Below are 113394 nucleotides of genomic sequence, written 5' to 3'. Positions count from 1 at the left end.
TTTCGCTGTTCACCGCCATGCTGGTCTATGCGGCGATCGACCTGATCATGATCGGGCCGATCCGCACCATGACACGCTCGATCCTGGCCTTCTCCGAGGCGCCCGACGATCCCGGCCGCGTCATCCGCCCCGCCGACCGCGCCGACGAGATCGGCGTGGCCGAGCGCGAGCTGTCGCAGATGCAGGACCGGCTGCAGAAGATGCTGTCGGAGCAGAAGCATCTCGCCGATCTCGGCCTGGCCGTCTCCAAGATCAACCACGACATGCGCAACATCCTGGCGTCGGCGCAACTGATGTCGGACCGCCTGCGCCTGGTGAAGGACCCGACCGTGCAGGCCTTCGCGCCGAAGCTTCTGCGCGCCCTCGACCGCGCCGTCTCCTATTCCGAAGGCGTGCTTCACTACGGCCGCACGCAGGAACCGGCGCCGTCGCGCCGGCGGCTCAGGCTGCGCCAGCTGGTCGACGACGTGCACGGCCTGCTCGACATCGAAGAGGGCATCGAATTCATCAACGGCGTCGAGCTCGCCTTCGAGGTCGACGCCGATTCCGACCATCTCTTCCGCGTGCTCACCAATCTCTGCCGCAACTCCATTCAGGCGATGGCCGCCGACACCGAAAGCGCGGTGGTGCGCCGGCTGGCGGTCGCGGCCGAGCGCCATGGCAGCGTCAGCCGCATCACCGTCACCGACACCGGCCCCGGCCTGCCGCCCAAGGCGCGCGAGAACCTGTTCGCCGCCTTCCGCGGCTCGGCCCGCAGCGGCGGCACCGGCCTCGGCCTGGCGATCGCGCATGAGCTGACCCGCGCCCATGGCGGCACCGTCGAGCTCGTCGAATCGATCGGCGGCCGCACCGTCTTCGCCGTCACCATCCCCGACCAGCCTGTCCGGCTCGACCAGGCGCGCAACGGCCTGCGCCGTCCGGCTTGAGGTTGCCACCTCCGGCTGAGCCGCCTGTCGGCGGCGGCGGGCCTCGATCAAAGCCGGCAAAACCGCCTGCGACAAAACTTTTGCCGGATCGACTTGCTTTTCGCGAATTCAGTCGTTAGGGAACACTCCACATCGCGGCCGGCCGTCTCGACCGGATCGCGGGGCCTGTGTCATGCACGGCCTGTTGCGCGCCCGTAGCTCAGCTGGATAGAGCACCAGACTACGAATCTGGGGGTCAGGAGTTCGAATCTCTTCGGGCGCGCCAAACTACGCTCCGGCCGTTAGGCAGAAGTCTCGGTCGCGAAGTCGCGATAGGAGTGCAACTGGCAGCCCGGACCTTGACCAAGCGCTCGCGGCCCAGGACATCCGACCAGATCGCGGCCGCGTGGCGCCTGCTAAGCGCTCGGGTATAGGCATTCCTCGATTATCTGAAACGGGCCTTCCCAAGGGGACGCCTGATAAGTTGGCGGCCTATATCGGCGAATGAACAGGAAAGCAGCGATCGACGCGCCGTCGAAGGCGCTCACGCGCTTCGAAAAAACAATTGCGAAACAAAATCGGCCGACCTAGCTTATAACCGATTGCATAACGCAATCAGATTGCGGGAATGCCATTTGAGGAACAGGCAATGGCCAAGCTCGTGTTCGGAATGAACCAGTCGCTGGATGGCTACGTCGATCACATGGAGTTCGCGCCAAGTCCCACGCTCTTTCGCCATTTCATCGAGGAGGCGCGCGGACAGGCCGGCAGCGTCTACGGTCGCCGCATGTATGAGATCATGCGTTACTGGGACGACGATCATCCCGAATGGGATGCGGACCAACGGGCCTTCGCGACGGCATGGCGGAGCCAGCCGAAATGGGTCGTCTCGCGTTCGCAGAAGTCTGTCGGCCCCAATGCCAGGCTTGTCGAGGACGATCTTGAGGGCGCGATCCGAAAGCTGAAGGCCGAGCGCGACGGCGAAATCGAAGTCGCTGGTCCGGATCTGGCGCGAAGCCTGACCGAGCTTGGCTTGATCGACGAGTATCGCATCTACCTGCACCCCGTCGTGCTTGGTCACGGCAAGCCATATTTCGCCGGACCCCGGCCGCGGCTCCGCCTCGTGGCTCATGATCGGATCGACGAGGATGTGATCAGGCTGACCTACGGCCCTGCCTGATCGCGATCGAGACAGAAAACCCTTGCACCGCGCCCATCGTCGGCTGGGTAGCCTCTTCCATCAACCAGTGGCCGGAATCGGGGATGACGACTTCGGCCACATTGGTGGCGGCGTTGCGCATGACGGTCGCCTCCAACTCCGAGAAGCAGCGGCTCACCAACGTCAGACCGGCTTCGCCAGCCGGCACGGCGATCTCGACGCAGGTTCCGGCTTCCTGACCGAACTCACGGTGAAAAGACAGCATGGCAGCGTGGTGTAGGTCGCCATCGCGATTGAGCCATAAGCCATTGTTGAGGCACTTCGTCGGCTCGCTCTCGCCGATATCGACCCGAGGGCGGAACTGTACGCGAGGACTACATTGCGCTGTAGCAGGGTCTCGTGCGGTGGTCTTCTTTCGAAAATGCCTAATTGGAAGATGCGCCATGAACGAGTTAGCGGAGCGGACAGAGCGTCCACAGGCCGTCATGCCCGCTCGCCGGGAACCGGGAGAATATCAGCCTCGGCGGCGCAATAAGGCACGTGGCGGAAATCGCGGATGCGGACGACTTCATCGCCGCGCCAGTCGATCAGCACGAAGCCGCGCACCATATCGCCGGCTCGCGGGTTACGGATCAGAATTGCCGGTCGGGCCTCGACAAAGCCGAGCGACAGCGCCCAGTCGCTTATGCGGTCGTAATTGCCGAAATAGGTCGAGGCTTCCTTCTTGCCGCGCAAGCGCGCGCGGTTGACGACGTCGACCTGGATGTCCTCGGCGATCATCATCCTCACCCCGTCGAAATCGCGCGCGTTGAACAGGTCGACATAGCGGCGCAGCCGCCGCTTCTCCTCCGGGTCGAGCTTCGGCATGGTCATGTCGTCCGGCAACGCCGCCATCGCCTTCAACTCCGCCCGGCCGCGATGCAGCGCCGCCTTGACGGCGGCAAGCGTCGCGCCCGTCACCTCGCAGGTCTCGTGCAGGCTGAGGCCGAGCACGTCGACCAGGATCACGGCGCTGCGCTGCGCCGGCGTCAGCCGCATGAAGCTGCGCAGGCTCATGGCAGTCGCGAGCCTCGTCTCGGCGCTGGCGGAGAGGTCCGCTATCGCGGTCATGTCGGCCTCGCTCATTCGCGAACGCTCCCGCTGGCGGCGGCGCAGATGATCCTGCGCCGCATTGTGGGCGATGCGGAACAGCCACTGTTCGGGGCGTTCGACGCGCGCGCCCCCATCATGCGCGGCAAGCGCCTTCACCACCGCCTCCTGCACGATGTCCTCGCCCTCGATCGCCGAGCCGGCCATGCGGGCGGCGTAGCGATGCAGCTTCGGCCGCAGGCCGACGAGCATGGCTTCAAGTTCCGCGCGGCCGAACCCTGCTGAGCTCATCGTCCTCTTTCTCGCCTCGCCGATCACATGCCGTCCCCTGGTCAGGCGGGCACGGCTTCATCGGCCCCGGCCAGCATACGATAGTTGCCGACGATCTTCGCCGGCGACCTCGCCAGCGGCGTCGAACGCCGCCCGGCATGATCGGCGCCGAAGGCCTTGAACGTGTCCAGCTCGGTCAGCGCCGAACTGTCCTTGTCGTAGCCGACGAGGTGGACGAACTCGCCATTCTCCAGTTCGAGCACCAGATAGCGCACCGATTGCGGCTGCGTTTCATCCAGCGCCTCGAACACCTTTGCCACCAGCGCCCGGTTCTCGGCGATGCTGGCGTCTTTCACGCCGTAGCGGATGAGATTGTAGGTCATGGTCGTCTCCTGTTTGCGGATCTGCGTGAGGAAGACGTTCCATGGCGTCGAAAGGATTCACGGGTGGGTTACTATCTTTCGATTCGTCTCCTGCGGTCAGCCTGTTCCGCCGACCATGGAGACGATCGTGTCGTCGCCGGCCGATTGCGGTCGCATCCGGCCGCTAGCCAGCTCGATCGACAGTTTGCACAAGGCCGAGTTGACCGGCGTCGCCATGCCGTTGAGCCGCCCCAGAAGGACGATCTCGCCATTGAGGAAGTCCGTTTCGAGCGAACCGGTCCCGCGCACGATGCTTTGCAGCGTCGAGGAGCCGACACGCGTTCGGCCGGGGATGGCGGTTATGCTCAATTCCTCGCGCGCCATGGCGTCGGTCTTGTCCCAGTCGATTCCGGCGGCGGTGAGCACCGCCTCGGCTTCGGCGCGCGCCTTGGCATACCATTTCCGCTGCAGCTCGGTCTCGCCCAGCGCCGCCTCGATGATGTTGCGAAGGTTGGCGAGCAGCTTGCGGTACTTGCTGCTCATCACATTGTCCCTGGGGTCGACGATGAAACCGGACGCGCTCAGAACCCCGCACAGCTTCTCGACCGTGTCGTCGGTTCCGGAAGGGTAGCGGCCGATATCGAAGGCGCCGATCTTGGGCGCGAAATAGGCCGCTACCTGGCCGGGCGTGTCGTAATCGGCCGGCAGCATCACCGTCGCGCCATAGACATTGGCGAAGAAACGCAACGCCAGCGGCTCGTTGGCAACGCCGTTCTGGAAACAGAATACGGGTTGCGCCGCTACGCCGGCGGCGTTGAGCCGCTGCAGCGCGCCGAGCGTGTCGGGGGTCTTCATTGTCAGGAAGACGACATCGTCCGGCCTGAAGGAAATCTCGGTCGGATCGGCATGGACAGGAAAGCGCGCGGTCCTGGTGCCTTGCGGGGTGGAAAGCGACAGCCCCGAAGCGCGGATGGCGTCGAGCTGCCTGCCGCGGGCGATGCCGAGGACCGCATGCCCCGAAAAGCTCAGCTGGGCCGCGATGGCGCCGCCGACCGCGCCGATGCCATAGACGATGATGCGCATGCTGTTCCCGTTGTGGTTGGAGTTGGGACTTCGGTCGACAACGATTGACCGAAAAAGCCTACAGCGTCGTCGCTGGACCGGCGATCACCCGCGCCTCCGTTCACGCAATCGTGGCTGCCGTCGCCCGCCCCGCGCTGCGCCCCGAAAAGATGCAGCCGCCGAGGAAGGTGCCTTCCAGCGCCGCGTAGCCGTGCACGCCGCCGCCGCCGAAGCCGGCCACTTCGCCCACCGCATAGAGACCCGGCACCGGCTCGCCGGCCGCATCAAGAACGCGGCTGTCAAGATCGGTCTGCAGCCCGCCCAGCGTCTTGCGGGTCAGGATGTTGAGGCGCACGGCAATCAGTGGGCCGTTCGCCGGAGCGAGCATCTTGTGCGGCCTGGCGGTGCGGATCAGCTTGTCGCCCAGATAGGCGCGCGCGCCGCGCAGCGCGGTGATCTGGGCATCCTTGGAGAATGGATTGTCGAGTTGCATGTCGCGGGCTCGGATCTCGCGCTCGACCTGGGCGACCTCCAGCAGCGGCGCGCCGCCGGCCAGCGCGTTCATGCGCGCCACCAGCTTTGCAAGGTCAGCCTCGACGATGAAGTCCTCGCCCTTTTCCATGAACGCCTTCACCGGGCCGGGAATGCCGCTTGTTGCGCGCCCCAGCACCTGCCGCCAGCTTTTCCCCGTGAGGTCGGGGTTTTGTTCGGAACCCGACAGCGCGAACTCCTTCTGGATGATTTTTTTGGTCAGGATGAACCAGGAATAGTCGAAGCCGGTGCCCATGATGTGGCTGAGCGTGGCCAGAGTGTCGAAGCCCGGATAGAGCGGCACCGGCAGGCGCTTGCCGCGCGCGTCGAGCCAGATCGAGGAGGGACCGGGAAGGATGCGGATCGCGTGATCCGTCCAGATCGGCGCCCAGTTCTTGATGCCCTCGACATAGTGCCACATGCGGTCGCGGTTGATGATCGAGCCGCCGGCAGCCTCGGTGATCGGCAGCATGCGCCCGTCGACATGGTCGGGCACGCCGGTGATCATGCGCTTTGGCGGCGCGCCGAGGCGCTCAGGCCAGTTCCTGCGCACCAGCTCGTGGTTGCCGCCGATGCCGCCGGAAGCCACGATCACCGCTTGCGCATGGAGCTCGAAGTCTCCGGTCACGGCGCGCGAGCTCTTGTGGCCGCGTTCGACGCTGCTCGGCTCCAGCACGTCGCCGCGCACGCCGGTGACGGTATCGCCGGAGCGGACGATCTCGTTGACCCGATGGCGGAACCTGAACTCCACCAGCCCGCGCTTTTGCGCCTCGCGCACGCGCAGCACGAAAGGTTCGAGCACGCCGGGCCCGGTGCCCCAGGTGATGTGGAAGCGCGGCACCGAATTGCCGTGGCCGGCCGCATTGCCGCCGCCGCGCTCAGCCCAGCCGACGACGGGGAAGAATTTCAGGCCGCGCTCGATCAACCACGAGCGCTTCTCCCCGGCGGCGAAGCCGACATAGGCCTCAGCCCATTTGCGCGGCCAGAAATCCTCCGGACGGTCGAAGGCGGCCGTGCCCATCCAGTCCTCGAGCGCGAGGTCGTGGGAATCGCGGATGCGCATGCGCCGCTGCTCGGGCGAATCGACCAGGAACAAGCCGCCGAACGACCAGAAGGCCTGGCCGCCCAGCGACTGCTCCGGCTCCTGGTCGACGATGATGATCTTCTTGCCGGCGTCGGTCAGCTCGGCCGCGGCGACGAGGCCCGCCAGCCCCGCGCCGACAATGATCACGTCCGCGTCAGCCATTTTTCCTCCGTGGCCGGCAAAGCAATTCCAGGAAAAGTGCGAAGCGGTTTCCGTCCGGAATTGCGTCTAACAAAAGATCTAGACGTTCTCCCAGCCGTCCTTTTCTCCGGCGCGGAAGATGGCGTCGATGACTTTCTGGTTGAGCACCGATTCCTCCAGCGTGAAGACGCGGTCCTTGCCACCCTGCGCGGCACGCACGAAGGCCTCGCATTCCAGCCGGTACTGCTGCGTGCCCGGGAAGCGGAACACCTGGGCCTCGGTGTGGTTCTGGTTGTGCAGCTCGATGCGGTGATGCTCGTAGAGCCCGGCATTGAACGGGCCAAAAACCTCGATGAAGCCCTTCTCGCCGTGGAACACCATTACCTGGCGGGCCGCCATCTGCGTCGACAGATAGAAGGACAGCTCGAAATCGCCGAAGTCGGCGCGGATCGAGGAATAGATGTCCGTGCCGAAGGTCTTGTCGCGCTCGATCGTCGCCTGCACGCGGATCGGCTCCTTGCCGGTCGAAAAGCGCGTCGACACCGTCGGATAGACGCCGATGTCGGGCAGCGCGCCGCCGCCGAGATCGAGCTGGTTGCGCATGTTCTTGGGGTCGACATTGTAATAGGAGAACGCGCCCTGCACATGGCGCAGCCGGCCGATCGCGCCGCTGGCGATGAGGTCGCGCACCTTGATCCATTGCGGATGGTAGACGACCATGAAGGCCTCGCAGACCAGCACCTTCTTTTCGTCGCGCAGCTTGATCAGCGGCGGGATGTCCTTGGCGTCGAGCGCCAGAGGCTTCTCGACCAGCACATGCTTGCCCGCCTCGATCGCCTTCGCCGTCCATTCGACATGCTGCGAGGTCGGCAGCGGGATATAGACGCCGTCGACGTCCGGGGAGGCAAGCAGTTCCTCATAGGAGCCGAAAGCGTGGCGGGCGCCGAAACGCTCGCCAAGAGCCTTGGCTTTCGACAGGTCGCGGCTGGCGATCGCCGACAGGACGCCGTTCTCCGACTCCACGATTGCCGGCAAAAGCTGCTCGCGGCCGATCTTTGCCGTCGACAGAACACCCCATCGGAACATTGTGCTTCTCCATGTCGGTTTACAGGTAACGAGGTTTGCCCGAAATCGACGGAAAAGCCAATCGCAGACGCGGGCCACAAAACGCCTTCGTCATCCTCGGGCTTGACCCGAGGATCCATTCCGTAACCCTTGACGGTAAAGTGCGGCGGCGCAGAATTCTGTAACCGTTGCAACGCTTTAGCGTCACGGAATGGATACTAGGGCCTGTGCGCGTCGCTTCGCTCCTTGCTTCGCCCTGGGATGACGAACGCGAGGACGCGGGGCTTGGAACTACCCCCTTCTCCCCATCAGCGTCATGTCGAAGTCGACGATGTTGGAATAGAGCGGCGTGCCGACATCCATGCCGTAGCGCGACCTCAGCACCTTGCCGGTGACGTGGAACTTGATCGTCCCGCCCTTCAATCCACCGAGTTCGGCGGTGAATTTTTCCGGAAACGTCTTGCCGCGCGCCGTCAGCCGGCCGGTGACAAGCGCCGTCGTGTCGCCGGTGCGGGTGACGCTGGTCGAGCGAAACTGGATTTCGGGATTGTTGGCGGCGTCGAACACCGCGTCGGAGCGCAGGAAGGCGTCGATGCGGCCCTGCCCGGTGCCGACGCTTTCGGGATAGATGGTGAGGTCGACCTTGGAGCGGCCGACATCGCCATTGTCGATGCGGATCGTGCCCTTGAAGCGGCCGAAGGCGCCGTCGAAACCGCCGCCGCCGGCCTTGCCGATGGTGAAGCGGACCGAGGAGCCCGACGGGCTGATCGTGTAGCTGCCGGCGGCGTCGCTGAGCGCCACCGCGGCAACGGCAGGCACGGCAAGGCAAGCGGCAAAAGCCGCCAATCCGAGGATGCGCGCGTTCATGGGTTTCTTCCTTCCGCAGATACGTTTTTCTGCGTTCTCGCCCCACCAACGAATGATGGAGCGGTTCTATTCCCCACCTGACGAAGGTGTGATCATGCGCGTCAGCACCGTGTCGCGCAGCAGGAAATGATGGCGCAGCGCCGCCGCCACATGCAATGCGACCAGCGCGATGCCGGCATAGGCGAGATACCAATGGGCGGATGCCCAAAAGCTCTCCGAAGCGTCGGATTCGGCCAGCGGCAGATTGGGCATGACGAACAGGTCGAACGGCATGGTCGGGATTTCCAGTGTCGACACCGAGACCAGCGCCCAGCCGGACAGCGGCAGCGCGATCTGGAAGGCATAGAGCGCGAAATGCGCCAGCGGCGCGGCCTTGCGTTCCAGCATTCCGACCGGGGCCGGCAAGGCCGGCGCCGCATTGCCGAGCCGCCAGGCGATGCGCAGGATGATCAGGCCGAGCAACAGGAAGCCGAAGGATTTGTGCAACTGGATCAACTCGAAGGACGTCCGCTGGCTTGTCGTGCGCACCATGACGAAGCCGAGCACGAACTGGCCGATGAAAATGATGCCGATCAGCCAGTGGAGGACGATCGTCGCCCAGCCATAGCGGGTCGCGGTGTTGGTGAGGGCGTGCATGCGAGGCGAACGAAGCTGAGCCGCGCTTTCTTCCGCCTTGCCCACTTTGGGGAGGGGCGGCTCACCCGCTCACCTTGAAGAAATCCACGAAAGCCCTCAGCGCCGGCCGCATCTGCCTGCGGCTCGGATAGTAGACGAAAAAGCCCTCGAAGGTCGGACACCAATCCTCCAGCACGCGGATCAGCCTGCCGTCGGCGAGCGGCGCTCGCACATAGGGTTCGAAGACGAAGGCAAGCCCGGCGCCGTCGACCGCCGCCTGGGCGATCAGATGATCTTCGTCCAGGATCAGCGGCCCTTCGACCGCGATCTCGATTTCCTCGCCATCCTTCTCGAATTCCCAGCGGTAGAGGATGCCGCTGGAGAAACGGAAGCGGATGCAGCGGTGACCGGCCAGCTCGCGCGGATGGCGCGGCTTCGGCGTGGTCGCGAAATAGGACGGCGCGGCGATCACCGCGCCGTGGATATTCGGCCCGATGCGCACCGCGATCATGTCGCGCTGCAGGCTTTCGCCGAGCCGCACGCCGGCGTCGAAGCCGCCTTCGACCACATCGGTGAAGCGATCCTCGATGACGATCTCCAGCACGATGTCGGGATAGGCGGCGGCAAACGCGCCGAGCCGCGGCGTCAGCACCAGATGCGCGGCGGTGCGCGGCACACTGAGCCGCAGATTCCCGGCCGGCCGGTCGCGCGCCTCGACCGCCGTCTCCAGCGCCAGATCGATCTCCGACAACGCCGGCCGCAGCCGTTCGAGCAACTGTGCGCCTTCCTCGGTCGGCGCGACGCTGCGCGTGCTGCGGGCCAGAAGCCGCACGCCGAGCTGGGCTTCCAGGCTCGACACGGCATGACTGACCGCCGACGGCGCGATGCCGAGCTCGCGCGCCGCCCGGCGGAAGCTGGCGCATTGGGCGACGGTGGCGAGCACCGCGAGTTGGGAGAGGTTGGTTCGGTTCATTGTTCTATTTTATAGAGCAAGCCGTGCGAAAGAGAACCGATTATCGAGCGTGGAGCAAGGCGTTATCTCCTTCCCATCGCAACAAGGAGACGCGTGATGAGAACCCGCAAACTCGGAACTGAACTCGAAGTCTTCCCCGTCGGCCTCGGCTGCATGGGCATGAGCTTCGGCTATGGCGGCCAGCCGGAGGCGGAAGCCATCGCCACGCTGCGCCGCGCCGTCGAGATCGGCGTGACCTTCTTCGACACCGCCGAAGTCTATGGTCCCTTCGAGAACGAAATCCTGCTCGGCAAGGCGCTGCAGCCGGTGCGCGACAAGGTCACCATCGCCACCAAATTCGGCTTCAAGATTTCCGAGCACGGCTCGGGCATGGACCGCATGATCGGCGTCGACAGTCGCCCCGAGCACGTCAAGGCAGTGGCCGAAGCCTCGCTCAAGCGGCTCAATACCGGCGTGCTCGACCTCTACTACCAGCACCGCGTCGACCCCAACGTGCCGATCGAGGACACGGTCGGCGCCATGGCCGAGCTGGTGCGCGAGGGCAAGGTGCGGGCGCTCGGCCTGTCGGAGGTGAGCGGCGCGACGCTGCGCCGGGCGCATGCCGTGCACCCTATCGCCGCCGTCCAGAGCGAGTACTCGCTGTGGAGCCGCGATCCCGAGGACGAGGTGTTCGACGTCTGCCGCGAGCTCGGCATCGGTTTTGTCCCCTATAGCCCACTCGGCCGCGGCCTGCTCACCGGCACGATCGGCAAGCCGGACGCGCTCGGCGCCGGCGACTGGCGCCGCACCCTGCCGCGCTTCCAGGCCGAGGCGATGGCAGCCAACAATGCGGTCATCGCGGTGCTGGAAAAGCTGGCGGCTGAAAAGGGTGTGACATCCGCGCAGCTGGCGCTTGCCTGGGTGCTGCACCAGGGCGATTTCATCGTGCCGATCCCCGGCGCAAGGAAGATACGCCATCTGGAGCAAAACACGGCGGCGGCCGGCATCGAGCTGAGCGCCGCCGAGGCTGCGTCGATCGGTGATGCGCTGTCGCCTGACAAGGTGGTCGGCAAGCGCTACACCGAGGAACTGCTGGCACTGGTGAATGGGTGAGTGCGAGGCGTGTTGAGATAATGGAGGGGCGCTTCGGCGCCTCTTCTATTTGAGACGTTGGCGCGAGGCGCCCCCCCTCTGTCCTGCCGGACATCTCCCCCACTTGGGGGGAGATTGGCTGTCACCGCCGCTTTCGCCAATTACCGAGGTTGAAGGAAGAGGCACAGCGCCGAAGCTTCTGATCTCCCCCCTTGTGGGGGAGATGGCCGGCAGGCCAGAGGGGGCGCTGTCCCGCCGACAGAGGGCTCTTTGTCCAATTGAGCGCGTCGGGGGACTGCCCCTACCACGGCACCACACTGATCTCCGGCCAGTACTCCCGCGCCCTTTTCCCCTTCGCCTCATGCGTCCGCTGATTGTCCAGCACCCTGTTCGGCGTAATCCGAAACGAAAAAATGTCGTCGAACCCGAATGGCGCCACCAGCTCCAGCGCTTCGTCCCGTCCGAACCGCACCCCGACCGCATGCGTCTTCGAGGCAAAATAGCTCACCGGCTCGCTCGCGCTCGCATAGCGCGGGCACTCCTGCCCGAATTTTTGCGGATACCACAGATGCACCCGCGCCTGGTTGCGCACCTCGACCGGCAGCGACAATCCCGCGAAATGCTTCGCCGCCCGGCGGATCACCGCATCCTCTGCCTCGTAGGACAAATCGGCGTCGTCGAAATAGAACAGGTCGACATCCTTGATGCCGTATCCAGGCGGCTTGCCGGTCAGATGGTTCCAGACGCTGTTGTAGAGCGCGCCGGAAACCACCAGCCAATCCGGCAGCGCGAGTTGGCGCACCCGCGCCAGCGTCTCGCTGAGCAGCGGGTCGGCCGCAACGATCCTCAGGAACGCCGCGCGCTGTTCTTCAAAAGGCAGGCCGGAATAGCGGAGATGGTGCATCGCCCTTTGGAGGGCGATTCGCCGTGCTCGGGCAATCCCAGAAAGCGTTAAGCCCTCAGCACGCCGCCCGTCTGCTTGTTGACGTTGTCGACGATGCGCTTGGCCAGCGCCTCGAAGTCCTCGTCGGTCAGCGTCTTTTCGACCGGCTGGATCGACACTTCGATGGCGATCGACTTCTTGGCCGCCCCCAGCGAGGCGCCTTCGAACACGTCGAACACCGAAACGCCGGTGACCAGCTTCTTGTCGGCGGCTAAAGCTGCCCGGACCAGCGTGCCGGCCTCGACCGTCCGGTCGACGACGAAGGCGAAATCGCGCTTCACCGCCTGGAAGGGCGAAAGCTCCAGCTTCGGCTTGGTGCGCGTCGGCTTGGCCTTCGGCTCCGGCACGGCGTCGACGAAAACCTCGAAGCCGCAGAGCGGACCGGACACGTCCAGCCCGTCCAGCGTCTTCGGATGGAATTCGCCGAAGGTGCCGAGCACGGTCTTGGGGCCGAGCTTGATCGTGCCCGAGCGCCCGGGATGATACCAGGCGGGACCGCCCGGCTCGATCTGCAGCCGGTCGACCGGCGCGCCGCAGGCCTCGAGCGCCGCGATCGCGTCCGCCTTGGCGTCGAACACGCCGACCGGTCCGGCATTGCCGGCCCAACTGCGGCCCGAGCCATCGAGCTTGGCGGTGCCGCGCCGCACGCCGGCGGCGACGCGCCGCTGCTGTTCCGGCGTATCGCCTTCATAGGTGCCGGAGACCTCGAACAGCGCCACATCGCCGATGCCCTTGTCGGCATTGCGCTGCGCGGCCGCGATCAGCCCCGGCAGCAGCGAGGGCCGCATGTCGGACATGTCTGCGGCGATCGGGTTGGCGAGCTTGAGCCCTGTCTGGCCGCCGCCGAACAGCTCGGCATGCTTTGCCGGGATGAACGACCAGGTCACGGCCTCCATCATGCCGCGCACGGCCAGCGCGCGCTTGGCGGCGCGGGTGCGCACCTGCAGCGTGGTCAGGATCTTGCCGTTGACCGCGTCATGCGAGGTCAGCGGCTGCGGTGCGATGTTGTCGACGCCGTGGATGCGCATCACCTCTTCGACGAGATCGGCCTTGCCGTCGACATCGGGCCGCCAGGAGGGGACCTTCACCTTGACGACGTCGCCCGAGCCCTGCGGCTCGAAGCCCAGGCGGGTCAGGATGTCGAGGGCTTCTTCCCTCGGCACCTCGATGCCGGTCAACCGCTTCACTTCCGAAAGCGGGAAGGTGACGACCTTCGCCTTATGGCCGGCATAGCCGGCAACCTCGATTTCAGATGGCGTGCCGCCACAGAAATCGAGCACCAGCTTGGTCGCGAGCTCCACGCCAGGCACCATGAATTCGGGATCGACGCCGCGCTCGAAGCGGTAGCGCGCATCGGTGATGATGCCGAGCGCGCGGCCGGTCCGCGCGGTGGTGATCGGGTCCCAGAGCGCCGATTCGATCAGCACGTCGGTGGTGTTCTCGTCGCAGCCCGAATGCTCGCCGCCCATGATGCCGGCGATCGATTCCACGCCATTGTCATCGGCGATCACGCACATCTCCGGCGTCAGCGTGTATTCGCGCCCGTCGAGCGCCAGCACCTTCTCGCCGTCCTTGGCGCGGCGCACCACGAGGTTGCCGGCGACCTTGCTCGCATCGAACACATGCAGCGGCCGGCCGCGGTCGAAGGTGACGTAGTTGGTGATATCGACCAGAGCGCTGATCGGGCGAAGCCCGATGGCGATCAGCCGCTGCTGCAGCCATTTCGGCGACGGGCCGTTCTTGACGCCCTTCACCAGCGTCAGCGCGAAGCCGGGGCAGAGCTCAGGCGCCTCGATCGTGACCTTGACCGGGCACAGACCATCGCCGGCATGCGGCATGATCCCGCCGCCCACCAAGCGGCCGAGCCCGCTCGCCGCGAGGTCGCGCGCGATACCGTAGACGCTGGTGGCGTCCGGCCGGTTCGGCGTCAGGTTGATCTCGATGACCGGATCGTCGAGATGCGCGTAGGCGGCGAAGCTGGTGCCGACCGGCGCATCCTGCGGCAGATCGATGATGCCGTTATGCTCGTCGGAGATTTCCAGCTCGCGCTCCGAGCACATCATGCCATGGCTTTCGACGCCGCGGATCTTGCCGACCGAGAGCGTCACGTCGATGCCGGGAACATAGGTGCCGGGCGCCGCGAAAGCGCCGATCAGGCCTGCGCGGGCGTTGGGCGCGCCGCACACCACCTGCACCGGCGGCTTGCCGTCGCCGGTGTCGACGGTCAGCACGCGCAGCCGGTCGGCGTCGGGGTGCTGCACCGCAGTCAGCACCTTGGCGATGACGAAGGGCTTCAGGCCGGCCTTGTCGTCGACATGCTCGACTTCGAGGCCGATCGCGGTCAGCCGCTCGACGATTTCGGCCAGAGAGGCGCCGGTCTCGAGATGGTCCTTGAGCCAGGAGAGGGTGAATTTCATGGTTCTGTTCCGTTTGGTCCTTGCTCGTCCGACCCTTGTTGGTTGGGGCGGGGCACGCTGGTCTTCAGATGTCTGGGCAGGTCGTCCGGCATGTGCAGGAAGGGCAGTTGCTCACGCACATAGGCATGCAGCGTCGGCTTGAAATAAGCCGGCATGTCCATGGCGCCGAGCATGAAATAGATCTGGTTGTCGAGCCGTTGGTCGATATAGGCGATCGGCGAGCCGCAGATGCCGCAGAACGAGCGCTCCACCGGACCGTTGCGGTAGCTTTTCAGCGATTTGCCCTCGAGCGCGACCTGGTCGGCCACGAAGCCGACAAAAGCCGACACCGGCGCGCCGCTGGCGCGCCGGCAATCGCCGCAATGGCAATAGCTGATGTGGTGCGGCTCGGCTGAAGCCTCGAACCGCACGGCGCCGCAGCGGCAACCCCCGGTGTGGGGTGCGGTCATGTCGATAACCCCCCGAACAGCGTCGGCAGGTCGAGCGGCCTGAAGCCGTAATGCGCCAGCCAGCGCACGTCGGCGTCGAAGAAGGCGCGCAGGTCCGGCATGCCGTATTTCAGCATGGCGATGCGGTCGATGCCCATGCCCCAGGCAAAGCCCTGATATTCGTCGGGATCGAGCCCGCCGGCGCGCAGCACGTTCGGGTGCACCATGCCGCAGCCCAGGATCTCCATCCAGTCGGAGCCTTCCCCGAAGCGCACTTCGCCCGGGCGCGAACGGTCGCACTGGATGTCGACCTCGAGGCTGGGCTCGGTGAACGGGAAGAAGGACGGACGGAAGCGCATCTTGACCGACGGCACCTCGAAGAAGGCCTTGCAGAACTCCTCCAGCACCCACTTCATGTTGGCGACGTTGGCTGATTTGTCGACCACCAGGCCCTCGACCTGGTGGAACATCGGCGAGTGGGTGGCGTCGGAATCCTGCCGGTAGGTCTTGCCGGGGATGACGATGCGGACCGGCGGCTTCTGCTTCTCCATGGTGCGGATCTGCACGGGCGAGGTGTGGGTGCGCAACAGCTTGCGCTCGCCCTTCTCGTCCGGCTGGAAGAAGAAGGTGTCGTGCATCTCGCGCGCCGGATGTCCCTCGGGAAAATTCAGCGCGGTGAAATTGTAATAGTCGGTCTCGATATCCGGGCCTTCGGCGATGGCGAAGCCGAGATCGCCGAAGATCGCCGCGATCTCGTCGATCACCTGGCTGATCGGATGAATGCGGCCGCGCTCGGCCGGCGACTGGCGCACCGGCAGCGTCACGTCGACCGTCTCGGCCGCGAGCCGGGCCGCGATCGCCACATCCTTCAGTTCCGCCTTGCGCTGGGTGAGCGCTTCGGTGACGCGGTTCTTCAGGCCGTTGATCGCCGGCCCCTTCACCTGGCGCTCCTCGGCGCTCATTGCGCCCAGCGTCTTCAGCATTTCGGAGACGGAACCCTTCTTGCCCAGCGCAGAGACGCGCACCGCCTCGATCGCGGCCTCATCCGCCGCCGCCGCGATTTCGGCGAGCAACGAGCCTTCCAGGGCTTCAAGATTTCCAGGGGTGGCGTTCACGGCGAAGCTCTCTCGGTCGGGCGACTGTCACCATTTCGGTTTCGTCGTCGCCATTTTGGTTACATCAGGCATAAGAAAAACCCGCGCCAGCCGTGCCAGCGCGGGTTCCCCAAATCAGAATTGCGTATGCTTGGGAAGCGCTGGCTTAGGCGACAGCGCTCTCAAAAGCATTCGGCGTGGTGTTCTTCAGATATTCGAGCGCGACCTTGGCCTTGGCGACCAGCGCGGCGAAAGCCTGCGGCTCGTGGATGGCCATGTCCGAAAGGACCTTGCGATCGATCTCGATGCCGGCCTTGTTGAGGCCGTCGATGAAACGGCCATAGGTCAGGCCATGCTCGTGGGTCGCGGCGTTGATGCGCTGGATCCACAGCGCGCGGAACGAGCGCTTCCGGTTCTTGCGGTCGCGGTAGGCGTATTGCAGCGACTTCTCCACCGCCTGCTTGGCGATGCGGATGGTGTTCTTGCGGCGGCCGTAGAAACCCTTGGCGGCCTTCAAAACCTTCTTGTGCTTGGCGTGGGCGGTAACGCCTCTCTTTACGCGTGCCATGTCATGATCTCCTTAAAACGTTGTCCAAGCCGAGGGATTAGAGGCCGTTCGGCAGAAAATTCTTGATGACCTTCTTGCCGTCCGGTTCAGCCAGAACCATCGTGCCGCGGGCATCGCGAATGAACTTGTTGGAACGCTTGATCATGCCGTGGCGCTTGCCGGCGGCAGCCGACAGCACCTTGCCGGTGGCAGTAATCTTGAACCGCTTCTTGGCGGCCGATTTGGTCTTCATCTTGGGCATTTTGCTACTCCGTATTGGTGGCGCACCATCGCGCTTCTTGTCTCGCTTCGGGCCGACCAAAGCCCGAAAAGCAAATGAAACCGCCACGGCATGCCCTGCCGGGCGGTTTTCTTGGAACGGCGGTCCTATAGATCAAACAGGGCCGGTGCGCAACACCTGAAGCCGACACACCTGACGCTGCACGCACCGAAGCTGCGCGCCCTCCTCAAGTCTCCGAAGATTAGAGTGTGCTAACGCAGCGCTCATCAGTCACACGTCACCTCTCGTGGACTCGAGATTGAAAAGGACGCGTTCCAATACATATTCGTCGCCGTCGAAGACGAACTCGGCGCGATAAAATCCATAGCCCCAGTGCTCTGGAGCACCCGCTACCACTTCTTTCCCATCGATGGTCGTGGTCGCCGGCAAGGCCCACACCTTGTCTCCCAATTCCTTTGTTGGCGGCCGGTCGCCTAGGTAGCAATAAGCGAAGCCTCGGTCCCGCCCGTCGTCGACATCGATATTTGTTGTATTTACCGACGGTAGGATTTCATACGCGGCAATCCTCGCGGTACGCTCCACAGGCCATTTGTCTTGCCTCATCGAAGTGTCCGCCGGATAGAACGCAGCAGCTTTTGTGGTGCTGCTACCTTTGCTGCTGGCTTTCAGCCCCACCAATTGTGTACCATCGCGGCGCAGTGCCCCGAAATCCGGTTGCCAGAAGCCTCCATTTACCCCTAGGGCCAGCCCATCGTCGCGGGTCTGTTTTTTCGCCTTTTTTCGCGCTTCGCGAATTTCGCTCGTAAGGGAGGCTTGGGTGGTCGTGTCCAAGAGTGTCTGGGAGATAGTCCAGTAGCGGGCAGCGGTCGATGGCCGGTACTTGCGCACGATCTCCCGCTCCGGCCCGGACAGTCTCCAGCGGGAAAAGGCGGAGCAACTTCTTCCGAACGCCGGATAGCTCCTCGTGAGGCCGAGCAGCCCGAGTTGATAGTCATTTTGTGCCGAATGATACTGACTGCGCGTAACTATGTTCTGTGGGCCATTGGCGCGGAAAGCATCGAACTCGGCGCGCGTAGCGCGCTCGACCGTCGCTTTGTCGAACCTCAGCATCGATTTCGGGCTTCGGTAGGCGTCGTCAGTCATATAGCCCGTGCCGAAGGCCATGGTGTCGGCATTCTCATAGACGACCATCACCGGTAGAAAATCCGCGGGCACGCCGCCGTTTTCCGTCGTGTCGCCACGGCAGGCATCGGGCGCACGAACCACCACCGCCTTACCGTCGCCCATGCGCTGCCCCCAAACTGTTGGGATCAGACCGGCTTCATAAGTCGAGGAACTGTCCTTGTAGTGAATGTTGAGGACGTTGCAGCCAACAACGATGTCATAGTGCTGCGGCTCGCCCTTATAGGCAAAGTCGACCTTCAGTCGGAAATAGGTGCCTCGGTCAACATTGGCGTCCTTCGTGAAGGACCATTGCCCGGTCGCGTGCTCGCGGTTGGCGGTCGCCGTCACCCAAGCCAAAGCCAGGAGAATGAACCCACCGACGGCGGCAACGGCAGTCCTCACCCTCAAGATTTGCTCCGTGTGGAAGACATTCGCAAATGTGGTGGTGCCGACCTGACGCTCGACTCGGTGCACCCCCGGCGCTTTATTTGCCACGATCATCGCTACACCATTCGTGTAGCCAGACTATTAACATGTCCGGAAGTTAGCCCGACTATTCGATAGTGCTTCTGTCCGTCAATTCTTAAGGCAGCGTGAACCACACCGGCAGCATCCCCGACTGCTGCATGCCGTCGATCAGCTCGAAGGCCGGCAGCGCCACCAGGAACACCAGCCCGTCGAGCAGCGTGTTCAAGAGCAGGCGGGGCTTGAAGCTGCCGGTATCGCCTTCCTGGTAGAGCGAAAGGGTCGGGAAGAAGCGCGGCACCTTGGCCAGATAGGCCTTGTAGGGCGCGCCGAGCACTTCCTTGAGATGCCGCTCCTCGCGCAGGATGACGATATGGAAGGCGCCGGCGCAGAGCAGCGAGAACAGGATCATGCCGCTGAACGAGCCGATCTGCGCGCCGACGCCGGCGGCGGCCACCGTCGAGAACAGATAGAGCGGGTTGCGGGTGATCGAATAGGGACCGCCGGTGACCACTTCGGCCGATTTGCGCCCGCCGATATAGAGCGTCGACCACAGCCGCCCGACGATGCCGAGGAAGATCAGAAGCACGCCGAACATCTCGATCGACTCGTGCACGGACGTGTCCGGCGGAAAGGAAGATTGGCCGAACAGAAGCGTGCAGAACAGCACCACGATCAGCACCGCCAGCACGATCCGGCGCATGTGCTGATAGCCGCCCAACCCTTCATTCTGGTTGTCGGCCGGGACCTTCACTTCATCGACCATGATCCATCCGATCGTCGATTGGTTCGCGCTCGGCAAAAGCCGATCGTCGATTGCTCGCGATCGCGAAGCGATCGTCGAGGTGGCTGGCGATCGGATTGAAAACAGGCGCCCCGCCGATCGCCGGGACGCCGTGCCCGGCAATTCGGGCGGATTTTAGAGCGGGATACGAAGAGCCCGGCAACTCTCGAAACCGTGATGGACGCGACGCTTTGACGGCCGCGCCTTTCCCGGTCAGCGCGGCGCCAGCACCATCATCATCTGGCGGCCTTCGAGCTTCGGCTCCGCCTCGACCTTGGCGATCGTCGCAACTTCCTCGCGCACCTTGTTCAGAAGCTGCATGCCGAGTTCCATATGGGCCATCTCGCGGCCGCGGAAGCGCAGCGTCAGCTTGACCTTGTCGCCTTCCTCGAAGAAGCGCCGCACGGCCTTCATCTTGGTCTCGTAGTCATGGCTGTCGATGTTCGGGCGCATCTTGATCTCCTTGATCTCGATGACCTTCTGGTTCTTGCGCGCTTCGGCCGCCTTCTTCTGGTTGGCGTATTTCAGCTTGCCGAGATCGAGGATCTTGACGACGGGCGGCACCGCGTTGGGCGATATCTCGACCAGATCGAGCCCGGCCTCTTCGGCCAGCAGCAATGCGTCGTTGATGGAAACATCGCCTCGGTTCTGGCCGTCGGCATCGATAAGCTGGACCCGGGGCACCCGGATGTCTCGGTTGGAGCGCGGCCCGTCCTTGGTGGGCGCCGCTGCTTTGAAAGGTCTGCGAATGGTCGTGGTCTCCTCGGCCGTTTCGTTCTGGGTTCTTTAGACAAAAAACAGGTGGACGCGCCTATGTGGTGAGCGCGGGGCGTGAGTCAATAGCATAGCCCCGCCGGAAAATCACCTGCCGCCTGGCAATTGTCTGCACCAAGCAAAGAAACGCGGCGAGCACTTTTCGTTGAACCACCGCCTGTGCCAAAAGACCGACCGAGAGGACAAGCTCATGGCCGCCAGCGCTCCGGTTTTCATCGATGTGGACGGGTCGGACATCGCCGTCAGGCAGGCGCCTGGCGCGGCGCCCGGCGTGGTCTGGCTCGGCGGCTACAAGTCCGACATGCAGGGCACGAAGGCGCAGACGCTTGCCGCCTGGGCTGCGAGCGAAGGCCACGCCTGTCTGCGCCACGACTATTCCGGCCATGGCGAGTCGGGCGGCGCGTTCGCCGACGGCACGATCTCCAGATGGCTGGCCGAGAGCGTTGCCGTCTTTCGCCGGTTCAGCCAGGGCAAGCAGATCTTGGTCGGCTCCTCGATGGGGGCGTGGATCGCGCTGCGCATGGCGCAGGAGCTGCGCAAGGCGGGCGACACAAGGGTTGCCGGCCTGGTTCTGCTCGCCCCGGCGCCTGATTTCACCATCGAGCTGATCGAGCCGGTGTTGACCGGCGCGCAGCGCCGCGATCTCAAGGAAAAAGGCTTCTTCGCCGAGCCGTCCGACTATTCGGACGAGCCTTATATCTACACGCGCGCGCTGATCGAGGATGGCCGCGCCAACCGGGTGATGACCGGGCCGATAGACACCCATTGCCCGGTGCACATCCTCCAGGGCCTGGCCGATCCGGACGTGCCTTCGGGCCATGCGCTGAAGCTGGCCGCGATGCTGCCCGCCGACGACGTGACGCTGTCGCTGATCCCGGACGGCGACCATCGCCTGTCCCGCCCCGAGGATCTCGATATGCTCAAGCGAGCCGTAGGCGACATGGTCAAGCGGGCTGCGGGATAATGCGCATCTCCATCCCGATATCCGCCTTCGTCGCGGCGATCGTCGGCTTCGGCGGCACGCTGGCCCTCGTCATCGCCGCCGCCAAGGCGGTCGGCGCCACGCAGATCGAGACCGCAAGCGGCGTGACGGCGATCTGCCTGGCCATGGTCGTGGAATGTCTGTGGCTCTCGTGGCGCACCAAAATGCCGGTCATCACCGCCTGGTCGACGCCCGGCCTGGCGCTGATCGCGGCCTCCAGCGGTTTTACCATGCCGCAGGCCGTCGGCGCCTTCATCGTCACCGGCATCCTTTTGGTCGCCACCGGCCTGTTCGGGCCGCTGACCCGGCTGATCGCCAAGATCCCGGCCTCGGTCGCGTCCGGCATGCTGGCCGGCATCCTGGTTAGTTTCGCCGTCAATGCGGTGAAGGCCATTCCAGCCGACCCCTGGCTGATCCTGCCCTTGATCGCCGCCTTCTTCGTCATCCGCCTGTTCAACCCGGCTTTATCGGTGCTGGTGGTGCTGGTCGGCGGCGGCCTCGCCGCTTTCCTCACCGGCCGGGTCGGCAGCCTGCCGGCGCCGGAGCTGTCGACATTGACGTTCATTGCGCCGCAGTTCACCGTCTCGGCGATCATCGGCCTTGCCCTGCCGCTCTATCTGGTCACCATGGCCTCCCAGAACCTTTCCGGTCTCGCCGTGCTGCGTGCAGCGGGCTACCATCCGGAGCCCGGTCCGCTGATCGGCGTCACCGGTCTGTTTTCGCTGCTCTCGGCGCCCTTCGGCGCCGCTACCACCAATCTTGCGGCGATCTCGGCCGCCATCTGCACCGGCCCCGATGTCCATCCCGACCCGGCCGAGCGCTGGAAGACCGGGCCGTTCTATGCGCTCGCCTATCTGGTCTTCGCGATCTTCGGCGCCTCGCTCGTGGCGATCTTCGCCGTTCTGCCGCAAAGTCTGATCGTGCTGGTCGCGGGGCTCGCCTTGACGGCGCCCTTGGCCAACGCGCTGTCGATCGCGCTGAAGGATGAGGTCGAACGCATGCCGGCCACCGTCACCTTCGCCGTGACGGCTTCGGGGCTCACGCTCTTCGGCGTCGGCGCCGCATTTTGGGGGCTGGTCGCCGGAATGGCAGTGCTTTTCCTCGAGAAACTCAAAAAGCGATAATCATTTCAGATGCTTCGCCGGTTTTGGCCGGACTTGCCTTGAATCGCCTATTTCGCCATCCCATTTCGATTCCACGCAGCCGGTTTGGCTGTCTCCAACGGAAGGATTGGGAGAAATGAATACGACTGCATTGATCCGTCCGGCCTGGACGCCGGCCACCATCGCGCTGATGGTCATCGGCTTCATGGTGTTCTGGCCGCTCGGCTTCGCCATGCTCGCCTACATCATCTGGGGCGACCGGCTCGATGGCTTCAAGCGCGACGTCAACCGCGCCACGGACGGCATCTTCGCCGGCTGCCGCCGCGGCTCCGACAAGGCGGCCCGCTGGGGCCACGGCTCGGCCCGCACCGGCAACGTCGCCTTCGACGACTGGCGCGAGAAGGAACTCGAGCGCCTCGCTGAAGAGCGCCGCAAGCTCGACGAGATGCTGACCGAGTTCGACGACTATGCCCGCGAACTGCGCCGCGCCAAGGACCAGGACGAGTTCGACCGCTTCATGGCGAACCGCAACAAGTCGACCGCGCCGACCCCCACCGGCTCGACCGACAAGACCGCTCCCAAGCGCGGCAAGGGCACGACCCTGCTCGACGACTAAGATCCGGCGACAGGTCTTAGGCTGATAAAACGGCGTCGCGCGAGCGGCGCCGTTTCTTTTTTGTTCTCCATGTGCCTTCCCTCCACTGGCCGTTTTTTTCGAATCGCGTATCGTCCAGCCATGACCCTCGGCTTCTTTCGCAATCTGACCAAGCCAAAGCCCACGCCTGTCGTGGAGCGCGAACATTGCGTCGCCGGCCGCACGCTGCCGCTGAAAATCGTCGAAAGCGCCAGGGCCCGGCGGCTCACGCTGCGCATCGATTCGGGCGGCCAGGGCCTGCGCGTCACCGTGCCGCCGGGCCTGCGCCGGGGCGAGGTGGAGAAATTCCTCGACCGCCATCAGGACTGGCTGGAACAGCGGCTGGCCAAGGTGCCGACGAGGCCGCAGGTGCGCCCGGGCATCAGGATCCCGATCCGCGGCGTGCCGCACCGTATCGTGCATGAGTCTTCGAGGCGCGGCACCGTCACCGTCGCGCGCGACGAGCGCGGCCCGCTCCTGATCGTTCATGGCGAGCGCATCCACCTGCCGCGCCGCATCGCCGATTACCTCAAGCGCGAGGCCAAGAAGGAGATCGAGAAGCTGGTGGTGAAGCACACCGAGGCGATCGGCAAGCGCGCCAAGGCGATAAGGTATAAGGATACCTCCAGTCGCTGGGGGTCATGCACCTCGGAGGGCAATCTCTCCTTCTCGTGGCGCATCATGATGGCGCCGCCGGCGGTGATAAACTACCTCGTGGCGCATGAGGTGGCGCATCTGAAAGAGATGAACCACGGCCCGAAATTCTGGAAACTGTGCGAAAAACTCTGCCCGGACACCGACCGCTGCAAGGACTGGCTGAAGCGGAATGGTGGGGCGTTGCAGGCGATTGTTTTTGAGTAGGGTGGCCGCTGTTGCGAGGCGTGTGGGATGGAGAGGCCGAGTTCCTTCGCGCCCCCCTCTGCCCTGCCGGGCATCTCCCCCACAAGGGGGAGATTGGCAGCTTCGGCGCCCCGCTCTTCCTGCCGCGCTGGTGATTGGCGAAAGCCGGCGTGACGTCTGATCTCCCCCTTGTGGGGGAGATGTCCGGCAGGACAGAGGGGGGCGCTGTCCCGCCGACCTCCTGCTATTTTGCGCTTATACCCACGCCCGGCGTTGATCGCTCAATCGTCATTCGCCGCATTCAGTTCCTCCGGCCGCAGTCCTTCCTCGGAATGCGGCCAGGGCAGGAAATTCCGATCGAACGCGTCGCCGCTGAAATACTCCAGCGCCCGGTGCGCCTCGGCGCCGTTATAGGCGGCCTTGTCCATCAGATGCGCGATCACCTCGCGCGCCTGCGCGATCTTCTGCTCGAGTTCGGCGACGGTCCGGTCGGCCATGCGTATCGTTCTCCCGCCTGTGGTTCCTATATCAACGTAGTGTTTTCCGCAGAACCGGCAACAGCATGCTTTTTCTCGACTCTTTGGCCGTTTCGTGCCAATCCCGCGCCATGACGCTCGACATCAAGATCTGCGGATTGAAGACCGACGCCGCGATGACCGCCGCGCTTGCCGGCGGCGCCAGCCATGTCGGCTTTATTTTCTTCGCCAAGAGCCCGCGCTATGTCGAGCCCGCCGAGGCCGGGCGCCTGCGCGAAGCGGCGCGCGGCAAGGCCAAGGCGGTCGCCGTCACCGTCGATGCCGACGATGCCTTCCTCGACGAGATCGTCGCCAAGATGCAGCCCGATATGTTGCAATTGCATGGTTCGGAAACGCCCGGGCGCGTGGCGGAGCTCAAGGCCCGCTATGGCCTGCCGGTCATGAAGGTGTTTTCCGTCAGCGAGGCAGCCGACCTCGAGCGGATAAAGCCGTTCGTCGGGATTGCCGATCGTCTCATGTTCGACGCCAAGCCGCCGAAGGGATCGCAGCTTCCGGGCGGCAACGGCGTCGCCTTCGACTGGCGCGTCCTTGCCGGCCTTGACGCCGGGCTCGATTACATGCTTTCCGGTGGGCTAAACGCCACCAATGTCGGCGATGCCTTGAGACAGGCCAATCCGCCCGGAATAGACGTTTCGTCCGGTGTGGAAAGTGCTCCGGGCGTCAAGGATCCGGCGCTGATCGAGCAGTTTTTCCGGGCCGTCAGGGCCGAGCGCGACGACCGCGCCGCCTGAAGCACAATTCACACTAGGAGATCGGCGATGAACAAGCCGGCAATGCCCAATTCCTTCCGCACCGGCCCCGACGAGCAGGGCATGTTCGGCATTTTCGGCGGTCGTTTCGTCGCAGAAACGCTGATGCCGCTGATCCTCGATCTGGAAAGGAACTGGAACGAGGTCAAGAACGATCCAGAGTTCAAGGCCGAATTGCAGAACCTGTCGACCCATTATGCCGGGCGGCCATCAAAGCTCTATTTCGCCGAAGGGCTGACGAAGCATCTCGGCGGCGCCAAGGTCTATTTCAAGCGCGAGGATTTGAACCACACCGGCTCGCACAAGATCAACAACTGCCTCGGCCAGATACTGCTCGCCAAGCGCATGGGTAAGAAACGCATCATCGCCGAGACGGGTGCGGGCCAGCACGGCGTGGCTTCGGCAACCGTCGCTGCGCGCTTCGGCTATCCGTGCGTCGTCTACATGGGCGCCACCGACGTCGCCCGCCAGAGCCCCAACGTCTTCCGCATGAAGCTGCTTGGCGCCGAGGTGCGGCCGGTCACCGCCGGCCACGGCACGCTGAAGGACGCCATGAACGAGGCGCTGCGCGACTGGGTCACCAATGTCGAGGACACCTATTACCTGATCGGCACCGCCGCCGGCCCGCATCCCTATCCGGAGCTGGTGCGCGACTTCCAGTCGGTGATCGGCACGGAAGCCCGCGCCCAGATGCTGGAGCAGGAAGGCCGGCTGCCCGATGTCATCATCGCCGCCGTCGGCGGCGGCTCCAACGCCATCGGCCTGTTCCATCCCTTCCTCGACGACAAGGACGTCCGCATCATCGGCATCGAGGCCGGTGGGCGCGGCCTCGACGGCATCGAGCACTGCGCCTCGATGAATGCCGGCAAGCCAGGCGTGCTGCACGGCAACCGCACCTATCTGTTGCAGAACTCGGACGGCCAGATCCTCGACGGCCACTCGATCTCGGCCGGCCTCGACTATCCGGGCGTCGGCCCCGAGCATTCCTGGCTGCGCGATTCCGGCCGCGTCCAGTATGAGCCGATCCTCGACGACGAGGCGCTGGAAGCCTTCCAGCTCACCACCCGCGTCGAAGGCATCATCCCGGCGCTGGAATCGGCGCATGCCATCGCTCACGCGATGAAGATCGTGCCCAAGATGGACAAGGACCAGATCGTCATCGTCAATTTGTCTGGCCGCGGCGACAAGGACGTGCACACGGTGGCGAACATGCTGGGCATGGAGATCTGACAATGACCACCCGCATCGACCGCCGCATGGTCAAGCTCAAAGCCGAAGGCCGCCCGGCTTTGGTCACCTATTTCATGGGCGGCGACCCGGACTACGATACTGCCTTGGCCATCATGAAGGCGCTGCCGGGCGCCGGCAGCGACGTCATCGAACTCGGCATGCCCTTCTCCGATCCGATGGCCGATGGCCCGGCGATCCAGGCGGCGGGTCTTCGAGCGCTGAAGGGCGGCCAGACGCTGGCCAAGACGCTGAAGCTGGCGTCCGAATTCCGCGCCGGCGACGACGAGACGCCGATCGTGCTGATGGGCTACTACAATCCGATCTACATCTATGGCGTCGACCGTTTCCTCACGGATGCCAAGGCGAGCGGCATCGACGGCCTGATCGTCGTCGACCTGCCGCCGGAGATGGATGATGAGCTTTGCATTCCGGCGCTGAAAGCCGGCGTCAACTTCATCCGCCTGGCGACGCCGACCACCGACGACAAGCGCCTGCCTAAGGTTTTGGAAAACACCTCCGGCTTCGTCTATTATGTCTCGATGACCGGCATCACCGGCTCCGCGCTCGCCGACACCGCCAAGGTCTCGGCCGCTGTCACCCGCATCAAGGGCCACACGGCGCTGCCGGTCTGCGTCGGCTTCGGCGTCAAGACCGCCGAGCAGGCGCGTGTCATAGGCGCCTCGGCCGATGGTGTCGTCGTCGGTACGGCGATCGTCAACGCGATAGCCAATGTGCTTGGGCCGAAGGGCGAGAAGACCGCCGATCCGGCCGAGGCCGTCGCCACTTTGGTCAGCGGTCTTGCCCAGGGCGTCCGCTCGGCCCGCCTTGCCGCCGCCGAATAGCCTGACTATTTGTTGCCGAGCAATTCCGGCCGGAAAACCGCCACAGACTTTTCCTGGAATTGCTTGAAGTCCTTTCCAGGACAGGAGCCGAAGCATGAACTGGATCACCAATTACGTCCGCCCGAAGATCAATTCGATGCTCGGCCGGCGCACCGACATGCCGGAAAACCTCTGGATCAAGGATCCCGAGACCGGCGAGATGGTCTTCCACAAGGATCTCGAATCCAACCAGTTCGTCATCCCGGCTTCCGGCCACCACATGAAGATCTCGGCCAAGGAGCGGCTGAAATACTTCTTCGACGACGGCAAATATGAGGTGCTGGAAAACCCCAAGGTCGTCCTCGATCCGCTGAAGTTCCGCGACGAGAAGCGCTACACCGATCGCCTGAAGGAGGCGAAGGCCAAGACCAGCCTCGAGGACGCGATCCTCAACGGCGCCGGCACCATCGACGGCCTGCCGGTCATCGTCACCGTGCAGGATTTCGCCTTCATGGGCGGCTCGCTGGGCATGGCCGCCGGCGAAGCCATCGTGCATGCCTTCGAGGTCGCGCTGCAGCGCAAGCGACCGCTGATCCTGTTCGCCGCCTCCGGCGGCGCCCGCATGCAGGAAGGCATCCTGTCGCTCATGCAATTGCCGCGCACCACGGTCGGCGTCGACCGGCTGAAGGAAGCCGGCCTGCCCTATGTCGTGGTGCTGACCAACCCGACCACCGGCGGCGTCACCGCCTCCTACGCCATGCTGGGCGACGTCCAGATCGCCGAGCCCGGCGCGCTGATCGGCTTTGCCGGCCCGCGCGTCATCGAGCAGACCATCCGCGAAAAGCTGCCCGATGGCTTTCAGCGCGCCGAGTATCTGATGGAGCACGGCATGGTCGACATGGTCGTCTCGCGCCTCGAGATGCGCCAGACCATTTCCCGGCTCTTGAAGATGCTGCTCAAGATGCCGGAGGCCGGGAAGCCGCTGGAACCGGAGATCCTGCCGCCGGCGGTGGTCAATGCCGAGGCGCGGCCGCAAGCCTGACGCGATATCGGCCTGGCGCGACATCGCTCGCCGCGAACCGCGATTTGCGCCGCCCGTTGCGTGCTGTAGCCTCTGATTTGTGCACGGCTCGTTAGAACCGATTCCCGGTTTCGGGACCATGCGCTAGGATTCCATCATGACAACGCTTTCCGCCGAACGCGAAATCGAACATCTGATGACGCTGCATCCGAAAGGCTTCGACCTTTCGCTGGACCGTGTGACGCGGCTTCTCGAGCGCCTCGGCAATCCGCAGGACCGGCTGCCGCCGGTCATCCACATCGCCGGCACCAACGGCAAGGGTTCCTGCGCTGCCTTCTCGCGCGCGCTGCTGGAGGCGGCCGGCCACCTCGTTCACGTCCACACCTCGCCGCATCTGGTGAACTGGCATGAGCGTTACCGGCTGGCGGATGAAGGCGGCGGCAAGCTCGTCGATGACGATATCTTCGCCGAGGCCATCGCGCGTGTCGCCAAGGCCAATGGCGGCCAGAAGATCACCGTCTTCGAGATCCTCACCGCCGTCACCTTCATCCTGTTTTCGGAGCATCCGGCGGAGGCGGCGATCATCGAGGTCGGCCTCGGCGGCCGCTTCGACGCCACCAATGTCATCGAGCGGCCGGCGGTTTCGGTGATCATGCCGATCTCGATGGACCACGAAGCCTATCTCGGCGACCGCGTCGAGCTGATCGCCGCCGAAAAGGCCGGCATCATGAAGCGCGGCTGCCCCGTGGTGATCGGCGCCCAGGAAAGCGACACCGCGCTTCAGGTGCTGATCGAGACGGCCGAGCGGCTGGATTGCCCGACCGTGGTCTATGGCCAGGATTTCCTCGCCTTCGAGGAAAACGGCCGCATGGTCTATCAGGACGGAGACGGGTTGATGGACCTGCCCTCGCCGCGCCTGCCGGGGCGCCATCAATACGCCAACGCCGCGGCGGCGATCGCCGCCGTCAAGGCGGCCGGCTTCGAGATCGGCCACCGCGCCGCCGAGCGGGCGATGACCCAAGTCGCCTGGCCGGCACGCATGCAGAAGCTGACCCAGGGCAAGCTCGTCGACCTGGCGCCGAAGGGCGCGGAGATCTGGCTGGACGGCGGCCACAATCCAGGCGCCGGCATCGTCGTCGCCGAGGCGCTGGCCGAGCAGGAGGAAAAGAACCCGAAGCCGCTGGTCCTGATCTCCGGCATGATCAACACCAAGGACCAGGCCGGCTATTTCAGCGCCTTCAAGGGGCTGGCCCGCCATGTCTATACCGTGCCGGTGAACAACAGCGATGCCGGCGTGCCGAATGACGAGCTGGCCCTGCGTGCCGAAGAGGCCGGGCTGTCGGCCGAGCCAGTCAGCTCCGTCGCCAGCGCGCTGATGCTGTTGCGCGACAGTTGGGACGGCCCGGCGCCGCGCATCCTGATCGGCGGCTCGCTCTATTTTGCCGGCGCCGTGCTGGCCGAGAACGGCACGCCGCCGATCTGAAGCGATCGGTCCGAGAGTCGCTTCAGAAATCCCACGGTGAGATAAGGTCAAGGTTGACGGAGCCAAAGTCGGTTAGATTGCGTGTCGCCAGCCGACCGCCGTTGACGCGTGCGATCGCTGCAATCATGCCGTCGGGAGCCGACATGCCACGGCCTAGGCGCCAGGCCGCCCCCATAATCTCGCCATAAGCCAGCGCGGCCTCCTCCGTCAGCCCGAAAATTCGATCGGCAAAACGGTGGCGCCATTGAGAAAGCCCTTGCTCCAGGCGGTCGGCTCGTTCATCGGGTCGGATCTTCTGGATGCCGAATGCGATTTCAGCAATCGCCACGGTGGAAAGAGCCAACTCGGCGTCGTTCCGGACAAGCCAGGCCAGAACGGCTGGATCTGGTGCCTTCTTAAGGGTTTCCGAAATCACGTTGGTGTCGACGAAAATCAAAGGTCAGGTCCCTTATGGACCTGCCGGCCTTTGCGGATGACGTCCTCCAGATCGACATCGGCACCACAGCCGGACACCAGGCGGGTATAGAAAGCGGTCGCGGGTTCGCGTCCTGCTTCACGGATCTCGTAGAACTCAAGCGCACGCTCGACGATGTCGGCTATCGAACGGTTTTCGCGCCGCGCAAGTCGATGAGCAAGGTCCCGTGCCTTGGCGCTGCGTACTGAGAGTTGTGGTTCGGCCATCTGAAGCTCCGTTGAAGGAGAATATATGTAGATTGAATTCTGCCATCAAGATGGCAGGTGATGGCTTGTCACGGACCGACTGCGGCAACGCCGCCGACCTGACGGCGCTCCGTCGTCGCCATATAAGGCGCAATCTCAGCGGCTCGCTGAGGCCATGCTCGATACAAGCTCTTCGGCGTCGGCATCGGCATGGCGGATGGCCAGCTGGAATGCCGTGTCGGCGTCGCCGCCGACGATCGCGGCGACCAGGGGTTCGTGCAGGGTCGGTATGTCGTGCAGATTGTTGTAGAACCGGTCCGTCAGCCGCAGGAACATCCGCGTCTGGCCCTCGAGCCCTTCGTAGATATCCATCAGCCGCCGGTGCCCGGAGATGCCGATGACCGTCCGGTGGAATTCGAAGTCCAGCTCCATCAGCTTCTTGCGATTGCCGTTCGAGGCCGCCGTCTTCATGGCCGCAACGATGTCGGTCAGCTGCTTGCGGCCGGCCTCGTCTATGCGTTTCGCCGCCAACCGCGCGCCGAGCGCCTCCAGCGAGTCTCGCAGCATCGAGATTTCGTAAACGTCGGGCTTTTCCACGGTGATGACGAAATTGCCTCGGCGCGGCCGATAGACGATCAGCCCTTGCGCCTGCAGATATTTGAGGGCGCCACGGATCGTGCCCTGGCTGACGTTGAAGCGCGCCGCAAGGTCGAGCTCGATGAGCCGAGTGCCGGGCTCGATCTCGCCATCGACGATCGCTGCCCTCAGCGCCTTGCCGATCTCGCTTTCCAGGGACGGGTGGTTGTCGCCCGAGATTCTCATGGTCTGGAGGTTCCCTGTCCTGTGCTTCCGAGCCGCTTCAAGTCGTTCCTCTGTCCAGTACGGACCGGCGATGGCCACCCGCCTGCTACGGCGATGGTCACCGGCCGCCGCTGCGCGCTTCCAGGGCGGGCGGCTTCCTCTCGGGCAACCCCACGGCGAGTTCTCTAGCAGATCGAATGGCGAAGGTCATGACTCTTATCATTTATCGATAATCGATATTGACAGCTTTGCCGACTTTCGCGATTGTCGCCCGACGTCAGACGGGCGGGGGTAATGTCACCAATCTTTTCGAGAGACTATGCGGCGGAGCTACCAAAGGTGGCTCACGGCAGCGGCGTCTATGTCTACGACACCGACGGAAAGGCCTATCTCGACGGCATGGGCAGCGCCGGCGTCGTCGGCATCGGCCATGGCCGCACCGAGATCTATCGCGCTCTGGCCGACGCCGGCAACAAGGTGACATTCGCCTACACGGCCACCTTCACCCACCCGTGGCAGGAACAGCTCGCAAGTTCGATCCTGTCAGTGGCGCCGAAGGGCATGGAGTCGGTCTATTTCGTGTCCGGCGGCTCGGAAGCCAACGAGACCGCGTTGAAGCTGGCGCGGCAATACCATCTGGAGCGCGGCGACACGCAGCGCCACAAGATCATTTCGCGCTGGCAGAGCTACCACGGCGTCACCATCGCGACCCTGTCGCTGTCCGGACGCACGAGCTGGCGCACCCCATACTCGCCCTATCTGCTGCCGGTGGTGCATATTTCGCCGCCTTACGAATATCGCTGCGCCTATTGCCGCGACAATGGCGGCTGCACGCTGGACTGCGCCGACGAGCTGGAACGGGCGATCAATCTCGAAGGCCCTGAGACGGTCTCCGCCTTCTTCGCCGAAACCATCGTCGGCACCACGGCCTCGGGGCTTGTGCCGCACAAGGATTACTACAAGCGGGTGCGCGAGGTCTGCGACCGCTACGGCGTCCTCTTCGTTGCCGACGAGGTGCTGGCCGGCTACGGCCGCACGGGTGTTCCTTTCGCGATAGCCGACTGGGATGTCGCCCCCGACATGATCACCTGCGGCAAGGCGATCGGCAGCGGCTATGCGCCGCTGGGCGCGGTGCTGGTCAACGACCGCATCACCGACTTCTTCCGCGACAATCGCAAGCGTTTCGTCCACGGCTTCACCTATAGCGGTCATCCGGCGTCCTGCTTCATCGGCCAGCAGGTCTTCGACATCATGTCGAGGGAAGGCCTGTTCGAGCGGCCTGGCCGGATCGGACAATATCTTGCAAGCCGCCTGAGGCAGCTTCAGCAGCGCCATGCCTGTATCGGCGACGTGCGCGGCAGGGGACTCTACGCCGGGGTGGAATTCGTCGCCGACCGCGCTACGCGTCAGCCTTTCCCGGTGGAAAAGGCGTTCACGTCGCGACTGGTAGCCGGCATGCGCGAGCGCGGCGTGATCGTTGGCGGCGGCGTGCCGGGCGCCAATTTCGGTCAGGGCGGCGATCATATCCAGGTCACGCCGCCATATATCGTCACGGAGGAAGAGATCGACATCATCATCGACACGCTCGACGAGGTCATCACCGAGCTCGCTTGAAGGCCATCAACCGGCGCGCCGCGGGAGGCAGGCCGAACTCGAAACCAACCACAAAGAAGAAGGGGAATTGCAATGCTCAAATCGATACTCGCCGCCGCCTGCATTGCGGCGCTGACCACCGTCTCCGCCCAGGCGGGCGACACCATCAGGATCGGCGGCGCCGGTTCGCCCGACAGCCCCGACACCAAGGCCATGGAGGTGTTCAAGCAGAAGATGGAGGCGGAGCTGGGCAGCGACGTCTCGATCCAGCTTTTCCCGAGCTCGCAACTCGGTACCGTCGACGAAATGGTCGAGCAGGTGAAAGGCGGCGTGCTCGAGTGCATGTATGAAAGCGTCGGCGATCTCGGCTCCTTCCATCCGGCGGCCAATGTCGAAGGCGTTGCCTATCTCTATCGCGACGAGGATCACTTCTTCCGCATCTGGCGCGGCCCTGTCGGCAAGGAGATTCTCGACACCATCGCGAAGGATGCGGGCTTCCGCGTGCTTGGACCGGCCTTCCATGGCTTCCGCCAGTTCCTGCTGACCAAGCCGGCCGAAAGCCTGGCCGACCTCCAGGGCCGCAAGATCCGTGCACCAGGCATTCCGGCCTACATCGCTTCGATCCAGGCGCTTGGAGCCAACCCGGCCACCATTCCCTTCGAGGAAGTCTATACCGCGATCCAGCAAGGGGTGGTCGATGGCGTCGAGCAGCCTCTCGTGGCAATCAAGGATCAGCGCTTCTATGAAGTCGCCAAGCACCTTTTGATCACCAACCACATGGCCGAGACGATGGGCTTCATGTGCGGCGAACCCTGGTACCGAGGCCTCGACAAGCGGGTGCAGGACGCCTTCATCAAGAGTGCGGACGCAAGCGCTGACTGGTACCGCGACTACACCGACTCCTCCCAGGCAAAGGTGCTGGAAGAGCTGGTCGCTCAAGGTGTCGTAGTCCATAAGCCTAACCTCGACGAATTCATCGCCAAGGCGGCAGCGGACTCGAAATACGACGCCGCCTTGCAGCCCTACATCGACAAGATCCGGGCGGTTAAGTAGCAACTGGCGTCCGCCCTTCCCTGGGCGGACAGTTCCAGTCGGAGATTCTCCATGGGCAACCTGCTCGCATCCGTGGGTAACGGGCTGCGCCGCGTGCTCGGCTTCCTTGTCGGCGCGGCGCTGCTCGCGATCGTCGTCCTGGTCTGCATCCAGGTCTTCAGCCGTTATTTCATCGGCGCGCCGACTCCGGGGCTGGCGGAAATCTCGCGCATCCTGTTCATCTGGATGACGTTCCTTGGCGCCGCGCTGCTCGTGAGCCAGCGTCAGCTCATCGTGATCGACCTGCTGCATGACCGGTTGAGCAGAGGCATCTTTAACCGGCTGAAGGTTCTCGTGGACATCGCGACCGCGGTGTTTCTTGTCTTCCTTGCCGTTTATGTACGCCATCTGATGATCGTGGTCGGGCAGAAGATCGCGCCGGCGACGGGCATCAGCTTCGACTGGTTCTACGGCGCGTTGCTGGCCTTTTCGGTCCTCGGCCTGATCTTCATCCTGGAGCGACTGCTCGGTGCAAACCGCGCCGGACAGGAAACGGCTTCGGCTGCCGAAAGGCCCGTTGCACATGAAGGTGTCCAGTCATGATGATGCTACTGGTGCTGTCGGCCGCGTTCCTGGTGCTCGCCTTGCTGGCCGTCCCGGTTGCCATCGCACTCGGGCTTTCGGCCCTGCTGGTGATCGCCATCTGGGGCATGCCGGGCTTCATTCTCGCGCAGAAAATGGTGAACGGCATCGATTCCTTCCCGCTGCTTGCCGTCCCCTTCTTCATTCTGGCGGCCTCGGTGATGAACAGCGGCGGCATCACCACGCGCGTCGTCGATCTTTTCTCATCGATGCTCGGTCGCATCCGCGGCAGTTCTGGCGTCGTCAATGTGGGGACGAACGTCTTTCTCGCCGGCATCTCCGGATCGTCGGTCGCGGACGCTTCCGCAAGCGGTGCCCTGCTCATTCCGGAAATGCGCAAGGATGGCTACTCCGGCGGCTTCGCCGCGGCGCTGACGGCGGGCGCGGCGGTCATCGGCCCGATCATCCCGCCCAGCATCCCGCTGGTGATCTATGGCGTGATCGCCCAGGTCTCCATCACCAAGCTCTTCGTCGGCGCCTACATCCCCGGCATCCTCATCGCCCTGGCGCTGATCGCCTATGTGACCTCCTATGCCCGCAGGCACCAGCTTCCGGCGCGCGGGCGGCCGTCATGGGGCGTGATCGGCAAACAGTTCAAGGGCAGCGCATGGGCGCTGTCGATGCCGCTGCTGCTGGTCGTCGGCGCCAAGGGCGGCCTGTTCACGGTCACCGAGCTCGGCGCGGTGCTGGTGCTCTATGCCATCTTCATCGGTTGGGTCATCCATCGCGAATTCAGCTGGCGGCAGTTCCCGGAACTGCTGACCGATGCGGGGCTGCAGACCGCCAACATCATGCTTGTCGTCGCGGTCTCGTCCTTCATCGCCTACCTTGTCGTCGTGCATGGCATTCCGGCAGACATTCAAAGCCTGCTCCACAATGCCGACCTGTCGCAGTGGGAGTTCCTGCTGCTGGTCAACGTGGTTTTCCTGGTGGCGGGAATGTTCCTCGATTCCACGCCCGCGACCATCATTCTGGTGCCGATCTTCCTGTCCGCCGCCAAGAGCTTTGGCGTCGATCCAACGCATTTCGGGCTGGTTATCGTGCTAAACCTGATGGTCGGTCTGATCCATCCGCCTTTGGGGCTCAATCTCCTCATCACCCAATCGATCGCCAAGGTACCGATGCGCGAAGTGATCTGGGCCAGCCTGCCGATCGTCGCGATCGTCCTGGCGGTGCTGCTGATCATCACCTTCGTACCGCAAACGGTGCTCTGGCTGCCAGGCGTGATGGGCCTGTAGGAACGGCTATTTCAGCTCGATCTCGATGAAGGCGTATTCGCCGTCATTGGCGTTGATGACGTCGTGCTCGACGCCCTCGCGGCGGAAATAGGGCGCTCCCTTCTTCATTTCGGCAAAGGACTCGCCGTCCTCGGTCACCAGCTTCACCTTGCCGTCCATCAGCGGCACCACGACATAGTCGTGGCCATGGCGGTGCCAGCCGGTGTTGGCGCCGGGCGCGAAGCGGTACTCGGTCACGATGACGCGTTCGTTATCGACGTGAACTGTGGCCTTGGCTGTTCCGGTCATGGCGCTCTCCTTTTTCTGAAGCAGAGAGTATGATGTGCCTGTGTGCGAGGGCCAGAGCGCGTCGAGCGATGACGCCAAAGAAAAAGCCCGGCGCGATTGGCCAGGCTCATTCCTTTAGCGCGTTTCACCGTTTCACGGAAACGGCGAACCGCTCTATCTCTTTGTTTCTACGCAATTCCGGACGGAAACCGCTCACACTTTTCCTGGAATTGCTCTAGATATCCAGATTGGCTCAGGCGATGGCGCCGTTGATCCAGTGCGACAGCGCCGTCTTCGGCGCGGCGCCCACCTTCATGTCGGCCACTTCGCCGCCCTTGAAGATCATCAGCGTCGGGATCGAGCGCACGCCAAACTGCGCGGCAAGCTCGGGATTCTCGTCGATGTTGAGCTTGGCGACCTTCACCTTCGAGCCGAGCTCGTTGGCAATCTCTTCCAGCGACGGGCCGATCATCTTGCACGGGCCGCACCACTCCGCCCAGAAATCCACCACGACCGGCTCCTTGGCGTTGAGCACATCGGCCTGGAAATTGCCCTTGTCGACCTTGACGGTGGCCATGCTGAAATCCTTTCGAAAACGCGGGTTGCACCAAATGTGGTGGTTGTGGCGGCGATGTTCAAGCAATTCTTGTGTCACGCTCCCGTGAGTCGGGCAAGGGCATCGTCCATGGCCTTGGCCGGCAGCTCGACCAGGCGCGGGGCCTCGGTGAAGAGCAGCGCCGCCGTCACCTCGCGGCCCGGATAGAGCGGCTCAAGCAGCGCGCGGTAGAGCGCAAGCTGCAGCACATAGGCCGGCGGCACTTCCGTCAGGTCTTCGGGCGGCGGCCGGTTGGTCTTGTAGTCGACGATCGACACTTTTTCGGGTGTGACGGCCAGTCGGTCGATCTTGCCGGAGATCGAGCGCAGCCTGCCCATCACCTCGAGGCTGCCCATCACCGCGACTTCCGCACGTGAGGACGGCGAGAACAATGCGCCGAAGCGGCCGTCGGACAGGATCGCAAATACGGCGTCCAGCGCCCTGTCGCGTTCACCATCCGGCCAGCCCGCGCCGGCGCGCGCCAGGTAGCGCTCGGCCGCGCCTTGCCTCTCGGCCTCTGCGATGCCGGGCAGCATCTGCAGCAATTTGTGCAGCGCCAGCCCGCGCACCACCGCGAAGCCGGGCTCGGCCTCGGCGTCGAGCACCGGAGAGCGCGTGTCAGGCACCGCTTCTTTGGCCTCGTCGATCAAGGTCGAGGCGCCGGAAGGCGAAAGCGGGCGCGGCAGTTCCTCATAGGGCGGCAGCGGCCGGAACAGGGTTTCCGGCAGCGGTGCGGTATGCTCGAACGGTCTTGTCTCGTCCGTGCTGGCCAGCGCCACCGGCGGCAGCTTCGTCATGTGGAACCGGTGCACGGCCACATCGGCCGTGGCCGGATGTCGGCGCTCGGAACTCTCGGGCGCACCGAGCAGCGCGCGGCTGACAATCGAATGCCATGTGCCGGGGCTGGGCTGACGCTTGCCGTGATAGCCGCAGACGACCAGCCGGTCCTCGGCGCGCGTCATGCCGACATAGAGCAGCCGCCGGTATTCGTCGTCCGCCAGTTCGCGCGCCCGGATCGAAGCCGCCTTCGAGACGCCATTGGCGACATCGCTGGCCGAGCGCCACAGATAGCCCTTGCCCTTCCAGTGCGCGCCCGAGCCCTCGAACGGCATCAGCCGCGGCAGATGCTGGTCGCTGAACGGCGCCGAGCCGCCGTCGACCAGGAAAACCACCGGCGCCTCCAGGCCCTTGGCGGCGTGCACGGTCATGACGCGGACCTCGTCGCGCGTCTGGTCCATCTCGCGCTTGATCTCGGGACCGGCATTTTCCAGCGTCGACAGGAAGGACTCCAACCCCGGCAGGCCGGTGCGTTCCTCGGCCAGGCAGAAACTCAGGAATTCGTCCAGGATGTCGCCGGCTTCGGGCCCCAGCCGCGCTGTCATCTTGCGGCGCAGGCCGTCACGCGCCAGCACCGCGGCATAGAATTCGAACACCGGCTTGAACGCCACTTCGGTCGCCCAGGCGTCGAGCCGGCTAACGACAGCGGTGAGCGCGACATCTTCCGCCGCATGATGCCGCAGCGAAGCGATCAGCGACTGGCCTTTCGGCCTCGAGCCAGCGAGCGCCAGCAACGTCTCCTCGGAGACCTCGAAGATCGGACTGCGCAGCATCGCGGCCAAGGAAAGATCGTCTTCCGGCTGGATCAGGAAATGTCCGAGCGCGATCAGGTCCTGAATGGCTATATGGCCGGGCAGGCTCAGCCGATCGGCACCGGCAACCGGGATTTGCCGGTTCTTCAGGCTGCGCGACAGCGCATGGACGAAGCGGTCGCGCTTGCGCACCAGGACGAGGATGTCGCCGGCGGTCAGTTTCCTGCCCTTGCCTTCGATCACCTCGCCGTTGCGCAGCCAGGTCTGGATTGTCGCGGCCACATGCTCGGCCACGCGCACGGCCGGCGCGCTGGCATGGTTGACTGGCAAGGTCCAGTCGTCCGGCTCCTCGACCATCTCGGCGCCGATCGAAGGCCACACCTCGACATAGCCCGGCGCATCATTGCGGATCGCCTTGTGGCTCAGCGGATCGGGATCGTGGCTGATGCCGCGCCTGACACCCGGCTCGGCGAAGACGCGGTCGACCGCGGCAAGCACGTCGTCGCTCGAACGGAACGACCAGGTGAGTTTGAGATTGGCGAAGGCGGCTTCCGCATCGCGCACGCGGCCGGCGAACAACAGCCGGCTTTCGGCGAAGGAATCCGGCGCCGCGCCCTGGAAGGAGTAGATCGACTGCTTCTCGTCGCCGACGGCAAAGACAGTTCGGCGCACCCCTTCGCGCTGGCCAAGCCCGGCAAAGAACTCTTCCGTCAGTTTCTTCACCACTTCCCACTGGTCGGGACTGGTATCCTGCGCCTCGTCGAGCAGGATGTGGTCGATGCCCTGGTCGAGCTTGAATTGCACCCACGGTCCGGCATCGGGCCGCGACAGCAGGCTCACGGTGCGGGTGATCAGATCGTTGAAGTCGAGAAAACCCCGCCCGCGCTTCAACTGCTCGTAGCGCGCGATCAGCCAGCCGGCGACGGTGAGCGCCGCCGCTGTCCCTTCCAGCATGCGGAACAGCGCCAGCCGGTCGGTTACCTCGAGGATCGCCTTGGCCGCGGCCAGATAGCGATCGGCCAAGTCCGGCAGCCGGTCGACCAGCGCCTTCCTGAAGATTTTGGGAGGATCGTAAGGGTCGCCGTCCGCACGCAGGAATGCTTTGGCGAGCAGGCGCAGCCGCCGGATCGGATCGGCCTCGGTAAAGGCGGTCTGCGCATAAGGCAGCACATTGTTCAACACCTGCTTGGCGTCGGCGGCTTCGGCGGCCTGCGCGAATTCGGCGAACTGGCCAGTCGAAAAGCCAGGCAGCGGCCACAGCGAAGCGGCTATATCCCCAGCCGTCTGTCCAGGTCTGAAGCCGAATTCGGCGAACAGCGGCCGGAAGTCCCGATCCCTGCCGAGCTTGGCGATGAAATCGCGCAGCTCGCCGCGCTTGCCGACGATTTCGCCAAGCAGCGTGTCGAGCCCGAACTCGCCGCCGCGTTCCAGCACGGTGGCGAAGGCCTCCGCCAGGCCTTCGCCGCCTGCGCCTGCGCCGGAGATCATGTCGCGGCGGGCATCGGCGAACAGCGAGGCCTCCATCTGCGGATCGAGCATCTCGAAATGCGCCGGGATATTGGCTTCGAGCGGGAACTGATGCAGCACGGATTCGCAGAAGGCGTGGATGGTCTGTATCTTCAGCCCGCCCGGCGTCTCGAGCGCCTCGGCGAACAGCCGGCGCGCGCGCCGCATCGTGTCCCGGTCGGCGCCGCGGCCGTCCAGCGCCGCGATCCTGACCGCCAGCTCCGCATCGGGCAGCGCCGTCCATTCCGACAGGGTCGAGAACACGCGGTTCGACATGTTAGCGGCGGCGGCCCGCGTATAGGTGAGGCAGAGAATCTTCGACGGATCGGTGCCGTTGAGCAGGAGCCGGATGACGCGCTGCGCCAAGACATGCGTCTTGCCCGAGCCGGCATTTGCCGACACCCAGGCGGAATAGGCCGGGTCTGAGGCGCGCGCCTGGCTGGCCGCGGTATCGGAGGGGATCGGATACTTCATCCATCCGCCTCGTCTTCGCTGGCGCCGCCGGCCGACCATTCCAGCACGCGCGCCAGATGGTCATAGTCGCCGTCGGCTTCGCCCTCGCGGAATGGCAGGGCGCGCGACAGATAGCCGGCGGTCGGGTCGGCATAATGGAAAAGCAGCCGCTCCAGCCGCGCCCAGGCTTCCTCGGAGAGGTCGTTGGCGGTGCGGGGCTTGCGGTTGTATTCGAGGATCGATTCCTCGAACACCTCGCCATTCGGCTTCAGCCGCACGAAGGCAAGCTGCGAGGGCTCGCGGATGCCCAGTTCCTTGAAAGCGCCGCGCCTCAGCAGCGCGCCCTCCAATGCAAGCTGTGGCGACAGCAGCGTGTGCGCCTGCGCTTTCGAGGGTGAGGAGCCTGTCTTGTAGTCGAGGATATCGGCCATGCCGCCGGCGAGCAGGTCGACGCGGTCGGCATAGCCGGAAAGCGTCACGCCGGTGCGGCCGACAACCGTTTTGTCGGCGCGCTCCTCGGCATAGCGCTTCGCCACCGCATCGGCGCGGCCATGCTCCCATTCGATGATGTTTTCGGCGAGCTTTTCGAAGCGCGGCCACCAGATGGCGTCGATGTCCGACGGAAGCTTTGCGTCGGCAAAGCAGGCACGGCCCGCTTCGATGAGGCTTTGCAGCGCGTTTGGTGCCCTGGGGTCTTCGACGCTGCGCGAAAACAAATGCAGGATTTCGTGGAACAATGTGCCGCGTTCGGCGGCGCCCGGATCGCGGATAAGCGGCTCCAGCGGCATCAGGCCGAGGATGCGCCGTGCGTAGACAGCGTAGGGGTCGCGGCGCAACGTCTCGATCTCGGTGACCGAGAAATGCTGCGGGCGCATGCTGAGCGGCGGCTTCGGCTGCGGGCGGGGGGCAAAATCCTTCTTCTCGCCGGCATCGAGCGCTCGCGCCCAGGCAAGCAGCGCGTCGCCGCGCCCACGAAGTCGTGCCGCCGGCTCCTTGCCGATGAAGGTCAGGATGCGCTGCAGCCAGCGCGACGGCACGGCCGGCGCGTCGCCGGAGCGCGCCGACCGCGTCAGCACGATTGCAGCAGCGCCCGTCGCCATCTGGAAGTCATGCGCGGCGAGGCCAATGCGCCGTTCCGGCGGTTCGAGGTCGATGCCGGTCTTCATCAGCCGCGACATGAAGCGGTCGCTCTCGGGTTTGCGCGGCCAGACACCTTCATTGAGCCCGCCGATGACCAGCGTGTCGACGTTCTGCAACCGGGCTTCCAGCGCGCCCCAGATGGCGATGTTGCGGTCGGTGCCTTGCGCCGGCTTCACCGTCTCCGGCGCGATCAGCGCTTCCATCAAGTCGGGCCATTCCGAAGCGGCGAAGGCGAAAGGCGAGGACGCCGCCACCAGTCCGCGCAACAGCTCGGCGAGTTTCTCGCCGGCGTCGCCGGCATAGAGTTCCGCCAGACCGCCATCGGCCGCGCGGCCGAGATATTCCAGCGCGACGACGCTCGCGCGCGTCAGCGTCGCGATGTCGGCGTCCTTCGCGTCGCGCATCGCGGTGAGCGGCAGCAGCGCCTTGGTAAGTCGGCTAAGCATTTCCTGCGCCTGCTCGATGCCGCGTACGGTCAGGCGCGAAAACCAGAAAGGCTGCCTGGTGTCGCCGCTTAGCTCCGCGAGTCGTGTCTCGAAAAGCGCGCCGAGCGACGCGACATCGGGGCGACCCGTGCCGCCGCGCAGCGCCACCAGTTCGACGAGTTCGGCCGCCTTGCGCACGCTCCGGCGTTCGAGACCGAGTCCAAGCAGCGGATGCTTGAGCAAGGACAGGAGGCTTACCGGATCGCCGGGCCGGAAGGCGGCGCTCAGCGCGAGTCTGAGCAGGCTGGCGGCCGGCGTGTTGACGAGCGGCGCACCGCCGGAATCGTCGGCGACGACACCGAAGCGCAGAAGCTCGGCCGAAACCCGCCGCGCCAGCGCCCGGTCGCCGGTGACGAGCGCCGCGCGCTTGCCTGGGATCTCCACCGCGCGCTTCAACGCGATGGCGATTGCCGCCGCCTCGTCGCGTTCGTTCGCCGCTTCCACCAGCGTCACGCCGGCAAGCGCCTGTTCGATATCGTGCGCCGCGAAGCGCGGCCGCGTCTCGGTCCAGTACTCGGTGGTTTCGGCCGGCCGCAGCGCCTCGCCGACAAGGGCGGCGCGCAACGCAAGTGGCGGTGGCGCGGCGACGATATCCTCGACGTCGCGGCGCGAAATGCCGATGCTTCCGATCAGCTTGGCGAGGCCGTATTGCGGGTGGCCGAGCGTTGCCGGACGGGCGCCCGGCGCCGTGATTGCCGCGAAGGATGCGTCGTCCAGCTCGCGGTCGAGCCCAGGCAGCACGACCGCGCCGTTGGGCAGGCCGGCGATGACGCCAAGCAGTTCCGCCGTGGCGGGAATGGAGCCGGTCGAACCGGCGGCGATGACGGGCCCGGCCGGCGGGCTGCGCTTCAGCCGCGCCGCTTCCAGGCGGATCAGCGCGCTGCGATGCGCTGCCGGATTTGAGCGGTCGCGCTCCTTGAGCAATTCCGGCCAATTGTCGGTGACGATGCCGAGGAAATCGAGCGTCACCTGCCACCAGCCGGTGAGGTTGCCGGTGACCAGCGTCGCGAGCTTCGCCCAGTCCGTGCCTTCGGTCTCGATCTCGTCCATCAGCCGGGCAAGGTCGCGCGCCAGCCAGATGGCGTCGGCGGCCGAGGTCGGCACGACGAATTCCTCGTTGAACCGCTCTCTGACATGCGCCGGCAGGCTTTCCTTCCAGGCGCGCACCAGCGGCGCCAGCAACAACAGCCGCTCCTGCGCGGCGATCGGCGGCGCGAGATCTATCGCCGGCGCCGCTTCCGCGTCGAAGGCGGCCTCGTCCTCGTCGAACTCGCCGAGCGGCCGCACCGTCGGCAGGATGGCCGAGCGTCTGCCGAGCATGTCGACGAAGGCGCCGCGCAGCGCCCGCGCGGCGCGCCGCGTCGGCACATAGATGGTGGCGTCGGCGAGCGCCAGCGGATCGCCGTCGAAGCGGAAGCCGGGGATCAGGCGTCCATCGAGCAACGCTCCAGCCAGCGTCGGCAGGAACGGCGCTCCGGACGGGATGGAAAGGACGCGGCGCGCGCCGCTCATACCGCATTAGATCGCCGTGCGCCCGTTTGGGCGCACAAATGACGATCTAACCCTTTGACTCTACGCATCGTGCTTTCCGAAAATCGGAGCCGATTTTCGGGCCGATGCGGATGCGAGCGCGCCGGCGACGGTTGCCTCGGCGGCTGGAATGGCGTCCGGGGTGCCGACGGTGATCCAGCTTCCGTTCATCTTCATGCCGAACAGGCGGCCGGCGGCGATCGCCTTGTCGAAATAGATGTTGAGCGAATGCGAGCCTGTGGGAGCATCCTTGAAGATACGCGGATGGATGATCGCAGCACCTGCATAGATCAGGCCCGCCGGATCACCCTTCGAGCGCCTGAGCGCGCCGTCGTGCGCGATCAGGAAATCGGTGCCGACGCAGTGCCCGGTCGCTGAGTCGAGATCGGTAAGCATCAGCAAAATATCCATTCTGGCGGCGTCCCATGCAAGGGCAAGGCGCTCGAGGCTGGCTTGGCCGCTGTCGATCCAGAAGGTATCGGCGTTGATGATGTAGAAGGGCTCGCTGCCCAAAAGCGGCAGCGCCTTGACGATGCCGCCAGCCGATTCCAGCAGCGCCTCGCGCTCGTCGGAGATGACGATCTTCGGTGCGCGCCTATGGGCGACATGGGCGACGATCTGCTCGGGCAGGTAGTGGACATTGACGACGGCCTTGGCGACGCCGGCAGCTTCCAAACTGTCCAGCCCCCAGTCGAGCAAGGTCTTGCCAGCGATCTTCACCAGCGGCTTCGGCATCGAATCGGTAATCGGCCGCATGCGCTTGCCGAGCCCGGCCGCCAGCACCATCGCCGTCGTCGGCTTCATGGGACCCGTTCCTCGAGCAGGCCGTGGGCCATGTAGAAATCCTTCAGGCCGGTCAGCGCCGGATGCGCCAGCGCCCGCCTCAGATAGTCGCGGATGCGCGGCAGGTGCTTCAGATAGTAAGGCTTGCCGTCGCGCTTTTCGAGCCGCACGAAGATGCCGAGGATCTTCGAATTGCGCTGCGCGGCCATGATCGCATAGGCCTCGGCGAACTCGGCCTCGTCGAAAGCGCCGGCGGCGCGCCGTGCCGCGACATAGGCCGCGACCGTCCGCCGCTCGATCTCAGGCGAGACGGTGACGCGCGCATCCATGGCCAAGGAGGCGACGTCATAGGCCGCCGGCCCGATCAGCGCGTCCTGCACATCGACGATGCCGAGCCGGTCGAGGCCGGAAGGCTCGGCCCGCCAGATGATGTTGGGCGAATGGAAATCGCGCAGCATCAGCGTGTATTCGCTGCCTGCCAGGCGGTCGAGAAGCGCGTTCCATACCTTGTGGTAGCCTGCCCGCAACTCGTTGTTTGCCGGTTCGCCGGTGATCCATGGCACATACCAGTCGACCAAAAGGTCGGCCTCGATCAGCATGGCCTCCCGGTCGAAAGGCGGCACGTCGTGGAATACGCCCGGCGCCGCTTCCATGCGCGCGGGCCAGGTCTTGCCGTGCATCATGGCCAGCAACTCGGCCGCCGCCTCGTAGCGTTGGGCGATGGGCTGGCCGTCGTGACCGAGGAAACCTTCCGAGCCGAGATGCTCGATGAGCAGAAAACCCTGGTCGAGATCCTGGGCATGGATCGCCGGCACGCTGACGCCGGCCGCAAGCAGCGCCCGATCGATGGCGACGAAGGCGGTGACGGATTGCGCCGTATGGGCGATCACCGCATAGGGCTTGCCGTCGCGCACGGACGGCCCGAGCACGAGGCGCGGCGAGTTCATCAGCACCCGCGGCGCCTTGCCGGGCAGCGAGACGATCTCATAGGAGCGGGCGGAGGCGTCGCCGACGAAATGGCGGCGGCTGGCTTCGCCCCATCCGGCCGAGACCAGGAAATCGCGCATCGCCAGCGATCGCGCCGCGCGCTCGAAAACCGGTCCCTGGCCCGACAGCCGCGCCACGCGGCCTTCGCCATGTTCGGCAAGCTCGACCCACAGCGCGTTTTGCGGCAACCGGTCTGCGGCCCGTTCCGGCCATTCGATCAGGGCCGCGCCCTGTGTGAGCGCATCGTCGAGGCCGAGCTCGTCGAGCTCGTCCGGCGAGGAGAGGCGGTAGAGGTCGAAATGATGCACCGGAACGCGCGTCTCATAGCTCTGCACCAGCGTGAAGGTCGGGCTCGGCACTTCGAGGCCGGTATCGTCGGCAAGCGCCCGGATCAGCGCGCGGGCCAGCGTCGACTTGCCGGCGCCGAGATCGCCTTTCAGCGCGATCGCGTCGCCGGCGCGCAACGCCATGGCGAGGTCCTCGCCAAGCCTTGCCGTTGCCGCCTCGTCGGCGAGAAAACGCTCCAGCACCGTTCCTGCCATCGGGCCGCGCTACTCGGCCGCGTCGCGGATGCCCGCCGGCGTATCCGGAATTCCGGAAGGCTTGTCCGGGAAGGTGCAGATGACAGTCGTGCCCTTGTCCTCGCCGGTTTCGATGCGCACGGTTCCGCCATGCAACTCGACGAAGCTCTTGACGATCGAGAGCCCAAGTCCGGCGCCGCGCCGCCGTCCGCCATTGGTGCGCGGCTCGAAGCGGCGGAAGACCGATTCCAGCACGTCCGGAGGCATGCCCGGGCCATCATCGTGCACCGAAAACTCGACGCCGTCAGCCAAGCGGCGGCAGGTCAGTCGGATCGTGCTTGCTTCCGGCGCGTAGTTCGCCGCGTTGCTGAGCAGGTTGTAGAGGATCTGGCGGATGCGAGTCTCGTCGCCATGGAAGCTCGCCGGCGCCTCCGCCGCTTCGATCTCGAGCTTGATCCGGTGCTCGTCCAGCCGGTCGGCGACCAGTTCCGCCGCCGCCGCGATCGTCCGGTCGATGTTCATTTCGGAGATGTCGAGCTGCATGATGCCGGCATCGACGGTGGCCAGGTCGAGGATATCGTTGACGATGGTGAGCAGCACCGACGACGACGAGCCGACATGCTCGACATATTCGCGCTGTTTCGGCGTCAGCGGCCCCGTCGCGGGCAGCGACAGAAGCTCGGTGAAGCCGATGATGTTGGTCAGCGGCGAGCGCAGCTCATAGGACACGTGCTGCACGAATTCGTTCTTCAGCTGGTCGGATTTCTCCAGTGCCTCGTTCCTGTCCTTCAGCGCCCGTTCGACATTGACGGTGTCGGTGACGTCGACGAAGGTGATCATCACCTGGCCGTTGGGCAGGTGGATCACCGCGTAGCTCAGCACCGTGCCGTTGACCAGCTCGATCTGGCCGCGGCGATCGCGGCGCTCGTCGTCGAAGCCGGTGACCGCGGCGACGAAGCCGCCCCACGGGCTGTTCGCGGCGAGCTGGTCGCAAAAGTCGCGGATCGCCGAGACATGGACTTTCGGCTTGACCGCTTCCACCGTCAGCCCCCACAGCGCGACGAAGGCCGGATTGGACAGGCGCAGCCGGCCGTCCGGACCGAACACGACCACGCCTTCGGCGAGGTTGTCCAGCGTCTCGCCCTGCACTCGCACGGCGGTCTGGTAGCGGCTTTCGAGGTCCATCTTCTCGGTCAGGTTCTCGAACACCCAGGTGACGCCGCCCTTTGGCTGCGGGTTCGCCACGACGCGGATCGTCTTGCCGTCCGGCAGGTGCCACCAATGCTCCTGCGATTCGACGGCGCGATAGGCGCTGAGAAGGTTTTCCTTCCAGCGCCGCCATTCGGGCTGCTCGGCGATCCTGCCTTCGCTGCGCAGCCTGTCGAGCAGCAACGTGTTGGAGGGAGCGCTGAGCAGGAAGCCCGAGTCGAGACCCCACAGCTTCTGGAAGGCCTGGTTGAAGAAGCGCAGTTTTTCCTCGGTATCGAAGATCGCTACCGCCGTGTTCAACTGGTCGAGCGTGTCGGCATGGCTGCGCACGGTCCGCTCATATTCGGCGCGGATCGTCTCGGCGGCGCTGGTGTCGCAGGCAAGTCCCGCCGAACCGTCGGCTCCGGCGAAATCGGTGACCGCGAACATGCGGCGGTCGCCCTCGATCACGGTGGAAAGCGTCTGCTCGAAGACCGGGCGCGACTTGTGCTGCTCGGCGATCTGCTCGCGCGCCTGGCCGCCGAGGAATTCCTTCGCGTCGCGCACGGCCGCGGCCGTGCTTTCCGCCTCCACCGCCTCGGCATAGGCGCGGTTGACCCATTGCAATCGCCCGTCCGCGCCGCGCAGCCACGCCGGCATCTTCAACGCGTCGAGCAGGCCGACCATGGTGTCGTAATCGGCGCTGAGCCGCTGGTTCTCGATCTTCAGCCTGGCCTGGTGGCGCAGCGTCTCCGACAGCGAGACGAAGCGCACCAGCACATGCGCCGCGCTCTTGCGGCCATGCACCTCCAGCGGCACGCCGGCCTGCGTTTCGATGACGAGATCGAAGGCCCTAGCCTGTTCGCGCAGCGCCGCGACCGCGTGCTCCAGCGCCGCCGCCGAGCGCGGCATCAGCCAGCGGCCGAAGGCGAGGAAAGCGGACCTGTCGTCGGGCGCGCCGCTTTCCAGCGGCAGGCTGCCGATGAGCTCGGGCTTCTTGTTGTCCGTGGTCCACACCACCAGGCGCTGGTCGCGCAGGTTGAGCAGCGCCTCGGAGCGCTGCAGCGCCGCGTTGACGTCCGCGATGCGGGCCCTGAGCTGCAGGTTCTGCGAGGCGGTGCGTGCGCGCTCGCGGATCAGGAAGATGGCCGAAACCAGCGCCGCGCCCATGACGCCGACGAACATGGCGAGCTGCATGACCTCGACGGTGCTGACGGGCGCCGCGGCCTTTCCCGGGATGCCTGTCTCGGCGTGGGCGGCAAAGGTCAGCAGCGGGCCGGCAAGCGCCGAGGTGGCAAGCAGCGACGCCAGCCGCAAGCCGGCGCGAAAACCGCCGCCGCTCGCGGCGGGGCCGGCCTCGTTCGAATCCTCATGGCCGCCGGAAACGGCCTTTCCCGCGCGTGGCGGGTAATCCCCCGGCATGTCTTGGTCCTCTTCGCCGCTTGAATGCAAGACCGCCCTGAATGCGTCCCGGCCCAACATGTCCCCGGACCGCGAATCACAACAATAACGCTTGCCGGAATCGGCGTGAAGAATCATTGGCGCAAAAAATAAAGCCGGATGGAAAGTCAACCACCCGGCTTCAATATATGGTAGATAATTTCGCTTTGGTTAATAGCGGTAGTGTTCCGGCTTGTACGGGCCCTGCGGCGTCACGCCGATATAGGCGGCCTGTTCGCCGGACAGCTCGGTGAGCTTGGCGCCGAGCTTGTCGAGATGCAGCCGCGCGACCTTCTCGTCGAGGTGCTTGGGCAGCACATAGACCTGGTTCTCGTACTGGCCGTGCTTGGTGAAAAGCTCGATCTGCGCCAGCACCTGGTTCGTGAACGAGGCCGACATGACGAAGCTCGGATGACCAGTGGCGTTGCCGAGGTTGAGCAGGCGTCCCTCGGACAGAAGGATCATCCGCTTGCCGTCCGGGAAGGTGATCAGGTCGACCTGCGGCTTGACGTTGGTCCATTTCAGGTTGCGGAGCGACGCCACCTGGATCTCGTTGTCGAAGTGGCCGATATTGCCGACGATCACCATGTCCTTCATCGACCGCATATGGTCGAGCGTGACGACGTCCTTGTTGCCGGTGGTGGTGATGACGATGTCGGCGTTGGGGGCCGCGTCTTCCAGCGTCACCACCTCATAGCCGTCCATCGCCGCCTGCAGCGCGCAGATCGGGTCGACCTCGGTGACCTTGACGCGGGCGCCGGCGCCGCGCAGCGAGGCCGACGAGCCCTTGCCGACGTCGCCATAGCCGCAGACCACCGCGACCTTGCCGGCCATCATCGTGTCGGTGCCGCGGCGGATGCCGTCGACCAGCGATTCCTTGCAGCCGTATTTGTTGTCGAATTTCGACTTGGTGACGGAATCGTTGACGTTGATCGCCGGGAAGGGCAGCAGGCCCTTCTTCTGCAACTGGTAGAGGCGGTTGACGCCGGTGGTGGTCTCCTCGGTGACACCGCGGATTGCTTCCCGCTGCTTGGTGAAGAAACCGGGCGAGGCCTTCAGGCGCTTCTTGATCTGCGCGACGAAGTATTCCTCCTCCTCGCTCTGCGGATTGGACAGCACATCCTCGCCGGCCTCGGCGCGCGCGCCGACCAGAATGTACATGGTGGCGTCGCCGCCATCGTCGAGGATCATGTTGGAGGTGCCGCCATCGGCCCACTGGAAGATCCTGTCGGTGTAATCCCAGTAGTCCTCCAGCGACTCGCCCTTGACCGCGAACACCGGGATGCCGGCCTCGGCGATCGCGGCGGCCGCATGATCCTGCGTCGAGAAGATGTTGCAGGAGGCCCAGCGGATGTCGGCGCCCAGCGCCTTCAGCGTCTCGATCAGCACCGCCGTCTGGATGGTCATGTGCAGCGAGCCGGTGATGCGCGCGCCCTTCAGCGGCTTCTTGGCGCCGAACTCCTCGCGGCAGGCCATCAGACCCGGCATTTCGGTTTCGGCGATCTCGATCTCCTTGCGGCCCCAGCCGGCAAGCGAGATGTCGGCGACCACATAGTCCTTGCTACCCGTCATGGCAGTGCTCCGGTGTGATTTTTTCTCAAAGACGCGCCGGCGCCGGAAGGCGCATGGGAGGACGCGGTTGCCGGCCTGACTAGCAGATCGGCCGCCGCACGACAATGGGATATAAAGAAATCTTTATGCGCGCATGTCTCTGCGGGGCGGTGCATGTCGCCCAAAAGTGCGCAGCGGTTTTGGGATTACGACATGCATAAGCAGAAATCATGTCGCCCCAAAAGTGCGCAGCGGTTTTGGGATCACGACATGCACAAGCAGAAATTATGTCGCCCAAAAGTGCGCAACGGTTTTGGGATTACGACATGCACCAAAGCAAAAATTTCAGATTTCCTCGCCGAAACGCGAGGCGACCAGCTGCTCCAGCGCATCCATGGCCGGCACGGCTTCCGGGCCGCTGGCGATGACGCGGATCGAATAGCCCGGGCTCGCCGCCAGCATCATCAGGCCCATGATCGAGGTGCCGCCGACCTTCACGCCGTCCTTCTCGACATGGATGGTGGCGTCGAAGCCGCTGGCGACCTGGACGAACTTGGCCGAAGCGCGCGCGTGCAGGCCGCGCTGATTGATGATCGGGAACTCCCGCACCACCTCGTCTGTGTGCGGCGCCGGTGCGTTCATTTGCTGCTCAGGAGCTGGCTGGCTACGTTGATGTATTTGCGGCCGGCCGCCTGCGCTTCGTCGAGCGCGGCGGCCATGTTGTCGCCCTTGCGGATCGAGGAGAGCTTGATCAGCATCGGCAGGTTCATGCCGGCGATGACCTCGGTGCGGCCGGATTCCATCACCGAGATGGCGAGGTTGGAGGGCGTGCCGCCGAACATGTCGGTGAGCACGATGACGCCGGTTCCGGTGTCGACGCGCGCCACGGCGTCGACGATGTCGGCCCGGCGCTGCTCCATGTCGTCATCGGCGCCGATCGCCACGGTTTCGAAATTGTCTTGCGGCCCGACGACATGCTCTACGGCATGCCGGAACTCGGTAGCGAGTTGACCGTGCGTCACGAGCACGAGTCCGATCATTCTCTGGTGGCTCCCGTCATCGCCGCTTCACAGGCGTATCTTATGTTCGCCAGCCATTCCAGGCGGCGGGAGCGCTATCTTGTCGACGCACGGCCGGTTGACAAGCCCAAAATTGCGGCGGCCCGGGCCATTTTGACGCATCGCAGCAAAAATCCCGGGCCGGATCATGAAAAAGGCTGGATCGACAGCCGCGCCATCAGCATGGAGAGCGCGGCGGTGATACTTTGCCGGGCGACATCGATGCGGGGCAGCCGGCATCCGTCGATCGTTTCCACGGCTTCGTCCTGCAGGCGCGCCATGTCGGCCGGCTCGACCAGCCGCACCATGAGGTCGATCACGGCGGCCGGTTCGAAAGCCAGCGGCCGCGGGCCGATGCCGTGCACCTCGGCGAGACCGGCGATGCTCGCCGGCGCGCGGCACACCAGCCGGCCGCCATGGGCCACCGCAAACAACTGGTCGTCGCCCACCAGCCGGGCAAAAAGCCCCCGCGCGCGGCAATGATCGATTAGCGCCAGCGCCAGCGTCGTCTTGCCGGCGCCCGACGGCCCGGTGATCAGCAGGCCGCGCTCGCCGACCAGTATGGCCGTCCCATGGATGTTGCGGGGCTTCGTGGCGGCGTCTGGCATGTTCGGCTCGGCGATCAGCCTTCCGCCGGCAGCGTCACCACGAAACGCGCGCCCTTGATCTCGCCGGGCTTGGTGCCGGGGATGTTCTCGGCCGTCAGCGTGCCGCCATGCGCCTCGACGATCTGGCGGCTGATCGACAGCCCGAGGCCGGAGTTCTGGCCGAATGCCTCGCCGGCCGGCCGGTCGGTATAGAAGCGTTCGAAGATGCGATCGATCTTCTCCGCCCGGATACCCGGGCCGTTGTCGTCGACGGTGATGATGTTGAACTTGCCCGCGCGCGCCAACGAGATCGCTATGTGGCCATGCTCGTCGGGCACGAAGGAACGCGCGTTCTCGATCAGGTTGGTGATGACCTGACCGATCCTGAGGTCATGGCCGACAACGAAATAGCCTTTGGCGCCGGCCGGCAGCTTGGCGACCTTGAGCTCGATCTCGACGGCCTTCTTGTTGCGCGTCGCCTCGCGCGAGACCGCGATGAGATCGGTGGTGAATTTCTTCAGGTCGACGGTCGCGGCATCCTCGCGCGCAAGCTCGGCATCGAGCCGCGAAGCGTCCGAGATGTCGGTGATCAGCCGGTCGAGCCGCCTCACATCGTGCTGGATGATTTCCATCAGCCGGCCACGCGAGTTCTCGTTCTTCGCCAGAGGCAGCGTCTCGACCGCGCTGCGCAGCGAAGTCAGCGGGTTCTTCAATTCATGCGAGACATCCGCCGCGAAACTTTCGATCGCCTCGATTCTCGCATACAGCGCATTCGTCATGTCGCGCACGGCGATGGACAAATTGCCGATCTCGTCCTGGCGATCGGAAAAATCGGGGATTTCCTCGCGGCTCTTGACGCCGCGCCGCACCCTGACAGCGGCTGCGGAAAGCCGGCGCAGCGGATTGGCGATGGTGGAGGCGAGCAGCATCGACAGGATCGCGGTGACGAGCGCCGCCACCCCGAACACGCGCAGGATCGCCTTGCGCTCGGCCGCGACGATCTTGTCGATGTCGCCGCCTTCGGTGGACAGCATCAGCACGCCGAGCACGGCGCGGAAGCGCTGGATCGGCACCGCGACGGAGACGATCTGTTCGCCCTGCTCGCTCACCCGCACGATGGTCGAGGGGCTGCCGGTCAGCGCCTTGACCACTTCGGGGAAGGCCGCGCCATTGCCGCCGGGTTGCTCGTGGTAGACCGGCAGGTCCTTGTTGCGGAAGAAGTCGAAGATGAATTTCTCGACTTGCTCCACGACGCCGGGCTGTTCGTCGTCGACGGGCGGCAGGTCGTAGCGCAGGATCTGGCCGCGCGAATAAAGATGCCGCGAATCGAGCAGCAGGTTGGCGTCGCGGTCATAGATGCGGGCGCGGGTGCGCGTTGGCGAGATCAAGCGTCGCAGCACCGGCGCGACGCGCTCGGGATTGATCGGGAAATCGAGGTTGTCGAGTTGGTCCGAACCCGGCCCCAGGCTTTCGCCCGCCTGCAGCTCAAGCAGCTTTTCCGGGTCGATGCTGATCGAATCGGTCTCGACGGTCGCCGAAGCCGCGATCGCGCCGGCGATGATCTCGCCCTGTGTCATGAGGCTTTCGACGCGCGCGTCGATCAGCCCGTCGCGGAAGGTGTTCAGGTAAAGGATGCCGGTGACCAGCACGGCGAGGCCGGCCAGGTTGAGGAACAGGATGCGCCGGGTCAGGCTGGAGAAGATGTGATGGCCGAGAAACCGGCGCATCGGCACGGTGAATTTCGACACGAAGGCGGGCACGATCCGCGACGGGCGCCTTGTCGCGCCCGCCCGTCTGCCTCGCTCTACTTCCACTGCCATCGACTAGCAGGCCCTGCTTAGTTAGTGGGTAGTGAGTGGGCAGTAGGCAGTAGGAGCAATGATTGGCTGACCGCGGCTATGCACGAATGGCCGCTCGCATCATTCAAAACTGACTACGGACTATTCCCTACTGCCTACTGCCTATTCTCATGCTTCGCGGAACCGGTATCCGACTCCGTAAAGGGTTTCGATCATCTCGAAGTCGTCGTCGACGGCCTTGAACTTCTTGCGCAGCCGCTTGATGTGGCTGTCGATGGTGCGGTCGTCGACATAGACCTGCTCATCATAGGCCGAATCCATCAGCGCATCACGGCTTTTTACCACGCCGGGGCGTTGCGCCAGCGAATGCAGGATGAGGAACTCGGTCACCGTCAGCGTCACCGGCTCGCCCTTCCAGGTGCAGGTGTGCCGCTCCTGGTCCATCACCAGCTGGCCGCGTTCGAGCGAGCGGGCCTGCTGGCTCGGCGCCTTGGCCGCCGCCTCGCGGGCGCTGGTACGGCGCAGCACGGCGCGCACGCGCTCGACAAGGAGGCGCTGCGAGAACGGTTTGCGGATGAAGTCGTCGGCGCCCATCTTGAGGCCGAACAATTCGTCGATCTCGTCGTCCTTCGACGTCAGGAAGATGACCGGCAGGTCCGACTTCTGGCGCATGCGGCGCAACAGCTCCATGCCGTCCATGCGCGGCATCTTGATGTCGAGTATGGCGAGGTTCGGCGGACGCGCCGCCAGGCCTTCCAGCGCCGACGCGCCGTCCGTGTAGGTTTCGACCCGATAGCCCTCGGACTCGAGCGCGATCGACACCGAGGTCAGAATATTGCGGTCGTCGTCGACAAGCGCGATTGTTGCCATTTCAAGCGGCTCCCTCATGAGCTGTCCCTTCTGTCGTCGAGAAAGGGCTTTTGCAGGACAAATTGGGTACAAAATGTGGCACGGGCCCTGTCCGAAGTCACCAGCGGCCCGCCGTCACACGCCATCGCACCCTAATTGGGATTGGACGAACCAAGCCTGCCAATCCTTTGGGCAACCTCTGCGATTTTTTGCACATATAAACGATTTAAACAACTTTCAAATTTTTTAAATCGATTAATGATTTGATATCATTCGGCTTTTCTGGTTCTGAACCTGACGGCCCCAGCGCGGGCTCCGGGAAGTCACCCGTCAGATGCGGCCAAATCCAGAGAGGAAATTTGATGTCGGAAGCCGGCAAACGCAACCCCGACTGCGCCATCGACGCGATCGGCCTGAAGACAACGGGCATGGTACGCTATAATTTTGGCGCGGCCGAACTCTACGAGGAAGCGATCCGGCGCGGCGAGGCGAGGTTGACCGCGCGGGGTGCCCTGGTCGCCGAGACCGGCCAGCACACCGGGCGTTCGCCGAAGGACAAATTCGTCGTGCGCGACGAAGCGACCGGCGGCCAAGTCTGGTGGGACAACAACAAGGCGATCTCGCCCGCCCAGTTCGAGGCGCTGCTTTCCGACTTCCGCGCCCATGCGGCGGGCAAGGACCTCTACGTGCAGGACCTCGTCGGCGGCGCCGACGCCGATCTCAAGCTGCCGACCCGGGTCATCACCGAATTCGCCTGGCATTCGCTGTTCATCCGCAATCTTTTGATCCGCCCTGAAGCCGCGGAGCTCGAGCGTTTCGTGCCGCGGATGACGATCATCGATCTGCCCTCCTTCCGCGCCGATCCGGCACGTCACGGCAGCCGCACCGAAACGGTGATCGCGGTCGACCTCACCCGCAAGATCGTGCTGATCGGCGGCACCTCCTATGCCGGCGAGATGAAGAAGTCGGTGTTCACGATGCTGAACTATCTGCTGCCGGCAAAGGGCGTCATGCCGATGCACTGCTCCGCCAATGAAGGTCCGGACGGCGACGCGGCCGTCTTCTTCGGCCTGTCCGGCACCGGCAAGACCACCCTTTCCGCGGATCCGTCGCGCACGCTGATCGGCGACGACGAGCATGGCTGGGGTCCGCACGGCATCTTCAATTTCGAGGGCGGCTGCTACGCCAAGACGATCAGGCTGTCGGCGGAGGCCGAGCCGGAGATCTTCGCCACCACGCAGCGCTTCGGCACGGTGCTGGAGAACGTGGTGCTCGACGCCGGCCGCGTTCCGGATTTCAACGATGGCAGCCTGACCGAGAACACGCGCTGCGCCTATCCGCTGGACTTTATCCCCAATGCCTCGAAGACCGGCCGCGCCGGTCATCCGAAGAACATCATCATGCTGACCGCCGACGCCTTCGGCGTCATGCCGCCTATCGCCAGGCTGACGCCAGCGCAGGCGATGTACCACTTCCTGTCGGGCTATACCGCCAAGGTCGCCGGCACGGAAAAGGGCGTCACCGAGCCGGAAGCGACGTTCTCGACCTGCTTCGGCGCCCCGTTCATGCCGCGCCACCCGTCCGAATACGGCAATCTGCTGCGCGAGTTGATCGCCAGCCACGGCGTCGACTGCTGGCTGGTCAACACCGGCTGGACCGGCGGCGCCTATGGCACCGGCCGCCGCATGCCGATCAAGGTGACGCGCGCCTTGCTGGGCGCCGCGCTCGACGGTTCGCTGAAGTCGGCCGAGTTCCGCACCGACGCCAATTTCGGCTTCGAAGTGCCGGTGGCGGTTCCGGGTGTCGAGAGCGCTATCCTCGACCCGCGCTCGACCTGGGCGGACAAGGCCGGTTACGACCGCCAGGCCGCGAAGCTGGTCAATATGTTCGCGACCAATTTCGAGAAGTTCGAACGCCATGTCGACGCCACCATCCTCGGCGCCGCGCCGCGCTTGCAGGAAGCGGCTGAATAGCGGCCGCTTCTCATATCTTTCCTCCAGGGCCCGGCTCGCGCCGGGTCTTTTCTTTTTGCCGTCATCGCGTCATGAGTGCGTGCATGGCAAGCGACGACGACATCATCATCTCGGCCGAAGCGGTCATTCGTGCGGGCGACCTGCATGAGGACTTCATCCGCTCGTCCGGTCCGGGCGGCCAGAACGTCAACAAGGTCGCCACCGCCGTGCAGCTGCGCTTCGACGCGGCGAACGCTTCCGGCCTGTCCGAGCGCGTGCGCGAGCGTGCCATCAAGCTTGCCGGCCAGCGCGCCACCAAGGACGGCGTCATCGTCATCGAGGCCGGCCGTTTCCGCACCCAGGAGCAGAACCGGGCCGATGCGCGGGCGCGGCTGACGGCGTTGATCGCCAAGGCGGCCGAGCCTCCACCGCCGCCGCGCAAGAAGACCAGGCCGTCCAAAGGCGCCGTGGAGCGCCGCCTTAAGAGCAAGGCAGGCCGATCGACGGTGAAAAAGCTGCGCGGCCGTGTCGACAACGATTAAGCACGGTTGAATCGGCTGCTTCCAATTCTGGGTTGCAGATGGCAAGCTCCGATTGCTGCAACAGCGAGGAGACCAGCTATGGGTATTTTCGATTTCGTCAAAGGCGTCGGCAAGAAGCTCGGCATCGGCGGCGACGACGAGGCATCGCCAAACGCGGATACGTTGAAGAAGGAGCTCGATTCCCACAAGCTGGGCACGGACGGCGTCGAGGTTGCCGTCCAGGGCGACACGGCGGTTTTGAAGGGCACGGTCAAGGATCAGTCGGTCTTCGAAAAGGCGGTGATCGCCGTCGGCAACACGCTCGGCGTCTCCAAGGTGCAGGCGGACGAGCTGAAGGTCGCGCCCGAGGCCGGCAAGGCGGCGCCAGCCAAGGAACCGACGCTCTATACCGTCCAGAAGGGCGACAATCTCTGGAAGATCGCCGAGAAATATTACGGCAAGGGGAAGGGCGCGAAGAACAATGTCATCTTCGAGGCCAACAAGCCGATGCTGACGCATCCCGACAAGATCTATCCTGGCCAGGTGCTGCGCATACCGGATATCGACCAGGCCTGAGGGGCATATCGCCGGGATTGAACGAACGGCGGCTTTCGGGTCGCCGTTTTCTTTTGCCGGTGGCATGCTAGGGCCGGATGATTTCAGGTCTGTTCGACCTGAAATCTGAATCCGTCTCTAAACCCAAGAGATAGAGCATGATGTCGCCCGAAAGCCGCTTCACACTTTTCGGCGTCATGCTCCAGGGCGGATAGAACGGATCGACCCATGCTCGTTCTTCCCAAAGGCGTCCGCCATATGCCGGGCTACATCGCCCGGCCGGCCCAGGAAGCGCTGGTCGAGGAGATCAGGCGCGTCGTGCAGGCAGCACCCCTCTACGTGCCGGCCATGCCGCGCACCGGCAAGGAGATGAGTGTGCGCATGACCAATTGCGGCGCGCTCGGCTGGGTCACCGACAGGGAGCGCGGCTATCGCTACCAGCCCACGCATCCGGTGACGGGCGAGCCCTGGCCGCCGATCCCTGAAGCCTTGCTGCAACTGTGGCGCGAGGTCTCGGCCTATTCGCATCCGCCCGAGGCATGCCTGGTCAACTTCTATGCGGCGGACGCCAGAATGGGCCTGCATCAGGATCGCGACGAGCAGGATTTCGCCGCGCCCGTGGTGTCGGTCTCGCTGGGCGACGACTGCCTGTTCCGGGTCGGCCAGGACAGGCGCGAAGACGGCACGAAGTCGTTCAAGCTGAAGAGCGGCGACGTCGTCGTGCTTGGCGGCGAGGGACGCCTCGCCTTCCACGGCGTCGACCGCATCTATCCCGCGACATCGGCCCTTTTGAAGAATGGTGGCCGCATCAACCTGACGCTGCGGCGGGTGACGGTGCCGGGCTGACAATTCCTGGTGCCCGCGCAACGCGATCTTAAGGACACGGCGACTAAAAGGTCGGTTGCGAAATCGAGATCGCCATGCAGCCGGACTGGATCAGAATCCGAAGCCTCTTGGACGTGGCCATCGTCACGGTGGTATCGATCGTCGCGCTTTGGATGGCCGAGTTTTACCTGAGCAGTTTGTGGACCCTGAACAGCAAGGGATTTTCCGCGCTGTCGCACAGGCTGCCCTACTGGGATTTCACCAACCTCTGGGCCGGGTCCCGCATGGCGATGGAGGGCCACGTCGCCCTTCTTTTCGACGTGGACGCCTACCGCGCAGCGCTGCGCGGCATGTTCTCGCCCGACCTTCCCAATCAGGAATGGAGCTATCCGCCGAACATCCTGTTGCTCGGCGTTCCGCTTGCCACCTTGCCGATCTTGCCTGCCTATCTGGTCTGGACGGTCGGGACTGTGCTCTGTCTGTGGCTGGCGATCCGGCCGCTGAAGCTCGGAGCGGCCCTGGAACTGGCGATTGTCTTGAGCCCCGCCGTGATCTGGAACTCGGTGTTCGGCCAGAACGGCGCGCTGACCACCGCGCTCTTGATCGGAGGCCTCGCCGTGGCGCCAAGGCGTCCGCTGCTGGCCGGGATCCTGTTCGGCCTGCTGACGATCAAACCGCATCTCGGCATTCTCGTGCCTTTCTGCCTGCTCGCCAGCGGCAACTGGAGGGCCATTCTCGCGGCCGTCGGGACCGCGGTCGCGGTCGCCGTCGCCACCGGCCTGTTCTTCGGCTTCGATGTCTGGCGCCTGTTCCTGACCGAAACCCGGCCCTTGATGACCGCGATCATGGAGGCGCCTTATCCGCAACCCTATCAGTACAACGCGATAACGGTGTTCTTCACGGCAAGGGCTGTCGGCCTTGGCGTGAACCTCGCCTATGGGGTGCAGGCGGTCGCCACCATCGCTTCCATTGCCGCTGCGGTCTGGCTCTGGTGGCCGGGGCGCCTGGTCTCGCACCAGGAACGCGTGGCGCTCACCGCAGTCCTTGCGATCCTTGCCACGCCCTACGGCTACACCTACGACACGATCGGTGTGGCCGTAGCGGTCGCGATGCTCGCCGCGATGGTTTCCAGGCCGCCTCGGTTGATACTGGCGATTTGCTGGCTCGGGCCTTTCGTCGTGCATTTTTTCACTTGGGGCGGATATTGCGTCGCTGTCCTGATCCCGCTGTTTCTTGCCATGTGGATGCTGCATTCGATATGGACGAGAGGCCGGAAGGCTGAACTCTCGGGAGAACCGTCCCTAGCCTGAAGCAATTCCGGGATGCGTGGGCAGCGATGGGCTTGGCGACTTTAAGGACTGCTTTGGAAAGACATGCCTTAACGTCAATTGATCTGGCCAGTGCCGCCCTAATTGCGTTCGGCGATATCGCTGCGGATGAACAGGGTTACCACGGCGTTCTGATAGAGCAGACGATAGTCTTGCAAAGCCTTTGCGATCAGTGGGCTGTCACGCAGCGGTGCCGCCGCGTGCGGCTGCCTCAGATGGAGCTTTACGGGTACATCCGGTCCTGCGGTTCCGTCATCGGCAACGATGTCGGGCCGTTTGGTCGCCAACTCACGGGCGATCGCCTGCGTGTAGTCCGCCCGCAAGGCTTCGAGCCTGAGCCGGGTCGCGGCATCCGGCCCGGACTCGATCAAGACCTGGGCATCATTGACCATCCAACTGGACGGGTGGCGCCCAACCATGCGAGCGCCGGCCATCCGGACGAGCGGATTGCCGATCTGCAGCGCTGAGCCGATCGATATCAAGGTCGGGTGATCGGCGATCCGGTTGATGGCGGCCGTCGCCGCGTCGAGATCGCCACGCGATTGGACGAATGCCAGGCCTTGCCGTGGCGCGACGGTCGTCACGGCCAAAAGCAGACCGAACCCGACACCCACCTTTGCCAGCGCAGGCAGCTCGCGCAGTGGCCGCAGCCGGATGAACTGGAGCACAAACGCCGACATGCCGAGCATCAGGAACGGGATCGCTTGATAGGTCCAGCCTTTGCCCATGACGACAAAGGCAGGGACATAGCCAATACCCGCCAGCAGCAGGATCTTCGCATCGCGATGGGGCCGGTCAGGGTAGGCCATGGCCAACGTCGCCCCGGCCATGGCCACGAAAATCTTCACCGGCAAGAGCATCAACACGTCGACGGCCGGCAAGCGCATCGGCAAATAGACCTCGCGTAGCAAAGGCAGGACATCGCTGAAGAACGGCTGCATGAAAACCACAAGCACGACCAGATAGGCGACGGTCAAAGCAGCGCCGAAGACATTCTCGGTCGTCAGCAGAGGCCGCGCCGAGCGTCGCTGCGCGGCAAGGACCAGCACCGGGACAGCCAGCGCCAGCACGCTGAAGGGCGGTTTGATCATGACGAAAATCGCGGCGCCAAGCCCGGCGGCGAGCCGCTCGGCCGTGCTGCCGGCGCGGAAATCTATGGTCCGGTCGCGTGCCGCAAGCAGCGCCAACCAAGGCAAAAGGCAGATGACTGCGATCTGTTCGCGCTGGCCGAAATCCGCCGGGGACAGGCTAAGCAGAAGAAACACCAGGACCGGAACTGCCCAGACGAATCGTGTCAGCGTTTGGTCGGCACGTACAAGAATTCGAGCTGAAAGCCAGACCGAACCGATTGCCAGCACTGCCATGCCGAGCCCCACCCAGAGCTCCGCCGAAAGCCCGGTCAACCGCTCAAGAACCAGGAATGGCAAATAGAGCCAGGTGGAAAAGGGCGGATTGGCCTCGGCGACGTCGACATAGAGGCGTTCGCCGCTCAGCACGCGGTCGCCGACGGTCAGCAGCCACGATACGTCGACATTGCCCGGCAAGACGCGCGAGACGACGATCGCATAGAGGGCGATCAACAATGTTGCGGCAGCCGGCAGGCCAAGACGAAATGCAGTTCCGGCCTGACGGGGCCGCAGATCGGCCTGCTCGTCCGAAGCAACCAATGGCGCATCCATGCCGGGAGCCTCAATAGCAATACAGCGTTTGTGGCTCAGTTTCTAACGGACTGGCAGTTAAGCGCGCTTTAACCGGCGCCAGGACGTCCTCGACGAGCGTCGATCGGGTCCTGATGCATGCCGCCCAGAAGTGTGCAGCGGTTCTGCGACAACGACATGCATCAAGATCCGTTTCAGCGACGCGCTCCAAAGCTTCCGCAGCGCCACCTCTTCGACCAGATGGTTGGCGTGCTTGCGCAGGATGAGGTCAGCCCGTGCCCGCGGCGCCACGGCGAAATTGCCGAGCCTACCCACTCACACTTGATCCTCGCGACCTGTCCCGAAAGGGCAACTACGGATCACTCTGCCTGGGCAGTTCCTGGGTCGCGCAGCAGCACCTGAAGTTCGTCATTCTCGGCAATCTGCTGGTAGCCTCGCATGAAGTTGACGTAGTCCTGCCACCGGGCAAGCTCCGTATTCCAGTCCCTGTCGATTTTCTCGACGATTATCATGGCAGGCTGTTGGGCTTCGAGTTCGGCGAGCTTGCTCTCGATGTAGCGATCGGCGATCTGCCGGTAGTGGGATGCCGTCTCTTTGTCGCCATTCCGGGTTGCTATGCTCGAAAGATAAAGCGCCTGCTCACCCAGCCAGTCGCTGCAATGACGTGAAATCCATGTCCCGCCGAGCATGCGGGTGAGCGGATGGCCCCCCGAGATGTCGGCGCCGACTAGCGCGACGGTCGGCTGAGGAGCCGCGGCCTTGAGCTTGGCGACGAACTCGGCACCGAGCTTCTGCGTTTGCATGAACGGGATGGCGGCGGTGGCAATGATGGCAGCCAACAGCATCTTGCGCCTCAGGTCCATTGCCGTGCCCGACGACGACTCGTATGGCGCCGGGCCAGCTTGCGCCATCCTCAACGGTAGCGCCGCAAGAATCAGGCTGAAGGCCGGAAACGCGTGATAGGCCCAGCCCTTGGCCTGGTAGATCAGCGGCACGGTTGCAGCCAGCGAAGCAAGCGTGAATACGGTGATCAGCGGCGACAACGGCAATCCTGGGCGAAGAAAGCGCAGCGCCAGCAGCGCGATCAGGTAGATCGGCCCATAGGTCGTCAGCAACGCCTCCATATTCTGTATCCGCATGTAGGTGTCGGCCAGCACCGGGTAGATGACGCTCAGGAATTCCGGATGGAAATGCTGGACGGCAACGACATAGGCGACGCAAACCAGGCCGATCGTCCAGTACTCGACGGTGAAAAGCGTCCGGATCGACCGGCGGTTCCAGGCCGCGTAGAGAGCCGGAACGAGCACGACCAGCGCATAATAGGGCTTCACCAGCACCAGGATGCTGCCGCTCAATCCGGCAAGGAGGGCAACCGGCAGGCTGGGTATTCGATCGTCGATTGGCGCCGCGCGCCAGGCCGTCAGCATGAGCAACGGCAAAAACAGCGCGATCCCGAGATGCTCCCGCTCGCTGAAGGCATTGCCGGGGAGGATGACCAGCAGCGCCAGAAACAGAGGCAGCAGCGAAAACAGGGTGCGGTTCTCGACAAAACCCGCCCGCCTGGCGATCCATGCGGCAAGGCCCAGTCCTGCCAGGCAGATCGCATAGCTGTAGGCATGAACCGCGATTTCAGGCGAGATGCCGATCTTATGCGCGAGCGCCACGGCCGGCATGAACATCCAAAGCGTGAAAGGCGGATTGACTTCGAAAATGTCGACGTAGAGCCGTGATCCGGCAAGCATCCGTTCGCATACGGTGATCACCCAACTCGTGTCGGGTATGATGCCCCATCGCATCTGCCAGGGAACGGCGGCCGCCAGGACCAGCAGGCAAAGAATCGAGGTCCATGCCCACGTGTTGCGCGCTTCGCCGATCGGCGCGTCTGCTGTCGGTCTGTAGAGGACGGCGGTCATCGGCTCTCTCCTTCCGGGCAGAGGGAGCTGTTGGCGCCCATGCGACCGCCTCCGAGGAAGACAAACTTGCGTAAGACTGCGAAGTTCAGAACCGGCACAAGAATGGAAGCAAGCGCCACCGGCGCCGACGACGGGCATCCAGCAAGATCGGTGAGAATTGCGGCCAGCCCAACGGAGAGAAGGAGTCCGGCACCGGTTGCACAGGCGAAGCGGAAGATTTCGACGCCAAGCGCACTGTCAGGCATGAACGTCACGCAGCGATGCCCGCAATAGGAAAACACTGTTCCGGCGCTGGCGTCGAGCTTGTCGAGTTAGGCTCATCCCGCCGCACGAGCAGCGGCAGCACCGCCTCCTCGTTGAAGATCGAATGACCAGTGAATAGACCGGGGCCTTGCGGCCGGCGGCATTGCCCGCATTGATCACCGGTTGCCTCCCGACACCCGCTGGAGTTTGGCTCGCTAAGCTAGTCGGGATTGCCTAAGGCGCCGTTAAGGGGTCACAATTTCCTTAACGCCACCTCCTCGATCAGGTGGTTGGCGCCCTTGCGCAGGATGAGATCGGCCCGCGCCCTGGTCGGCAGGATGTTCTCGCGCAGGTTCTTCAGGTTGATGTTGGCCCAGAGCCCTTCGGCGATGGCCCGCGCGGCATCCTGCGAAAGCTGCGAATAGCGGTGGAAGAAGGAGTCCGGATTGCGGAAGGCGGTTTCGCGCAGCCGCATGAAGCGCTGGATGTACCATTGATGGATCAGCTTCTCGTCGGCATCGATATAGATGGCGAAGTCGAAGAAGTCGGACAGGAACGGCACGATCTTGCCGTCCTTCGGCAGCTTGCCCGGCTGCAGGACGTTGATGCCTTCGAAGATCAATATGTCCGGACGGTCGATGGTGACGAACTCGCCGGGGATCACGTCATAGGTCAGGTGCGAATAGACCGGCGCGATGACGCTGTTTTGCGCCGACTTGATGCCGGACAGGAACCTGAGCAGCGCGCCGACGTCGTAGCTCTCGGGGAACCCTTTGCGCTCCATGAGGTTCTCGCGGCGCAGGATCTCGTTGGGCAACAGGAATCCGTCGGTGGTGATGAGGTCCACCTTCGGGCTCGACGGCCAGCGCGCCAGAAGCTGCTTCAGCACGCGCGCCGTGGTCGACTTGCCGACCGCGACCGAGCCGGCGATGCCGATGATGAAGGGGGTCTTGACGACATCCTGCGCCTTGAAGAAGGCCTGGCGCTGCCTGAACAAAAGCTGGCTTGCCTCGACATGCGCCGAAAGCAGCCGCGACAACGAGAGATAGATGCGCTTGACCTCTTCGAGGTCGACCGGGTCGTTGAGCGAGCGCAGCCGGTCGATCTCTTCCCCGGTCAGCGTCAGCGGCGTGTCTGCGCGGAACTGCGACCATTGCTCGGCGGAGAAGAATCGATAGGGGGAATACTTCTCGGTCGGAGCAAGCTGGTCCATCGGGTTTCCTACCCTCCTCGCCGTCAGCCCCGGGCCATCAACCGCGGGGACGAGACGCCTTTTCGGCGATGCCCGAGCGGCCGGTTCGGCTCTCGAGCTCCTTCAGCACGTCGTCAAGCGGAATGCCCGCTATGCCAAGGACGACCAGCCAATGATATATAAGATCGGCACTTTCCGAAACGAGGGCCTGCCTGTCGCCGCGGATGGCGGCGATCACGGTCTCCACGGCCTCCTCGCCGACTTTTTGAGCCGCCTTGTCGATGCCCTTGGCGAACAGCTTCGCCGTCCACGAGTCAGCGTCGCCGGAATGGGCGCGCTGATGGATGATCGTTTCCAGCTCGGCGAGCGAAAATTGAGCCATAGCAGTGGTTTAAGTCCGATGTGCCGACGAGTCCAGCCGCATCGGCAGGCCGGCTCTGGCCATGTGCGCCTTGGCCTCGGCGATCGTGAAGGTGCCGAAGTGGAAGATCGAGGCGGCAAGCACCGCGCCCGCATGGCCGTCGCGGATGCCTTCGACCAGGTGATCGAGCGTTCCGACGCCGCCGGAAGCGATCACCGGCGCGCGCACCGCGTCGGCAATCGCGCGGGTGAGCGCAATGTCGTAGCCGGCCTTGGTGCCGTCGCGGTCCATCGAGGTCAAAAGAATCTCGCCGGCGCCGCGCTCGACCATCGTCTTGGCGAATTCGACCGCGTCGATGCCGGTCTTCTCGCGTCCGCCATGGGTGAAAATCTCCCAGCGATCGGCTTCGCCGGCCGCCGACACCTTCTTGGCGTCGATCGCCACGACGATGCACTGGTTGCCGAACTTGTCGGCGGCTTCCGCGACGAAATCCGGGTTCTTCACCGCCGCGGTGTTGATCGACACCTTGTCGGCGCCGGCCAGAAGCAGCTTGCGGATGTCGGCCACCTGGCGCACGCCGCCGCCGACGGTGAGCGGCATGAAGCACTGCTCGGCCGTCCTGGCGACCACGTCGAAGATCGTCTCGCGATTGTCGGACGATGCGGTGATGTCGAGGAAACAGAGCTCGTCGGCGCCTGCGGCATCATAAGCCTTGGCGGCTTCGACCGGGTCGCCGGCATCGATCAGGTCGACGAAATTGACGCCCTTGACCACCCGGCCGTCCTTGACGTCGAGGCAAGGGATGACGCGGGCCTTGAGCATCACTTGCCTTCCAGGGTCGAGAGCAGGTCGACCACCAGCTCGCCGACCAGCGGCGGCACGTCGCCCTTGGGGTCGAAGGCCGGATCATAGGCGGAAATGGTCAGCCCGGCGATGGCGAGCGGACCGGCGAGACCGCACATGGCGGTGCGCACCTGTTCAGGCGCCGGACCGCCGGGCGTGGTGTAGCGGTTGGCCTGCAGCTTCTCGGGGTCGTGCACGTCGAGGTCGACATGCATGTGCACCTGGTTTGCGCCATCGGCCTTCAGCCTTTGCGCAGCAGCCTTCCAGTCCGGGCACTCGGTCCGGATGACGGGCAGCGCTTTCAGCAGCTCCTTCTCGGCCTCGTCGAGGTCGCGCGCATTGACCAAAACGCAGCGCGACGGATCGACCGGCCTAAAGCCGGGGATCTGGTTGGCCATCGGCCGCCAGCACAGGCCCAGTGCGACAGCCAGCGCCATGCCGTCGAGGAAGCCGGTGGTGGAGGTCTCAGGCGTGTTGAGGTCGCCATGCTGGTCGGCCCAGATAACGGCGTCGGCGCCGGCGCCGGCCACGGCGCCCGCGGCGGTCAGGCAGTTGCCCGCCAGCACGATCGGAAACCGCTTTTTGTCCATCGCGATGCGGACTTGGCCCGAAACGGCGTTGCAGACGGCGAATCCGGTGCTGATCTCGCGCTCTTCTTCGTCCTCGACCACCTTGCCGATGTCATGCACCTCGACATCGTGGCCGGCGAGCTTCAGCGCCTCGGCCAGCCCGCCCGAGATCAGCGCGTCCGGGCCCTGGCCGCAGCCGCTGTGGAAATGGCCGCTGTCATAGGATGCCAGGATGATGGAAATGTTCACGCTCTTGCCTCCGCCCGCTCGCCGCGCAGGATCGCCAGCGCTTCGGTCGGGTCGATACGTCCGTCATATAGGGCGCGGCCGGAGATCGCGCCTTCGAGTTTGTGGGCGTCCGGCATGGTCATGCGCACGATGTCGGCGATCGAGGCGAGGCCGCCGGATGCGATCACCGGAATGGACACCGCCTCGGCGAGGTCGATGGTCGAATCCCAGTTGATGCCGGTCAGCACACCGTCCCGATCGATGTCGGTGTAGATGATGGCGGCCACGCCTGCGCCCTCGAACTTGTTCGCCAGCTCGATGACGCCGAGCTCGGAGGCCTCGGCCCAGCCCTCGACGGCGACCTTGCCGCCCTTGGCGTCGATGCCGACCACTATTTTTCCGGGAAAAGCCTTGCAGGCTTGCTTGACCAGTTCGGGTTCGCGCACCGCCACGGTGCCGAGGATAACGCGCGTCAGGCCGCGATCCAGCCAGTCCTCGATCTGCGGCAAGGTGCGGATGCCGCCACCGAGCTGCACCGGGTTCTTCGTCGCTTTCAGGATAGCGCCGACCGCCGCTGAGTTGACGCTCTGGCCCTTGAAGGCGCCGTTGAGGTCGACGACATGCAGCCACTCGAAGCCCTGCTCCTCGAAGGCTTTCGCCTGCGCGGCGGGATCGTCGTTGTAGATGGTGGCGGTGGCCATGTCGCCGTGCTTCAGGCGCACGCACTTGCCGTCCTTGAGGTCTATCGCCGGAAACAGGATCATCGGTCAGGCGCCCTCGACGATGACGAAATGGCCGGTCGAGGCGGCGAGCCGGAACTTCGAGGCATGCTGATATTCAGGCGAGTGATAGCATTCGATCGCCTTGTCGTAGGTGTCGAACTCGACCAGCACGTGACGGTTGCCGGTCGCTCCTTCCGGGCTCTCGTAGCGGCCGGCCCGGACCGGGAACTTCGCGCCGTATTTCGCGAAGGCGACGGCATTGGCTTCGATATACTGCTTATAGACATCCGGATCGCGGACATCGATCATCGCCATCCAATAGCCCTTCTTGCTCATTTTCAGGGCCTCCACTTCAGGAAATTGGTGATCAAGGCCAGGCCGAGCGCCTGGCTCTTCTCGGGATGGAACTGCGTGCCGGCGATATTGTCGCGCGAAACCGCTGCCGTCACCGCGCCGCCATAGTCCGCCGTCGCCAGTACCTCGTCCGCCTTCCGCGCATCGAGATAGTAGGAATGGACGAAATAGGCGTGCAATCCCTTCGCGCCGGTCTCGATGCCGGAAAACAGCGGATGCGGGCGGGCAAGCTCGATCGTGTTCCAGCCGATCTGCGGGATTTTCAGCGCCGGATCGGACGGCGTGATCTCCTTGACGTCGCCGGCGATCCAGCCGAGGCCCTTGGTGATGGTCTTTTCGAGGCCGCGTTCCGACATCAGCTGCATGCCGACGCAGATGCCGAGGAAAGGCCGCCCCTTGGCGATTGCCGCCTCCTCCACCGCCTCCCACATGCCTGCCACCGCGTGCAGGCCGGCGGCGCAGTCGGCATAGGCGCCGACACCCGGCAGCACGATGCGGTCGGCGGAACGCACGCGCTCGGCGTCGGCCGTCAGCTCGATCGTCGCCGCAAGGCCCGCCTCATGCGCGGCGCGCTCGAAGGCCTTGGTGGCCGAGCGCAGATTGCCCGAGCCGTAGTCGATGATGGCTACCCGCATGTCAGGGCCTTCCGGGCGTATGGGTCAATCCCAGCGCCATGCCTGTCTGTGGCGGACGGGCCAGCGACGCGTCCGGCACGATGCGCGGCATTGGCGCCGCCTCCTCGACATCGTCGGCGGTTTCCAGCGCATGGCGCGTCTCGGCGTCGCCGAGATCGCCGGCCTCGACCACGCCCCATTCCCGCCAGCCGCGCCGGCGAAGTGCCGCGATGCGCAGGCCCCGGCCTTCGAACCCGACATAGAGCGAGACCAGCAGCGACAGCATCGATCCGGCCCCTTCGAGCCCGAGCCTCTCGCCGAGCACCGACAGGAGCGCCATGACGATGAAGGTTAGGGCCGCCTCGATCCACAGCCGGTGCCAGGCGAGCCAGAGCGGCGCGGCCAGGAAGCCCAGCCAGGTGAAGCTGTCGCGCACGAAGATCGCGTCCTCGGCTTTGTTGCCGCCAGCCGGCGGCTGCATCACGACATAGATCGCCATAGGGCTATCCTTTCAGGGATCCCTTGGTGGATGGCACCGCGTCGGGCTGGCGCGGATCGCGCTCCAGCGCCGCGCGCAGCGCCCGCGCCACCGCCTTGAAGCAGGTTTCGGCGATGTGATGGTTGTTGGCGCCGTAATGGTTGGTCACATGCAGCGTGATGCCGGCATTCTGCGCCAGCGCCTGGAAGAACTCCCGCACCAGTTCGGTGTCGAACGTGCCGATCTTCGGCGACGAGAAGGCGACGTTCCAGACCAGGAACGGCCGGCCGGAGACGTCGATCGCCGCCCTGGTCAGCGTCTCGTCCATGGCGAGGTCGATCGAGGCGTAGCGCATGATGCCGCGCCGTTCGCCCAGCGCCTTGGCTAACGCCTGGCCGATCGCGATGCCGGTGTCCTCGACGGTGTGGTGATCGTCGATATGCAGGTCGCCCTTGGCCTTGATCGTCATGTCGATCAGCGAATGCCGCGACAGCTGGTCGAGCATATGGTCGAAGAAGCCGACACCGGTCGAAATGTCGGATTTTCCCTTGCCGTCGACATGGACGGAGACCGAAATCTCGGTTTCCTTGGTCTTGCGGCTGACTTCGGCCGAACGCGTCATCGCTCTGTCCTTGTTGCCCTGTTCGGAGGCGCCAGGGCTTGAAAACGAAAGCCTTCTATCAGCATGATCCGGCGATTGCCAGTTGCCATTCCGGCCGCTATCGGCCTCGACTGAGGGGCGGTTTGCAATCGTTGGCCCTATGCATACATATGGCCGATCAAAGTCACTCGTACCGCGCCAATCGCCTTTCTAAAGGGATAGCGCGAATCGGAGCCGGAAATGTCGAATGAACTCACCATGCACGCCACGACCATCGTCAGCGTGCGCAAGGGCGACAAGGTCGTGATCGCCGGCGACGGCCAGGTCAGCCTCGGCCAGACGATCATGAAGGGCAACGCCCGCAAGGTGCGCCGCATCGGCAAGGGCGGCAGCGTCATTGCCGGCTTCGCCGGCGCCACCGCCGATGCCTTCACCTTGCTCGAGCGGCTCGAGGCCAAGCTCGAGCAATATCCCGACCAGCTGACGCGCGCCTGCGTCGAGCTCGCCAAGGACTGGCGCACCGACCGCTATCTGCGCCGCCTGGAAGCCATGATGCTGGTCGCCGACAAGTCGGTCTCGCTGGCGCTGACCGGCAATGGCGACGTGCTGGAGCCCGAGCATGGCGTCATGGCCATCGGTTCCGGCGGCAACTACGCGCTGGCGGCTGCCCGCGCGCTGATCGACACCGACAAGGATGCCGAGGAGATCGCCCGCAAGGCGATGCAGATCGCGGCCGAGATCTGCGTCTACACCAACAACAATTTTGTTGTCGAAACGCTCGATGCCGCCTGACGACCATGATCCCGAAAAGTGGCCGCCGGTTTTTCGGACAGATCATGGTCGAACCAGCAGATACATATGATTTTCGGCCGGTCACGGAAAAAGACCTGCCGATGATCGCCAGTTGGCTGCGCGAGCCGCATGTTGCCGGCTGGTGGGACGATCCGGCCAAGGAGATCGCCGAGATCCGCGAGCATATGGATTCCGTTTCGGTGGAGCCGCTGATCGTCGAGCTCGACGGCAGGCCGATCGCCTATCTGCAGAGCTATGACCCGCATATGGAGGACGACCATCCCTATGCCGACCAGCCCTTCGGCACGCTTGGCATCGATCTGTCGATCGGTCCGCCGGAACTGGTCGGCGTCGGCCATGGCCCGGCCATCCTGCGCCAGTTCGTCGAGGAGCTTTTCGAGGAAGGTGCGCCGCGCGTCGTCATCGATCCGCATCCCGACAATGGCCGCGCCATCCGCGCCTATGAGAAGGCGGGCTTCAGGCCGATCGGCCGCAGGCATTCGCAATATGGGGACGTCGTGCTGATGGCTGTCGATGCGGCCGAAGACGACGATGAAAATCTGGGGGACTGACCGAATGACCGCGCCCGAAGAGTACAGGACGCTTTCCGCCTATGAGGACAGTTGGCGCATGGGCCTGCTGCTCGTGCTTGCTCTGGTCATCTTCCAGGCAGGCGCCTTGTACGGCATGGGCCATCCGCCGATCTGCACCTGCGGCTACGTCAAGCTCTGGCACGGCGTGGTCGACAGCTCGGAGAATTCCCAGCACATCGCCGACTGGTACACCTTCTCGCATATCATCCACGGCTTCCTGTTCTATGCGCTGGCGAGGTTCCTCTTCCCGCGATCGCCAATTGGGCTGCGGCTCGCTTTCGCGGTCCTCATCGAAGGTGGTTGGGAGCTTCTGGAAAACAGCCCCTTCATCATCGACCGCTACCGTGCCGGCACCATCTCGCTCAACTACTACGGTGACTCCATCATCAACTCGGTGTCCGACACGCTGTTCATGGCGCTGGGATTTGTGATGGCGCGAAAGCTACCTATATGGGTGATCGTGGCCCTGGCGCTCATCTTCGAGCTCGGCACGGGCTACATCATCCGGGACAATCTGACGCTCAACGTGATCATGCTGCTGCATCCGTTCGAGTCCATCAAGCAGTGGCAAAGTGGAATTTGAGTCTTATGAGCACCTTTTCTCCCCGTGAAATCGTTTCGGAACTCGACCGCTTCATCATCGGCCAGAAGGACGCCAAGCGCGCCGTGGCGATCGCCTTGCGCAACCGCTGGCGCCGCCAGCAGCTGGAAGGCCAGATGCGCGAAGAGGTGATGCCGAAGAACATCCTGATGATCGGCCCGACCGGCGTCGGCAAGACCGAGATATCGCGCCGCCTGGCGCGGCTCGCCGGCGCGCCCTTCGTCAAGGTCGAGGCGACCAAGTTCACCGAGGTCGGCTATGTCGGCCGCGATGTCGAACAGATCGTGCGCGACCTCGTCGAGGTTGCCATCGGCCTGGCACGCGAAAAGATGCGCGGGGATGTCAATGCGCGCGCCCAGGTCAATGCCGAGGAGCGCGTGCTGGAAGCCCTCGTCGGCAAGACGGCAAGCCCGGCGACCCGCGATTCGTTCCGCAAGAAGCTGCGCGACGGCGAGCTTGACGACAAGGAGATCGAGATCGAGGTGGCCGACACCGGCACCGGCGGCATGCCCGGCTTCGAGATCCCCGGCATGCCCGGCGCCAATGTCGGCGTGCTCAACATCAACGACATGCTGTCGAAGGCGATGGGCGGCCGCAAGACCAAGACCCGCAAGACCACGGTGCGCGATTCCTACGCGCTGCTGGTCAATGACGAGTCCGACAAGCTGCTCGACCAGGACGAGGTGGTGCGCAGGGCGCTGGAATCGGCCGAGAACGACGGCATCGTCTTCCTCGACGAGATCGACAAGATCGCGGCCAGGAGCGACATTTCGGGCGGCCCGTCGCGCGAAGGCGTGCAGCGCGACCTGCTGCCGCTGGTCGAAGGCACCACGGTCGCGACCAAATATGGGCCGATCAAGACCGACCATATATTGTTCATCGCTTCGGGCGCCTTCCACGTCTCCAAGCCGTCGGACCTGCTGCCCGAGCTGCAGGGCCGCCTGCCGATCCGTGTCGAGCTGCGCGCGCTGGAGAAGGCGGATTTCATCCGCATCCTCACCGAGACGGAGGCAAGCCTCATCAAGCAGTATATCGCGCTGATGAAGACCGAGGGCGTCGAGCTGACATTCACCGACGACGCCATCGATTCGCTCGCCGGCATCGCCGTCGACCTCAACGCCAGCGTCGAGAACATCGGCGCCCGGCGCCTGCAGACCGTAATGGAGCGCGTGCTGGACGAAATCTCCTACGACGCCCCGGACCGCAACGGCACGGCCGTCACCATCGACGCTGCCTATGTCGAGAAACATGTCGGCGACCTGTCGCGCAACACCGACCTGTCGCGGTTCATCCTTTAGCTCGTGATTTCGGGCTTGCCTGCAGGCAAGCCCGAAACGCTCTTGCAACCCCAAGTGTGGCCAAATGGAAGCATCTGGCCACCATTCTTGGTGGCAGATTGAAGCCTTCTCTCGACTCTGCCGGGCGCTTTACCTAGGTTGCCGCCGTTTCCGAAAGCAATTTCAGGAAAAGTGTCCAGCGGTTTTCCGCCTGAAATTGCGTTCAATCAAAATGGTTGGGGTGGATCGGCGATAGCCGAGCCGCCCCAAGGCGGCGACGGATGAAGAAATACCTGTTTCTCTGTGTTGGACTTGCGCTGGCGGCGGCGGTGACGATCGCCGATGCCGCGACAATGGTGCCGCCGGGCAACCGCAACAGCGTGCAGCCGGATATTCCGGGCGCCTCCAGCCGGCGCACCCAGGCCACCAGCACGACGTTCCAGGCCAAGTACCGCAAGGTCTACGCGCTGTTGCAGAACGACGCCGAGCTGCGCGGCAAGATCAGGAAGGCGGCGGCGGCCTACGGCATCGACCCCATGCATATCGTCGGCGCCATCGTCGGCGAGCACACCTACAATGTCGACGCCTATGACCGCCTGCAGACCTATTACGTCAAGGCGATCTCCTATTTGTCGAGCAAGCTTTCCTTCGCCTATCACGGCGAGGACGTCTCGGATTTCATCCAGCGGCCCGAATTCAAGAAATGCGCCGGCATGGACGATAGCTACGACCTTTGGGAATGCCGCGAGCAGGTCTGGAACCGCGCCTTCCGCGGCAAGACCGTCGGCGACGAGGATTTCCCCAACGACCGCTTCGGCGCCACCTTCTTCCAGCCTTATTATGCCGGCCAGACGTTCGGGCTCGGCCAGTTGAACCCGCTGACGGCGCTGCAGATGAGCGACTTGGTGCACAAGGTCTCCGGCCTGCCCAGGCTCGACGTCGGCGATCCCAACGCGGTCTACAAGACCATCATGGACCCGGACCTGACGCTGCCCTACGTCGCCGCGACCATCAAGAAGTCGATCGACGCCTATCGCGGCATTGCCGGCTTCGACATCTCGAAAAATCCGGGCCTGACCGCCACGCTCTACAATGTCGGCAACCCCGAGCAGCGCGCCTATGCGCTGAAGGCCGAGAACGACAAGCGCCGCGCTGCCGGCGAACCGGAAAAGCTGCCTGAGGAGAATTATTACGGCTGGCTGGTCAACGACAAGCTGGACGAGCTGAAGGCGCTTTTCTAGAAAACCTCACGCCGCCAGCAGCGACTTCAGCTTGACCGCTTGCGATCCGAGCGCTTCCGGCGCCGGGCTCGCTCTCTTGGCGATCAGCATCTCCGCCAGGCGGATGTCGCGTGCAACCGCATTGCCGGGGCCGATGCCGCTGGCGGCGACCAGCCGGCCGTCCTGCGCCAGATGAAACAGGATGAAGGCTCCGTCATCGAGATCGCGGCGCACGCTCGAACGGCCCTCGTCCGACAGTCCGGCGATTTGCAGGGTGAGCCCGTACTGATCCGACCAGAACCACGGCACCGCGGCATGCGCCTCTTTGGCGCCCAGCATGTTCTTCGCGGCTAAAGCGCCCTGTTCCTGGGCGTTGCGCCAGGCTTCGAGGCGCACGCGCCGGCCGCCATAGACGGCAAGCGGGAACGAGCAGCAATCGCCGGCGGCAAAGATATCCGGGTCGGCGGTGCGCAAATGCTCGTCGACGGCGATGCCGTTGTCGATTGTTAGCCCGGCTTCTGCGGCAAGCGCCGTCACCGGCACGGCGCCGATGCCGATCACCGCGAGATCGGCGATGACCTTCTGTCCGTCGGCCAGCGTGATGCCGACCCCCGCGCCGTCATCGGCGATCGCGGCGATTCCCTGGCCGGTGCGGATCGCAACGCCCTCGGCTTCATGCGCCTTGTGGATGATTTCAGCGATGTCGGCCGGTACGCCGCGCATCAGGATGCGCGGCTGCGCCTCGATGACCGTGACGATGGCGCCAAGCTTGCGCGCCGCTGCGGCAAGCTCGAGGCCGATGAAGCCGCCGCCGATGATGGCGACGCGGTTGCCGGCGCTGAGATGGGCGCGAATGGCTAAAGCGTCGTTGAAGGTCCTGAGATAGACGCAGCGGCCGCCAAGCCCCGGCATCGGCAGCTTGCGCGGCACCGACCCGGTCGCCAGCAAAAGCTTTTCATATGGCAGGGAAGAGCCGTCCGACAGCCGCACGACATGCGCGCCGCGGTCGATCGCGACGGCCCGGACGGAATGGATGTGGCGGATCGAGCGTTCGGCGAAAAGCGCGTCGGTGGCGATCGCCTTGATGGCCGGCGCCTCGCCCGTCATCGCTTCCTTCGACAGTGGCGGCCGCTCATAAGGCAGGTGCGGCTCGTCGCCGACCAGCGTGACCGGCCCTTCGAAACCGAGATCGCGGAGCGCAAGCGCTGCGCGACCGCCGCATTCGCCGGCGCCGATAATCACCATTCCTCCGGCCATCATCGTCATCCGATCCGGATAAGGACTTTGCCGGCGTCGACCTTGACCGGATAAGTCTTGAGGTTGACGCAGACCGGCGCACCTCTTGCATCGCCGGTCTTGTAGTTGAAGCGGCCGTTGTGCTTGGGGCATTCGATGATGTCGTCCATCACCAGCCCGTCGGCCAGATGCACCTTTTCATGCGTGCACAGGCCGTCGGTCGCGAAATATTCGTCGTCCGGGCTGCGGTAGACGGCAAAGGTGCGGCCGGCATGGTCGAACCGCATCACGTCCTCTTCATCGATGTCTCCGGCCGCGCAGGCCTCGACCCAGTCGCTCATCTCGTCCTCCAGCGAATATCCTTGAATTTCCTTTGGCCTCACTCCGCGGCGGCAGCCATCGGAATATCGTTATGCAGGTCCTCGCGATAGGGCTTCGCCGTCGGCGGCAGCGCGCGCTTGAGGAAATAATCCTCGTTGCGCAACTGGCGCAGGAAGGCCGGGACCATCTCTCGATAACCGGCCAGGATCGAAGGCGTTGGCGCCGGCAGGTCGTGCTTGATTATCTCATGCAGCTTCGGCAGCGCGTGATAGGGCACCATCGGGAACATGTGGTGCTCGACATGATAGTTCATGTTCCAGTAGATGAAGCGGCTGATCGGGTTCATCAGCACCGTGCGGCTGTTCAGGCGGTGGTCGATGACATTGTCGGCGAGGCCGCCATGCTGCAGCAGGCCGGTCATGACGTGATGCCAGGCGCCATAGAGCCGGGGCAGGCCGATCAGCATCAGCGGCAGCCAGGAATGCAGGTAGAGGGCCAAGGCGATGGTCGCGACGTAGATGGCGAGCCATAGGCGGGCTATCCGGATCGCCTTTGGCTGTTCCTGCTCTGGAATGAAGGTTTTTTCAGCGGCGCTGGTGACGCCGGCGGCGTTGCGCACCATGTCGGCCACTGCGTGCCAGGCGTCGAGAATGCCGAAGAAGTTGAGCACCACACGCAACAGGTCCGGCGGCCGCATGACGGCGATCTCCGGATCGCGGCCGACGATGATGGTGTCGGTGTGGTGGCGCGTGTGGCTCCAGCGCCAGGTCACCGGGTTGCGCATGATCATGAAGCAGGCGAGCTGGTAGACGGCGTCGTTCATCCACTGCGTGCGGAAGGCCGTGCCGTGGCCGCATTCATGCCAGCGGGAATCGGTCGAGGAACCGTAGAGCGTGCCGTAGACGAACAGGAACGGCACGCACCACCAACTGCCCCAGAACCAGATGCCGCCCGCGCCGCTGAGAAGCATGGCGCCGAGCCAGATGAGCGTGTCGCGGATCGCCGGCTGGTCGGAGCGCTGCATCAGCTCCTTCATCTGTTTGCGCGGGATCTCGGTGTGGTACCACGCGGCCGCCGCCAGCCCGCTCTCGACAGCGCGTTTTGCATCGCGGCCGGTCAGGCTGTAGTCGCGTGGCGGCGCCGCCGAAGACGTGATGGCCGTCATTGAGGTTCCTCCAACAGCGCCTGGCGAACGGCTCCGGCAGATCCGGGCTCGTCCATGGCCGGCTTCCACTTCAACATACCGCCAGTCTATGATAGGCTCAACATCAGAAAGATAGTTTCTATCATTTCCTATCAGAATGAGATATTCTCAGCCGGATAAGCGATGGAGCATTCATGGCAAAGCGGCCGACCATTACCGATCTCGCGCGCATCTCGGGCGTCAGCGTCGCTACCGTCGACAGGGTGCTGAACAGCCGCCTGCCTGTGCGCGAGGAGACGGCGCGCCGGGTCTACGATGCCGCCACCGAGATCGGCTATCATGCGGCGGGGCTGATCAAGCAGCGCATGCGCCAGGAATTGCCGGAATACCGGCTCGGCTTCCTGCTGCTGAGGGGCAATGACGTCTTCTACGGCGATTTCGCCAGGGAGCTCGAACTGGCGGTCGCGCAATCGCAACGCTTTCGCGGTGTTGCGACAGTCGAGTTCGCCGCCTCGCTGGCGCCCGACGAGATTGCCGCCCAAATGCGTGGGCTAGCGGCGAAGTCGAGAGCCATCGCCGTCGTCGGCCCGGATCATCCGACGCTGACGGCGGTCGTGGAGGCGCTGAAGGCGAGGGGGCAGCCGGTCTTCTCGCTGCTGTCCGATTTTGCCGCCGGTATCCGCGAGGGCTATGTCGGTCTCGACAACCGCAAGGTCGGGCGCAGCGCCGCCTGGATGATCGCCAAGGCCGCCGGGAAGCCAGGCAAGGTCGCGCTCTTCGTCGGCAGCCATCGCTTCCACGGCCATGAGTTGCGCGAAATTGGCTTCCGCTCCTATTTCCGCGAGCACGCGCCGGACTTTACCGTGATGGAGACGCTGGTCAATCTCGAGGCCAATGACGTCACGCATGACGCAATGCTCGATCTTCTGGCGCGCCATCCCGATCTTGCCGGTTGCTACGTCGCCGGCGGCGGCATGGAGGGCGCGGTCTCGGCGCTGAGGGCGACGCGCCCAGTCGAAATGCCGATCGTCATCTGCAACGAGATCAACGCCGTCTCGCGCGCCGCGCTCGCCGACAACATCCTCACCATGGTCATCTCGACGCCGCTCGCCGCACTCTGCCGGGAGATCGTGGGGCTGATGGCCCATGCCATCGAAAGCGGCGCGGCCAATGCGCCGGGACAGACCTTCCTGCCCTTCGACATCTACCTGCCGGAAAATATCTAGCGTCCGCAGTGATGGAATCCATCAGCCTGATGGATTCTTTCACGGCGGTTTGCCGCGATTCCGGCCCATGGGGCGACGATCGTGGTCTTCGCCGCGACGATCGCGATCGAAAAACCGGCTGCCCCGGTCGGAATCACCCTTGACGTTTCCAAACGAAATGGAATAAATATTTCACTAACTAGGCTTTTTGGTTCTTTCGTTCCGAAGCGTCTGTTTCGAACGGAGGACGAGGCGTTCCGTCGAATGGGGCAACGCCGCATGGCCGCAGGGAGAGATTCCCCGGGCAAACCGGGGATTCCGGTTCAAATGGGTGCAGCCGGACACCAAATGGAGGAGAGATAAAATGAAGAAACTGCTTTTGGGCGTCGCGCTTTCGGCGCTGATGTGTTCATCGGCCTTCGCCGCCAAGATCGGCGTTTCGATGGCCAAATTCGACGACAATTTCCTCACCGTGCTGCGCAACGGCATGATCGCCCAGGCAAAGGGCATGAGCGGTGTCGAGCTGCAGGTCGAGGACGCGCAGAACGATGTCGCCAAGCAGCTCGACCAGATCAAGAACTTCGCCGCCTCGGGCGTCGACGCCATCATCGTCAACCCGGTCGACACCTCGGCCACCCAGGCGATGTCGGACGCTGCTGCCGCCGCCAAGATCCCGCTGGTCTATGTCAACCGCCAGCCGGTCAACGTCGACACGCTGCCCGACAACCAGGCTTTCGTCGCGTCGAACGAAGCCGAATCCGGTACGCTCGAGACCAAGGAAGCCTGCCGCCTGTTCAAGGAAGCCGGCAAGAAGGAAGCCAATGTCTACGTGATCATGGGCGAACTTTCCAACCAGGCCGCGGTGCAGCGCACCAAGGACATCGAGGAAGTCATCGCCACGCCGGACTGCAGCTTCATCAAGATCATCGACAAGCAGACCTCGAACTGGGATCGTGACCAGGCGCAGAACCTGATGACCAACTGGCTGTCGTCCGGCAAGCCATTCGACGGCGTCATCGCCAACAACGACGAAAGCGCCATCGGCGCCATCCAGGCGATGAAGGCGGCCAACATCGACATGAAGTCGGTGGTCGTCGGCGGCGTCGACGCCACGCAGGATGCTCTGGCCGCGATGCAGGCGGGCGATCTCGACGTGACCGTCTTCCAGGACGCGGCGGGCCAGGGCGCCGGCGCGCTCGACGCGGCGCTGAAGCTCGCCAAGGGCGAGAAGGTGGACCACAAGGTCTACATCCCGTTCCAGCTCGTGACGCCGGCGAACATCGACAAGTTCTTGAAGAAGAACTGAGGCGCCTCGATACGGGCGGCGCGTCTAACCGGAACAGACGCGCCGCTCCGTCCCTCCTCCCGCCCGCGCGGGAGGCAGGACAGGTGCGCTCCGACGGAGGAAAGAAGACGTGTCACAGACATCGCATGGCATTGGCGGGTTGAGCTATGACGCCAAGAAGCGGCCATGGCCGGCCGAGTTCAACGTGTTCCTGGCGCTGGTCATCCTCGTCGTCGCCTTCGAGCTGATCGGCCGTCTGTTCCTCGGCGACAGCTTCCTGTTCAACACCCGCGAGAATGTGTCCGGCATATTCAACGAGCAGCGTCTGCAGATCATCATCCTGCAGGTGTCGATCGTCGGCATCATCGCCATCGGCGTCACCCAGGTCATCATCTGCGGCGGCATCGACCTGTCCTCGGGTTCCGTGGTCGGCGCCACCGCCATGATTGCCATGAGCTTCGCCCAGGTGGCGACCGTCAACGGCAATCCCAATCCGAAGGCGATGTTCATCGACTACGGCTTGACCGATCTGCCGGTGATCGTCCCGGTTCTGGTCGCCATCGGCTGCGGGCTGATCGCCGGCCTGATCAACGGCCTCTTGATCGCCTACACGCGCATCCCGCCTTTCATCGCCACGCTGGGCATGATGGTTACCGCCCGCGGCATCGCCAAATGGTGGTCGAAGGGCCAGCCGATCTCGTTCCCGACCGAAAGCTTCGCGGCCATCGGCAAGGGCCTGATGCCCGTCGTCATCTTCATCTCGCTGGCGATCCTGTTCCAGCTCATCCTGACCTACACGAAATACGGCAAGCACTGCTATGCCATCGGTTCCAACGAGGATGCCGCGCGCATGTCCGGCATCAAGATCGCCAACCACAAGGTGCTGGTCTATGCCATCGCCGGTATCCTGGCAGCGATAGCCGCGGTGGTGCTGTCCTCCAAGAACCTCACCGCCCAGGCCGGCATGGGCGTCATGTACGAGCTCGACGCCATCGCCATGGCGGTCATCGGCGGCGTTTCGCTGTCGGGCGGCCGCGGCTCCATCTTCGGCACCGTGATCGGCTCGCTGATCTTCGGCGTCATCATTTCCGGCTTCACCTTCCTGCGCCTCGACGCCTACTATCAGGAGATGGTCAAGGGGGTGATCATCGTCGGCGCCGTCGTTCTCGATCAATGGCGCCAGCGCCGCCGCGCGATAGGAGCTTGACCATGTCCCACATCGTTCTGAAGACCGAAAACCTCACCAAGCACTATGGCGGCGTGCACGCGCTCCAGGAGGCGAATTTCGAGCTGCACAAGGGCGAGCATGTCGCCATCATGGGCGACAACGGCGCCGGCAAATCGACCTTCGTGCGCCAGATCACCGGCGTCGAGCAGCGCACCGACGGCAAGATCTGGTTCGACGGCAAGGAGGTGAATTTCGCTGGCCCGATCGAGGCGCGCGAAGCGGGCATCGAGACCGTGTTCCAGAACCTTGCGCTGGCCGACGACCTCGACGTGCCGTCGAACCTGTTCCTCGGCCGCGAGAAGGTGCTGTTCAATCTCGGGCCGTTCTCGATCCTCGACCGCAAGGCGATGCGCAAGGCGACCGAGGCGGCGCTGATCCGCACCGCGGTGAAGATCCCGAACCTCTCCAGCACCATCCGCCACATGTCGGGCGGCCAGCGCCAGTGCGTGGCGATCGCCAGGACCGCAACCTTCGCCTCCAAGCTGATCATCATGGACGAGCCGACGGCGGCGCTCGGCGTGCAGGAGACGGCGCAGGTCGAAAACATCATCCGCACGCTGAAGGAAAATGGCGAGCCGCTGATCCTGGTCAGCCACAACATGCGCCAGGTGTTCGACCTGGTCGACCGCATCGTCGTCTTCCGCCGCGGCAAGATCGTCGCCAACCTGCGCAAGCAGGACACCGACGGCAACGACATCGTCGCCTATATCACCGGCGCCAAGACCGGACAGGCGGAGCTGCAGGCCGCCTGACGGGCGCCACGACGGGATCAAACCAATCATCCGCGCCGGAAGGCGCGGATATGCCTACAAACCCACCCTCGAAGGACATTCCATGACACTCCGCTTCGCTCTCCTCGGCGCCGGCCGTATCGGCAAGGTGCATGCCCGCGCCGTCGCCTCCAATCCGCAGGCCAAGCTGGTCGCCGTCGCCGATGCGTTCGAGAAAGCGGCGACGGAGCTCGCTTCCGCCTATGGCGCGGAAGTCCGCACGATCGAGGCGATCGAGAAGGCCGGGGACATCGACGCCGTCATCATCTGCACGCCGACCGACACCCACGCCGATCTGATCGAGCGCTTCGCCAAGGCCGGCAAGGCGATCTTCTGCGAAAAGCCGATCGACCTCTCCGTCGAGCGCGTCGAAAAATGCCTGGCGGTGGTCGAGAAGACCAAGGCAACGCTGATGGTCGGCTTCAACCGCCGCTTCGATCCGCATTTCGCCGCCGTCCGCAAGACGATCGACGACGGCGCCATCGGCACGGTCGAGATGGTCACCATCACGTCGCGCGATCCCGGCGCCCCGCCGCTCGATTACATCGCCCGCTCGGGTGGCATTTTTCGCGATATGACCATCCATGATTTCGACATGGCGCGCTTCCTGCTCGGCGAGGAGCCGGTTGCGGTGAGCGCCCACGCCTCGGTGCTGGTCGACAGGAAGATCGGCGAAGCAGGCGATTTCGACTCGGTCAGCGTCATCCTCGAAACCGCCTCCGGCAAGCAGGCCGTCATCTCCAACTCGCGCCGTGCCACCTATGGCTACGACCAGCGCATCGAGGTGCATGGCTCCAAGGGCATGGTCGCGGCCGAGAACCAGCGGCCGGTGTCGATCGAGCTCGCCAACGACAAGGGCTACACCCGCCCGCCGCTGCACGACTTCTTCATGACCCGCTATCTCGACGCCTATGCCAATGAGATCGCAGCTTTCATCGCGGCGGCGACGTCGGGCAAGAAAGCAGCGCCGAGCGGCAAGGATGGGCTGATCGCGCTGAAGCTGGCGGACGCTGCCTTGCAGTCGGCCAAGACGGGCAAGACCGTCCGCGTCGACTAGTCCGGCTGGGCGAACGCTTTGAAGGATGGTCGGTTTGTTGGTCTGCAAGGGTGGCGAGTAGCCGGAACATCCATCGCGTCGTCATCCACGGGCGGAGCAAGGAGCGAAGCGACGCGCGCAGACCCGAGGATCCATGCCGTTACATCGGAGCGGTGCCCAACGGTCCAGAATTCTGCGCCGCGGCATTCTTCGGCCGGGGTCACGGCATGGATCCTAGGGTCTCCGCGACGGAGCTTCGCTCCTGCTTCGCCCTAGGATGACGAAGTTGGGGACGCCTCGGCCAAGTTGTGAACGTCGCGACAAGGCACCGGGAAGCTGATCGGAACGTCAATGAACCTCGAAATTCCATTGGTAGTCAAAAACGCAGGAGCAGAGCGATGAGCGGTTCAGCCGGTCGCAATTCACAAACGCGCGCCATCGTCACCGGCGGCGCGCAGGGCATCGGCTTCGCGGTTGCCGAAGCATTGGCGGACGAAGGATGTCGCGCGCTGGCGCTTATCGGCCGCTCGCAGGAGAAAGGCGACAAGGCGGTTGCCGCGCTGAAAAAGAACGGCGTCGACGCCATTTTTATCAGCGCCGATGTCGCCAAGGTCGCCGACTGCAAGCGCGCCGTGGCAACGGCGCTTGCCCATTTCGGCACGTTGAACGCGCTGGTCAACGCCGCCGCGACTTCCGCGCGCGGCTCGCTGGTCGAGACATCGGAAGAGCTTTTCGACCAGATCTTCGACACCAATGTGCGCGGCCCCTTCTTCCTGATGCAGGGCCTCGTCGCGCATCTGCTCGAGCGCAAGGCTCCGGGCTCGATCGTCAACGTTCTGTCGATGTCGGCGCATGCCGGCCAGTCCTTCCTCACGCCCTATTCGACCAGCAAGGGGGCGCTGATGACGCTGACCAAGAATGTCGCGAGCTCCTATCGCAAGAACCGCATCCGCTGCAACGCGGTGCTGCCGGGATGGATGGACACCGAAGGCGAGGCGATCGTGCAGAAGAAGTGGCATGACGCGCCGGACGACTGGCTGGAAAAGGCCGAGGCCGCGCAGCCGATGGGCCAGTTGGTGAAGCCGGCGCAGCTTGCCCGGCTGATCACCTATATGCTGAGCCCCCAGGCCGGCGTCATGACGGGTTCGCTGGTCGACTATGATCAGAATATCGCAGGGGTTATCGGGGAATAGTGACGGCGAGCCCGGTGGAAACCGTCACTTCGTCATCCACGGGCGGAGCAAGGAGCGAAGCGACGCGCGCAGACCCGAGGATCATGCCGTTACTTTGAAGCGGCGCAGCGGCGCAGAATTTTGCTCCGGTGCAACCCTCGGCCGAGGTCACGGAATGGATCCCAGGGTCTCCGCGACGGAGCTTCGCTCCTGCTTCGCCCTGGGATGACGAAATCGCGAGATTCGGCCATTCCGAATTGGCTCTCATCACCCGCGTGACAAACACCCTCGCATCGACTATATGAGCCGCATGATCAACCTGTCCGCCACCTATTGGTACTTTAGCAGCTCGCTGGCGGCGGGAGGATTGCGCTCGATCTGAAGATTTGCAGATCAAACATCCGACAAGCCGCCAGACCTGGCGGCTTTTTTGTTTCAGCCGGCAGGTCTCCTAAACCAGGAGCAGAAAGCCGTGTTGACCACCACAGACGACCTTCGGGTCACCGAAATCAGAGCCTTGAGCACGCCGGACGAGGTGATGCGCGAAATACCGCGCTCACTCACCGCGACGCGCACCGTCGCCGCTTCGCGCAACGCCATCCATTCCATCCTCTCGGGGGCCGACGATCGACTGCTTGTCATCGTCGGCCCTTGTTCCATCCACGATCCGGTCGCGGCCGTTGACTATGCCAGCCGTCTGGCGGCGCTGCGCGAGGCCCTGGCCGACCGGCTCGAGATCGTCATGCGCGTCTATTTTGAGAAGCCGCGCACCACGGTCGGCTGGAAGGGCCTCATCAACGATCCCGACCTCGACGGCAGCTTCAACATCGAAAAGGGGTTGCGCATGGCGCGCAACGTGCTGTCGGCCGTCAACAATCTCGGCCTGCCGGCGGCGACCGAGTTCCTCGACATGACCATCCCGCAATACATCGCCGATCTCGTCGCCTGGGGCGCCATCGGCGCGCGCACCACCGAAAGCCAGATCCACCGCGAGCTGGCCTCGGGCCTGTCCTGCCCGGTCGGCTTCAAGAACGGCACCGACGGCAATTTGCGCATTGCCGCCGAGGCGGTGAAGTCGGCCGCCCAGCCGCATCATTTCATGGCGGTGACCAAGGGTGGACGCAGCGCCATCGCGGCGACCACCGGCAATGAGGACTGCCATGTCATCCTGCGCGGCGGCATCGCGCCGAACTATGATGCCGCAAGCGTCGACGCGGCCGCTGCCGAGCTTGGCCGGATCGGCATAGCGCCGCGGCTGATGATCGATGTCAGCCACGCCAACAGCGCCAAGAAGCCGGAGAACCAGCCAAAGGTCGCGCATGACGTGGCGGGGCAGGTTGCCGCGGGCGACGAGCGCATCGTCGGCGTCATGATCGAGAGCAATCTCGTCGCCGGCCGTCAGGATGTCGTGCCCGGCAAGCCGCTCGTCTACGGCCAGAGCATCACCGACGGCTGCATCGACTGGGCGACCACGGAGACGGCTCTGCACGGCCTCGCCGGCGCCGTCGAATGGCGCCGGTCGACGAAGCGCGACATGCTCGCCAGCCGTCAGGGCGCTGCTTGAGCGAAAAGGCGAGGGCGGCGATCACACCGCCCTCAACCCGGCGACGACGAGCTCAAGCAGGCCGCGAAACGCGTTGGCGCCAAGATCGCCGGCGCGGTGCCGCCGCCCTTGCGGCAGACGCTGGACGCCAACGCCCTTCATGCCTGGGGTTTTGCGGCACCCTCCGCTTCCGCCGTCGATCTTGCTCTGGTCCGCCGCGCCATCCGCGACGAGGAGATGCTCGACCTCTCCTATCGCGACGAGGCGGGGCGGGCGACAGACCGTATCGTCCGCCCGGTCGCGCTGATCTACTATGCCGAGACCGCCAATATCGTCGCCTGGTGCGAACTGCGCCAGGCCATCCGCAATTTCCGCAGCGACCGCATCGAGGACTGCCGGCCGGCGGGCCTGTGGTTCAAGGGCGAGGGCGACCGGCTGCGGCAGGTCTGGGTGGACGGCTGGGAGATCAATGCTTCGGCCGCTGCCGGCAACTGAGGCGCAGCCCCGCCGCGGTCGAGGTGACTTTCAGGGCACGATGCCGCGGCAGGCCCAGGCGACATTGGCGAAAGATCGCGGCCCGTCGGGCCGGCCGGCCTGATAGGCATCGCTCACGGCGGCCTCGACGCGCTTCTGCTCGGCCGCGTCCAATGTGGTCATGTATTTGCCGAGCGGGCCTTCGCCTGCGCCGATCGGCGCCCAGAGGTCGTTGAAATCCGCGTAGTCCATGCGGATCGTCAATTCGGCCTCGGTGACATCGGCCAGCCCCCGCTCGACAAAGGTGCGCTTCATCTCGCCCGGCTGCATCATCGGCTGGAAGCAATAGCGGCTGCGCATCTGGCGCCCGCTTTCACTGAGCGCCGCCATTGTGTCGATCGTCATGCGCATGCCGGTCATGCCGCCGTAGTGATCCCAGACCACGGCCGCGACCACGCCGCCCGGCCGCACGACGCGGCGCATCTCGGCCACCGCCTTGCCGGCCTCTGGCACGAAATGCAGCACCAGCAACGCCAGCGCGCGGTCGAAGGTGTTATCGGCGAATGGCAGCGCCGTGGCGTCGGCCTGACTGATGGTGACGCGCGGATCGCTGTTGCGCTGTCTGGCCGCGTCGACGAAGACGGGCGAAAAGTCGATGGCCTGGATCTCGGCAAGATCGGCCGATTTTGCCAATTCGAAGGTCAGGCTGCCGGTGCCGCAGCCGACATCGAGGATCTTTTCGCCGGCGGCCAGACCTGCGAAGTCGATGAACTTGGGCGCGAGCCTGCGGCTCCAGCGTCCCATGAGTTGCTCATAACCAGATGCGGCATGGACCGTGAAGTTGGATGTCATTGGAGCCTCCCATATGAGCCCAAGCTAAACCTCGGCGGGATTGCTGCCAAGACGCAGAGCGATCGTAATCGAAGCAAGGATAGCGTGGTGCACACAGGTGTTTATGTGGGCGATCTCACGCTCGCCTGGCCTATGGGATCAGGCTCAAACGTTCGAGAATAACGCCTGAGCGGTTTCGATTGGCAGCAGCATGATCCGCTCGCCGAGCAGAGACGCGATGAAGCCATGCCGTTGATAGAAACCCATTGCTGCATCATCGATCGCATGCGCGACCACGGCACGAACTCCGGCGATATCCGAGACAGCGAGACATCGCCTAAGCGCGTCGGAAATCAGGTCGCCTCCGAGTCCCATTCCCTGGAACGTCTGATCAACCGCAAGGCGACCGATCAGCAACAGGGGCACTTGCTCGGGCATGGCTCGCCGAAGCTTTGCGCTTGGCAGCGCGATCCGTTCTTCCATCGCCGTCGAGATCGCATAATAACCGACGACGCGATTTTTAGTGCCCGCGTCACAGACGACATAGGTTCGGGCGGACAGTCCTTCGGCAACCAAAGCGCGGTTTCGCAGCCAGTCATCGAGAGATGAATGCTTGCCATGGTGAAATTCAGATACGTCGTGGCTAATGGTCAGCCGTTCCGGAGCGCGGACTCGCCATCCTTGCGGCCGGCCAGCGGACATCAGCGCTCCCAGGCCGGCTTACGCGTCATACGCGCGCGAAGCTCCTCCGACGGTTTGTTCGGAGCATCAAGCAGGTTGAGAAATTTCTCATGCGCGTCCGTATCGAGAAAGAAGGCGCGCTGGTCGAGAATCGTCTCCTCGGCCTGCCTGCGGGCACTGTCCAGCATGAACTCCGACAGCTTCTGTCCGCGCAAACTCGCGGCGCGGTTGAGAATAGCCTTCATTCCCGCCGAGGCGCGGATCTGAATCACGTCGTCCTTGCGCGCTTCGTCGCGATTGCTGCCGACATGGCTGGAATGCGCCATCGAAATCCTCCTATGTCAGGATCGGATATCTAGCGACTGTCAATACAATGTCAATACGTACCGGCTTTGAAGTGGTGATCTGGGGTACCTATTCCTTCACACTGGCCACGCTCTCCCGCTCCACCAGCGGGCATTCGAGCTTGGTGATGGGATAGCGGCCGCGGCCGGGCGTTGGCGGCGTTTCCAACTGCTCGATCGCCCATTGGCCCATCGCCAGATGTGGCAGGATGGAGGTGGTCAGCGGCGGGAAGAGGTGCCGGGCGATCTCCTCGTCGTCATAGCCGACCACCGAAATGTCCTGCGGGATATGCAGGCCCGCTTCCTTCAGCGCTTCGTAGCAGCCGATCGCGGTGCGGTCGTTTTGGCAGAATATGGCGGTCGGTCGCTCCTTGAGCCCGAGAAGCTTGACCGTCGCGGCATAGCCGGCGCTGGCCGACCAGTCGCCCTCGACCATCAACTCGGGATCGAACGGGATGTCGGCGGTGGCTAAAGCGCGGCGATAACCTTTCAGTCGATCCTGCGCGGCTTGCATCCAAGGCTCGCCGGTGATGGTGGCGATGCGGCGATGGCCGTGGGCGATCAGGTGCCTTGTCGCGCTCTGGCCGCCGGCGATCTCGGAGGGAACCACGGCCGGGAAGGCATAGTCGGCGGTGTAGCAGTTGAGCAGGATCACCGGGATGTCGAGGCTATAGAGGAAATCCGGCGCGGCGATCTCGCGGGTGAAGATGGTCATGTAGATCAGCGCCGAGATGCCGCGCCTCGTCAGTGCTGAAATCGCGCGCGGCTCCATCACCGCGTCGCCCATGGTCTGCGCCACCAGAAGCACATTGCCGGCGTTCCAGGAGGCTTGCCGGGCGCCCTCGATGGCGACCACCGCCTCGGGGCTGGTGGCGAGCTGGTCGACCGCGAAGCCGATGACGCCGTCGAGGCCTTCGAACGGCGTCACGGGCGGCCGCAGCGCTGAAAAGACCGGCGGCGAATAGCCCAGCGCTCGGGCCGCCTCGATCACCCGGTCGCGTGTCTGCTGCGACAGCCTGATGCCCGGCGAATTGTTGAGCACGAACGACACCGTCGCCTGCGAGCAGCCGGCGGCGCGCGCAATGTCGGTCATGGTGACGCGCCCCTTGGGCTTGGCGGCCGGCTTGCGGCGCCTGGAAGCTCCGGGGGGATCGCTCAGTTCCGTCGGTTCGCTCATGGTCGTTTCCCAAACCCAGCCGGCTCTAAAGCAAAGGCCGACGGCAACGGCAAGATGGTCGAGGCCGGTGTGTTTATCGAGATTGCGCTAGACTAATACATATTAGCAAACGCGACAGGCAAATCGCCGGCCGCGCCGCTTCGCGACGAAACCGTCAGACAAGGTCAGCAATGCTGACGATTCCCGTATTTTTCGCCCGGCTTCAAGCGTTGTGGTGTTCGCTCTCCTCACTCCCGGCGCGCCTTTCGACCAGCGTCTCCTCCGCGTCGAAAGCTCGCCTCACGGCCTCATAACTAATACTCTTTACTAATAGCCGTTAGCGTTCTACTGTCAACTCGTCGTAACCGTCCGGGCTTCCGTTCGGTGCCGGCAGGTGCGAGGGATACTCGCTCGAAACCCGGCGGCATCGCCGGCTCGGGGTTGCATCCATTCTCACGAAAATGTCAGACAAATCGGACTATTTACGAATGCCGCATGAGTGTCTAGTGTCTCGACCGCGGGCGGATCGGCACCGTTCTTAAGTCGGCGGACCTTTGCGCCACACCCTCGAGGAGGAGGGTTATCCGCGCCGCAGCCGAGACATCAGCGAAGAGTTCTACAAGGCAAGTTCTACAAGGGAGGTTGAACTATGAAATCCATGATCCGTAACGCATCTGTCGCCGCGGCGGCCCTGCTTGTCGGCCTGTCGGTAAGCGCCAGCGTGCGCGCCGACGACAAGCCGACGCTGGCCTTCGTCGTCAATGGTGCGTCAGACTTCTGGAAGGCGGCGGAAGCCGGCGTGAAGAAAGCGCAGGGCGAACTGCCCGACTACAATCTCGAGCTCAAATATCCGGAACAGTCCTCGGTCGCCATCCAGCAGCGGCTGATGGACGATCTGGTGACGGCAGGCGTCAAGGGCATCATGGTCTCGGCCGTCGATCCCAAGACCTCGACCGACGGGCTGAACAAGATCGCGTCGGAAACGGCGCTGTTCACCACCGATTCGGACGCGCCGCAGACCAAGCGCGTCGCCTATATCGGTTCGTCCAATGTCGATGCCGGCAAACAGGCGGCCGAGATCGCCAAGAAGGCGATGCCGAACGGCGGCAAGTGCCTCGGCTTCGTTGGCCTGCTCGGCGCCGACAACGCCAAGGAGCGCATCCAGGGCATGAAGGACGGGCTCGCCGGCAGCAAGATCGAGCTGGTCGACGTGCGCGGCGACGACATCGACCAGGCGCGCGCCAAGAAGAATGTCGAGGACGCGCTGGTCGCCAGCCCCGACATCACCTGCATGGTCGGCTTCTACTCCTACAACACGCCGCGCATCTACGAAGCGCTGCGCGATGCCGGCAAGCTCGGCCAGATCACCGTCGTCGGCTTCGACGACGATCCGATCACGCTGGGCGGCGTCAAGGAAGGCACTGTCGCCGCGACCGTGGTGCAGCAGCCGTTCGAATGGGCCTATCAAGGCATGAAGCTGATGGCCGCCTACCTCAAGGGCGACAAGTCGGGCATCCCGGCCGGTAACCTGATCATCATCCCGACCAAGATCATCGGCAAGGATGACGTGGACACCTACGCCGCCAACCTCAAGGCGATGTCGGGTAAGTAAGCCCAAGACAGTTGCGCCGGCTCGAGGGTTCACCTTGAGCCGGCGTTCGTATTGACGGACCTGCCAAGGCCCGTCAGTCTGTGGCCCACCGGCTGCTGCCCCGTGCGGTAAACTATGGCGTGATGACCTCTACCGACACCACTCAACCGATCGCCGCTCCGTTCCTGGGCCTGGAGGCCGTGCGCAAGACCTATCCGGGTGTTGTGGCGCTGGACAGGTTTTCGATGGAGGTTCGGCCCGGCGAGGTCATCGGCCTCGTCGGCGAAAACGGCGCCGGCAAATCGACGCTGATGAAAATCCTCGGCGGCGTGACGCGGCCGGACAGCGGCACCGTTGCCGTCGATGGCGCGGCGCATGACGGATTGACCGTCGAGCAGAGCATCGGCTCCGGCATCGCCTTCGTGCACCAGGAACTCAACCTCTTCGAAAACCTCGACGTCGCCGCCAACATCTTCTTCGGCCGCGAGCCGCTGCGCGCCGGGCCGCTGAAGCTGGTCGACCGTGCGAAACTGCGCGAGATGGTGGCGCCGCTCCTGAAGCGGGTCGGCGCCAATTTCTCGGCCGACGCGCCGGTGGCTTCGCTGTCGCTCGCCCAGCAGCAGATGGTCGAGATCGCCAAGGCGCTGTCGATCAAGGCGCGCCTGGTCATCCTCGACGAGCCGACCTCCAGCCTGCCGATCGCCGAGACCGAAAAGCTGCTCGACGTCATCAAGGGCCTGAAGGCGGAAGGCATCAGCGTCATCTTCATCTCGCACCGGCTGCACGAGATCGAGCGCGTCGCCGACCGTGTCGTGGTGCTGCGCGACGGCACGCTGGCCGGCACGCTGGCGAAGGACCAGATCAATCACGACGAGATGGTCAGGCTGATGATCGGCCGCATGCTGAAGGAGCGCGAGAAGGCCGGCGAAGCCGCCCGCGCGCCGGGCAGCGTGGCCCTGTCGGCGGACGCGATCCGCACCAGCACCTATCCCGACCGGCCGGTCAGCCTGGAATTGAGACACGGCGAGATCCTCGGCCTCGCGGGCCTGGTCGGCTCCGGCCGCACGGAGCTGGCGCGTGTGCTGTTCGGCATCGACGAGCGGTTGGCAGGCAGTGTCGCGCTCGACGGCAAGCCGCTCGATGTAGGCTCGGCGGCGGACGCGGTGGCGAACGGCATCTTCCTGGTGCCGGAGGACCGCAAGCTGACCGGCATATTGCTCGACCTGTCGATCGCCCAGAACATCTCGCTGCCCAATCTGCCTGCGCATGCCAGGCGCTCGCTGGTGTCCGCCAGCGCTGAACTCGCGACGGCCGAAAAGCAGAAGAAAAACCTCGGCATCAAGGCGCCGTCGGTCCTGACCCGCACCGGCACTCTGTCAGGCGGCAACCAGCAGAAGGTGGTTCTGGCCAAATGGCTGGCGATGAACCCGAAGGTGATGATCCTGGACGAGCCGACGCGCGGCATCGACATCGGCGCCAAGGCCGAGATCTACGGGCTGATGCGGGCGCTGGCCGATGCCGGTGTGGCCGTGCTGATGATCTCCAGCGACATGGAAGAGGTGATCGGCGTGTCGGACCGTATCGCGGTCATGCATGAGGGGCAAATCTCCGGCATCCTCGACAAGGACGATTTCAGCCAGGAGAACGTGCTCTTGCTGGCGGTCGGCAAGAAGCCGAAATTGCTGCAAGCGGAGGGAGGAGCGCAATGAGCAAGAAAGATCTCGGCCTGCTGATCCTGATCCTGGTGGTCGGCGCGGTGGTGACGGCCATCAACCCGCGCTTCCTGTCGGCGATCAACCTCGCCAACACCTCCAATCTGGTGGCGCTGTTCGGCATCCTGTCGATCGGCCAGGCCTTCGTCATCATCACCGGCGGCATCGAATTGTCGGTCGGCTCGCTGGTCGCCCTGCTCGGCACGCTGTTCATCGACTTCATCGCGGTGCGCGAGGTGAACTGGCCGCTGGCCTTCGTGCTGATCCTCGTGCTTGGCGCCATCATCGGCTTCGTGCATGGCTGGCTGATCACGCGGCTCAAACTGCAGCCCTTCGTGGTGACGCTGTGCGGCCTGCTCATCTACCGCGGCGTGGCGCGCTTCTACACCGCCGACGGCACGGCGGGCTTCGCCTTCGGGCAGAATTTCCCGACGCTCGAATTCCTGACCGCGGGTCGCTCCTATGGCCTGCCGAACTCCTTCATCGCGCTGATCGTCATCGCCATCGTCATGTGGGTGGTGCTGCACCGCTCGGTATTCGGCCGCTATCTCTACGCCATCGGCAAGAACGAGGAAGCGGCCAAATACTCGGGCATCCGCACCGGTCGGGTGATCATCGCGGCCTATGTCATCTGCGGCGTGCTGACGGCGCTGTCGGCGATCTATTTCGCCATGTACACGCGCTCGATCTCGCCGGCGAGTCACGGCCAGTTCTACGAGCTCTATGCCATCGCCGCGGCGGTGCTGGGCGGCTTCTCGCTGCGTGGCGGCGAAGGCTCGCTGGTCGGCGTCATCCTCGGCACCGTGCTGCTGCAGGAGTTGCAGAACCTCGTCAACCTGCTCGGCATTCCCTCCTCGCTCAATTTCGCCGTGATGGGCGGCGTGATCCTGATCGGCGTGCTGGTCGACCAGCAATGGGGCGTCTTCCGCGCCCGCCGCCGCATGATCGAAGCGACGCGCCAAAACGTTGCGGGCGCGCCGGCGGAGTAGCCTCGCTTCAACATTCACGGTCCTGATTGGATCGATGCTCGCGGGGAAACCCACCGGGCAGGCCCGGGTTCGCGGGCGGATTGCAACAACGCGTGAACCGGAAAACTGCCCTTGTCGCAGAATTGGGGCTGGGCTAAGCAATTGGTATCTGAGGATTCCAAGAACAGAATATGGGAGAAATTACCGTGACCTCATCACGTTGGATCGCGCTCGCCGCGCTGGCACTGACCTGCGCGACCCCGGCAATGGCCAAGGACTGGAAGACCGTGACGGTCGCCATGGAGGGCTCCTACGCCCCCTGGAACCAGACGGATGCCAGCGGCAAGATCGTCGGCTTCGAGGTGGATATCCTCAACGACGTCTGCGCCCGCGCGAAGCTGGAATGCAACATCGTGGCGCAGGACTGGGACGGCGTCATTCCCGGCCTGACGGCCGGCAAGTTCGACATCGTCATGGATGGCATGTCGATCACCGAAGAGCGCATGAAGACCATCGACTTCTCGATCCCCTATGCCTCTTCGCCGGTGGCTTTCCTTGCCGACAAGAACGGCCCGCTGGCGCAGCTGTCCAACAGCGGCAAGATGATCGATCTGTCGAAGGACGACGCCGAATCCAAGGCGGCGCTCGACATGCTGCGCAAGGAGCTCACCGGCAAGAATGTCGGCCTGCAGGTTTCGACAACCGAGGCGACGTTTGCCGACAAGTATCTCAAGGACGTCGCCAACGTCCATGAATACAAGACCACCGACGAGCATGACCTCGACCTGATGGCGGGCCGCATCGACGTCGCTTTCGCCGACACCACCTACTTCCTCGGCACGCTGGCCAAGCCGGACGCCAAGGACCTGGAATTCGTCGGCCCGCAATTCAAGGGTGGCCCGATCCTCGGGCCGGGCATCGGCGCCGCTTTCCGCAAGACCGACAAGGACCTGCAGGACATTTACAACAAGGCGCTCAAGGCGGCTCTCGACGACGGCTCGGTGTCGAAATACAGCCTGCAGTGGTTCAAGATCGACATTACCAAGTAATGTCGCAACGGGAGCAGCCAAGGCTGCTTCCGTTTTGCTTTGCATGTCGCCCAAAAGTGCGCAGCGGTTTTGGGAGAACGACATGCGTCAAGGCAAGGCCTTAAAGCGCGTCGCCTAACCCGTTTTGACACGCGCTTTAAGGCGGGCAACCCGTCGACGCCCGCAGGAGCCGTACGTGGAGTTTCTCAACGATCTCAAGGACCAGGTGTCGACGGCCTATGATCTGTTGGCCGCCGGCTGGGGCGTGCAACTGCTCTGGGGCATCGGCTGGACGCTCGCCGTCACCATCGTCTCGATGCTGATTGGTGCCGTGCTGGGCTCGCTGGTTGCGGCGGCCAAGCTTTCGCATCGCGGCGGATTGAGGTTCATCGGCGAGAGCTACACCACCGTGTTTCGCGGCGAGCCGGAACTGCTGATCATCTATCTGTTCTACTATGGCGGCACGCAGGTCTTGACCGGCGTGGCGAGGTCCACCGGATCGATCGGCTCGACCGACATCTTGAACATGCCGAGCTTCCTAGGCGGCGTTCTCGCGGTCGGCATCATTTCCGGCGCCTATCAGGCCGAGGTTTTTCGCGGGTCGTTCCTGGCGATCCACCGCGGCGAGCTGGAAGCGGCGCGTGCCTATGGCATGTCGGCCTGGCTGCGGTTTCGTCTCGTGATCATGCCGCAAGTCCTGCGCCTCGCCGTGCCGGGTCTGGGCAATGTCTGGCAATTGACCATCAAGGATTCGGCGTTGATCTCGGTCACCGGCGTCGCCGAGCTGATGCTCACCGCGAACAAGGCCGCGCGTTCGACGCATCATTCGCTGCTTTTCTACACGGTCGCCGGCATCCTTTATCTGGTGATGACCTCGATCTCGACGCCGATCTTCGAAAAGGCCGAGCGTTACACCTCCCGCAGTTTCACGCGGCCGAAATAAGAGGTGGCGGTGGATTTCGACTTCTACCTTTCGACCATGTGGAGCGTGCTGAAGGCGCTGCCGCTGACGCTTGAGATCTGGTTCTTCGGCATCGCCTTCGGCCTCATCATCGCCACCGGCCTGACCTGGTTGCGGGCTTCCGGCTACAAGTTCGGCGAATATTTCACCCGCGCCTATGTCTTCGTCTTCCGCGGCTCGCCGCTGCTGGTGCAGCTCTATCTGATCTATTTCGGGCTCTCCCAGTTCGATTTCGTTCGCCACAGCCCGATCCTGTGGCCGATCCTGCGCGATCCGATGTATTGCACGATCGTCGCCATGGCCTTGAACACAGCCGCCTACGAGAGCGAGATTTTCCGCGGCGCGCTGCGGGCGGTGCCTGTCGGCCAGATCGAGGCGGCCAAGGCGTTCGGCATGTCGGCTTTCACCCGCTTCCGCCTCGTCACGCTGCCGATCGCGCTCAGGCTGGCCTTGCCGGCCTATTCGACCGAAATCATCCTCATGACCAAGGCGACCGCGCTCGCGTCCGTGGTCACCATCATGGAGATGATGGGAACGGCGCAAAAGATCCAGCACGACACGTTCCGGCCGATCGAGGTGCTGACCTGCGCCGGCGTGATCTACCTGCTTCTCAACCTGTCGATCGCCCGCCTGTTCGCCTGGGTCGAATACCGGCTTTCACCGCATCTGCGTCCCCCGCCCGAGCAGAGCCAGCAAATCAAATCCGTTCCGGAGGTGTTGTGATGTCGGCAAATGTCGCCACTGCCGCGCAAGCGGCATCGTCCCCGGACGACAAGGCAGCCATCAGCGTCAAGGACCTGCGCAAGTGTTTTGGCGATCACGAGGTGCTCAAGGGCATTTCGCTGGAAGCGCACAAGGGCGATGTGATTTCGATCCTCGGCTCCTCGGGGTCCGGCAAGAGCACGATGCTGCGCTGTATCAATCTCCTGGAGACCCCGGATTCCGGCGAAGTGCGCGTGGATGGCGAGCTCATCCGGATGAAGCGGGGCCGCGACGGCCACCAAATGCCGGCCGACATCCGCCAGGTGGAGCGGATCCGCGCCAACCTCGCCATGGTTTTCCAGAGCTTCAATCTCTGGTCGCACATGACCGTGCTGGAAAACCTCGTCGCCGCGCCGACGCATGTGCTGAAGCGGCCGCGCGCGGAGTGCCTGGAGCAGGCCGAGGCATTGCTGAAGCGCGTCGGCATCTGGGAGCGCCGCAACTACTATCCGCCGCATATGTCGGGCGGCCAGCAGCAGCGCGCTGCGATCGCCCGCGCGCTGGCGATGAATCCCAAGGTGATGCTGTTCGATGAGCCGACATCCGCGCTCGATCCGGAGCTGGTCGGCGAGGTGCTGCGCGTCATGCGTTCGCTCGCGGAAGAAGGACGCACCATGCTGGTCGTCACCCATGAAATGGGCTTCGCCCGCGACGTGTCGAGCAAGGTGATGTTCCTGCACAAGGGCGACGTGGATTCGGTCGGGGAGCCGAAGGAGATGTTCGCCAGGCCGCCGACGCCGCAGTTCAAGCAGTTCATCGCCAACTTCAACAAGTGAGGACGGACCTTGCTCGGCACCAAGATGCGCTGAGATTCAGGTCAGGCCGAGCCGAAAGTGGTGGCTTCCGAGAACCGGAGCGGAGCGTACTTAGGTACGTGAGCACCGGAAGCGCAGGCGAGCCGCTACTTGTAGGCCGGGCTCACCTGAATATCAGCATATCTTAGATCATGTCCGACAGGTCGGAGAACGCCATCGCCTTGCGCAGCACCTCGGCAAAGCGTTCGCCGGCGACCTCCTTGTCGCCGCCATTGTCGATCGACGTGACGTCCGGTCCTGTCAGCTTGACGCTCGTGCTGCGCGCCAGGCGGGCAAGCACTTCGCCGCGTGATTCGCGGCCGCGCGCCGCCAGCCGTTCCGCCAGTATCTCCGGCGCCGCGGTGATCTCGACCACGGCCAGATTGGCGTAGCGTTCGCGCAGCGCCGGGATGACCGCGCGCGACACGTTGGCGACCGCCACGTGGCCGTTCGCCACGGCCCAGTCGACATCGGCCGGCAGGCCATAGCGCAGGCCGTGCGCGTCCCAGCACAGCGAGAAGGCGCCGTCGGCCTCCGCTTCCGCGAAGGCGGCATCGGCCAGCGTGTCGTGGTCCTCGCTTGCCGTGTCGCTCGGCCTGGTGATGACACGGCGCACGAATTCCAGCCGCGTCTCGCCGGCGAAGCGCTGCTTGGCGTAGCCGATCACCGTATCCTTGCCGGCGCCGCTCGGGCCGACCACCGCGACGAAGACGCCGTTGCGGATCGGCAGGCTTTCGGCCAGTTCGCGCTCGATGAGGGCCGAGACCATCATGCGACCCGGCGGCCCTGGCGCCACACGGTGCGCACGACCGGCACATGGTCGTCGACCCGCACCCGCACCAGGTCGGCGCGGCGGCCCGGCTCGATGACGCCGCGATCGGCAAGGCCGATGGCTTCGGCCGGGTTCTTCGACACCATGGCGACCGCCTGCGGCAGCGAGATGCCCTCGACGACATCGCCGAGGAAGAAGGCCGACTGGATCAGGCTGAAGGGGATGTAGTCGGACGACAGGATGTCGAGCAGGCCGTCGGCGGCAAGCGTGCGCGCCGAGACATTGCCGGAATGCGAGGCGCCTCGCATGACGTTGGGCGCGCCCATCAGCACGCCGAGGCCGGCCGCCTTCGAGGCCTTGGCCGCCTCTTCCGTCGTCGGGAACTCGGCGACGCGTACGCCCTGCTCGATTGCTTCTTCGACATGGCGGGAGGTCGCGTCGTCGTGGCTCGCCAACACAATGCCGCGCTCCTGGCAGGCGGCCGAGATGAAGACGCGGTTCGGACCGGAATTGCGGGCCGATTCGGCCATCCGCTTCTCGCAGAACTTCTTGAAGTCCTGGTCCGTCAGCTTCAGCTTGCGCTGGTAATAGTAGGCATAGGTCTCGAGGTTGACGAACTGGCGCTGTCCGGGCGCATGGTCCATCAGCGAGGCAAGTTTCACCCGGTCGTCAGTCTCGAAATTGGCGAAAGCCTCGAGGCAGTCCGGCGCCGAGACCTCGCAGCGCAGATGGATGAAATGGTCGGCCCTGAGCCGATCCTGGCGCACGCTGTCCTCGATCGCGTCGGCCAGCTTGCGAACGTCGTCGGACTTCAGGTCGGCATCCTCGTCCATGCCGACGCGCAAGGCGTCGAGCACGGTGGTGATACCTGCGGTCGCCACCTGGGCATCATGGGCAAGCACGGCGGCAATCGGGTTCCACCGCACTTTCGGGCGCGGCGCGTAATGGCCTTCGAGGTGATCGGTGTGGAGCTCGACGAGACCCGGGATGATGTAGTCGCCGCCCATGTCCTCGCCGGTGCGGGCAGCGCCCGGTTCGATGGCGGCGATCAGGCCGTCGCGCAACAACAGCGAGCCCTGGACGATTTCGTCCGGCAGCACGATGCGGGCATTGGTGAGAACGGTTTCGGCGGTCATCTCAGGCGGTCCTACCTCGAGGGTTCAATCAGAGCAATTCCAGGAAAAGTGCCTTGCGGTTTTCCGCCCGGAATTGCGTAAACAAAGAGATAGGGCAGTTCAGCGTTTCCGCTGAACTGCCCTAGGCGGTCTTGCGGGCCGGGCCGTGGCCAAGCGCATGGTGGGAAAGCACCATGAACGGGGCGCCGGGCTCGCTTTCGACGAACAATGTCAGCGCATCCACCGGCACCGGCTGCCGCAGCACGTCGGCGAACAGTCCGTCGATCGCTGCGCGAAGACGCGGGCTTTCCTGTGGCCCAACGCGCCCCGACAGCGTCATGTGGAAGCGGAATGTGTCGAAGACGTAAGGATAGCCCCATTGGCAGAGGTTGCGGAACTCGTCCGGCTTCAGCGAATCTGGGCTGCGGCGCTCGATCTCGGCCTCGGTCAATGGCGCACGGAAGCAGTCGAAGGCGCGCACGACCTCGCCGGCGAAATCGTTGATCGGGGCGAACGCGGCTTCGGGCACCAGGGCGAAGAAATCGTCGATCTGGCCGACCACGAGGCGCGGGATGACGACTGGCGGAGTGGCTTCGGCGAAACTGTCGAGAGCAGCGCGCAGCGAAGCTTCCGTCTCGTCCGGCGCCAGCCGGAACGGCGCCTTCAGCGTCGCGTGGAACCCGTAGCGCCTGGCGGAGGCGGTATGGAAGGCGACTTCCGCGGCCGACAGATCGCCCACGGCCTCGACCGGTCGCGTCGCCGCGCCAAACGGATCGCGGCCCAGCCAGTTGGCGGCAACACGCGCCAGCTTCTCGTCCTGTCCCGGAGTGTAGTAGATGGCGTAGCGCATGGGCATTCCTCGTCAAGCGCGCTGCGCGCCCCGAAAGGAATATGCGACGCGCTTCAAGTCATTGTCTTGGCAAGTCGTGGCCCAAAAACGCCGGAGCGTTTGCGGCGACATGCACCGGAACCGCTGCCATAGGTGATTTCCATGACGGATTGACGAAGCTTTCGTGGGTTTTCGAAGGCAAGTCCAGTCGCTAGGTGCTTAGCCGACGATTTTTCCGGACTGGACCAACGACTTCGCCGGCGTGCCGATCAGGCCTTCATCAGCCACTCGTGCTCGGCCGCGTTGTGGAATTTCCACGTCCGCTTCGGTCCGGCCATGACATTGAGGTAATAGAGGTCGTAGCCGTGGCAGGCCGCGCAGGGGTGATAGCCCTTCGGCACCAGCACGACATCGCCATCCTCGATCGCCATCGCTTCGTCCAGCTCGCGCACGCCGTTGCGGTCGGCATCGGTGTAGATGCGCTGGAAGGCAAAGCCCTGCGGCGGGTTGAGGCGGTGGTAATAGGTCTCCTCGAGATAGGATTCCGCCGGCAGATTGTCCTGGTCGTGCTTGTGCGGCGGATAGCTCGAGGTGTGGCCGCCTGGCGTGATCACCTCGACCACCAGCAGCGAATCCGCCGGCTTGCCCTCGGGCAGGATGTTGGTGACGTAGCGCGTGTTGGTGCCCTTGCCGCGCACCTCCCGGTCGAGATCGTCAGGTCCGATGACGCGCACCGGCAGGCCGCCGCTTAAGCCAGGCGCCGAGCAGACGGCAAGCTCCAGTTCTGTATCGGCCGTCACGGACCAGTCAGCGCCTTCCGGCACATAGACCGACCAAGGCTTGCCTTCGAAGGGCGACATGCGCTCGCCGAGCAGGCCTAGGTCCTTGCCGCCGGCCGACGCCTTGCCTTTGCCGGTGACGAAGACCAGGCAGACCTCGCGGTCGCCGGTCTTGCCGGACGCCGTCTCGCCCGCTTTCAGCCGATGCAGATCGAAACCGACATAGGTCCAGCCGGCGCTTTGCGGCGTGACATGAGCGACGTGGCCGTGGCCCTTGTCGGCCTTGACGAGCAGTTTCGACATTTTTGTCTCCTAATTCCTCGACGCTTCGATTTTCAGGCCTGCTTGCAGGATTTCATCGTTCATTGGACTATCGTGAAAACCGTGGAGATTGGCCGGTTCCTCTCAACTTCGTCATCCTAGGGCGGAGCAGGAGCGAAGCTCCGTCGCGGAGACCCTAGGATCAATTCCGTTCCCTCAGTCGAAGAGTGCAGCGGAGCAGAATTCTGCACCGCAGCGGTTGCTTCGAAGTCACGGAATGGATCCTCGGGTCTGCGCCGCGTCGCTTCGCTCCTTGCTTCGCCCGTGGATGACGAAGCGAAAGATGTTTCAGCCAATCGCTAATGCATCCGATGCGCCATGCGCGCTGTCCGATCCGTGAACCCTCCACCCCATCGACCGCTTCATTCCCTCGGCTCGGCCGGAGGCTTTGCTTCCTCGGCCGGCTTGTAGAGGTAGAAAAACTGCCACACCGCATAACCGGCGAAGCCCAGCGCGATGACGCCCCAGAACGGCGTGCCGGAGGCGAACTCGATCACCGACCAGACCAGGCAGACCGCGACGATGGCGATGCGGCGCCACAGCGGCCGGAAGAAGGGGTGCTCATAGTCTTTCATCGCGCCAATCCAGGATTTGCCCAAGGCGCATCAGATAGACCGAGCGTCCCGACTAATCCATCATTCATGACGAATCTCCCGTTCAGGCCGGAAAACCCTGCGTCTCGACCGTATAGCCGGCGGCCGTCATCACCCGCATCAGCTCCTTGTGGCCGACCTGCGCCATCTTGAGCGGCGGGTTCTTCTTCGGGTCCTGCTCCGCTTCCACGACGAACCAACCCTCATAGCCATGATCGGCGAACCGTTGGACGATGGCGCCGAAATCGAGCGAGCCGTCGCCCGGCACGGTGAAGGCGCCGAGCGCCACGGCATCGAGGAAGGACTGTTTTGAGCGGTCGAGCCCGTCGATCAGGCCCATGCGCACGTCCTTCACATGGACATGGTTGATGCGCTTGTGGTGGTTGTCGATGGCGCGCAGCACGTCGCCGCCGGCAAAGGCCAGATGGCCGGCATCGAACAAAAGCGGAATGCCTTCGCCGGAATGGCGCATGAAGGCGTCAAGCTCCGGCTCGGTCTCGACCACCGCCGCCATGTGATGGTGGTAGGAAAGCGGCATGCCTTGGTCCGCGCACCATTCGCCGAATTCGGTGACGCGGCGGCCATAGGCCTTCATCTCGTCGCCGGTAAGCTTCGGCTTGGTGGCCAAGGGTTTCGAACGATCGCCCTGGATGGAGCGGCCGACCTCGCCATAGACGATGCAGGGCGCGTCGACCGCCTTGAACAGGTCGATCATCGGCTGGATTCGGTCCTTGTTCCTGGCCATGTCCTCATCGACCAGCGTGCCGGAGAACCAGCCGCCGCAAAGCGTGACGTCGGCCTCTCTCAGGATCGACAGCATCACCTTCGGGTCGTTGGGGAAGCGGCGGCCCATCTCCATGCCGGTGAAGCCCGCCGAGCGCGACTGGCGCAGACACTCCTCCAGCGACACGTCATCGCTCAGCTCCACGAGATCGTCATTCCACCACGCGATGGGGGACATGCCCAGTTTGGCTTTCAAGTCTTCGCTCCGATGTCAGTTCATTATGAGGCGGACGCCGGCTCAGCCCTGACGGCCGCCCAAGGCTTCCTCGTATTTCTTGCGCGCGGCGTTGACCTGGGGCCGCGAGGAGACTTCCGGCACGGCGACGTCCCACCAGTGGCCGCCGGCCTCGGTAGACACCAGCGGATCAGTGTCTATGACCAGCACCGTAGTCCTGTCGTTGTCTTTGGCCTTGGCCAGCGCCGTCTCCAGCTCCGCGATCGACGCCACCTTCTCGGCGAGGGCACCGAGGCTCGCCGCATGGGCGGCAAAGTCGACGTCAGGCATCACCTCGTGGCGCGAGTCCTTCAGGAGATTGTTGAAGTTGGCGCCGCCGGTCGCCATCTGCAGCCGGTTGATGCAGCCATAGCCTCGATTGTCGAGCAGCACGATGGTGAGCTTCAAGCCAAGCATGACAGAGGTGGCGATCTCGGAATTGAGCATCAGATAGGAGCCGTCGCCGACCATGACGACGACCTCCTGGTCAGGCCTTGCCATCTTGACGCCGAGCCCGCCGGCGATCTCGTAGCCCATGGTCGAGAAGCCGTATTCGGCATGGTAGGAGCCCGGCGCGCCGGCCTGCCAGAGCTTGTGCAATTCGCCGGGCAGGCCGCCGGCGGCATGCAGCAGCGTTACATCGGAGCCCATCGCCCGCTGCACGGCGCCGATCACCTGCGCGTCGGAAGGATAGGCCGCGTTGGTCGAGGCCGTTACCTTGGCGGCGGCGACCTGCCATTCCGTCTTGCCCTTCAATGCATTGTCGGTCCAGGCGGCAGGCGCCTTCCAGCCTTTCAGTCCAGCGGCAAGCTCGGCAAGCCCCTCGGCGGCGTCTGCGACCAGCGGCGACGCCCAATGCTTGCCGGCGTCGAAAACCTGGGTGTTCAGCCCGATGATGGTGCGGCCGGCACTCTTGAACAGCGCCCAGGAGCCGGTGGTGAAGTCCTGCAGCCTGGTGCCGACGGCAAGCACGACATCGGCTTCCTCGGCCAGACGGTTGGCGGCTGAGGTGCCGGTGACGCCGACGGCGGCCATGTTGAGCGGATGATCGTCGGGGAGCGAAGACTTGCCCCCCTGGGTCTCGCAAACCGGGATGCCGGCGCCCTGCACCAGCTTGGCCAGCTCGCTGGTCGCCTGCGAATAGAGAACGCCGCCGCCGGCGATCACCAAAGGCTTTTTCGCCCCCTTCAACGCCGCGACGGCGGCGGCCAGTTCATTGCGGTCGGGGCGCAGCCGGCGCGGCGTCCAGACGCGCTCGGCAAACAGGCTTTCGGGATAATCAAAGGCCTCGGCCTGCACGTCCTGGCAGAGCGAGAGCGTCACCGGGCCGCATTCGGCCGGATCGGTCAGCACCTGCATGGCGCGGTTCAGCGCCGGAATGATCTGCTCCGGCCGCGTGATGCGGTCGAAATAGCGCGATACAGGGCGGAAGCAGTCATTGACGGATGCCGTACCGTCGGAAAAATCCTCGGCCTGCTGCAGCACCGGGTCGGGCAGGCGGTTGGCGAAGACATCGCCGGGCAAAAACAGGACAGGCAACCGGTTTACATGCGCAAGTGCCGCGGCCGTCACCATGTTGAGCGCACCGGGGCCGATCGAGGTGGTCGCTGCCATGAAGCGGCGGCGGAAATTCGCCTTGCCATAGGCGATCGCCGCATGCGCCATTGCCTGCTCGTTATGGGCGCGGAAGGTCGGCAGCTCGTCGCGCACCTCATAGAGCGCCTCACCGACGCCGGCGACGTTGCCATGGCCGAAGATCGCCCAGACGCCGCCGAAGATCGGCACTTGTCTGCCGTCGATCTCGGTCATTTGCCGGCTGAGAAAGCGGGTCAGCGCCTGCGCCATCGTCAGGCGAATTGTTTTGCTCATCGTGTTTCCTCCGCAATCCTTCAGCGGTCTTCTTATGCGGCCTTGCGGCCGCGCGCGGCAAGCCACGCCTCGGTCAGCTGCTCGAAGCGCGCGGCCATGTCGGCGATTGCCTCGTCATCCGACATCCTGCCGGCCAGCCATTGTTCGGCGGCGTTGATGAAGATGGTGCGACCGACGGCAAACCCTTTGACGATCGGCGCGTTGGCGGTTGCCGCGAAGGCCGCGACCAGCTCGTCCTGAGGCGCTTCGAGCCCGAGCAGCACGACACCGCGGCACCAGGGATCGTTCCTGACGATCACCTGTTCGATCTTCGCCCAGGCGCCCACCGAAGCTTGCGGCTCGAGTTTCCACCAGTCCGGCTTGATGCCCAGCGCGTAGAGCTCCTCCAGCGCGCGCGGAATGGTGGTGTCGTCGAGCTTGCCATGCTTGCCGGCGATGATCTCGACCAGCAATTCGCGGCCGACTTTCCGCGCCGCCTCGAACAGCGCGCGCAGCTTCTGCTGCTGCTCCAGCTTCAGCGCCTCTGGATCGTCCGGGTGATAGAAACACAGGCATTTGATGCAATGGTCGACCGGCCATTCGGTGAGCTGCGAGCCGATATCCTGCGAGAACTCGAAGCGCAGCGGCCGCGATCCGGGCAATTCGACGGGACGCCCGAGCCAGGCGAAGGGATGGCGTGCGAATTCGAACATGGCGTCGCGCCCGTATTTCTCGTCGATCAACATGCCGTAGCCGTCGCGGCCGGCGGCGACCTTTGCCGCCGCCTTGACCGTCAGCACCTTGAAGTCGGGAATACGCGAAACATCGGCGCCGACCTTGGCGGCAACGTCTTCCAGCTGCACACGATGGTCGCAGGCCAAAGCCATCAGCGAAGGGATGTCGCGCCGCCGCGTCGTTGCCCAATGGATGTGGTTGATCGCCTCGTCCTTGCGCAGAGCCAGATGCTTGCTGCCCTGCTTCAAAAAGAACTGCAGCTCCTCGAAGGTCGGATATTCCGGCGCGCAGAGCAGGCGCGACACGGCGAAGGCGCCGCAGGCATTGGCCCAGGTCGCGGCGGTGGCAAAACTCTCGCCGCCCAGCCAGCCGCGCAGGAAGCCGGACATGAAGGCGTCGCCGGCGCCGAGCACGTTATAGATCTCGATCGGGAAACCCTTGCCGACGACGCCGTCCTCGAGATCGTCGCTGATCGGGCCGTCATAGACGATGCAGCCCTTGGCGCCGCGCTTGAGCACGATGGTCGCCGAGGACAGGGCGCGGATCGTCTTCAGCGCGCTCAGGCAATCGTCGGCGCCAGACGCGATCATGATCTCTTCCTCGGTGCCGACGATGAGATCGCAATCCGGCAGCACGGTCTTCAGCTGTGCCGAGACGCGGTCGGATTTGACGTAGCGCTCGAAACCCTCGGCATGGCCGGCAAGACCCCAGAGGTTCGGGCGGTAATCGATATCGAACACGACCTTGCCGCCCTTGGCCTTCATCAGGCGGATCGCCTTGCGCTGCGCGGCATCGGAATTGGGCCGCGAGAAATGCGTGCCGGTGACGACCACAGAACGCGCCGAGGCGATGAAAGCCTCGTCGATGTCTTCTTCGGCAAGCGCCATGTCGGCGCAGTCGGAGCGGTAGAAGATCATTGGCGAGACGCCTTCGCTCTCGACCGAAAGCAGCACCAGCGCCGTCAGCCGTTCCTTGTCGGTCTTCAAGCCGTCGACCGACACGCCCTCGCGTCGAAGCTGCTCGCGGATGAAACGGCCCATCTGCTCGTCGCCGACGCGCGTCAGCAGCGCCGAGCGCAGGCCGAGCCTTGCCGTGCCGACGGAAATATTGGCCGGACAGCCGCCGACCGACTTGGCGAAAGAGGCAATGTCCTCCAGCCGCGAGCCGATCTGCTGGCCATAGAGATCGACCGAGGCGCGGCCGATGGTGATGACGTCGAGCGGCGGGTATTTCCCTTCCACGGCTTCGCCCATTCGAACCTCCCATCGGCCTTGTTGGATAGAGCAGCGTCGTTTTGGACAGCACGCGCCAGCGACGGCGCGGTGTCGTCAATATGAAATATTAATTCCAATCTACAGTCAATATGGAATGAGTGTTCCCATGCCGAAAAGCGCTCGCCGGCGAGGCTCAGCCCTTGCGCCGGCGCCCGGTTTCGCGGCGCTTCTCGCCGACGGCGACGGTCAGCGCCATGGCCAGCGCCATCGTCGCCGAGATTGAGCGGAAACCGCCGAAATCGGCCTCGGCGACCTCGAACCAGACCTTTGCGAACTGCGCCAGCGGCGAGAAGGACGAGTCGGTGATCGCCACGATCGGCACGCCCTGTTCCGCGATCGAGCGTGTCTCGTCGATGGTCGCCGGCGCATAGGGCGAGAAGCTGATGGCGATGACGGCGTCGCGCGGCGTGGCGAAGCCGATCATCTCGGCGTTCAGCCCTGCGGCCGATTCCACCAGCTGGTTGCGGATCTTGAGCTTGCCCAGCGCATAGGCGATGTAGGACGCCACCGGATAGGAGCGGCGCTTGGCCAGCACATAGATCGTCTCGGCCTTCGCCAGAAGCGCCACCGCTTCTTCGAAATGCGCGTCGTTGAGCGCGCGAGAAATATCGCCCAGCGAGGTGCTGGCGGCGGCGACGAAGCCGTCGAAGATCGCCCGATGCCCGCCGCCGTCCTCGGCCTTGGCGCGCAGCGCTGCCAGCCGCTCATCATAGGAGGAGTTGCGTTCGCGCAGCCGCTCGCGGAAAACCTGCTGCAGGCTGGTGAATCCGTCGAAGCCGAGCTGCTGGGCAAAACGGATCAGCGTCGAGGGCTGAACGCCCGCCGAGGCGGCGATGCTTGCCGCCGTGCCGAAAGCGATGTCGTCGGGGTTGTCGAGCGCATAGGCGGCGATCTGCGCGATGCGCTTGGGCAAGCTCGCGCGCCTGTCCAGGATCGTCGCGCGCAGCGTTTCGAAATCGCGAGGCACCCGTTCGTCCATCGTCGCTCCGCCCACGCCCATAAGGTTTGCCCCTCTCCTGCCTCATCATAACGAGTTCGCGCAAGAACACCATAAAAAATGATTTGGATGTTCCATTCTTTACCAAAATGGACTAATTCATCCACATCAGTATTTTCCCGGAGCGATTCCGCTTTCACGGAACCGCTCCATCTGTTTGTTGACGCAATTCCGGACGGAAAGCCGCTCGGCACTTTTCCTGGAATTGCTCTGGCGCGGAGACAATCGACATGGTCGGAGTGGGCCTCATCGGCACGGGCTTCATGGGCAAGTGCCACGCCATCGCCTGGAACGCGGTCGGCACTGTCTTTCCCGATGTCGAGAAGCCGAAACTGGTGCATCTGGGCGAGGTGAATGACGAGCTTGCCCGGCGCAAGGCCGGCGAATTCGGCTTCGCAAAAGGCTCCGGCGACTGGCGCGCCGTGGTCGAGGATCCTGACGTCGAAATCGTTTCGCTGACCACGCCCAACCAGTTCCACCCCGAAATGGCGATCGCCATCCTCGAAGCCGGCAAGCATCTGTGGTGCGAGAAGCCGATGGCGCCGAGTTTCGCCGAGGCCGAGACCATGGCGGCCGCGGCGAAGAAATCCGGCAAGGTCGCCGTGCTCGGCTACAACTACATCCAGAACCCAGCCATCCGCCACATCGGCGCGCTGCTGGAGGAAAAGATCATCGGCGACGTCAACCTCGTGCGCATCGAGATGGACGAGGATTTCATGGCCGACCCGGAAGCGCTGTTCTTCTGGAAGCACGAGGCTTCGTCCGGTTACGGCGCGCTCGACGATTTCGCCGTCCATCCGCTGTCGCTGATCAAGGCGCTGTTCGGCCGTGTTTCGCGCGTCATGTGCGACATGGTCAAACCCTATGCCGACCGCAAGACCGCTTCCGGCGCCCGCCGCGCGGTCGAGACCTACGACATCGCCAGCGTCTTGATGCATCTGGAAAACGGCGTTGCCGGCACGCTCATGGTCAATCGCTCGGCCTGGGGCCGCAAGGGCCGCATCGCCATCCAGATTTTTGGCTCGAAGGGCTCGATCCTTTACGACCAGGAGCGGATGAACGAATTCCAGCTCTACCTCACCGCCGACCGGCCGACCGAACAGGGCTACCGCACCGTCCTGGTCGCGCCGCACCACAAGCCTTACGATTCCTTCCTGCCGGCGCCCGGCCACGGCCTCGGCTTCAACGACCTCAAGATGATCGAATGCCGCGAGCTCTTGATGCGCATCGCCGGCAAGCCGGCCCGCATCATCGACTTTGACGAGGGGCTGGAGATCGAGAGCACCGTGCATGCCATGGCGCGCTCGTTCCAGGAGCAGCGCTGGGTGGATGTGCGATAGGGCAGACAACTCGATAGGCCTCAGAGCCTTACCGGCTCGAAGCGGCCGGACTTGGCCGAGGCAAGTGCCGCCTCGCACAGGATCATCGCCTTGCGCCCGTCCGCCGGGCCGACCGCCGGCTTTCGTCCCGCCGCGACCGACTGGATGAAATGGTCGAGTTCCGCCTCGTAGGATTGGGCATAGCGCTCGACGAAGAAATAGAGCGGCCGGTCGGCCGCGATCCCGCTCTCGCCGCTGAGGCTGACCGAGGTCGGCGTGCGGTTGCCGGCCTGCAGCATGCCCCTTGAGCCATGCACCTCGATGCGCTGGTCGTAGCCATAGACGGCGCGCACGCTGTTGTTGATGTGGCACTGCCGGCCGGATGCCGTGCGCAGGATGAACATCGCCGTGTCGTAATCGCCGAGTTTTGCGTAGTAGGGCGCGACCAGCGACGATCCGGTGGCGAAGAGCTCCACCGGCTCCTCGCCGAGCAGGAAACGCGCCATGTCGAAATCGTGGATGGTCATCTCGCGGAACACGCCGCCGCCGCCCGCCAATGCCTCCTCGGTTTCCGGTTCCGGGTCGCGGCTGGTGATGATCACCTGCTCGACCGCGCCGATCTCGCCGGCCTCGATCCTTCGCTTCACAGCAGCGAAGGACGGATCGAAGCGCCGGTTGAAGCCGATTTGCAAGGGCACGCCGGCCTTCTCGACCGCCGCCAAGCATGCGTCCGTGCGTGCGATGTCGAGGTCGATCGGCTTTTCGCAGAAGATCGCCTTTCCCTTGGCGGCGGCCTCGACGATCAGGCCGGCATGGGTGCGGGTGGCGGAAGCGATCACCACGGCCTTGATCGACGGGTCGTTCATCACGGTTGCGGTGTCGGCGATCTCCGCGCCTGTTCCGGTGGCGATGCGCTCAGCCGCGTCGCGGCGCGGGTCGACGATAGTGCGCAGGCGCACCCCCGGATGCCGGGCAAGGTTTTTCGCATGCACCGAGCCGATCAGCCCGGCGCCGAACAATGCGGCGTCGATCATTTTTCTACCTTCTGTAATGCCTCAGCGAGCAGCCGCTTCCGCGCCGGATCCCGGCTTGGTGAAGCGCTCCAGTTCCTGCTGCAATTCGCGGATCTCGCGGCCGCCGGCCATCATGTCGAGCACCTCCTTCTCGGTGATGTCGCCCTTGCGGAACGTGCCGAGCGAGCGGCCGCGGTTGAGCATGGTGAAGACATCGCCGATCGGATAGGCATGGTGGATGTTGTGGGTGATGAAGATGACGGCGAGCCCACGCTGGCGCGCCTGCGCCACATAGCGCAGCACGATCGAGGCCTGGTGCACGCCGAGCGCCGACGTCGGCTCGTCGAGGATCAGCACGCGCGCCCCGTGATAGACGGCGCGGGCGATCGCCACGCATTGCCGCTCGCCGCCGGAAAGCGTGCCCACCGCTTGCTGCGGATCGCGCACATTGATGCCGATCTTGCCGAGCTGGTCATAGACGATCGCATCGGCGGCCTTCATGTCGATACGCCTGGCGGGTCCCCAGCCCTTCACCGGCTCGCGTCCAAGGAAGAAGTTGCGGGTGATGCTCATCAGCGGGATCATCGACAGGTCCTGGAAGACCGTGGCGATGCCGGCGTCCAGCGCCTGCCTTGGCGAAGAAAAAGTCACCGGCTTGCCGTCGACATACATCTGGCCTTCGCTCGGCGTGTGCACGCCTGACAGCGTCTTGATCAGCGTCGACTTGCCGGCGCCGTTGTCGCCGAGCAGGCAGTGCACCTCGCCGGCATGCGCGGCGAAAGACATGTCGCGCAGCGCCGTCACCGAGCCGAAGCGGCGGGTGACGTTGCGCAGTTCGATCAGCGGAACGGGCTCGGCCATCAGCGCGCCTCCGTCGCCTTGCGGCGCACGTAATTGTTGACCAGCACGGCGATCAGCAGCATCGAGCCGAGGAAGACCTGGAACCAGTCGGTGTCGATGCCGGTGTAGAAGATGCCCATCTCCACCGTGCCGAAGATCAGCGCGCCGAACATGGCGCCGATCGCCGAGCCGTAGCCGCCGGTGAGCAGGCAGCCGCCGATCACCGCCGCGATGATCGCCTGGAACTCCTTCTGCGTGCCCCGCAGCGTGTCGGCGGAGCCGGCTTCCAGCACCTGGATGACGGCGAACAGCGTCGCCGACAGCGCCGTGCCGATGAACAGCAGGATCTTCACCCGGTCGACCGGCACGCCGACATTGCGCGCCGCGCGGTCGTCGCCGCCGACGGCGAACACCCAATTGCCGAAGCGCGTCTTGACCAGCAGCCATGTGGCGAAGGCCGTCACCGCCACCCACCACGGGATCGACATGGACAGGCCCTGCACCATCGCCGAGCCGTCGGGGCGCGCGGCGATCACGCCATGCGAGGCGAGCCAGGCGAAGACCGGCGCGCCGAACTTGCCGCCGAACAGCCAGACCACGAAGCTGCCTTCCTGGCCGTCGGTGATATAGGGGATCTGCGTGCGCCCGGTGACGGTGCGCGTGATGGCCAGCGTCAGCCCGCGCAGGATGAACAGGCCTGCCAGCGTTACGATGAAGGAGGGAAGCCTTGTGCGCACCACAAGGATGCCGTTCAAAGCGCCGACGATGATGGCGATGACGAAGGCGATCGCCACCGCCAAGGGGATCGACAGCCCGAACTGGGTGACGCAAAGCCCGATTGTGACGCTGGCAAAGCCGATCATCGAACCCAGCGACAGGTCGAACTCGCCGCCGATCATCAAAAGCGCGACCGCCGCGGCAAGGATGCCGAGCTGCGCCGACACCTGCAGGAAATTGGCGATGCCGGCCATCGAGAACAGGCCGCTGTTGCCGGCGGTGATGCCGAAGGCGAGGAAGACGATGATGGTGCCGGTGATGGCGCCGAGCTCCGGCCGCCGCATCAGGCGCACCAGACGTCGCGAAACGGGCTTCGGCTCGGGTGGATGAGCCGGGTTCAGTGCATCGGTCACGATCGTCATCCCAATAAGCGTCCAGGGCATCCCAGGAAAAATCCGAAGCGGCAGGTTCGGCGGCTTCGCCTTGGCTTCCGCCCGGATTTCGTGTCCAACAAGTGCCCGCCGGCCAGAGCGTGATGCCGAAAAGTGTGAAGCGGTTTTCGGACGACATCATGCTCTATCTTAGAGCGCCGGCGGACCATTATAGCATCAGCGGATGCCGGCCTTGCTGAGATCGCGCACGGCGGCCGCGTCATCCTTCATGATGAAGGACGGACCGGTGCGCACGGCCGAGGTCGGGAAGGTCTTGTACATCGCCTTGTTGGTCAGGAAGACGACGGGATAGTAGCCCATCATGTATTGCTGGTTGTCGATGCCGAACATCATCGTGCCTTTGCTGACGGCATCGAGGATCTCGGGCGACAGGTCGAAGGTGCCGATCTTGTAGTTGCCGATCGTGCCGGCATCCGAAAACATCTTGAGCAGCGGCGCCGCGACGGTCGGGCCGAGCGTCAGCACGCCGGTGACGTCCGCATGCGCGGTGAGATAGCCTTCGACGCGGCGCGTCACGTCGGTCGGGTCCATCGTGGCCGCCACCACGTCGGAGGAGCCGCCACTCTTCTTCAGCCCGTCATTATAGCCTTCGCAGCGTTTGTCCAGGCTGACATTGCCGACTTCGTGGTTGATGCAGATGCCCTTCTTGACGCCGGCCTTGGCCATGATCTCGCCGGCCTTGACGCCATTGTCGTATTCCGAGCCGCCGCCGACGAAGAGGTCGAGGCCCCAGGGCTCCACCGCTTCCTCGCCGCTGTCGATGACCACCACCGGGATGCCTGCCGCCTTGGCCGCCTCCACCGGCGCCTTCAGCGCGTCCATGTCGGGGATGGAGACGACCAGCCCGTCCGGCTTGGACGCGGTCGCCGCCTCGATCATGCGCGCCATGCGCACCACGTCGAAGGTTTCCGGCGCCTGGTATTCGACCTTGACGCCGAGCTGCTCGGCGGCGGCCTGCATACCGTTCTTCACCACGCTCCAATAGACGTCGTTGGCCTGGCCGTGGGTGACGAAAACGATGCGCACATCGCTTTCCTTCTTCACCTGGGCCGGCGCAGGCAGAATGCCGGCGCCGGCAAAAGCAAGCGAGAGCGCCGCGGCGCCGAGCACATTCCGGATCGAGAATAAGGCACTCATAGTGGTTCTCCTCAGTTGTTGTTGTGTTCCCAAAGTCTTGGCCTCGACCCTCCCTGGTCAGGCCATTTCGTCATGATTGCAGGTCTCTCCTTGCGGGCATGATCATGCCCGGAAATCCCGGAGCGAGCCGCGGCGGATGGACAGCCCCTCCACGAAGGCTATGAAGTCCGGGTCTGGAAGCAGGTCGAATTCGTCGATGCGGATCTGCGCCGAGTTCGGTTCGATCTCCTCGATCTCGCCGGGTGCATTGGCGTGCAGGCAAAGGAAATTGAGCCCTTCGCCGATCTCACGGAACAGCGCCTCGTAGCGCGCGCGGGCCGGCTGGTTGCGGTGCCAGGGCGTCTCCAGAACCGCGCTCGCCAGCGTCTCGCCGGCTTGCTCCAGCCGTTTCCCCGGCGCGGCATAGACGCCGTCGTCCAGCTTGCCCAGATTATGGATCGGTCCGTAGACCGCAATGCTTTTCGGAAACAAAGTCGGCACGCCGTAGTCGATGCCGACCGCCGCGTAGCGATCGACGAACTCCGGCGAGAACACCGCGCCCATATGCCCGTCGATATGGCTGAGCGACAGCCCGGCAGCCTTGGCCGCATCGATCTGCGCCCGCATCTCGGCCTCCACCGCGTCCGGCTCGCCCTTGGCGCGCAATTCCGGCACGGAGCGGAACAGATAGCCGTCGCTATCGACGATGCCGGACGCCTGGCTCGCCTTGGTCAGCGGCCGCCAGCGGTAGTATTTCTTCTCGGAGGTGAGCGTGATGTGGACGCCGAGATTGAGCGAGGCGTCTTTCGCGCCTTCCTCGGCGATCTCGAGGAACCACGGGCAGGGCACCATCACCGAGCCGCTGTCGACCGCGCCGGCGCGCTTCAGCTTGAGATAGGCGACATTGGCGCCGTGGCACATGCCGACATCGTCGATGTTGATGACGACCTTGCGTTCAGCCGGCATGGCGGACCTCCTGTGCGCGCTCGTGCACGTAGAAGCCCGCGCCTTGCGCCAGCCTCTTCAGGTTGCGGTAGCCCATGGTGGCATAGGTCAAGGGGGGCGCCTTGGCCGGATCCTGCTCTGCCTCCACCACCAGCCAGCCGGAATAGCCTTGGTCGGCGAGGATCTTCAACAGCGTCGGATAGTCGATCGCGCCGTCGCCCGGCACGGTGAAGATGCCTTCCATCACCGCGCCCATGAAGCTCATGTCGGCGTCGCGCGCCTTCTTCAGCGCCGCCGGGCGCACATCCTTGCAATGCACATGCACGACGCGCTCGACATGCCGGCGCAGCAATTGCTCCGGATCGCCGCCCGAAAAGGCGCAGTGCCCCGTATCGTAAAGCAGGCCGACCGCCTCGCCGCTGCTGTGCATCAGCCTGTCGATCTCCGCGTCGGTCTCGACGATCGTGCCCATGTGATGATGGAAGGCCATGCCGACGCCGAAATCGGAAAAACGCTCGGCAAGCTTGGTGATCTTGGCGCCATAGGCTTTCCATTCCCCGTCCATCAGCTTCGGGCGCTGCGAAATCGGGTCGTGGATCGCGCCATGCCGGCCGCGCGAGGTGTCGGCATAGACCACATGTCTCGCGCCGAGATCCCGAAGCAGCGTCAGATGCGGCCGGATCGCCTCGAATTCCTCGTCCACATCCTTCTCGCAGATGCGCCCGTCATACCAGCCGGAGACCAGCGCCAGCCCGTGATGGTCGAGGATGGGCCGAAGCGTGCGGCTGTCGCGCGGGAACTTGCCGCCAAGCTCTGTGCCGGCATAGCCGGCTTCCGCGGTCTCGCCGAGGCAGGTCTCGAGCGGCGTGTCGCCGCCCAGTTCCGGCACGTCGTCATTGGTCCAGGTGATCGGGTTTATGCCAAGTCGAACTGTCGTCATTGCTCGCTTTCCGCCCCGCAGCCGGGATGGCTGCGGGGTGTCCGGTCTCGGGAGGAGATGGCTGCGATTGCTGGCGACAGGGCGCGAACCCCGCCGTTTCGCTCGGCAGGACGCCCTCCCAGCACCCTGCCCAACTTGCCTCGTCTTCGACGTCTTACCCCAACGTCAGTGCGGGAAGTCTATCCCGCTCTGTCTCCCCCGCGAGGGCCAGTTTTCCGGAAAATGAAGGAACCAGTTTGTGCTGAAAGGCGGATGTGGCAGGATGGGGGATGGGAGATTTGCAAGCGCTCACGCAGCACCGGCGGCCATCGTCGGCGCGAGGCACCCCCCTCTGGCCTGCCGGCCATCTCCCCCGCAAGGGGGGAG

At 64.4% G+C, this 113394-nt stretch carries 110 protein-coding genes, 1 tRNA gene and 1 pseudogene (1 of these 112 only partly in view); 44 read left to right on the top strand and 68 right to left on the bottom strand.

Features of this window, described 5'->3' with window-relative positions:
- The 3 genes from FJW10_RS18135 to FJW10_RS18125 form a co-directional block, all read left to right on the top strand.
- Positions 1–926: the 3' portion of a HAMP domain-containing sensor histidine kinase gene (locus tag FJW10_RS18135; RefSeq protein ID WP_140834459.1), read on the top strand. 565 nt of this gene lie to the left of the window's left edge; only the last 926 of its 1491 coding nucleotides appear in the window; its start codon lies off the left edge, out of view; the stop codon is at positions 924–926.
- Positions 927–1114: 188 nt separating this feature from the next.
- Positions 1115–1191, top strand: a tRNA-Arg gene (locus FJW10_RS18130).
- A 363-nt stretch (positions 1192–1554) separates the two neighbouring features.
- The gene (locus tag FJW10_RS18125) at positions 1555–2085 is read left to right on the top strand and encodes a dihydrofolate reductase family protein (protein ID WP_140901117.1); all 531 of its coding nucleotides are present in this window, start codon (positions 1555–1557) and stop codon (positions 2083–2085) included.
- On the opposite strand, the gene FJW10_RS18120 is transcribed toward FJW10_RS18125, so the two are convergent.
- The 9 genes from FJW10_RS18120 to FJW10_RS18080 all read right to left on the bottom strand — a co-directional run bounded on the left by FJW10_RS18120 (position 2060) and on the right by FJW10_RS18080 (position 10123).
- Positions 2060–2329 (bottom strand): hypothetical protein, encoded by a 270-nt coding sequence (locus FJW10_RS18120; protein WP_140901116.1) that lies wholly within the window; start codon positions 2327–2329, stop codon positions 2060–2062. The two genes, FJW10_RS18125 and FJW10_RS18120, sit on opposite strands and share 26 nt — an antisense overlap.
- Before the next feature lie 218 nt (positions 2330–2547).
- A complete protein-coding gene (locus FJW10_RS18115; protein ID WP_140901115.1) occupies positions 2548–3444 on the bottom strand; it encodes an RNA polymerase sigma factor in 897 nt (298 codons plus the stop codon).
- A gap of 41 nt (positions 3445–3485) precedes the next feature.
- Positions 3486–3806, bottom strand: coding sequence for a hypothetical protein (locus FJW10_RS18110; RefSeq protein ID WP_246674299.1), 321 nt, complete (start codon positions 3804–3806; stop codon positions 3486–3488).
- Between the two features lie 96 nt (positions 3807–3902).
- Positions 3903–4868 (bottom strand): 2-dehydropantoate 2-reductase N-terminal domain-containing protein, encoded by a 966-nt coding sequence (locus FJW10_RS18105; RefSeq protein ID WP_140901114.1) that lies wholly within the window; start codon positions 4866–4868, stop codon positions 3903–3905.
- A 100-nt stretch (positions 4869–4968) separates the two neighbouring features.
- Positions 4969–6624, bottom strand: coding sequence for an FAD-binding dehydrogenase (locus tag FJW10_RS18100; RefSeq protein WP_140901113.1), 1656 nt, complete (start codon positions 6622–6624; stop codon positions 4969–4971).
- Between the two features lie 78 nt (positions 6625–6702).
- Positions 6703–7689, bottom strand: a complete 987-nt coding sequence (locus tag FJW10_RS18095; RefSeq protein WP_140901112.1) for a Gfo/Idh/MocA family oxidoreductase — start codon at positions 7687–7689, stop codon at positions 6703–6705.
- A 270-nt stretch (positions 7690–7959) separates the two neighbouring features.
- Positions 7960–8535 (bottom strand): YceI family protein, encoded by a 576-nt coding sequence (locus FJW10_RS18090; RefSeq protein ID WP_140834447.1) that lies wholly within the window; start codon positions 8533–8535, stop codon positions 7960–7962.
- A gap of 66 nt (positions 8536–8601) precedes the next feature.
- Positions 8602–9171: a cytochrome b gene (locus FJW10_RS18085; protein WP_140901111.1), complete on the bottom strand. Its 570-nt coding sequence runs from the start codon at positions 9169–9171 to the stop codon at positions 8602–8604.
- A gap of 61 nt (positions 9172–9232) precedes the next feature.
- Entirely contained in the window at positions 9233–10123 is an 891-nt protein-coding gene (locus tag FJW10_RS18080; RefSeq protein ID WP_140901110.1) for a LysR family transcriptional regulator, read from the bottom strand.
- Positions 10124–10219: 96 nt separating this feature from the next.
- On the opposite strand from FJW10_RS18080, the gene FJW10_RS18075 reads away from it, so the two are divergent.
- Positions 10220–11215 (top strand): aldo/keto reductase, encoded by a 996-nt coding sequence (locus FJW10_RS18075; RefSeq protein ID WP_140901109.1) that lies wholly within the window; start codon positions 10220–10222, stop codon positions 11213–11215.
- Between the two features lie 280 nt (positions 11216–11495).
- Here the strand turns inward: FJW10_RS18075 and FJW10_RS18065 are convergent, their stop codons facing one another.
- The 8 genes from FJW10_RS18065 to FJW10_RS18030 all read right to left on the bottom strand — a co-directional run bounded on the left by FJW10_RS18065 (position 11496) and on the right by FJW10_RS18030 (position 19259).
- Positions 11496–12098 carry a nucleotidyltransferase family protein gene (locus tag FJW10_RS18065; protein WP_140901108.1) on the bottom strand — a complete coding sequence of 201 codons (603 nt, stop codon included), beginning with the start codon at positions 12096–12098 and terminating at the stop codon, positions 11496–11498.
- Between the two features lie 47 nt (positions 12099–12145).
- Complete coding sequence (gene pheT / locus FJW10_RS18060; protein ID WP_140901107.1) at positions 12146–14554, bottom strand: phenylalanine--tRNA ligase subunit beta; 2409 nt, start codon at positions 14552–14554, stop codon at positions 12146–12148.
- Positions 14551–15003: a GFA family protein gene (locus FJW10_RS18055; protein WP_140901106.1), complete on the bottom strand. Its 453-nt coding sequence runs from the start codon at positions 15001–15003 to the stop codon at positions 14551–14553. Before FJW10_RS18055 ends, pheT begins: the two co-directional genes overlap by 4 nt.
- The gene (pheS, locus tag FJW10_RS18050; protein WP_140901105.1) at positions 15000–16097 is read right to left on the bottom strand and encodes a phenylalanine--tRNA ligase subunit alpha; all 1098 of its coding nucleotides are present in this window, start codon (positions 16095–16097) and stop codon (positions 15000–15002) included. The genes FJW10_RS18055 and pheS overlap by 4 nt, the downstream gene beginning before the upstream one ends.
- Before the next feature lie 145 nt (positions 16098–16242).
- Entirely contained in the window at positions 16243–16644 is a 402-nt protein-coding gene (rplT, locus tag FJW10_RS18045) for a 50S ribosomal protein L20 (protein WP_042637600.1), read from the bottom strand.
- A gap of 37 nt (positions 16645–16681) precedes the next feature.
- A complete protein-coding gene (gene rpmI, locus FJW10_RS18040) occupies positions 16682–16885 on the bottom strand; it encodes a 50S ribosomal protein L35 (protein ID WP_027166935.1) in 204 nt (67 codons plus the stop codon).
- A gap of 249 nt (positions 16886–17134) precedes the next feature.
- Positions 17135–18529: a hypothetical protein gene (locus tag FJW10_RS18035; RefSeq protein ID WP_140901104.1), complete on the bottom strand. Its 1395-nt coding sequence runs from the start codon at positions 18527–18529 to the stop codon at positions 17135–17137.
- Positions 18530–18611: 82 nt separating this feature from the next.
- Complete coding sequence (locus FJW10_RS18030) at positions 18612–19259, bottom strand: isoprenylcysteine carboxylmethyltransferase family protein (RefSeq protein WP_140901103.1); 648 nt, start codon at positions 19257–19259, stop codon at positions 18612–18614.
- On the opposite strand from FJW10_RS18030, the gene FJW10_RS30470 reads away from it, so the two are divergent.
- Positions 19258–19416: a hypothetical protein gene (locus FJW10_RS30470; RefSeq protein WP_181177568.1), complete on the top strand. Its 159-nt coding sequence runs from the start codon at positions 19258–19260 to the stop codon at positions 19414–19416. The genes FJW10_RS18030 and FJW10_RS30470 overlap by 2 nt on opposite strands.
- Before the next feature lie 74 nt (positions 19417–19490).
- Here FJW10_RS30470 and infC read toward each other — a convergent pair whose 3' ends face one another.
- A complete protein-coding gene (infC, locus tag FJW10_RS18025; protein WP_095767981.1) occupies positions 19491–20027 on the bottom strand; it encodes a translation initiation factor IF-3 in 537 nt (178 codons plus the stop codon).
- Positions 20028–20241: 214 nt separating this feature from the next.
- Between infC and FJW10_RS18020 the strand changes: the two genes are divergently transcribed.
- From FJW10_RS18020 to FJW10_RS18005, 4 genes are all read left to right on the top strand, one after another.
- Complete coding sequence (locus FJW10_RS18020) at positions 20242–21015, top strand: alpha/beta hydrolase (RefSeq protein ID WP_140901102.1); 774 nt, start codon at positions 20242–20244, stop codon at positions 21013–21015.
- A complete protein-coding gene (locus tag FJW10_RS18015) occupies positions 21015–22157 on the top strand; it encodes a benzoate/H(+) symporter BenE family transporter (RefSeq protein ID WP_140901101.1) in 1143 nt (380 codons plus the stop codon). The genes FJW10_RS18020 and FJW10_RS18015 overlap by 1 nt, the downstream gene beginning before the upstream one ends.
- 115 nt (positions 22158–22272) lie before the next feature.
- On the top strand, positions 22273–22752 hold the full coding sequence (locus FJW10_RS18010; protein ID WP_140901100.1) for a DUF2852 domain-containing protein: 480 nt from the start codon (positions 22273–22275) through the stop codon (positions 22750–22752).
- A 120-nt stretch (positions 22753–22872) separates the two neighbouring features.
- Entirely contained in the window at positions 22873–23631 is a 759-nt protein-coding gene (locus FJW10_RS18005; protein ID WP_140641790.1) for a M48 family metallopeptidase, read from the top strand.
- A 260-nt stretch (positions 23632–23891) separates the two neighbouring features.
- Here FJW10_RS18005 and FJW10_RS18000 read toward each other — a convergent pair whose 3' ends face one another.
- Positions 23892–24107 (bottom strand): hypothetical protein, encoded by a 216-nt coding sequence (locus FJW10_RS18000; protein ID WP_140901099.1) that lies wholly within the window; start codon positions 24105–24107, stop codon positions 23892–23894.
- Between the two features lie 110 nt (positions 24108–24217).
- Here FJW10_RS18000 and FJW10_RS17995 point away from each other — a divergent pair, with 110 nt between their 5' ends.
- From FJW10_RS17995 to FJW10_RS17975, 5 genes are all read left to right on the top strand, one after another.
- The gene (locus FJW10_RS17995; protein ID WP_140901178.1) at positions 24218–24877 is read left to right on the top strand and encodes a phosphoribosylanthranilate isomerase; all 660 of its coding nucleotides are present in this window, start codon (positions 24218–24220) and stop codon (positions 24875–24877) included.
- A gap of 27 nt (positions 24878–24904) precedes the next feature.
- Entirely contained in the window at positions 24905–26125 is a 1221-nt protein-coding gene (gene trpB, locus FJW10_RS17990; RefSeq protein WP_140641786.1) for a tryptophan synthase subunit beta, read from the top strand.
- Between the two features lie 2 nt (positions 26126–26127).
- A complete protein-coding gene (gene trpA, locus FJW10_RS17985; RefSeq protein WP_140901098.1) occupies positions 26128–26967 on the top strand; it encodes a tryptophan synthase subunit alpha in 840 nt (279 codons plus the stop codon).
- A 94-nt stretch (positions 26968–27061) separates the two neighbouring features.
- On the top strand, positions 27062–27988 hold the full coding sequence (accD, locus tag FJW10_RS17980) for an acetyl-CoA carboxylase, carboxyltransferase subunit beta (protein WP_140901097.1): 927 nt from the start codon (positions 27062–27064) through the stop codon (positions 27986–27988).
- Between the two features lie 136 nt (positions 27989–28124).
- A complete protein-coding gene (locus tag FJW10_RS17975) occupies positions 28125–29450 on the top strand; it encodes a folylpolyglutamate synthase/dihydrofolate synthase family protein (RefSeq protein WP_140901096.1) in 1326 nt (441 codons plus the stop codon).
- A gap of 22 nt (positions 29451–29472) precedes the next feature.
- Here FJW10_RS17975 and FJW10_RS17970 read toward each other — a convergent pair whose 3' ends face one another.
- From FJW10_RS17970 to FJW10_RS17960, 3 genes are all read right to left on the bottom strand, one after another.
- Positions 29473–29886, bottom strand: a complete 414-nt coding sequence (locus FJW10_RS17970) for a type II toxin-antitoxin system VapC family toxin (RefSeq protein ID WP_140901095.1) — start codon at positions 29884–29886, stop codon at positions 29473–29475.
- Positions 29883–30131 carry a plasmid stabilization protein gene (locus tag FJW10_RS17965; RefSeq protein ID WP_140901094.1) on the bottom strand — a complete coding sequence of 83 codons (249 nt, stop codon included), beginning with the start codon at positions 30129–30131 and terminating at the stop codon, positions 29883–29885. Before FJW10_RS17965 ends, FJW10_RS17970 begins: the two co-directional genes overlap by 4 nt.
- Positions 30132–30266: 135 nt before the next feature.
- Positions 30267–30932, bottom strand: a complete 666-nt coding sequence (locus tag FJW10_RS17960; RefSeq protein ID WP_140901093.1) for a GntR family transcriptional regulator — start codon at positions 30930–30932, stop codon at positions 30267–30269.
- Positions 30933–31250: 318 nt separating this feature from the next.
- Between FJW10_RS17960 and FJW10_RS17955 the strand changes: the two genes are divergently transcribed.
- The 4 genes from FJW10_RS17955 to FJW10_RS17940 all read left to right on the top strand — a co-directional run bounded on the left by FJW10_RS17955 (position 31251) and on the right by FJW10_RS17940 (position 35416).
- The gene (locus tag FJW10_RS17955; RefSeq protein ID WP_181177567.1) at positions 31251–32525 is read left to right on the top strand and encodes an aspartate aminotransferase family protein; all 1275 of its coding nucleotides are present in this window, start codon (positions 31251–31253) and stop codon (positions 32523–32525) included.
- 72 nt (positions 32526–32597) lie between these two features.
- A complete protein-coding gene (locus FJW10_RS17950) occupies positions 32598–33557 on the top strand; it encodes a TRAP transporter substrate-binding protein (RefSeq protein ID WP_140901091.1) in 960 nt (319 codons plus the stop codon).
- Between the two features lie 51 nt (positions 33558–33608).
- Positions 33609–34139 (top strand): TRAP transporter small permease, encoded by a 531-nt coding sequence (locus FJW10_RS17945; protein ID WP_140901090.1) that lies wholly within the window; start codon positions 33609–33611, stop codon positions 34137–34139.
- Positions 34136–35416: a TRAP transporter large permease gene (locus FJW10_RS17940; protein WP_140901089.1), complete on the top strand. Its 1281-nt coding sequence runs from the start codon at positions 34136–34138 to the stop codon at positions 35414–35416. The genes FJW10_RS17945 and FJW10_RS17940 overlap by 4 nt, the downstream gene beginning before the upstream one ends.
- Positions 35417–35422: 6 nt before the next feature.
- Here the strand turns inward: FJW10_RS17940 and FJW10_RS17935 are convergent, their stop codons facing one another.
- From FJW10_RS17935 to FJW10_RS17870, 13 genes are all read right to left on the bottom strand, one after another.
- A complete protein-coding gene (locus FJW10_RS17935; protein WP_140834399.1) occupies positions 35423–35704 on the bottom strand; it encodes a cupin domain-containing protein in 282 nt (93 codons plus the stop codon).
- A 232-nt stretch (positions 35705–35936) separates the two neighbouring features.
- Positions 35937–36260: a thioredoxin gene (gene trxA / locus FJW10_RS17930; protein ID WP_140834397.1), complete on the bottom strand. Its 324-nt coding sequence runs from the start codon at positions 36258–36260 to the stop codon at positions 35937–35939.
- A gap of 74 nt (positions 36261–36334) precedes the next feature.
- Complete coding sequence (addA, locus tag FJW10_RS17925) at positions 36335–39847, bottom strand: double-strand break repair helicase AddA (RefSeq protein ID WP_140901088.1); 3513 nt, start codon at positions 39845–39847, stop codon at positions 36335–36337.
- Positions 39844–42963, bottom strand: coding sequence for a double-strand break repair protein AddB (addB, locus tag FJW10_RS17920; RefSeq protein ID WP_140901087.1), 3120 nt, complete (start codon positions 42961–42963; stop codon positions 39844–39846). The genes addA and addB overlap by 4 nt, the downstream gene beginning before the upstream one ends.
- Before the next feature lie 60 nt (positions 42964–43023).
- On the bottom strand, positions 43024–43785 hold the full coding sequence (locus tag FJW10_RS17915; RefSeq protein WP_140901086.1) for a nucleotidyltransferase family protein: 762 nt from the start codon (positions 43783–43785) through the stop codon (positions 43024–43026).
- Positions 43782–45293, bottom strand: coding sequence for a tRNA (adenosine(37)-N6)-threonylcarbamoyltransferase complex ATPase subunit type 1 TsaE (tsaE, locus tag FJW10_RS17910; protein WP_140901085.1), 1512 nt, complete (start codon positions 45291–45293; stop codon positions 43782–43784). Before tsaE ends, FJW10_RS17915 begins: the two co-directional genes overlap by 4 nt.
- A 9-nt stretch (positions 45294–45302) precedes the next feature.
- Positions 45303–47882 (bottom strand): PAS domain-containing sensor histidine kinase, encoded by a 2580-nt coding sequence (locus tag FJW10_RS17905; protein WP_140901084.1) that lies wholly within the window; start codon positions 47880–47882, stop codon positions 45303–45305.
- A gap of 189 nt (positions 47883–48071) precedes the next feature.
- Positions 48072–49472 carry an adenosylhomocysteinase gene (gene ahcY / locus FJW10_RS17900; RefSeq protein ID WP_140901083.1) on the bottom strand — a complete coding sequence of 467 codons (1401 nt, stop codon included), beginning with the start codon at positions 49470–49472 and terminating at the stop codon, positions 48072–48074.
- Between the two features lie 324 nt (positions 49473–49796).
- Positions 49797–50093, bottom strand: coding sequence for an HPr family phosphocarrier protein (locus FJW10_RS17895; RefSeq protein ID WP_140783044.1), 297 nt, complete (start codon positions 50091–50093; stop codon positions 49797–49799).
- Entirely contained in the window at positions 50090–50491 is a 402-nt protein-coding gene (locus tag FJW10_RS17890; RefSeq protein WP_140674263.1) for a PTS sugar transporter subunit IIA, read from the bottom strand. The genes FJW10_RS17895 and FJW10_RS17890 overlap by 4 nt, the downstream gene beginning before the upstream one ends.
- A gap of 164 nt (positions 50492–50655) precedes the next feature.
- On the bottom strand, positions 50656–51117 hold the full coding sequence (locus FJW10_RS17880; protein WP_140901082.1) for an HPr kinase/phosphorylase: 462 nt from the start codon (positions 51115–51117) through the stop codon (positions 50656–50658).
- A 14-nt stretch (positions 51118–51131) separates the two neighbouring features.
- Positions 51132–52916: a sensor histidine kinase gene (locus tag FJW10_RS17875; RefSeq protein ID WP_140901081.1), complete on the bottom strand. Its 1785-nt coding sequence runs from the start codon at positions 52914–52916 to the stop codon at positions 51132–51134.
- A gap of 147 nt (positions 52917–53063) precedes the next feature.
- The gene (locus FJW10_RS17870; RefSeq protein ID WP_006201274.1) at positions 53064–53765 is read right to left on the bottom strand and encodes a response regulator transcription factor; all 702 of its coding nucleotides are present in this window, start codon (positions 53763–53765) and stop codon (positions 53064–53066) included.
- A 341-nt stretch (positions 53766–54106) separates the two neighbouring features.
- Here FJW10_RS17870 and FJW10_RS17865 point away from each other — a divergent pair, with 341 nt between their 5' ends.
- From FJW10_RS17865 to FJW10_RS17845, 5 genes are all read left to right on the top strand, one after another.
- On the top strand, positions 54107–55717 hold the full coding sequence (locus tag FJW10_RS17865; protein WP_140901080.1) for a phosphoenolpyruvate carboxykinase: 1611 nt from the start codon (positions 54107–54109) through the stop codon (positions 55715–55717).
- An 83-nt stretch (positions 55718–55800) separates the two neighbouring features.
- Complete coding sequence (arfB, locus tag FJW10_RS17860) at positions 55801–56238, top strand: alternative ribosome rescue aminoacyl-tRNA hydrolase ArfB (RefSeq protein WP_140834364.1); 438 nt, start codon at positions 55801–55803, stop codon at positions 56236–56238.
- A 78-nt stretch (positions 56239–56316) separates the two neighbouring features.
- Complete coding sequence (lysM, locus tag FJW10_RS17855) at positions 56317–56793, top strand: peptidoglycan-binding protein LysM (RefSeq protein ID WP_140658730.1); 477 nt, start codon at positions 56317–56319, stop codon at positions 56791–56793.
- Between the two features lie 207 nt (positions 56794–57000).
- Positions 57001–57618: an alpha-ketoglutarate-dependent dioxygenase AlkB gene (locus FJW10_RS17850; protein WP_140901079.1), complete on the top strand. Its 618-nt coding sequence runs from the start codon at positions 57001–57003 to the stop codon at positions 57616–57618.
- Positions 57619–57692: 74 nt separating this feature from the next.
- Positions 57693–58907, top strand: coding sequence for a glycosyltransferase family 87 protein (locus tag FJW10_RS17845; RefSeq protein WP_140901078.1), 1215 nt, complete (start codon positions 57693–57695; stop codon positions 58905–58907).
- A 98-nt stretch (positions 58908–59005) separates the two neighbouring features.
- Here the strand turns inward: FJW10_RS17845 and FJW10_RS17840 are convergent, their stop codons facing one another.
- From FJW10_RS17840 to hisB, 11 genes are all read right to left on the bottom strand, one after another.
- Entirely contained in the window at positions 59006–60604 is a 1599-nt protein-coding gene (locus FJW10_RS17840) for a hypothetical protein (protein WP_140901077.1), read from the bottom strand.
- A 338-nt stretch (positions 60605–60942) separates the two neighbouring features.
- Positions 60943–62634 carry a hypothetical protein gene (locus FJW10_RS17830; RefSeq protein ID WP_246674298.1) on the bottom strand — a complete coding sequence of 564 codons (1692 nt, stop codon included), beginning with the start codon at positions 62632–62634 and terminating at the stop codon, positions 60943–60945.
- Between the two features lie 358 nt (positions 62635–62992).
- Positions 62993–63952, bottom strand: coding sequence for a type I pantothenate kinase (coaA, locus tag FJW10_RS17820; RefSeq protein WP_140834350.1), 960 nt, complete (start codon positions 63950–63952; stop codon positions 62993–62995).
- 37 nt (positions 63953–63989) lie between these two features.
- A complete protein-coding gene (locus FJW10_RS17815) occupies positions 63990–64313 on the bottom strand; it encodes a phosphoribosyl-ATP diphosphatase (protein ID WP_140901073.1) in 324 nt (107 codons plus the stop codon).
- A 9-nt stretch (positions 64314–64322) separates the two neighbouring features.
- Positions 64323–65117 (bottom strand): imidazole glycerol phosphate synthase subunit HisF, encoded by a 795-nt coding sequence (hisF, locus tag FJW10_RS17810; RefSeq protein ID WP_181177565.1) that lies wholly within the window; start codon positions 65115–65117, stop codon positions 64323–64325.
- Complete coding sequence (locus tag FJW10_RS17805; RefSeq protein WP_140901071.1) at positions 65114–65953, bottom strand: arginase family protein; 840 nt, start codon at positions 65951–65953, stop codon at positions 65114–65116. The genes hisF and FJW10_RS17805 overlap by 4 nt, the downstream gene beginning before the upstream one ends.
- Positions 65950–66696, bottom strand: coding sequence for a 1-(5-phosphoribosyl)-5-[(5-phosphoribosylamino)methylideneamino]imidazole-4-carboxamide isomerase (gene hisA, locus FJW10_RS17800; protein WP_140901070.1), 747 nt, complete (start codon positions 66694–66696; stop codon positions 65950–65952). Before hisA ends, FJW10_RS17805 begins: the two co-directional genes overlap by 4 nt.
- A gap of 3 nt (positions 66697–66699) precedes the next feature.
- Positions 66700–66990 (bottom strand): DUF1330 domain-containing protein, encoded by a 291-nt coding sequence (locus tag FJW10_RS17795; RefSeq protein ID WP_140641712.1) that lies wholly within the window; start codon positions 66988–66990, stop codon positions 66700–66702.
- Positions 66991–66992: 2 nt separating this feature from the next.
- Positions 66993–67643 carry an imidazole glycerol phosphate synthase subunit HisH gene (gene hisH, locus FJW10_RS17790; protein ID WP_140901069.1) on the bottom strand — a complete coding sequence of 217 codons (651 nt, stop codon included), beginning with the start codon at positions 67641–67643 and terminating at the stop codon, positions 66993–66995.
- A 1-nt stretch (position 67644) separates the two neighbouring features.
- Positions 67645–68121, bottom strand: a complete 477-nt coding sequence (locus tag FJW10_RS17785) for a DUF2628 domain-containing protein (RefSeq protein WP_140834339.1) — start codon at positions 68119–68121, stop codon at positions 67645–67647.
- 4 nt (positions 68122–68125) lie between these two features.
- Positions 68126–68722, bottom strand: a complete 597-nt coding sequence (gene hisB / locus FJW10_RS17780) for an imidazoleglycerol-phosphate dehydratase HisB (RefSeq protein WP_140901068.1) — start codon at positions 68720–68722, stop codon at positions 68126–68128.
- A gap of 219 nt (positions 68723–68941) precedes the next feature.
- On the opposite strand from hisB, the gene hslV reads away from it, so the two are divergent.
- From hslV to FJW10_RS17755, 5 genes are all read left to right on the top strand, one after another.
- Positions 68942–69493, top strand: coding sequence for an ATP-dependent protease subunit HslV (gene hslV / locus FJW10_RS17775; protein WP_140834335.1), 552 nt, complete (start codon positions 68942–68944; stop codon positions 69491–69493).
- A 44-nt stretch (positions 69494–69537) separates the two neighbouring features.
- Positions 69538–70065 carry a GNAT family N-acetyltransferase gene (locus tag FJW10_RS17770; protein WP_140901067.1) on the top strand — a complete coding sequence of 176 codons (528 nt, stop codon included), beginning with the start codon at positions 69538–69540 and terminating at the stop codon, positions 70063–70065.
- Between the two features lie 4 nt (positions 70066–70069).
- Complete coding sequence (locus FJW10_RS17765; protein ID WP_140901066.1) at positions 70070–70669, top strand: DUF2585 domain-containing protein; 600 nt, start codon at positions 70070–70072, stop codon at positions 70667–70669.
- Positions 70670–70674: 5 nt separating this feature from the next.
- Complete coding sequence (hslU, locus tag FJW10_RS17760) at positions 70675–71985, top strand: ATP-dependent protease ATPase subunit HslU (RefSeq protein WP_140658744.1); 1311 nt, start codon at positions 70675–70677, stop codon at positions 71983–71985.
- 260 nt (positions 71986–72245) lie between these two features.
- Positions 72246–73205, top strand: coding sequence for a DUF1402 family protein (locus tag FJW10_RS17755; RefSeq protein WP_140901065.1), 960 nt, complete (start codon positions 72246–72248; stop codon positions 73203–73205).
- Positions 73206–73211: 6 nt separating this feature from the next.
- Here the strand turns inward: FJW10_RS17755 and FJW10_RS17750 are convergent, their stop codons facing one another.
- The 3 genes from FJW10_RS17750 to FJW10_RS17740 are packed head-to-tail and all read right to left on the bottom strand — an operon-like array spanning position 73212 to position 75906.
- Positions 73212–74450, bottom strand: coding sequence for an FAD-dependent oxidoreductase (locus FJW10_RS17750; protein WP_181177564.1), 1239 nt, complete (start codon positions 74448–74450; stop codon positions 73212–73214).
- The gene (locus FJW10_RS17745; protein WP_140834325.1) at positions 74447–74761 is read right to left on the bottom strand and encodes a MocE family 2Fe-2S type ferredoxin; all 315 of its coding nucleotides are present in this window, start codon (positions 74759–74761) and stop codon (positions 74447–74449) included. Before FJW10_RS17745 ends, FJW10_RS17750 begins: the two co-directional genes overlap by 4 nt.
- 38 nt (positions 74762–74799) lie before the next feature.
- Complete coding sequence (locus tag FJW10_RS17740; RefSeq protein ID WP_140901064.1) at positions 74800–75906, bottom strand: fatty acid desaturase family protein; 1107 nt, start codon at positions 75904–75906, stop codon at positions 74800–74802.
- A gap of 173 nt (positions 75907–76079) precedes the next feature.
- On the opposite strand from FJW10_RS17740, the gene FJW10_RS17735 reads away from it, so the two are divergent.
- The 8 genes and pseudogenes from FJW10_RS17735 to FJW10_RS17700 all read left to right on the top strand — a co-directional run.
- On the top strand, positions 76080–77111 hold the full coding sequence (locus FJW10_RS17735) for a LacI family DNA-binding transcriptional regulator (RefSeq protein ID WP_140834321.1): 1032 nt from the start codon (positions 76080–76082) through the stop codon (positions 77109–77111).
- A 343-nt stretch (positions 77112–77454) separates the two neighbouring features.
- A complete protein-coding gene (locus FJW10_RS17730) occupies positions 77455–78396 on the top strand; it encodes a sugar ABC transporter substrate-binding protein (RefSeq protein WP_140901063.1) in 942 nt (313 codons plus the stop codon).
- Between the two features lie 109 nt (positions 78397–78505).
- On the top strand, positions 78506–79582 hold the full coding sequence (locus FJW10_RS17725; RefSeq protein ID WP_140834317.1) for an ABC transporter permease: 1077 nt from the start codon (positions 78506–78508) through the stop codon (positions 79580–79582).
- Between the two features lie 2 nt (positions 79583–79584).
- Positions 79585–80355, top strand: a complete 771-nt coding sequence (locus FJW10_RS17720; RefSeq protein ID WP_140901062.1) for an ATP-binding cassette domain-containing protein — start codon at positions 79585–79587, stop codon at positions 80353–80355.
- A gap of 82 nt (positions 80356–80437) precedes the next feature.
- Positions 80438–81430 (top strand): inositol 2-dehydrogenase, encoded by a 993-nt coding sequence (iolG, locus tag FJW10_RS17715; protein WP_140901061.1) that lies wholly within the window; start codon positions 80438–80440, stop codon positions 81428–81430.
- Positions 81431–81807: 377 nt separating this feature from the next.
- On the top strand, positions 81808–82602 hold the full coding sequence (locus FJW10_RS17710) for an SDR family oxidoreductase (RefSeq protein WP_140901060.1): 795 nt from the start codon (positions 81808–81810) through the stop codon (positions 82600–82602).
- A 451-nt stretch (positions 82603–83053) separates the two neighbouring features.
- Positions 83054–84145, top strand: a complete 1092-nt coding sequence (locus FJW10_RS17705; protein ID WP_140901059.1) for a 3-deoxy-7-phosphoheptulonate synthase — start codon at positions 83054–83056, stop codon at positions 84143–84145.
- 39 nt (positions 84146–84184) lie between these two features.
- Positions 84185–84619, top strand: a pseudogene (locus FJW10_RS17700) (WYL domain-containing protein); the annotation flags it as partial.
- Positions 84620–84649: 30 nt separating this feature from the next.
- On the opposite strand, the gene FJW10_RS17695 reads toward FJW10_RS17700, so the two are convergent.
- The 4 genes from FJW10_RS17695 to FJW10_RS17680 form a co-directional block, all read right to left on the bottom strand.
- The gene (locus tag FJW10_RS17695) at positions 84650–85450 is read right to left on the bottom strand and encodes a class I SAM-dependent methyltransferase (RefSeq protein WP_140901058.1); all 801 of its coding nucleotides are present in this window, start codon (positions 85448–85450) and stop codon (positions 84650–84652) included.
- A 144-nt stretch (positions 85451–85594) separates the two neighbouring features.
- A complete protein-coding gene (locus FJW10_RS17690) occupies positions 85595–86131 on the bottom strand; it encodes a GNAT family N-acetyltransferase (RefSeq protein ID WP_140901057.1) in 537 nt (178 codons plus the stop codon).
- On the bottom strand, positions 86131–86436 hold the full coding sequence (locus FJW10_RS17685; RefSeq protein WP_140901056.1) for a DUF1778 domain-containing protein: 306 nt from the start codon (positions 86434–86436) through the stop codon (positions 86131–86133). Before FJW10_RS17685 ends, FJW10_RS17690 begins: the two co-directional genes overlap by 1 nt.
- Before the next feature lie 88 nt (positions 86437–86524).
- Positions 86525–87631 carry a LacI family DNA-binding transcriptional regulator gene (locus FJW10_RS17680; protein ID WP_181177563.1) on the bottom strand — a complete coding sequence of 369 codons (1107 nt, stop codon included), beginning with the start codon at positions 87629–87631 and terminating at the stop codon, positions 86525–86527.
- Positions 87632–88259: 628 nt separating this feature from the next.
- Between FJW10_RS17680 and FJW10_RS17675 the strand changes: the two genes are divergently transcribed.
- The 7 genes from FJW10_RS17675 (at position 88260) to FJW10_RS17645 (ending at position 95408) form a co-directional block, all read left to right on the top strand.
- A complete protein-coding gene (locus FJW10_RS17675) occupies positions 88260–89222 on the top strand; it encodes a sugar-binding protein (RefSeq protein ID WP_140834301.1) in 963 nt (320 codons plus the stop codon).
- Between the two features lie 122 nt (positions 89223–89344).
- Positions 89345–90910 carry a sugar ABC transporter ATP-binding protein gene (locus tag FJW10_RS17670; protein WP_140901055.1) on the top strand — a complete coding sequence of 522 codons (1566 nt, stop codon included), beginning with the start codon at positions 89345–89347 and terminating at the stop codon, positions 90908–90910.
- Entirely contained in the window at positions 90907–91902 is a 996-nt protein-coding gene (locus tag FJW10_RS17665; RefSeq protein WP_140834298.1) for an ABC transporter permease, read from the top strand. Before FJW10_RS17670 ends, FJW10_RS17665 begins: the two co-directional genes overlap by 4 nt.
- A gap of 185 nt (positions 91903–92087) precedes the next feature.
- Positions 92088–92930: a transporter substrate-binding domain-containing protein gene (locus FJW10_RS17660; RefSeq protein WP_246674297.1), complete on the top strand. Its 843-nt coding sequence runs from the start codon at positions 92088–92090 to the stop codon at positions 92928–92930.
- A 175-nt stretch (positions 92931–93105) separates the two neighbouring features.
- A complete protein-coding gene (locus FJW10_RS17655) occupies positions 93106–93852 on the top strand; it encodes an ABC transporter permease subunit (RefSeq protein ID WP_246674296.1) in 747 nt (248 codons plus the stop codon).
- 9 nt (positions 93853–93861) lie between these two features.
- Entirely contained in the window at positions 93862–94593 is a 732-nt protein-coding gene (locus FJW10_RS17650; RefSeq protein ID WP_246674295.1) for an ABC transporter permease, read from the top strand.
- The gene (locus FJW10_RS17645; protein WP_140901053.1) at positions 94593–95408 is read left to right on the top strand and encodes an ATP-binding cassette domain-containing protein; all 816 of its coding nucleotides are present in this window, start codon (positions 94593–94595) and stop codon (positions 95406–95408) included. The genes FJW10_RS17650 and FJW10_RS17645 overlap by 1 nt, the downstream gene beginning before the upstream one ends.
- A 163-nt stretch (positions 95409–95571) precedes the next feature.
- Here the strand turns inward: FJW10_RS17645 and phnN are convergent, their stop codons facing one another.
- From phnN to FJW10_RS17600, 9 genes are all read right to left on the bottom strand, one after another.
- Positions 95572–96198 (bottom strand): phosphonate metabolism protein/1,5-bisphosphokinase (PRPP-forming) PhnN, encoded by a 627-nt coding sequence (gene phnN, locus FJW10_RS17640; RefSeq protein WP_181177562.1) that lies wholly within the window; start codon positions 96196–96198, stop codon positions 95572–95574.
- Positions 96195–97334, bottom strand: a complete 1140-nt coding sequence (locus FJW10_RS17635) for an alpha-D-ribose 1-methylphosphonate 5-triphosphate diphosphatase (RefSeq protein WP_140901052.1) — start codon at positions 97332–97334, stop codon at positions 96195–96197. The genes phnN and FJW10_RS17635 overlap by 4 nt, the downstream gene beginning before the upstream one ends.
- 121 nt (positions 97335–97455) lie before the next feature.
- Positions 97456–98163: a DUF1045 domain-containing protein gene (locus FJW10_RS17630; protein ID WP_140834289.1), complete on the bottom strand. Its 708-nt coding sequence runs from the start codon at positions 98161–98163 to the stop codon at positions 97456–97458.
- Positions 98164–98411: 248 nt separating this feature from the next.
- A complete protein-coding gene (gene iolB / locus FJW10_RS17625) occupies positions 98412–99224 on the bottom strand; it encodes a 5-deoxy-glucuronate isomerase (protein ID WP_140834287.1) in 813 nt (270 codons plus the stop codon).
- 380 nt (positions 99225–99604) lie between these two features.
- On the bottom strand, positions 99605–99817 hold the full coding sequence (locus FJW10_RS17620; RefSeq protein WP_140834285.1) for a DUF3329 domain-containing protein: 213 nt from the start codon (positions 99815–99817) through the stop codon (positions 99605–99607).
- A gap of 82 nt (positions 99818–99899) precedes the next feature.
- Positions 99900–100814, bottom strand: a complete 915-nt coding sequence (gene iolE / locus FJW10_RS17615; protein WP_140901051.1) for a myo-inosose-2 dehydratase — start codon at positions 100812–100814, stop codon at positions 99900–99902.
- 42 nt (positions 100815–100856) lie between these two features.
- Positions 100857–102701: a 3D-(3,5/4)-trihydroxycyclohexane-1,2-dione acylhydrolase (decyclizing) gene (gene iolD, locus FJW10_RS17610; RefSeq protein ID WP_140901050.1), complete on the bottom strand. Its 1845-nt coding sequence runs from the start codon at positions 102699–102701 to the stop codon at positions 100857–100859.
- A 32-nt stretch (positions 102702–102733) separates the two neighbouring features.
- Positions 102734–104668 (bottom strand): 5-dehydro-2-deoxygluconokinase, encoded by a 1935-nt coding sequence (gene iolC, locus FJW10_RS17605; protein WP_140901049.1) that lies wholly within the window; start codon positions 104666–104668, stop codon positions 102734–102736.
- A gap of 154 nt (positions 104669–104822) precedes the next feature.
- A complete protein-coding gene (locus FJW10_RS17600; RefSeq protein WP_181177561.1) occupies positions 104823–105668 on the bottom strand; it encodes a MurR/RpiR family transcriptional regulator in 846 nt (281 codons plus the stop codon).
- Between the two features lie 248 nt (positions 105669–105916).
- Here FJW10_RS17600 and FJW10_RS17595 point away from each other — a divergent pair, with 248 nt between their 5' ends.
- The gene (locus FJW10_RS17595; protein WP_140901047.1) at positions 105917–107026 is read left to right on the top strand and encodes a Gfo/Idh/MocA family oxidoreductase; all 1110 of its coding nucleotides are present in this window, start codon (positions 105917–105919) and stop codon (positions 107024–107026) included.
- A gap of 20 nt (positions 107027–107046) precedes the next feature.
- On the opposite strand, the gene iolG (FJW10_RS17590) is transcribed toward FJW10_RS17595, so the two are convergent.
- The 6 genes from iolG (FJW10_RS17590) to iolE (FJW10_RS17565) form a co-directional block, all read right to left on the bottom strand.
- Positions 107047–108039 (bottom strand): inositol 2-dehydrogenase, encoded by a 993-nt coding sequence (gene iolG / locus FJW10_RS17590; protein WP_140901046.1) that lies wholly within the window; start codon positions 108037–108039, stop codon positions 107047–107049.
- A gap of 21 nt (positions 108040–108060) precedes the next feature.
- Positions 108061–108879 carry an ATP-binding cassette domain-containing protein gene (locus FJW10_RS17585; protein WP_140834270.1) on the bottom strand — a complete coding sequence of 273 codons (819 nt, stop codon included), beginning with the start codon at positions 108877–108879 and terminating at the stop codon, positions 108061–108063.
- Positions 108879–109988, bottom strand: coding sequence for an ABC transporter permease (locus FJW10_RS17580; RefSeq protein ID WP_246674294.1), 1110 nt, complete (start codon positions 109986–109988; stop codon positions 108879–108881). The genes FJW10_RS17585 and FJW10_RS17580 overlap by 1 nt, the downstream gene beginning before the upstream one ends.
- A gap of 195 nt (positions 109989–110183) precedes the next feature.
- Positions 110184–111164, bottom strand: a complete 981-nt coding sequence (locus FJW10_RS17575) for a sugar ABC transporter substrate-binding protein (protein ID WP_140834266.1) — start codon at positions 111162–111164, stop codon at positions 110184–110186.
- Positions 111165–111266: 102 nt separating this feature from the next.
- The gene (locus tag FJW10_RS17570; RefSeq protein WP_140901044.1) at positions 111267–112109 is read right to left on the bottom strand and encodes a polysaccharide deacetylase family protein; all 843 of its coding nucleotides are present in this window, start codon (positions 112107–112109) and stop codon (positions 111267–111269) included.
- Positions 112099–113028, bottom strand: coding sequence for a myo-inosose-2 dehydratase (gene iolE / locus FJW10_RS17565; RefSeq protein WP_140901043.1), 930 nt, complete (start codon positions 113026–113028; stop codon positions 112099–112101). Before iolE (FJW10_RS17565) ends, FJW10_RS17570 begins: the two co-directional genes overlap by 11 nt.
- Between the last annotated feature and the right edge of the window lie 366 nt (positions 113029–113394).

It is taken from the genome of Mesorhizobium sp. B4-1-1 (assembly GCF_006439375.1).
Lineage (GTDB): Bacteria > Pseudomonadota > Alphaproteobacteria > Rhizobiales > Rhizobiaceae > Mesorhizobium.
The sequence above is the reverse complement of the archived record's forward strand: the minus strand, read 5'-3'. Positions and strand labels throughout refer to the sequence as shown.

Coding starts and splice junctions, on each gene's coding strand:
- FJW10_RS18125 (WP_140901117.1), top strand. CDS start 1,555: ATGGCCAAGCTCGTGTTCGGAATGAACCAGTCGCTGGATGGCTACGTC.
- FJW10_RS18120 (WP_140901116.1), bottom strand. CDS start 2,329: ATGCTGTCTTTTCACCGTGAGTTCGGTCAGGAAGCCGGAACCTGCGTC.
- FJW10_RS18115 (WP_140901115.1), bottom strand. CDS start 3,444: ATGAGCTCAGCAGGGTTCGGCCGCGCGGAACTTGAAGCCATGCTCGTC.
- FJW10_RS18110 (WP_246674299.1), bottom strand. CDS start 3,806: ATGACCTACAATCTCATCCGCTACGGCGTGAAAGACGCCAGCATCGCC.
- FJW10_RS18105 (WP_140901114.1), bottom strand. CDS start 4,868: ATGCGCATCATCGTCTATGGCATCGGCGCGGTCGGCGGCGCCATCGCG.
- FJW10_RS18100 (WP_140901113.1), bottom strand. CDS start 6,624: ATGGCTGACGCGGACGTGATCATTGTCGGCGCGGGGCTGGCGGGCCTC.
- FJW10_RS18095 (WP_140901112.1), bottom strand. CDS start 7,689: ATGTTCCGATGGGGTGTTCTGTCGACGGCAAAGATCGGCCGCGAGCAG.
- FJW10_RS18090 (WP_140834447.1), bottom strand. CDS start 8,535: ATGAACGCGCGCATCCTCGGATTGGCGGCTTTTGCCGCTTGCCTTGCC.
- FJW10_RS18085 (WP_140901111.1), bottom strand. CDS start 9,171: ATGCACGCCCTCACCAACACCGCGACCCGCTATGGCTGGGCGACGATC.
- FJW10_RS18080 (WP_140901110.1), bottom strand. CDS start 10,123: ATGAACCGAACCAACCTCTCCCAACTCGCGGTGCTCGCCACCGTCGCC.
- FJW10_RS18075 (WP_140901109.1), top strand. CDS start 10,220: ATGAGAACCCGCAAACTCGGAACTGAACTCGAAGTCTTCCCCGTCGGC.
- FJW10_RS18065 (WP_140901108.1), bottom strand. CDS start 12,098: ATGCACCATCTCCGCTATTCCGGCCTGCCTTTTGAAGAACAGCGCGCG.
- pheT (WP_140901107.1), bottom strand. CDS start 14,554: ATGAAATTCACCCTCTCCTGGCTCAAGGACCATCTCGAGACCGGCGCC.
- FJW10_RS18055 (WP_140901106.1), bottom strand. CDS start 15,003: ATGACCGCACCCCACACCGGGGGTTGCCGCTGCGGCGCCGTGCGGTTC.
- rplT (WP_042637600.1), bottom strand. CDS start 16,644: ATGGCACGCGTAAAGAGAGGCGTTACCGCCCACGCCAAGCACAAGAAG.
- rpmI (WP_027166935.1), bottom strand. CDS start 16,885: ATGCCCAAGATGAAGACCAAATCGGCCGCCAAGAAGCGGTTCAAGATT.
- FJW10_RS18035 (WP_140901104.1), bottom strand. CDS start 18,529: ATGATCGTGGCAAATAAAGCGCCGGGGGTGCACCGAGTCGAGCGTCAG.
- FJW10_RS30470 (WP_181177568.1), top strand. CDS start 19,258: ATGATCCATCCGATCGTCGATTGGTTCGCGCTCGGCAAAAGCCGATCG.
- FJW10_RS18030 (WP_140901103.1), bottom strand. CDS start 19,259: ATGGTCGATGAAGTGAAGGTCCCGGCCGACAACCAGAATGAAGGGTTG.
- FJW10_RS18020 (WP_140901102.1), top strand. CDS start 20,242: ATGGCCGCCAGCGCTCCGGTTTTCATCGATGTGGACGGGTCGGACATC.
- FJW10_RS18015 (WP_140901101.1), top strand. CDS start 21,015: ATGCGCATCTCCATCCCGATATCCGCCTTCGTCGCGGCGATCGTCGGC.
- FJW10_RS18010 (WP_140901100.1), top strand. CDS start 22,273: ATGAATACGACTGCATTGATCCGTCCGGCCTGGACGCCGGCCACCATC.
- FJW10_RS18005 (WP_140641790.1), top strand. CDS start 22,873: ATGACCCTCGGCTTCTTTCGCAATCTGACCAAGCCAAAGCCCACGCCT.
- FJW10_RS18000 (WP_140901099.1), bottom strand. CDS start 24,107: ATGGCCGACCGGACCGTCGCCGAACTCGAGCAGAAGATCGCGCAGGCG.
- FJW10_RS17995 (WP_140901178.1), top strand. CDS start 24,218: ATGACGCTCGACATCAAGATCTGCGGATTGAAGACCGACGCCGCGATG.
- trpB (WP_140641786.1), top strand. CDS start 24,905: ATGAACAAGCCGGCAATGCCCAATTCCTTCCGCACCGGCCCCGACGAG.
- trpA (WP_140901098.1), top strand. CDS start 26,128: ATGACCACCCGCATCGACCGCCGCATGGTCAAGCTCAAAGCCGAAGGC.
- accD (WP_140901097.1), top strand. CDS start 27,062: ATGAACTGGATCACCAATTACGTCCGCCCGAAGATCAATTCGATGCTC.
- FJW10_RS17975 (WP_140901096.1), top strand. CDS start 28,125: ATGACAACGCTTTCCGCCGAACGCGAAATCGAACATCTGATGACGCTG.
- FJW10_RS17965 (WP_140901094.1), bottom strand. CDS start 30,131: ATGGCCGAACCACAACTCTCAGTACGCAGCGCCAAGGCACGGGACCTT.
- FJW10_RS17960 (WP_140901093.1), bottom strand. CDS start 30,932: ATGAGAATCTCGGGCGACAACCACCCGTCCCTGGAAAGCGAGATCGGC.
- FJW10_RS17950 (WP_140901091.1), top strand. CDS start 32,598: ATGCTCAAATCGATACTCGCCGCCGCCTGCATTGCGGCGCTGACCACC.
- FJW10_RS17945 (WP_140901090.1), top strand. CDS start 33,609: ATGGGCAACCTGCTCGCATCCGTGGGTAACGGGCTGCGCCGCGTGCTC.
- FJW10_RS17940 (WP_140901089.1), top strand. CDS start 34,136: ATGATGATGCTACTGGTGCTGTCGGCCGCGTTCCTGGTGCTCGCCTTG.
- FJW10_RS17935 (WP_140834399.1), bottom strand. CDS start 35,704: ATGACCGGAACAGCCAAGGCCACAGTTCACGTCGATAACGAACGCGTC.
- trxA (WP_140834397.1), bottom strand. CDS start 36,260: ATGGCCACCGTCAAGGTCGACAAGGGCAATTTCCAGGCCGATGTGCTC.
- addA (WP_140901088.1), bottom strand. CDS start 39,847: ATGAAGTATCCGATCCCCTCCGATACCGCGGCCAGCCAGGCGCGCGCC.
- addB (WP_140901087.1), bottom strand. CDS start 42,963: ATGAGCGGCGCGCGCCGCGTCCTTTCCATCCCGTCCGGAGCGCCGTTC.
- FJW10_RS17915 (WP_140901086.1), bottom strand. CDS start 43,785: ATGAAGCCGACGACGGCGATGGTGCTGGCGGCCGGGCTCGGCAAGCGC.
- tsaE (WP_140901085.1), bottom strand. CDS start 45,293: ATGGCAGGAACGGTGCTGGAGCGTTTTCTCGCCGACGAGGCGGCAACG.
- FJW10_RS17905 (WP_140901084.1), bottom strand. CDS start 47,882: ATGCCGGGGGATTACCCGCCACGCGCGGGAAAGGCCGTTTCCGGCGGC.
- ahcY (WP_140901083.1), bottom strand. CDS start 49,472: ATGACGGGTAGCAAGGACTATGTGGTCGCCGACATCTCGCTTGCCGGC.
- FJW10_RS17895 (WP_140783044.1), bottom strand. CDS start 50,093: ATGAACGCACCGGCGCCGCACACAGACGAGGTGGTGCGGGAGTTCCCG.
- FJW10_RS17890 (WP_140674263.1), bottom strand. CDS start 50,491: ATGATCGGACTCGTGCTCGTGACGCACGGTCAACTCGCTACCGAGTTC.
- FJW10_RS17880 (WP_140901082.1), bottom strand. CDS start 51,117: ATGCCAGACGCCGCCACGAAGCCCCGCAACATCCATGGGACGGCCATA.
- FJW10_RS17875 (WP_140901081.1), bottom strand. CDS start 52,916: ATGGCAGTGGAAGTAGAGCGAGGCAGACGGGCGGGCGCGACAAGGCGC.
- FJW10_RS17870 (WP_006201274.1), bottom strand. CDS start 53,765: ATGGCAACAATCGCGCTTGTCGACGACGACCGCAATATTCTGACCTCG.
- FJW10_RS17865 (WP_140901080.1), top strand. CDS start 54,107: ATGTCGGAAGCCGGCAAACGCAACCCCGACTGCGCCATCGACGCGATC.
- arfB (WP_140834364.1), top strand. CDS start 55,801: ATGGCAAGCGACGACGACATCATCATCTCGGCCGAAGCGGTCATTCGT.
- lysM (WP_140658730.1), top strand. CDS start 56,317: ATGGGTATTTTCGATTTCGTCAAAGGCGTCGGCAAGAAGCTCGGCATC.
- FJW10_RS17850 (WP_140901079.1), top strand. CDS start 57,001: ATGCTCGTTCTTCCCAAAGGCGTCCGCCATATGCCGGGCTACATCGCC.
- FJW10_RS17845 (WP_140901078.1), top strand. CDS start 57,693: ATGCAGCCGGACTGGATCAGAATCCGAAGCCTCTTGGACGTGGCCATC.
- FJW10_RS17840 (WP_140901077.1), bottom strand. CDS start 60,604: ATGGATGCGCCATTGGTTGCTTCGGACGAGCAGGCCGATCTGCGGCCC.
- FJW10_RS17830 (WP_246674298.1), bottom strand. CDS start 62,634: ATGCCCGTCGTCGGCGCCGGTGGCGCTTGCTTCCATTCTTGTGCCGGT.
- coaA (WP_140834350.1), bottom strand. CDS start 63,952: ATGGACCAGCTTGCTCCGACCGAGAAGTATTCCCCCTATCGATTCTTC.
- FJW10_RS17815 (WP_140901073.1), bottom strand. CDS start 64,313: ATGGCTCAATTTTCGCTCGCCGAGCTGGAAACGATCATCCATCAGCGC.
- hisA (WP_140901070.1), bottom strand. CDS start 66,696: ATGATCCTGTTTCCGGCGATAGACCTCAAGGACGGCAAGTGCGTGCGC.
- FJW10_RS17795 (WP_140641712.1), bottom strand. CDS start 66,990: ATGAGCAAGAAGGGCTATTGGATGGCGATGATCGATGTCCGCGATCCG.
- hisH (WP_140901069.1), bottom strand. CDS start 67,643: ATGCGGGTAGCCATCATCGACTACGGCTCGGGCAATCTGCGCTCGGCC.
- FJW10_RS17785 (WP_140834339.1), bottom strand. CDS start 68,121: ATGGCGATCTATGTCGTGATGCAGCCGCCGGCTGGCGGCAACAAAGCC.
- hisB (WP_140901068.1), bottom strand. CDS start 68,722: ATGACGCGTTCGGCCGAAGTCAGCCGCAAGACCAAGGAAACCGAGATT.
- hslV (WP_140834335.1), top strand. CDS start 68,942: ATGTCGAATGAACTCACCATGCACGCCACGACCATCGTCAGCGTGCGC.
- FJW10_RS17770 (WP_140901067.1), top strand. CDS start 69,538: ATGGTCGAACCAGCAGATACATATGATTTTCGGCCGGTCACGGAAAAA.
- FJW10_RS17765 (WP_140901066.1), top strand. CDS start 70,070: ATGACCGCGCCCGAAGAGTACAGGACGCTTTCCGCCTATGAGGACAGT.
- hslU (WP_140658744.1), top strand. CDS start 70,675: ATGAGCACCTTTTCTCCCCGTGAAATCGTTTCGGAACTCGACCGCTTC.
- FJW10_RS17755 (WP_140901065.1), top strand. CDS start 72,246: ATGAAGAAATACCTGTTTCTCTGTGTTGGACTTGCGCTGGCGGCGGCG.
- FJW10_RS17750 (WP_181177564.1), bottom strand. CDS start 74,450: ATGACGATGATGGCCGGAGGAATGGTGATTATCGGCGCCGGCGAATGC.
- FJW10_RS17745 (WP_140834325.1), bottom strand. CDS start 74,761: ATGAGCGACTGGGTCGAGGCCTGCGCGGCCGGAGACATCGATGAAGAG.
- FJW10_RS17740 (WP_140901064.1), bottom strand. CDS start 75,906: ATGACGGCCATCACGTCTTCGGCGGCGCCGCCACGCGACTACAGCCTG.
- FJW10_RS17735 (WP_140834321.1), top strand. CDS start 76,080: ATGGCAAAGCGGCCGACCATTACCGATCTCGCGCGCATCTCGGGCGTC.
- FJW10_RS17730 (WP_140901063.1), top strand. CDS start 77,455: ATGAAGAAACTGCTTTTGGGCGTCGCGCTTTCGGCGCTGATGTGTTCA.
- FJW10_RS17720 (WP_140901062.1), top strand. CDS start 79,585: ATGTCCCACATCGTTCTGAAGACCGAAAACCTCACCAAGCACTATGGC.
- iolG (WP_140901061.1), top strand. CDS start 80,438: ATGACACTCCGCTTCGCTCTCCTCGGCGCCGGCCGTATCGGCAAGGTG.
- FJW10_RS17710 (WP_140901060.1), top strand. CDS start 81,808: ATGAGCGGTTCAGCCGGTCGCAATTCACAAACGCGCGCCATCGTCACC.
- FJW10_RS17695 (WP_140901058.1), bottom strand. CDS start 85,450: ATGACATCCAACTTCACGGTCCATGCCGCATCTGGTTATGAGCAACTC.
- FJW10_RS17690 (WP_140901057.1), bottom strand. CDS start 86,131: ATGTCCGCTGGCCGGCCGCAAGGATGGCGAGTCCGCGCTCCGGAACGG.
- FJW10_RS17685 (WP_140901056.1), bottom strand. CDS start 86,436: ATGGCGCATTCCAGCCATGTCGGCAGCAATCGCGACGAAGCGCGCAAG.
- FJW10_RS17680 (WP_181177563.1), bottom strand. CDS start 87,631: ATGAGCGAACCGACGGAACTGAGCGATCCCCCCGGAGCTTCCAGGCGC.
- FJW10_RS17675 (WP_140834301.1), top strand. CDS start 88,260: ATGAAATCCATGATCCGTAACGCATCTGTCGCCGCGGCGGCCCTGCTT.
- FJW10_RS17670 (WP_140901055.1), top strand. CDS start 89,345: ATGACCTCTACCGACACCACTCAACCGATCGCCGCTCCGTTCCTGGGC.
- FJW10_RS17665 (WP_140834298.1), top strand. CDS start 90,907: ATGAGCAAGAAAGATCTCGGCCTGCTGATCCTGATCCTGGTGGTCGGC.
- FJW10_RS17645 (WP_140901053.1), top strand. CDS start 94,593: ATGTCGGCAAATGTCGCCACTGCCGCGCAAGCGGCATCGTCCCCGGAC.
- phnN (WP_181177562.1), bottom strand. CDS start 96,198: ATGATGGTCTCGGCCCTCATCGAGCGCGAACTGGCCGAAAGCCTGCCG.
- FJW10_RS17635 (WP_140901052.1), bottom strand. CDS start 97,334: ATGACCGCCGAAACCGTTCTCACCAATGCCCGCATCGTGCTGCCGGAC.
- FJW10_RS17630 (WP_140834289.1), bottom strand. CDS start 98,163: ATGCGCTACGCCATCTACTACACTCCGGGACAGGACGAGAAGCTGGCG.
- iolB (WP_140834287.1), bottom strand. CDS start 99,224: ATGTCGAAACTGCTCGTCAAGGCCGACAAGGGCCACGGCCACGTCGCT.
- FJW10_RS17620 (WP_140834285.1), bottom strand. CDS start 99,817: ATGAAAGACTATGAGCACCCCTTCTTCCGGCCGCTGTGGCGCCGCATC.
- iolD (WP_140901050.1), bottom strand. CDS start 102,701: ATGAGCAAAACAATTCGCCTGACGATGGCGCAGGCGCTGACCCGCTTT.
- iolC (WP_140901049.1), bottom strand. CDS start 104,668: ATGGGCGAAGCCGTGGAAGGGAAATACCCGCCGCTCGACGTCATCACC.
- FJW10_RS17600 (WP_181177561.1), bottom strand. CDS start 105,668: ATGGACGAACGGGTGCCTCGCGATTTCGAAACGCTGCGCGCGACGATC.
- FJW10_RS17595 (WP_140901047.1), top strand. CDS start 105,917: ATGGTCGGAGTGGGCCTCATCGGCACGGGCTTCATGGGCAAGTGCCAC.
- iolG (WP_140901046.1), bottom strand. CDS start 108,039: ATGATCGACGCCGCATTGTTCGGCGCCGGGCTGATCGGCTCGGTGCAT.
- FJW10_RS17585 (WP_140834270.1), bottom strand. CDS start 108,879: ATGGCCGAGCCCGTTCCGCTGATCGAACTGCGCAACGTCACCCGCCGC.
- FJW10_RS17575 (WP_140834266.1), bottom strand. CDS start 111,164: ATGAGTGCCTTATTCTCGATCCGGAATGTGCTCGGCGCCGCGGCGCTC.
- FJW10_RS17570 (WP_140901044.1), bottom strand. CDS start 112,109: ATGCCGGCTGAACGCAAGGTCGTCATCAACATCGACGATGTCGGCATG.
- iolE (WP_140901043.1), bottom strand. CDS start 113,028: ATGACGACAGTTCGACTTGGCATAAACCCGATCACCTGGACCAATGAC.